Origin of the sequence: Planktothrix sp. PCC 11201 (assembly GCF_900009135.1) — a bacterium.
Classification (GTDB): domain Bacteria; phylum Cyanobacteriota; class Cyanobacteriia; order Cyanobacteriales; family Microcoleaceae; genus Planktothrix.
This window is the reverse complement of the sequence record NZ_LT797710.1, coordinates 568277-683619: the sequence shown is the minus strand read 5'-3', so window position 1 is coordinate 683619 and position 115343 is coordinate 568277. Positions and strand designations below refer to the sequence as shown.

General features: G+C 39.2%; 80 protein-coding genes, 1 tRNA gene and 2 CRISPR repeat arrays (2 of these 83 running past the window's edge). Of the genes, 40 read left to right on the top strand and 41 right to left on the bottom strand.

The features are described from left to right. From PL11201_RS22270 to PL11201_RS22235, 8 genes are all read right to left on the bottom strand, one after another. Window positions 1-4 carry the start of an SDR family NAD(P)-dependent oxidoreductase gene (locus PL11201_RS22270; RefSeq protein ID WP_079681020.1) on the bottom strand. 773 nt of this gene lie to the left of the window's left edge, so only the first 4 of its 777 coding nucleotides appear in the window; the start codon lies at window positions 2-4; the stop codon falls past the left edge of the window. A gap of 57 nt (window positions 5-61) precedes the next feature. Further along, entirely contained in the window at window positions 62-3337 is a 3276-nt protein-coding gene (locus PL11201_RS22265) for a non-ribosomal peptide synthetase (protein WP_200816836.1), read from the bottom strand. 43 nt (window positions 3338-3380) lie between these two features. Then, a complete protein-coding gene (locus tag PL11201_RS22260; RefSeq protein ID WP_079681018.1) occupies window positions 3381-4181 on the bottom strand; it encodes an SDR family oxidoreductase in 801 nt (266 codons plus the stop codon). 197 nt (window positions 4182-4378) lie between these two features. After that, a complete protein-coding gene (locus PL11201_RS22255; protein WP_079681017.1) occupies window positions 4379-4999 on the bottom strand; it encodes a cupin domain-containing protein in 621 nt (206 codons plus the stop codon). Window positions 5000-5104: 105 nt separating this feature from the next. Beyond that, window positions 5105-5728 (bottom strand): type 2 periplasmic-binding domain-containing protein, encoded by a 624-nt coding sequence (locus PL11201_RS22250; RefSeq protein WP_079681016.1) that lies wholly within the window; start codon window positions 5726-5728, stop codon window positions 5105-5107. Between the two features lie 126 nt (window positions 5729-5854). Next, window positions 5855-10633, bottom strand: coding sequence for a non-ribosomal peptide synthetase (locus tag PL11201_RS22245; protein WP_079681015.1), 4779 nt, complete (start codon window positions 10631-10633; stop codon window positions 5855-5857). Continuing rightward, window positions 10630-14925 (bottom strand): SDR family NAD(P)-dependent oxidoreductase, encoded by a 4296-nt coding sequence (locus PL11201_RS22240; RefSeq protein WP_079681014.1) that lies wholly within the window; start codon window positions 14923-14925, stop codon window positions 10630-10632. Before PL11201_RS22240 ends, PL11201_RS22245 begins: the two co-directional genes overlap by 4 nt. 246 nt (window positions 14926-15171) lie before the next feature. Continuing rightward, window positions 15172-17919, bottom strand: a complete 2748-nt coding sequence (locus PL11201_RS22235; RefSeq protein WP_079681013.1) for a phycobilisome rod-core linker polypeptide — start codon at window positions 17917-17919, stop codon at window positions 15172-15174. 670 nt (window positions 17920-18589) lie between these two features. On the opposite strand from PL11201_RS22235, the gene PL11201_RS22230 reads away from it, so the two are divergent. Then, window positions 18590-19741 carry a pyridoxal-phosphate-dependent aminotransferase family protein gene (locus PL11201_RS22230; RefSeq protein ID WP_079681012.1) on the top strand — a complete coding sequence of 384 codons (1152 nt, stop codon included), beginning with the start codon at window positions 18590-18592 and terminating at the stop codon, window positions 19739-19741. 200 nt (window positions 19742-19941) lie between these two features. Here the strand turns inward: PL11201_RS22230 and PL11201_RS22225 are convergent, their stop codons facing one another. Beyond that, window positions 19942-20187 (bottom strand): ribbon-helix-helix domain-containing protein, encoded by a 246-nt coding sequence (locus PL11201_RS22225; RefSeq protein ID WP_079681011.1) that lies wholly within the window; start codon window positions 20185-20187, stop codon window positions 19942-19944. A gap of 74 nt (window positions 20188-20261) precedes the next feature. Beyond that, on the bottom strand, window positions 20262-21950 hold the full coding sequence (locus PL11201_RS22220) for a DUF3352 domain-containing protein (protein ID WP_079681010.1): 1689 nt from the start codon (window positions 21948-21950) through the stop codon (window positions 20262-20264). 206 nt (window positions 21951-22156) lie between these two features. Here PL11201_RS22220 and PL11201_RS22215 point away from each other — a divergent pair, with 206 nt between their 5' ends. Then, complete coding sequence (locus tag PL11201_RS22215; RefSeq protein WP_144017852.1) at window positions 22157-23803, top strand: GspE/PulE family protein; 1647 nt, start codon at window positions 22157-22159, stop codon at window positions 23801-23803. Window positions 23804-23868: 65 nt separating this feature from the next. After that, window positions 23869-25548 carry an ABC1 kinase family protein gene (locus PL11201_RS22210; protein ID WP_079681008.1) on the top strand — a complete coding sequence of 560 codons (1680 nt, stop codon included), beginning with the start codon at window positions 23869-23871 and terminating at the stop codon, window positions 25546-25548. 3 nt (window positions 25549-25551) lie between these two features. Here PL11201_RS22210 and PL11201_RS22205 read toward each other — a convergent pair whose 3' ends face one another. Together PL11201_RS22205 and PL11201_RS22200 are read right to left on the bottom strand one after the other, a co-directional pair. After that, window positions 25552-25971 (bottom strand): type II toxin-antitoxin system VapC family toxin, encoded by a 420-nt coding sequence (locus tag PL11201_RS22205; protein WP_200816835.1) that lies wholly within the window; start codon window positions 25969-25971, stop codon window positions 25552-25554. Between the two features lie 2 nt (window positions 25972-25973). After that, window positions 25974-26315, bottom strand: a complete 342-nt coding sequence (locus tag PL11201_RS22200; protein WP_079681006.1) for a hypothetical protein — start codon at window positions 26313-26315, stop codon at window positions 25974-25976. Between the two features lie 168 nt (window positions 26316-26483). On the opposite strand from PL11201_RS22200, the gene PL11201_RS22195 reads away from it, so the two are divergent. Beyond that, on the top strand, window positions 26484-26978 hold the full coding sequence (locus PL11201_RS22195) for a DUF427 domain-containing protein (RefSeq protein WP_079681005.1): 495 nt from the start codon (window positions 26484-26486) through the stop codon (window positions 26976-26978). Window positions 26979-27054: 76 nt separating this feature from the next. Here the strand turns inward: PL11201_RS22195 and PL11201_RS22190 are convergent, their stop codons facing one another. Then, window positions 27055-27405 (bottom strand): antibiotic biosynthesis monooxygenase, encoded by a 351-nt coding sequence (locus tag PL11201_RS22190; protein WP_079681004.1) that lies wholly within the window; start codon window positions 27403-27405, stop codon window positions 27055-27057. A 249-nt stretch (window positions 27406-27654) separates the two neighbouring features. Here PL11201_RS22190 and PL11201_RS22185 point away from each other — a divergent pair, with 249 nt between their 5' ends. The 3 genes from PL11201_RS22185 (at window position 27655) to PL11201_RS22175 (ending at window position 31280) form a co-directional block, all read left to right on the top strand. Continuing rightward, window positions 27655-28869 carry a DegT/DnrJ/EryC1/StrS family aminotransferase gene (locus PL11201_RS22185; RefSeq protein ID WP_200816834.1) on the top strand — a complete coding sequence of 405 codons (1215 nt, stop codon included), beginning with the start codon at window positions 27655-27657 and terminating at the stop codon, window positions 28867-28869. Between the two features lie 133 nt (window positions 28870-29002). Further along, on the top strand, window positions 29003-30664 hold the full coding sequence (locus PL11201_RS22180; RefSeq protein WP_079681002.1) for an ABC1 kinase family protein: 1662 nt from the start codon (window positions 29003-29005) through the stop codon (window positions 30662-30664). 205 nt (window positions 30665-30869) lie between these two features. Then, window positions 30870-31280, top strand: coding sequence for a hypothetical protein (locus PL11201_RS22175; RefSeq protein WP_079681001.1), 411 nt, complete (start codon window positions 30870-30872; stop codon window positions 31278-31280). A 13-nt stretch (window positions 31281-31293) separates the two neighbouring features. Here the strand turns inward: PL11201_RS22175 and PL11201_RS22170 are convergent, their stop codons facing one another. Further along, the gene (locus PL11201_RS22170) at window positions 31294-31992 is read right to left on the bottom strand and encodes a potassium channel family protein (RefSeq protein ID WP_079681000.1); all 699 of its coding nucleotides are present in this window, start codon (window positions 31990-31992) and stop codon (window positions 31294-31296) included. Between the two features lie 41 nt (window positions 31993-32033). After that, on the bottom strand, window positions 32034-33368 hold the full coding sequence (locus tag PL11201_RS22165; RefSeq protein ID WP_079680999.1) for a TrkH family potassium uptake protein: 1335 nt from the start codon (window positions 33366-33368) through the stop codon (window positions 32034-32036). A 114-nt stretch (window positions 33369-33482) separates the two neighbouring features. Between PL11201_RS22165 and PL11201_RS22160 the strand changes: the two genes are divergently transcribed. Next, a complete protein-coding gene (locus PL11201_RS22160) occupies window positions 33483-34349 on the top strand; it encodes a methyltransferase domain-containing protein (protein ID WP_079680998.1) in 867 nt (288 codons plus the stop codon). 25 nt (window positions 34350-34374) lie between these two features. On the opposite strand, the gene PL11201_RS22155 is transcribed toward PL11201_RS22160, so the two are convergent. The 3 genes from PL11201_RS22155 to PL11201_RS22145 form a co-directional block, all read right to left on the bottom strand. Continuing rightward, window positions 34375-35340, bottom strand: coding sequence for a hypothetical protein (locus PL11201_RS22155; RefSeq protein WP_079680997.1), 966 nt, complete (start codon window positions 35338-35340; stop codon window positions 34375-34377). A 150-nt stretch (window positions 35341-35490) separates the two neighbouring features. Continuing rightward, a complete protein-coding gene (locus PL11201_RS22150; protein ID WP_079680996.1) occupies window positions 35491-36525 on the bottom strand; it encodes a hypothetical protein in 1035 nt (344 codons plus the stop codon). Between the two features lie 134 nt (window positions 36526-36659). Further along, complete coding sequence (locus PL11201_RS22145) at window positions 36660-37331, bottom strand: Npun_F0813 family protein (protein WP_079680995.1); 672 nt, start codon at window positions 37329-37331, stop codon at window positions 36660-36662. A 438-nt stretch (window positions 37332-37769) separates the two neighbouring features. Between PL11201_RS22145 and PL11201_RS22140 the strand changes: the two genes are divergently transcribed. The 13 genes from PL11201_RS22140 (at window position 37770) to PL11201_RS22070 (ending at window position 56592) form a co-directional block, all read left to right on the top strand. Beyond that, window positions 37770-37843, top strand: a tRNA-Arg gene (locus tag PL11201_RS22140). Window positions 37844-38293: 450 nt separating this feature from the next. After that, complete coding sequence (gene cas3 / locus PL11201_RS22135) at window positions 38294-40531, top strand: type I-D CRISPR-associated helicase Cas3' (protein ID WP_079680994.1); 2238 nt, start codon at window positions 38294-38296, stop codon at window positions 40529-40531. Between the two features lie 531 nt (window positions 40532-41062). Then, window positions 41063-41608 (top strand): transposase, encoded by a 546-nt coding sequence (locus PL11201_RS22125; protein ID WP_079680992.1) that lies wholly within the window; start codon window positions 41063-41065, stop codon window positions 41606-41608. Between the two features lie 82 nt (window positions 41609-41690). Next, window positions 41691-45020 carry a type I-D CRISPR-associated protein Cas10d/Csc3 gene (cas10d, locus tag PL11201_RS22120; RefSeq protein ID WP_200816833.1) on the top strand — a complete coding sequence of 1110 codons (3330 nt, stop codon included), beginning with the start codon at window positions 41691-41693 and terminating at the stop codon, window positions 45018-45020. Between the two features lie 324 nt (window positions 45021-45344). Continuing rightward, window positions 45345-46367, top strand: a complete 1023-nt coding sequence (gene cas7d, locus PL11201_RS22110) for a type I-D CRISPR-associated protein Cas7/Csc2 (protein ID WP_079680989.1) — start codon at window positions 45345-45347, stop codon at window positions 46365-46367. Then, window positions 46364-47068, top strand: a complete 705-nt coding sequence (cas5d, locus tag PL11201_RS22105; protein WP_079680988.1) for a type I-D CRISPR-associated protein Cas5/Csc1 — start codon at window positions 46364-46366, stop codon at window positions 47066-47068. Before cas7d ends, cas5d begins: the two co-directional genes overlap by 4 nt. A 115-nt stretch (window positions 47069-47183) precedes the next feature. Then, the gene (gene cas6, locus PL11201_RS22100) at window positions 47184-48008 is read left to right on the top strand and encodes a CRISPR-associated endoribonuclease Cas6 (RefSeq protein WP_079680987.1); all 825 of its coding nucleotides are present in this window, start codon (window positions 47184-47186) and stop codon (window positions 48006-48008) included. A gap of 31 nt (window positions 48009-48039) precedes the next feature. Then, entirely contained in the window at window positions 48040-48636 is a 597-nt protein-coding gene (gene cas4, locus PL11201_RS22095; RefSeq protein WP_079680986.1) for a CRISPR-associated protein Cas4, read from the top strand. A gap of 94 nt (window positions 48637-48730) precedes the next feature. Then, complete coding sequence (cas1d, locus tag PL11201_RS22090) at window positions 48731-49735, top strand: type I-D CRISPR-associated endonuclease Cas1d (protein WP_079680985.1); 1005 nt, start codon at window positions 48731-48733, stop codon at window positions 49733-49735. 8 nt (window positions 49736-49743) lie between these two features. Then, window positions 49744-50010, top strand: a complete 267-nt coding sequence (gene cas2, locus PL11201_RS22085; protein ID WP_339394373.1) for a CRISPR-associated endonuclease Cas2 — start codon at window positions 49744-49746, stop codon at window positions 50008-50010. A 251-nt stretch (window positions 50011-50261) separates the two neighbouring features. Further along, window positions 50262-51965: direct repeats of the CRISPR family, unit length 37 nt; unit sequence GTTGAAATCACCTATAATCCCTTTCAGGGATTGAAAC. A gap of 54 nt (window positions 51966-52019) precedes the next feature. Then, window positions 52020-53077 (top strand): IS630 family transposase gene (locus PL11201_RS22080; RefSeq protein ID WP_144017631.1). Its coding sequence is split into 2 segments (ribosomal slippage): window positions 52020-52412 and window positions 52415-53077, totalling 1056 coding nucleotides; the frame shifts between segments, so codons are not numbered across the junction. A gap of 28 nt (window positions 53078-53105) precedes the next feature. After that, a CRISPR array of direct repeats spans window positions 53106-55542; the repeat unit is 37 nt; unit sequence GTTGAAATCACCTATAATCCCTTTCAGGGATTGAAAC. Window positions 55543-55612: 70 nt separating this feature from the next. Next, window positions 55613-56074, top strand: a complete 462-nt coding sequence (locus PL11201_RS22075; RefSeq protein WP_079680983.1) for a hypothetical protein — start codon at window positions 55613-55615, stop codon at window positions 56072-56074. A gap of 65 nt (window positions 56075-56139) precedes the next feature. Then, on the top strand, window positions 56140-56592 hold the full coding sequence (locus PL11201_RS22070; protein ID WP_079680982.1) for a DUF29 domain-containing protein: 453 nt from the start codon (window positions 56140-56142) through the stop codon (window positions 56590-56592). 56 nt (window positions 56593-56648) lie between these two features. On the opposite strand, the gene PL11201_RS22065 is transcribed toward PL11201_RS22070, so the two are convergent. The 5 genes from PL11201_RS22065 to glmM form a co-directional block, all read right to left on the bottom strand. Further along, window positions 56649-57428 (bottom strand): MBL fold metallo-hydrolase, encoded by a 780-nt coding sequence (locus PL11201_RS22065; protein ID WP_079680981.1) that lies wholly within the window; start codon window positions 57426-57428, stop codon window positions 56649-56651. A gap of 153 nt (window positions 57429-57581) precedes the next feature. Continuing rightward, window positions 57582-58754, bottom strand: coding sequence for a hormogonium polysaccharide biosynthesis glycosyltransferase HpsO (gene hpsO, locus PL11201_RS22060; protein ID WP_079680980.1), 1173 nt, complete (start codon window positions 58752-58754; stop codon window positions 57582-57584). Window positions 58755-58877: 123 nt separating this feature from the next. Beyond that, on the bottom strand, window positions 58878-59864 hold the full coding sequence (gene hpsN / locus PL11201_RS22055; RefSeq protein ID WP_079680979.1) for a hormogonium polysaccharide biosynthesis glycosyltransferase HpsN: 987 nt from the start codon (window positions 59862-59864) through the stop codon (window positions 58878-58880). A 95-nt stretch (window positions 59865-59959) separates the two neighbouring features. After that, a complete protein-coding gene (gene hpsL, locus PL11201_RS22050; RefSeq protein WP_079680978.1) occupies window positions 59960-61576 on the bottom strand; it encodes a hormogonium polysaccharide biosynthesis protein HpsL in 1617 nt (538 codons plus the stop codon). A gap of 144 nt (window positions 61577-61720) precedes the next feature. After that, window positions 61721-63196, bottom strand: a complete 1476-nt coding sequence (gene glmM, locus PL11201_RS22045) for a phosphoglucosamine mutase (protein ID WP_079680977.1) — start codon at window positions 63194-63196, stop codon at window positions 61721-61723. Between the two features lie 196 nt (window positions 63197-63392). Between glmM and PL11201_RS22040 the strand changes: the two genes are divergently transcribed. The 4 genes from PL11201_RS22040 to moaA all read left to right on the top strand — a co-directional run bounded on the left by PL11201_RS22040 (window position 63393) and on the right by moaA (window position 70554). Further along, a complete protein-coding gene (locus tag PL11201_RS22040; RefSeq protein WP_079680976.1) occupies window positions 63393-65066 on the top strand; it encodes a hypothetical protein in 1674 nt (557 codons plus the stop codon). A 46-nt stretch (window positions 65067-65112) separates the two neighbouring features. Beyond that, window positions 65113-66990, top strand: a complete 1878-nt coding sequence (locus PL11201_RS22035) for a GtrA family protein (RefSeq protein ID WP_079680975.1) — start codon at window positions 65113-65115, stop codon at window positions 66988-66990. Window positions 66991-67124: 134 nt separating this feature from the next. After that, window positions 67125-69356 (top strand): hypothetical protein, encoded by a 2232-nt coding sequence (locus tag PL11201_RS22030; protein ID WP_079680974.1) that lies wholly within the window; start codon window positions 67125-67127, stop codon window positions 69354-69356. 211 nt (window positions 69357-69567) lie between these two features. Continuing rightward, the gene (moaA, locus tag PL11201_RS22025; RefSeq protein ID WP_079680973.1) at window positions 69568-70554 is read left to right on the top strand and encodes a GTP 3',8-cyclase MoaA; all 987 of its coding nucleotides are present in this window, start codon (window positions 69568-69570) and stop codon (window positions 70552-70554) included. Between the two features lie 100 nt (window positions 70555-70654). On the opposite strand, the gene rpsD is transcribed toward moaA, so the two are convergent. The 4 genes from rpsD to PL11201_RS22005 form a co-directional block, all read right to left on the bottom strand. After that, entirely contained in the window at window positions 70655-71263 is a 609-nt protein-coding gene (gene rpsD / locus PL11201_RS22020) for a 30S ribosomal protein S4 (RefSeq protein ID WP_079680972.1), read from the bottom strand. Window positions 71264-71442: 179 nt separating this feature from the next. Further along, window positions 71443-71832, bottom strand: coding sequence for a PIN domain-containing protein (locus tag PL11201_RS22015; RefSeq protein WP_079680971.1), 390 nt, complete (start codon window positions 71830-71832; stop codon window positions 71443-71445). Beyond that, window positions 71819-72064: an AbrB/MazE/SpoVT family DNA-binding domain-containing protein gene (locus PL11201_RS22010; RefSeq protein ID WP_079680970.1), complete on the bottom strand. Its 246-nt coding sequence runs from the start codon at window positions 72062-72064 to the stop codon at window positions 71819-71821. Before PL11201_RS22010 ends, PL11201_RS22015 begins: the two co-directional genes overlap by 14 nt. 135 nt (window positions 72065-72199) lie before the next feature. Beyond that, the gene (locus tag PL11201_RS22005; RefSeq protein WP_079680969.1) at window positions 72200-72412 is read right to left on the bottom strand and encodes a hypothetical protein; all 213 of its coding nucleotides are present in this window, start codon (window positions 72410-72412) and stop codon (window positions 72200-72202) included. 132 nt (window positions 72413-72544) lie between these two features. Between PL11201_RS22005 and PL11201_RS22000 the strand changes: the two genes are divergently transcribed. Beyond that, window positions 72545-73570, top strand: a complete 1026-nt coding sequence (locus tag PL11201_RS22000) for a hypothetical protein (RefSeq protein ID WP_200816832.1) — start codon at window positions 72545-72547, stop codon at window positions 73568-73570. 252 nt (window positions 73571-73822) lie between these two features. On the opposite strand, the gene PL11201_RS21995 is transcribed toward PL11201_RS22000, so the two are convergent. From PL11201_RS21995 to PL11201_RS21980, 4 genes are all read right to left on the bottom strand, one after another. Beyond that, window positions 73823-74743 (bottom strand): transposase family protein, encoded by a 921-nt coding sequence (locus PL11201_RS21995; RefSeq protein ID WP_079676644.1) that lies wholly within the window; start codon window positions 74741-74743, stop codon window positions 73823-73825. A gap of 373 nt (window positions 74744-75116) precedes the next feature. Beyond that, window positions 75117-75461, bottom strand: coding sequence for a type II toxin-antitoxin system PemK/MazF family toxin (locus tag PL11201_RS21990; RefSeq protein ID WP_079680968.1), 345 nt, complete (start codon window positions 75459-75461; stop codon window positions 75117-75119). Further along, window positions 75454-75645 (bottom strand): hypothetical protein, encoded by a 192-nt coding sequence (locus PL11201_RS21985; RefSeq protein WP_079680967.1) that lies wholly within the window; start codon window positions 75643-75645, stop codon window positions 75454-75456. The genes PL11201_RS21990 and PL11201_RS21985 overlap by 8 nt, the downstream gene beginning before the upstream one ends. A 225-nt stretch (window positions 75646-75870) precedes the next feature. After that, complete coding sequence (locus tag PL11201_RS21980; RefSeq protein ID WP_079680966.1) at window positions 75871-81192, bottom strand: CHAT domain-containing protein; 5322 nt, start codon at window positions 81190-81192, stop codon at window positions 75871-75873. Between the two features lie 125 nt (window positions 81193-81317). On the opposite strand from PL11201_RS21980, the gene coaE reads away from it, so the two are divergent. From coaE to PL11201_RS21965, 3 genes are all read left to right on the top strand, one after another. Next, window positions 81318-81959 (top strand): dephospho-CoA kinase, encoded by a 642-nt coding sequence (coaE, locus tag PL11201_RS21975; protein WP_079680965.1) that lies wholly within the window; start codon window positions 81318-81320, stop codon window positions 81957-81959. 68 nt (window positions 81960-82027) lie between these two features. Then, complete coding sequence (psb28, locus tag PL11201_RS21970) at window positions 82028-82378, top strand: photosystem II reaction center protein Psb28 (protein ID WP_079680964.1); 351 nt, start codon at window positions 82028-82030, stop codon at window positions 82376-82378. Between the two features lie 446 nt (window positions 82379-82824). Further along, window positions 82825-83136 (top strand): YbjN domain-containing protein, encoded by a 312-nt coding sequence (locus tag PL11201_RS21965; RefSeq protein ID WP_234996800.1) that lies wholly within the window; start codon window positions 82825-82827, stop codon window positions 83134-83136. Here PL11201_RS21965 and PL11201_RS21960 read toward each other — a convergent pair. Then, window positions 83133-84245: an IS630 family transposase gene (locus PL11201_RS21960; RefSeq protein WP_079678737.1), complete on the bottom strand. Its 1113-nt coding sequence runs from the start codon at window positions 84243-84245 to the stop codon at window positions 83133-83135. The genes PL11201_RS21965 and PL11201_RS21960 overlap by 4 nt on opposite strands. A gap of 314 nt (window positions 84246-84559) precedes the next feature. On the opposite strand from PL11201_RS21960, the gene PL11201_RS21955 reads away from it, so the two are divergent. Both PL11201_RS21955 and PL11201_RS21950 read left to right on the top strand, forming a co-directional pair. Beyond that, window positions 84560-86377, top strand: coding sequence for an AAA family ATPase (locus tag PL11201_RS21955; RefSeq protein WP_079680963.1), 1818 nt, complete (start codon window positions 84560-84562; stop codon window positions 86375-86377). A gap of 9 nt (window positions 86378-86386) precedes the next feature. Continuing rightward, window positions 86387-87796: an AAA family ATPase gene (locus tag PL11201_RS21950; protein ID WP_079680962.1), complete on the top strand. Its 1410-nt coding sequence runs from the start codon at window positions 86387-86389 to the stop codon at window positions 87794-87796. Window positions 87797-87841: 45 nt separating this feature from the next. Here PL11201_RS21950 and PL11201_RS27200 read toward each other — a convergent pair whose 3' ends face one another. From PL11201_RS27200 to prfB, 4 genes are all read right to left on the bottom strand, one after another. Beyond that, the gene (locus PL11201_RS27200; protein WP_079680961.1) at window positions 87842-90721 is read right to left on the bottom strand and encodes a C1 family peptidase; all 2880 of its coding nucleotides are present in this window, start codon (window positions 90719-90721) and stop codon (window positions 87842-87844) included. A gap of 170 nt (window positions 90722-90891) precedes the next feature. Next, window positions 90892-94815 (bottom strand): nSTAND1 domain-containing NTPase, encoded by a 3924-nt coding sequence (locus PL11201_RS21940; RefSeq protein WP_079680960.1) that lies wholly within the window; start codon window positions 94813-94815, stop codon window positions 90892-90894. A 433-nt stretch (window positions 94816-95248) separates the two neighbouring features. Continuing rightward, window positions 95249-96523: a caspase family protein gene (locus PL11201_RS21935; protein WP_079680959.1), complete on the bottom strand. Its 1275-nt coding sequence runs from the start codon at window positions 96521-96523 to the stop codon at window positions 95249-95251. 46 nt (window positions 96524-96569) lie between these two features. Continuing rightward, window positions 96570-97692, bottom strand: a protein-coding gene (gene prfB, locus PL11201_RS21930; protein ID WP_144017850.1) for a peptide chain release factor 2 whose coding sequence is annotated in 2 segments (ribosomal slippage) — window positions 96570-97619 and window positions 97621-97692 — 1122 coding nt in all. Because the reading frame shifts where the segments join, the coding sequence is not laid out codon by codon here. Window positions 97693-97780: 88 nt separating this feature from the next. On the opposite strand from prfB, the gene PL11201_RS21925 reads away from it, so the two are divergent. From PL11201_RS21925 to PL11201_RS21910, 4 genes are all read left to right on the top strand, one after another. Further along, window positions 97781-99478, top strand: coding sequence for an ArnT family glycosyltransferase (locus PL11201_RS21925; RefSeq protein ID WP_079680957.1), 1698 nt, complete (start codon window positions 97781-97783; stop codon window positions 99476-99478). 230 nt (window positions 99479-99708) lie between these two features. Continuing rightward, window positions 99709-100722, top strand: a complete 1014-nt coding sequence (gene chlG / locus PL11201_RS21920; protein ID WP_079680956.1) for a chlorophyll synthase ChlG — start codon at window positions 99709-99711, stop codon at window positions 100720-100722. A 179-nt stretch (window positions 100723-100901) separates the two neighbouring features. After that, window positions 100902-103280: a transglycosylase domain-containing protein gene (locus PL11201_RS21915; protein ID WP_234996799.1), complete on the top strand. Its 2379-nt coding sequence runs from the start codon at window positions 100902-100904 to the stop codon at window positions 103278-103280. Between the two features lie 79 nt (window positions 103281-103359). Then, window positions 103360-103572: a hypothetical protein gene (locus PL11201_RS21910; RefSeq protein WP_079680955.1), complete on the top strand. Its 213-nt coding sequence runs from the start codon at window positions 103360-103362 to the stop codon at window positions 103570-103572. A 120-nt stretch (window positions 103573-103692) separates the two neighbouring features. Here PL11201_RS21910 and trxA read toward each other — a convergent pair whose 3' ends face one another. Continuing rightward, entirely contained in the window at window positions 103693-104010 is a 318-nt protein-coding gene (gene trxA / locus PL11201_RS21905; protein WP_079680954.1) for a thioredoxin, read from the bottom strand. A 120-nt stretch (window positions 104011-104130) separates the two neighbouring features. Here trxA and fabG point away from each other — a divergent pair, with 120 nt between their 5' ends. From fabG to PL11201_RS21885, 4 genes are all read left to right on the top strand, one after another. After that, entirely contained in the window at window positions 104131-104898 is a 768-nt protein-coding gene (gene fabG / locus PL11201_RS21900) for a 3-oxoacyl-[acyl-carrier-protein] reductase (protein WP_079680953.1), read from the top strand. A 257-nt stretch (window positions 104899-105155) separates the two neighbouring features. Then, window positions 105156-106316 carry an RNA-guided endonuclease InsQ/TnpB family protein gene (locus PL11201_RS21895; RefSeq protein ID WP_234996798.1) on the top strand — a complete coding sequence of 387 codons (1161 nt, stop codon included), beginning with the start codon at window positions 105156-105158 and terminating at the stop codon, window positions 106314-106316. 82 nt (window positions 106317-106398) lie between these two features. After that, a complete protein-coding gene (locus PL11201_RS21890) occupies window positions 106399-106656 on the top strand; it encodes a type II toxin-antitoxin system Phd/YefM family antitoxin (protein ID WP_079680952.1) in 258 nt (85 codons plus the stop codon). Between the two features lie 12 nt (window positions 106657-106668). After that, on the top strand, window positions 106669-106923 hold the full coding sequence (locus tag PL11201_RS21885; protein ID WP_079680951.1) for a Txe/YoeB family addiction module toxin: 255 nt from the start codon (window positions 106669-106671) through the stop codon (window positions 106921-106923). Between the two features lie 45 nt (window positions 106924-106968). Here PL11201_RS21885 and PL11201_RS21880 read toward each other — a convergent pair whose 3' ends face one another. The 3 genes from PL11201_RS21880 to pdxA all read right to left on the bottom strand — a co-directional run bounded on the left by PL11201_RS21880 (window position 106969) and on the right by pdxA (window position 112828). Further along, on the bottom strand, window positions 106969-110235 hold the full coding sequence (locus tag PL11201_RS21880; RefSeq protein ID WP_159451568.1) for an EAL domain-containing protein: 3267 nt from the start codon (window positions 110233-110235) through the stop codon (window positions 106969-106971). A gap of 350 nt (window positions 110236-110585) precedes the next feature. Continuing rightward, window positions 110586-111785, bottom strand: a complete 1200-nt coding sequence (locus PL11201_RS21875; RefSeq protein ID WP_079680949.1) for an MFS transporter — start codon at window positions 111783-111785, stop codon at window positions 110586-110588. 5 nt (window positions 111786-111790) lie between these two features. Beyond that, on the bottom strand, window positions 111791-112828 hold the full coding sequence (gene pdxA, locus PL11201_RS21870; RefSeq protein WP_079680948.1) for a 4-hydroxythreonine-4-phosphate dehydrogenase PdxA: 1038 nt from the start codon (window positions 112826-112828) through the stop codon (window positions 111791-111793). Window positions 112829-112943: 115 nt separating this feature from the next. On the opposite strand from pdxA, the gene PL11201_RS21865 reads away from it, so the two are divergent. Next, a complete protein-coding gene (locus tag PL11201_RS21865; RefSeq protein WP_079680947.1) occupies window positions 112944-113927 on the top strand; it encodes a hypothetical protein in 984 nt (327 codons plus the stop codon). 60 nt (window positions 113928-113987) lie between these two features. Here the strand turns inward: PL11201_RS21865 and PL11201_RS21860 are convergent, their stop codons facing one another. After that, window positions 113988-115343: the 3' portion of an iron uptake porin gene (locus PL11201_RS21860; RefSeq protein ID WP_079680946.1), read on the bottom strand. Its footprint extends 549 nt past the window's final position; only the last 1356 of its 1905 coding nucleotides appear in the window; its start codon lies off the right edge, out of view; it ends in the stop codon at window positions 113988-113990.

Below are 115343 nucleotides of genomic sequence, written 5' to 3'. Positions count from 1 at the left end.
TCATTGTTTTTAATGAGATTGGGAGATACTTTTTTTCAAACCTTAATCACAAGGGTATTGCTTAATCCTGGGATAATAAGGTTTTGACTTCTTCAGGAGACATTTTAGCAATTTCTTGAACTGTAATGGCAATTTCGTTCAGCAAATTTTCGTCTCCCACCGATTGACTCATTTCTTTTACTAATTGGGCGATTGTTGGATGATTAAAGAGTTGACGCACAGAAACTTCTAATTCTAAGGTTTGCCGAATTTTACTAATCAGTTGAATTGCTTTTAAAGAATGTCCCCCTAAAATGAAGAAATCATCCTCAATCCCGACTTTTTCTATCCCTAAAATTTCGGCCCAAATTTCCGTCATGACTTCTTCAATGGGACTCCGAGGTGCGGTGTAAGTTTGTGTTAATAAAACTTGATTTTGATCAACTATGGGTAAGGCTTGACGATCTACTTTGCCATTAGGACTTAGCTGAAAAGATGCCATCGGTACGAAAGCAGACGGAATCATATATTCGGGTAGCCATTGCCCTAAAAACCGACGTAATTCGGCAATATTAATAGTTATTCCTGGGCGGTGAATAAAATAAGCAACTAGATATTTTTCCCGAGCCGTTTCACCTTGAACTGTCGCCACTCCCTGAACAATTTGGGGATATTGATTTAAGATAGCCTCCACTTCTCCTAATTCAATTCGATAACCTCTAACTTTGACCACATCATCTATTCTACCTAAATATTCCAGATCACCATTGGGTAAATAACGGGCTAAATCGCCAGTTTTATACAGAAAAGAATTTTCCTGAAAAGGGTTAGGAATAAATTTTTCCTGGGTTAATTCAGGATTATTAAAATAACCCCGAGCTAACCCACCGCCAGCGACATATAATTCACCGATAATGCCAATGGGAACGGGTTGCAGATAGTAGTTTAAAAGATAAACTTTAACGTTGACAGCGGCTTTACCAATCGGTACATATTGAGGCCAATGATCCGGTTGTTGATCAAACGGATAACTGGTGACCAAATCTGCTTCTGTGGGGCCATAAAAATTATACAGGGTACACTTTTTAAGTTGCTTAAATAAAGCTATCATGGATGGGGCAATTTGTAGTTGTTCTCCGGCGGAAATAATTTCACAGAAGTTAGCAAATACCTGGGGTTGTTCGCTATAGGTTTCGATGAGTTGTTGTAATAAAGTAACGGGTAAAATTGCTTTGTGGATAGGGTTATTAGCGAGTAAATCAGTGAGTTTTACCAGATCGAGTCGGGACTCATTAGGAGTAATAAATAGGGTTCCCCCTAAACACCAAGCTGCAAACATTTCATGGTAACTCACATCAAAATTAAAAGGAGCAAATTGCAAGAAGTTCCTCGCCGGTGACATTTTAGCCCGATGATGTTCAATCAGATTAGTGAGGGATTGATGGGGGATCATAATTCCTTTGGGAACCCCTGTAGATCCAGAACTATAAATGATATAGGCTAAATCGGTTAACGCCATCGGAATATCCAGATTAGTCGGGGATTCCAAGCTAATTTCTGGCCATTCTTGATCGAGTAAAATAACGTGTTTAATATTTGGGGAGGTTAATAAAGATTGACAATCTTTTTGGGTTAATAAGTAGTTAATTTGGGTATCTTGTAGAATATAATTGAGTCTTTCTGGGGGATAGCTGGGGTCTAAGGGTACACAAACTCCGCCAACTTTCAACACAGCTAAAATGGCGATCGCTACCTCAATAGAACGTTCTAAACTAATACCGACTAAACTTTGGGGGTCTATCCCTTTTTTTTGTAAGTAATTCGCAAGTTGATTAGCCTGTTGATTTAATTCTTGATAAGTTAACTTTTGGTTTTGAAAAACGGCGGCTAAACTATCAGGAGTTTTGATCACTTGTTGTTCAAATAATTGCTGAACACAGGCTTGTAGTGGATTTTCAGGAGTGGTTTGATTCCAGTCAACTAACAATAATTGACGTTCTGTTGGGGTTAAAATCGGTAATTCCTGAATCATCGCCTGGGGATGATCAGCCATTCCTGCTAATAGGGTTTGAAAATGACCGATCATCCGCTCAATCACCTGATCTTCAAAACGTTCTTGAGGATAGATAATTTTGCCCGTTAATGTCTCACCTGGGGTAACAATTAAGGTTAAAGGATAATCAGCATGGCCATTATCTCGCATTTCACCTAATTGCAATCCATGAATAGACTGTTGCTGGACATCACTAAAGGGTAAGTTTTCAAAAACTACAAAACTTTCAAACACCGATTTAGGCGCGGGAATTTCGCTCCATTTCTGAATATCTACTAGGGGACTGTAGGCATAGTTATCCCGTTCTAAATGTTCTTTTTGTAACTGTTGTAACCAGGGAATTAACCTGATTTTAGGATCAATTTTAACTCGCACTGGTAAGGTATTTATAAATATTCCTACCATTAAATCAATGCCTTTAAAACTGGGGGGACGACCGGAAACAGTCGCGCCAAAAACCACATCTAACTCGCTACTATAATGGTGTAATAGTAAGGCCCAAGCAGCTTGAATAAAGATGGAAAGGGTCAGATGATTTTCTTTAGCTAGTTGTTTAAGGGTGATCGTGATTTCCCTAGATAGTTGAAATTCTTGATTGGTATAGGTTTTACCCTGAGAAACTAGATTATTAACGGGTTTATCTACGGTTAAGGGAGTGGATGAAGTAAATCCTTGAAGATTTTGTCGCCAAAAGTTTTCTGCTTGGGTTTGATCTTGCCGTTGTATCCAATTAATATAATCTTGATAGGGACGAGGTGCGGGCAGAATTACGGGCTGATTTTGAATGATTCCAGTATAAAACTCTAAGGCTTCTTTTAAGGCGATCGCGATTCCCCAACCATCAGATAAAATATGATGACCTGTATTTATAAATTCGTATTTTTGATCTTCTAAGCGAATTAATGCAAATCGGATTAAGGGAACTTTATCCAGTTCAAAATATTTATCCTGATCTGCTTTTAAAAAATCATGAAGTTGTTTTTTCTGTTCGATGGGAGAGAGCGATCGCCAATCATAATTAACCCAGGGGATGATCACCTTTTTTCTCACAATTTGCAGAGGTTGTTTTGATTTTTTCCAGGCAAAGCAAGTGCGAAAAATGCCATGACGGTCAACAACTTGCTGCCAAGCTAATTCAAAAGCTTTAGGATCAAGATTACCGGATAAGGTGATTAAAATTTGCGATAAATAAACCTTAGATTCGGAATTATATAAGGTATGAAACAGCATCCCTAACTGCATCGGAGAAAGGGGATAGATAGACTCAATATCTTTTTTATTAAAACTGGATTTTTCAGAAGCCACAATTTTTTTCCTTAATCAATATAAAACTGAATTAAATTAATCACTAAAAAGCTGAAGCAGATATTCCCCCATCTACAGGAATCGTGATACCTGTCATATAACTAGCACATTCTGAGGCTAAAAAAACCGCCAAATTAGCTAATTCTTCACTGCGACCAATGCGATTCATCGGAATACTTTTAATTATTTCCTGCCTGATTATGTCGGGGGTAGTTCCTTCTTTTTCAGCATAAATCTGGAGATATTCTCGATGTCTTGGCGTATCAATAATTCCGGGATTAATACTATTAATTAAAACACAAGAGGTGGCTGATTGTCTAGCAACGGATTTCGTAAAATTCATTAATGCGGCATTGACTACCCCAGACTTGACTAAACGAGGTGAAGGTTCTTTCCCTGAAGTCCCAATAATATTGATAATTCGTCCCCATTGTTGCTGTTTCATCCTCGGCAATACTAAATTAGTTAAGCGAATATAACCCATTAATTTACCCTGAAAAACCGTTAACCAGTCTTCATCAGAAAGGTTTTCAATTAAATTTTCTGTAAAATTCGCTCCCTCAGAATTATTCACTAAAATATCAATCCTACCATATTTTTTCAATGATTCTTGAACAAGTCGCTCTGAATCCTCGGCTTGATGAACGTCGGCGGATAAACTGAGAACTTGCTGTGAGGGATAGGTTTGAATCAGGGACTGATACGCTTCTTGCAACTGTTGGGAATTGCGACCACAAATAATCAAATTACACCCTTCTTCAGCCAATTTTTCAGCAATAGTAAAACCAATACCCGCACTACTACCCGTAACCAAAGCGACTTTATTTTTTAATCCCAAATCCATAAAATTTAGCCTTATTTTTAAGTATTATATTCCATCGTGAAATGTTTGCTATACACTCCCCCTGTAGAGACGTTGCACGCAACGTCTCTACAGGGATGGTTATAGGGATAATCCGTAGCATCTATAATTGGATTTCATATTAGCAAAAATTTAACTGATTGCAGAACAAGATTTGATCCCCCAAACCCCATCTTCAGTTAAATCAAAATCTTAATTAAATAAATTTCCTGATTCGATAAATTATTGCCTTGATGTAAAACCTGTGATGGGGCATAATAAATTTGATCAGAATTTAAGCATTGTTCTTCATTGTCTATGGTTATTTGTAGTTCCCCATTGAGAATAAAGCCAATTTCTGCCTGCTCCGATTGATGGGAAGGAATCGGACAACCCGAAGGGATTTTAATAATAGAAATTTTAAACCAAGTCCCGGTAACTGACTGACAGGGTAGATTCGTGATAGTATCCTCGTCGGGGAGAAGTTTTAAGATTGATGTTTCTGAATCATCAGTGATTCGTTTTAGGTCAAAGGATGTGGTCATTTGAGGCAAAGGATTAGACGCTCCATGCAGAAGGTTAGACTCAGCAACATAGACATGAGATAAGGGTTGCATCAAGGTTTTATTGCCATTGAGATCCATGACTAAACTACCATTTAAAATCATTCCTAACTGGCTTTCTCTATGTTGATGAGATTCTAATTGGGCGTTAGGTTCAACTGATGCAAATTGAAAAATGGTATCCTGACAGTTAAAAACTTTTAATTCTATGCCTGAACCCAGTTGAACTAATTCATAATTAGGGAAAAATTGAGACATGATTTTTGTAATATAATTTAAAGAGTTGCTTAGGTTGAAAATGGAAAAATTTAATTCTTTTTAATCAATCAAAAATAGAGCAAAAATATCAATAGGTTTTCCATCCTATAACAAAGATTTCTCTTGAGAAATACTATTTTTTTTCTTATGAAATAAAGACCAACTCATTTCTATTTCCCCGTATTGAGAAATAAATTCTAAATCATTATCTCGCAGGGCATTTTCATTCGTAATAGCCAAATCAGCCAATCCTTGCTTTACTTGAATTGCTGCCGCGCTGGTGGAATTAACTAACTCGACTTTAATGTTATTTTGGTCTAAATAATCTGGCAATAAATAGGGTAGTAAAGGCAAGGGAGCAGGATGGGTGACTAGGGTACAATCATCAGAAACTAATTCTACATTTTTGCGTTTGGCTAACCCATAAACCGGGGTAGGATAAATAAAAATGAAACCTAATTGAAAACTCGGTTCCATATAAAAATCGTTAATTTTTTCATAGGCATGGGGAACTAATGCCAAGTCTATTTCTTCGTCAAGTAGGGATTGCTTTAGTTCTGTAAAAGTATCAAATAAATGGATGATGACAGAAATTTTTTCGGCTCGCCATTGGGTGACAAGATAATGTAAAGTTTGTTCACTGCTAGTGTCTTTTGGCCCTAAAGTGCCAACCCTTAACGTTGTGTTATGAGTTGCAGAACAATAAAATTCCATTGAGAACTCTAGCATACTTTTAACCCTCCAGAGGTTTTAAGAGCGGATAAGTTAACATTACTGTGTGCTTAAACCAATGATTAATTATTAAGCAAGAACTTAATAAATTTCCATCTGTGATCAAAACAAAATCTGCTGTAATTACTCTAATTCTAAGAGCAATTCGTCTAGTTCTGTTTGATTAAGATCGGCATCGGGAAAATCCGAGGGAGTATAACCTCCTTCTGCCGATAGACAATGATTAATCAGGGCTTCTAAAGATTTTTGATAAGTATGAGCTAAATTTTCTATGGTTGTTTTTTGATGAAAATTTTCACTATATTGCCATTCCATTTCTAGTTTACCTGAGACAATAAGGCTATTAATCTCAATTAAATGGGAACGTCGGCCCAAAGAACCATGAATGGAACCGCTCGACTCTTTAGAAAATTGCCAGCCGACCTCTGCTATCTGATCCCCCGTAAATTGCCCTAAATAATTAAAGCTAACTTCGGGTTTCGGAGCGTTGCGTAAATGGGATTGAATGGTTAAATCTGAGTTGAGATAATAGCCAATCCCATAATCAACTCCTCGACGGGGAATTTGTCGCAATTGCTCTTTAACTGACTTGAGAGATTCACCTGGATGGTTAATCGTTTCTAGGGTCAGATAAACGGGAAAAATACTGGTGAACCAGCCTACCGTCCGCGACAGATTTAAAGAGTTGATTAAATTTTCCCTGCCATGACCTTCTATGTCAAGCAAAAGAGCCGGAAAATTTGTCCACTTGGCAAAGGCTTGTATTAAAGCAGTTAGTAATACATCATTTATTTGGGTGTTATAGGCTTGGGGAACATCCTGTAATAGCGCCCGAGTTTGATTTTCTGTTAAGCAAAAAGAAAGAGTTTTAGCACTGGCCACGGTATTCGCGGTGACATCCGCTTGATAATCGCGGGGAAGGGAGGACAGAGCAGAAAAATCCTGGGTTAACCAATAGTTTAAGGGGGCCTTAAGTTCAGGGCTTTGAGCATAAATTTGGAGTTCTTCGGCCCAATCTTTAAAGGAGCTAGTTTTAGGGGGTAATTGGGGAGTTTCACCTTTTTCTAACTGTTGATAGACGGTGGCTAAATCTTCGAGAAGAATCCGCCAAGAAACACCATCTACGGCTAAATGATGGATAACGATTGATAATTTTAGAGAGTTAGCTAATTGGCAATAAACAACGGCAACTAAGGGGCCTTTTTCTAAATTAAATGATCTTTGTTGCTTGTCTATTATTGTGGTTAAAGTTGTGAGTTGTTCCTGGTCAGATAAACAAGATAAATCTATAACTTCAAAGGTAAAAGAATGCCAATCATCACTATTATATTGTTGCCATTTGCCGTCTTGTTTTATAAAACGTAAACGTAGGGCGTCATGGTGATAAAGTAACTGAGCAATAGCCGTTTTTAATAAATCAGGTTTTAGATTAGTGCCAACCTCCAACAACATCGCTTGATTAAAGTGATGGGGTTCGGGTAAATTTTGCTCAAAAAACCACTGTTGAATGGGAGTTAGGGGAACATTACCTATAACTAAACCCTGGATAGTTTCAGTCAGGGGAGCCCTTTCGGTTACGGTGGCTAATTGACTAATCGTTTGATGACTAAATAACTGATTTGGAGTAATTTTTAACCCTACTTGATTGGCTTTAGCAATAATTTGAATTGCCAAAATTGAATCCCCACCCAATTCAAAAAAATTGTCATTAATGCTAACTTGTTTAAGCCCTAAAACCGTTTGCCAAATATCAGCTAAGGTTTTTTCAATCTCTGTGCTGGGCATAACCAGGTTAGGGATATTATCTAACAGAATTTCTGGTTTTGGGAGGGCGCGACGATCAATTTTGCCATTGGTTGTCAGGGGAAATGCCTCTAAAAAAATTAAGAACGCTGGAACCATATAATGGGGCAACTTGTCTTGCAAAAATAGACGCAATTCGCCGGAGGTTAATTCTGAGGTTTCAGGAATAATATAGGCAGATAAACGCTTGGTTCCTCCTTCATCTTCCCTGACCATCACAATTCCTTTTCGCACTTGAGGATGGTCAGTAATAACCGCTTCTATTTCTCCTAACTCAATTCTAAAACCCCTAATTTTTACTTGATCATCAATCCGACCGATAAATTCAATTTGTCCCTGGTTTTGGTAACGAACTAAATCCCCAGTTTTATATAATTTAGAATTTTGATTCTCAAAGGGATGAGGAATAAATCTTTCTTGAGTTAACTCCAAACGATTCAGATAGCCTCGCGCTAACCCCGCCCCTCCCAGGTATAACTCTCCCGGCACACCAATCGGCACAGGTTGCAGGTTTTTGTCTAGCAAATAGATTTGTGTATTAGAAATGGGTTGACCAATCGGAATGGTGATCGCCTTAGCGGGTAAGTCTTCCACTAAATACCAAGACGAAAATGTGGTATTTTCCGTTGGCCCATAAACATGAAGCAATTTTTCCGGCGCACCTTTATCTAGTACCTCTTGTACCCATTTCGGATCAACTGCTTCTCCGCCAAAAAGTAGGTATCGCAACTCACTAAAAGCCTGGGGGACTAAACTGGCTAACTGATTGAATAAGGCTGTAGTTAAAAATAAGACACTGATCTGGTTTTCCTTGAGACTGAGGGCGAATTCTTGGGGCGAAAGTAATAGGGATTTGGTCAGAATCACTATCTTAGCTCCATTCAGCAAGGCTCCCCAAATTTCAAAGGTGGCTGCATCAAAAGCGATATTGGATGCTTGAACAATCCGGTCATCCGAGGTCAACTGGATATAATTGGTATTTAAGACCAGTCGATTCACTGCTTGATGATTGACGACAACTCCTTTGGGAATTCCCGTAGAACCCGAAGTATAAATTATGTAGGCTAGATTCTCCGCAGAAACCGCACCATTAAGATTATCTTGACTTTCTTGGTTAATAGTCTCCCAATCTTTATCTAAACAGACGATACGGGCTTGATGGGTTGGAAAAGAGGCGATGAAAGACTCCTTAGTTAACAGGACTTTAACTTGAGTATCGGTAAGCATAAAGCTTAGGCGTTCTTGGGGATAATCTGGATCGAGAGGTACATAGGCTCCACCTGCTTTGAGAATGCCCAATAATCCCACAATCATTTCTAAAGAACGTTCTACACAAATACCGACTAAGCTGTCAGTTTCTACTCCTAAAGATTTCAGGTAATGGGCTAATTGATTAGCTTTTTGATTTAACTGTTGATAGGTAAGAGATTCCTGTTCATAAATAATTGCTATAGCATCGGGATTTTTAGTAACTTGTTCTTCAAATAATTGGTGAATACACTGATCACGGGGATAAGGGCTTTCGGTTTGATTCCAGTCTACTAACAGTTGGTATTTTTCTGCTTCTGTCAATAGCGGTAATTCCTCTACTCGTTGCTGAGGATTGGTGACAATACCCTTTAATAATGTTTGAAAATGACCCACCAGACGAGTTATTCTTTCGGGGGTAAAAAGATCACTACTATATTCCCAAAAACCCTCTAAATAATTTCCTGTTTCGGTTTCGGTTTCTTCTAAAACGAGACTGAGATCAAATTTTACCCTGACGTTTTCTACGGCTAGGGATGTCGCCTTGAGACCAGGTAAGTTTAAGTCTCCTAAAGGGGCATTTTGTAAGGCAAATATCACCTGAAATAGAGGATTATAACTTAAACTCCGCTCTATTTGTAAAACATCTACAACCTGTTCAAAAGGCACATCCTGGTTGGCGTAGGCTCCTAAAACACCCTGGCGGACTTGTTGCAATAATTCCCCAAAAGTAGGATTTCCTTGCAATGAATTTCTCATCACTAAAGTATTGACAAAAAAGCCCATTAGGGGTTCTATTTCCTGGCGATTACGGTTAGCAACTGGTGTGCCAATTAGAATATCTTCTTGATGACTATAACGAAATAGTAAGGTCGTGAAAGCAGCCAGCAAAGTCATAAACAGAGTCACACCCGATCTTTGACTAAGGGTTTTAAGTTTATCGGTGAGATCGGGGTCAATTTGAAAGCTCAGGGTATGGCCTTGAAAGGTGGGAATAGAAGGTCGGGGTTGATCGGTGGGAAGTTCTAATAAAGGCGGAGCATCGGCTAATTGTTTTTGCCAATAATTAAGTTGATTTTCTAGGATTTCTCCTTGTAACCATTGTCGTTGCCAGACAGCAAAATCCGCATATTGAATAGGTAGTTGAGGTAAATTTACAGGGGTTTTTGACAGGAAAGATTGATAAAAATAAGATAATTCTTTAAAGAATATTCCTTTTGACCAACCATCAATAATAATATGATGAATAACTGGCACTAAAATATAAGATTCTTGACTTAAATCTAAGAGGGTAAATCGCACTAAGGGAGCTTGGGTTAAGTCAAAGGGTTTTTGCAGTTCTTGAGCAATAATTTCTTCTATTTGATTGCTGGGTAAATCTTGTAAATTAACAACAATTAAGTTAATCTGAAGGGAAGGTAAAATTTTCTGGACGGGTTTACCGTCAATCATCGGAAAAGTTGTCCGCAGAATTTCGTGGCGTTCAATAATAGCATTAAGACTTTGTTCTAAAACTGCAATATTGAGATTACCCGTTAGACGGATAGTTGGACTTTCATTGTAAGAAGGATTTTGACTATCCATCTGATGGAGAAACCACATTCTTTGTTGAGCAAAAGAGAGGGGTAAATCTCCATCCCTGCCAACAGGAGTAATAGCCAATTCACTGGCATGAGCAGATATTTTTGCTATTTTTAAAAAAGCAATAATTTCTGTCTTTCTGTTTCCAATTTCTTGCTTAATTTCGGCGGTCATTACTCCCGGAGGAGCTTGATATTTTAACTTTTCTGCTTCTAGCCAAAGTTTAATTTCTAAACTATTTAAGTAGGATAAAAATTCTACGATTTTCATAATTCTCCTTGTTCGTAATCTGCTTGTGTTTCTGTAATCGAAATTTGATTGTTTCGTACTACATTAAGCACCTCAATGGTTTGAGTCAAACTAGCAATTGTTGGGTATTCTAATAAACTTTGCAATGACAATTCAACCGAAAAAATATCGCGTAAACGAGATATTACTTGACTAGCAAGTAGAGAATGTCCTCCTAGTTCAAAAAAATTGTCGTTAATACTTATTTTGGATAAATTTAGCACGTTTTGCCAAATTTGAGCCATTTTACTTTCCGCCTCATTTCTTGGCACTATCCATTCCCTATTCTGTTGACGCTGAATTTCATTAAGTAATTGTTCCCTATCTATTTCACCTTTGTCATTTAGGGGTAGGGATTGTCGCGGACGCAATTCACAGTTATAGGGAGTTCCAAAGCGATCTTTTAGGAGCAAATTAGCCGCTAAATTAATAGATTTAGCAGAATGTTTGAAGGTGTAATAAGCGGTTAATTTTTGTAATCCTTCAGACTGGGATGTAAAACGCCTAATTTTAGGATTACTGCCTTCTAAACCAATGATTAACTGTTCTTGGTTATGATATAATCCGGCTAAAAATGAATTTAATCCTTGCTGCACAGTCATATCGTAATAACCTTGAGCTTGGGTCAAATATTTCATCTGGTAGCCTTTACTTATACCTGTTTCCTGCCAAGTTGTCCAACTATAACAATAACTTGGGGATAAATTCTGAGATTTTTGATAGTCGTTTAGATGTTCTAAAAAACTATTAGCAGCAGCATATCCTCCAATAGTTGCACCACCAAAAAAACTAGCTAAAGAGGAAAAACTAATAAAAATTCCCTGGGTTTCTTTGAGTAGTTGATGCAATATCCAAGTTCCTAATACTTTGGGACGAAGGGTTTCTGCTAAACTTTGTTTCGTTTCGTTTAGAAGTAAATTTTCTTGGTAAATTCCTGCTAGATGAATCACCCCATCTAGTTCCCCTTGCCACTGCACTTTCACCTGTTCTAACGCTTGCTGTAACTGAGTTAAATTAGCCACATCTACCGCTTTATAAATAACTTCTCCCCCAAGTTGTTCTAATGCTTGTAGATTTTTAATTTTTAAGGCATACTTATCTTCTTTTTTGAGATGCTCATTCCATCTGCTTTTCTCGGGTAAGGAGGTTTTTCCTATCAATAGTAAACGAGCTTGATAATTTTTGAGTAAATATTGGGCAATTTCTATCCCAATTCCTCCCAGTCCCCCGGTAATTAAATATATTCCTCCTGATTTAAACGGTAATTCTTGTTTTGTTTGTTGGGATAAATTGACTTTTTCTAAGCCCGTGATAAAACGGATTCCCCGGCGATAGGCAATTTCTCTTTCCCTTGACAAAACCAACAATTCTTGCAGAATATAAGCCCCATTTACTTCAGAGTTATTAACAGGTAAATCAAGATGACGACTATTTAACCAAGGGTTTTCTTGGGCTAGGCTTTTGATAATTCCTAAAACGGGAGATTTTTGATATGCAATATCATCTTTAGGATCAACTAATTGACTATAACTTGAAACAAAAAGTAATTCAACTGTTTTTTCCGTATCCTGAATTTTAGCCAGGGCTTGAACCAGAAATAGTAAGCTATAAATTCCTTGCTCTTGTGCCTTTTCTAGCTGTTCTATACTAGCAATTTCTCCTTCATATTCCTGATAGTCCAACAGGTGTATAACATTGCTAATAGTGATGTTCTGCTCTGCTAAAGACTCCATTAATAGTCTATAGTGTTCTGTTTCTCCAGGTTTTATTGTATAGCGATCGCTGCTTAATTGAGAAAAATTATCTGCCGATAAAACCGCTATATAGGGTAAGTTTTTTGCCGTGAGTTGCTCAGTTAAGAATTGTCCTAAACCTAACTGATCAAGAAAAATTACGGTGTAATTTTCACCGAAAGCTAACTTAAGATTAACCGGATATTTGGCTTTCCAAACTTTTCGATAAAACCAGTCTGGAATTGTATTAGCATTTTCTAAGACAATATCTACTTCTTTAATAATTGGCTTAAATTCACCTGTTTCAAACCGTTTAATTAACTGCGATCGCTGAATTTTACCGATAGAAGTTTTAGGAATTTCATTTTTATTTAAGGGAATTAAATATTCTGGATTAACTCCAAAACTGTTAATTACTTTTTGTCTAATCTTTTTAAGCAGAGCAGCTAAATCATTTTTATCAAAGGTTTCCGCACTAAAAAATATGGCTAATTGATCCGAATTATTTCCCGATGCTTTAACAGCACAAGCCGCGGTATAAGAAGCTTCTACTCCTTCTATTGTTTCAACAACTGTTTCAATTTCGTGACTGTAATAATTAACCCCGTTAATAATAATAGTTTCTTTGCTTCTTCCGGTAATTACCAGATGCCCATGACTAATAAATCCTAAATCTCCTGTCTTAAACCAGCCATCTTCTAAAAAGGCTTCTTGATTGGCTTTAGGGTTTTTATAATAACCTGGTGAAACCGAGTCTCCTTTTACCTGTAAATGACCAATCGTTTCCTCTGGAAGTAGTTCATTTTCTTGATTGACAATTCTAATAGAAATACCGGAAATTGGCAATCCTAAATCAGTAAAAGTTGTGGCATTGGGATGTTCAGAATGGACTCGTTTTAAGGATTGATTTAAAGAAGATTTATCAATGGTATGAAATAATAAAGGTTGTTCATCTGTTGGTTGATAATAAGTAATTCCTGACCCCATTTCTGCCATACCAAAAGCCGGACGGACGGCAGTTTTTTTCAAATTATAGTGCCGATGAAGTTTCTCAATAAATTCTCCTACCGCTTGATTAGAAACCGACTCTCCAGCGGCTAAAAAGAATTTAATAGAGTCTAAATTCCAAACTTGGGATGTCTCTTTTATCAGGGCTTCATTAATAAGATTATAGGCAAAATTAGGAGCCCAACTATGGGTGATACGATATTGATTAATTAAATCTAACCAATTGAGAGGACGACCCAAGATATATTCAGTTTGTACATATATCATTTGGCAACCTAAATCAACACAGCGAATATGCCAATCAGAAATACTACCAATATGGTCAAAGGGTAACCAATTGAGGATAATATCTTCGTTATTATATTCACAAAGTAGGTTAGTCCCCCTAGCACGAGAGAGAAGGTTTTTATGGGTTAATGCGACACATTTAGAGATTCCCGTGCTACCTGATGTCAGGTTAAAGAAAGCTAGATCATCGGGTTGATTTATATGATAAGTTTGGGCGGGAGCGTGGGTTTTTAATTGCTCAATACAACTGATTTTTAAGGTTTGATTAGACAGCCATTTTTCTAAAGTTTTTACTTCCTGTTGTCTGGCTTCATTGGTAATAATTAGAGGTTGGTCTAATAGCTCCCATACCTGACAAATTTTATTGATTTCATTATTAAAGTCTTTGTAGGTTGGTGGGACTGAGATAATAACAGGAATAAATCCCCCTAAAATACATCCCCAGAAAGCGGGAATAATATCAGAATTTTCTGATAGCTGAAAAATAACTTTATCTTGAACCTGCAAACCAAGTTTTTTTAACCCATTGTTGATTCTTTGGGCTTCATTCCATAATTGGGGGTAGGTTTGAAAAGCCCGAGAATCGTTATTTTTAATATAAATAATCCCCTGATTTTGATGATGTTGAGCCGATTTTAAAAGTGCTTCTGCCAAGGTTTTTGCTTGTAATTCAGACTCTATCAAAGCTTTTCCATGACTGATAGCAAGTTGGGAACTAGAAGATTGACTTGGTTGATGGATCTTTTCTTTAAATTGTTGATTTTTTTCTGTAACTGTTTCCCTTTCTTTTAATGGTAGCAGTTCCGATAAATGTAGCGGGGAACTTTTTTCGGTTTTGGATGTGACTACCACAGCAACTTGCTCAATTTCTGGCAAAGATTTTAGTTTATTTTCGGTATATTGTGCTAAACCTGAATCAGCAATCTCTATATTTTTTAGGGATATTTCATCTACATGACCTGTGGCTGTCAAGGGCAGACAGGAAATGCCAATATAAATACCTGGCAGTAAATTGTCTGATAATTTTGACTGTACAAAAGAGGATAACTGCTCTGGGTACCGATTCTGTGAATAAACGATATAAGCGATTAATTCGCCCTCACGCAAATGTACATAGCAATCTTCTACTAATGGATTTGATAACAATAAGGCTGCTATTGTTTGATAATTTAATTGTGAATTTGTGTTGTTAGAATCCCCTAACCAGGTTGAATTTTCTACTGAATCTTGTTTGCCATTAATCATAGTTGAACAGGAATTTTGAATACAACTCAAATAGGATTGCTATATAATTTGGCAACAAAAATCCCTCCATAGCAACACAGAGGGATATAATCAGTGATCGGTTGTAGGGGCGGGTTCATCGAGATGCGCGGTGATCAACAAAGCTCTAAAAGAACCCGCCCCTACCAGTTATTAGTTATCAGTTAACTAACTCTTGACTATTAACTCTTGCACTGATAACTGTTTACTGATCACTGATCACTGATTTTAGCTGCGGTCAGTCGCAGTCGCAGGTTCAAAACTGGGAACCACTAACTCATCGTTTTGCTTAGTTAACTGGTTATACAACCGTTCCGTATTCGGGAAATTAGCCGCAGGTAAAGTCGGATAACGACGATAGGGAACCGTATCTTCCCCGAACAGTTGAGCGTATTCCACACTGTTCACCATCGCGTTAATAAACCCTTTCAACCCATCGGTCGCCAGGATTTGGTTATACATCCGAATTTCCGCCTGGTTACGAGGAGCCCGACCCAAGAAATGCTTGGTTCCCAACTCAATCACCTTAGTATTGGGATAGGGGGTATAGAACTCCTTGATATACAGAGAAGTGCTTCCCAACGCCTCAATAAACTCTTTCAGGTTAATTTCATTGTTCCCCAGTTTACTTTCGAGAGCGGTAAACTCATTTCTATTCACATAGGGATCAATATTGCGCTCAAAGATTTGACGATAAGCCGCTTGAATCAGAGTTTTCAGCGCCACTTTATCGCTAGTGGTCGTCAGCTTGAACACCTTGCTTTGTTGGCGTCGTTTGCTGACACCTTGAGCAACACGGTTATCTAACTCAATCTCACCCTTGGTTTGGTCAGGAGTACCCAGTTCGATAAACCGAGGCGTAACTTCTGCGGTTCCCACCGGGTTTTTCTCCGCAAAAGCACCGACCCGACCCGTCCGCAGGAACACACCCCCGGGAGTCAAATACCGTTCATAAGGAACCGTATCTTCCCCAAAGGCTTCGTTATATTCCTGGCTATCGAGAATGGCATCTACCAAAGCATAGAAGCCCTTCTTGGAACTCAGATCGAAGTAGGCATTCATTTCCTGACGGCCGTAGGTCGGACGACCCAACAGACGGCGATGGATATATTCGATCGCTTTACACACATACAGCGATGTCCAATACATCTTACGGAACACATCGGACTTGGCCAAGGCGCGAATAAACTCCCGCACGGTAATATCGCCGTTTTCCAGCTTAATTTCCGCCACGGTTTGGCGTTGACCTTCATACAGTTCCCGGCCGAACACCTGCCGATAGGCCGCAGTAATCACTGCTTGGGTAGAGGTTTCCGAGTAATTAACACTGGTTCCTTTGCTACTTCCACTGCGCTTGAACCGACTGCTAATATAGCCCCCGGGCAGTTGATCCAGTTTGAACACCTTCGGCCCCAAAGATCCAGGATGGTTACCTCTGGCCGCCGGGTTGCTCAACTGGTTATCAATTCCAGCCCCATTGCGAATTAGAATCCTTCTGGTATCTTTACCAAAGGGAGCCGGACGGTTACTGGGATTGCGAGTTTCTTTCGGGAAAATTGCCCCGAACTGAATTTCCAGGGGATCATTTCCGGTTCCGTAAACGTGCTGATCCCGCAGAGGTTGTTTATAGTCTGCGAACAAAGTCACAAACTGGGGAACTTTACGGAAAGGAGCACTGTAGTTAAACAGGTCAATTTGTGGCCCCCAGTTGCGGCATTCTTGGGCTTCTTGACCCAAACCGCGCAAATAGGGAACGGTTTCCTCCCCGAAATAATCGGAATATTCTTGAGAATCCACCAGCGCATCCACTAGGGCAGATAAGCCGCCTTTGGACACAACCGAGAAATATTTGGTGAATTCTTCAGGAGAACTTAAACCCCGACCCAAGAAGTGACGGGTTGCCAGTTCCACCACCCGACTATTGACATAGGGTTCATAGAAATTTTTCCGATACAACGGAGATTTTCCTAAGCGGCGGATAAACTCTTTGGTAGAGATTTCGCCGTTTTTCACCTTGGATTCTAAGTCGGAAACGCTCAAGCTATAGGCGCGGGTAATATCCCGTTCAAACACTTGGCGATAGGCCGCTTTCACCACGTCTTCTTTTTCCGTGGAAGACAATCCGGGTTTCATTACGAACTTCTGACGACGTTCGGCGGCGTTGAAGTAAATTTGAGGCAGTGCTAACCCTTGTTGGTCACTACTGTTAGGACGTTGGCGAACCTTTGTCCCAGGAGTGGCGGCTTCAAATTCGGTGATTAACACACCAAAGTATTGCAGGGCAATTTCTTGAGCTTCTTTGTCTGCTTTTAAATAGCCCAAAGCAGCCCGACGCATTTCTTGCAGGGCCACCAAAGTCGCCGAGCTAGAACAAGCATTTTCAATGATTTCCCGCAATCCCCGCACGTTAACGGCGATTAGATTTGGGTCACCTGCGACAATGGCGTAGGTCGTGTAACGTAAGAACCAGCTTAAATCCCGCAGGGATTTGGTCATGTTCCCCGGGCCATAACGAGAAACGTTAATCGGCCCAAAACCCGGGGGTAAAAATACGGCTGGCCCCGATCCTGTATCTGCAAAAATGGATTTTAAACCATCCAACAGGCTGTTACTGCGGCTCTCCGCATAGGAAACCGTTCCCAGTTTCATGCCTTCGGTGACATTACTGCTACCGCCACCAACCGCCACCATTTCGGGTGTTGGATCTTCACTCGGTTTTTCTAAAAACGCCAGAGGGGAGCCCCCTGTGAAAATCCGGTTGGCAGCACGGGAAACGATCAATTCCGCATTTTGTGTCAGAATTTGAGCAATTTCTAAACGTTTCGCCCCAGAACTGAAATAGGTTGCCAGTTCACTGAGTTCGCTTTTGCCCAAAAAGCGATCCTGTTGCTCCGCTTGGGAAATGGTTGCAACGGGTACGGTCTGATAGAGTTGCGGACGCGCAACTGAGCTTCCACCACTTGCTTTTACACTCATTCGATCTTTGTCGCTCCCTATCTGAATCTTGACAGTATGGAACCTGGAATATGGTACTGTTCTCAAACATTCAACGGATGAGTCAGCCTCGCCCTTAGCCGGGAGCGCTTCCAACCCTATCCTCGCTTGAGTTGTTGCCAATTTAATCTTTCAGATTAAAATGATTTTGGCTAATTAACCAGACATTTATAAAAAATCGTACCGACAATATATTGTATAGACTTGAGCGAAGTTATCTGAGAAAAAAGAATAAGTTTTGTTAAGTTGGAGCCGTCGATGGTTAGCTGTTGTTGATTTAACATCGCTCGAAGGCAAATTTCTGATAGGGCAGTGTTCAAGGTACTTAGGACGTCATCATACCACCAAACCGGATCGGATTCAGACTTTCTCTTAAAAATTCCCCTAGCCCGCTTTCCTATGACTTTACGATCAATCAATTTTTATGAACTTGGATAAAAAGGCATTCTAGGAGGTGCTGTTTTCCAGATTAATTCTATTTATTCTGGGGTTAAAAGTTTCTTGAAATTAGCGATCGCCTCCCCTTAAATTAATCAAAAATGTTCAAAACAAGCCAGATTTTTTCTAAGTTGAACTGAAAAGTGTCAATCTTCTTAACATCAATTAAGGTCATCCTACAGCATAATAATAGTATTGAGTCAAAAATAATTTTATGAATACAGTTTCTGCCTCCGTTAATAATAAAAACCGCATTATTCCCCCGGAATTGAATCTCCCGCCCCGTCTATTGTTAGGGCCGGGGCCATCCAATGCCAACCCCCGGGTATTGCAGGCACTGGCCATGCCCCCCGTCGGACACCTTGACCCCTATTTTTTGCAACTGATGGACGAGGTACAAACCCTGCTGCGCTACGCTTGGCAAACGGATAACCCCATGACTATCCCCATGAGTGGCACCGGAAGTGCTGCTATGGAAGCAACGCTGGCGAATATTGTTGAACCTGGGGATGTGGTTTTAGTGGCGGTGATGGGGTATTTTGGCCATCGTTTGGTGGATATGGCGGGCCGTTATGGGGCTGATGTGCGAAAATTAGTTAAACCTTGGGGGCGAGTTTTTAGTTTAGAAGAACTGCGGCAAGGGTTAGAAACCCATCGTCCCAAGGTGTTGGCCCTAGTTCATGCAGAAACCTCGACAGGCGCCCGTCAACCGTTGGAAGGGTTGGGAGAATTGTGTCGAGAATTTGATTGTTTGCTATTAGTAGATACCGTCACCAGTTTAGGGGGTGTGCCACTATTTTTGGATACTTGGGGTGTGGATTTATCCTATAGTTGTAGTCAGAAAGGCTTAGGTTGTCCCCCCGGTTTGGGGCCGTTTACCATGAGTCCTCGGGCTGTTGAAATCTTAAAAAAACGTCCAACAAAAGTGGCGAATTGGTATTTAGATGTTTCTCTGCTTTCTCAATATTGGGGTCAGGATCGAGTTTATCATCATACCGCCCCGGTTAATATGAATTATGCCTTGCGAGAAGCCCTCAGAATTTTAGCACAAGAAGGATTAGAAGCGAGTTGGAATCGTCATCTAACTAATGCTAAATTATTATGGGAGGGGTTACATGATTTGGGATTAGTTTGTCATGTTCATGAAGATTATCGTTTACCCACATTAACAACTGTTCGTATTCCTGAAGGAGTGGATGGAAAAGCTATTTCTCGTCAACTTTTAACGGAATATAATATTGAAATTGGCAATGGTTTAGGAGAATTAGCGGGTCAAGTTTGGCGAGTGGGACTGATGGGATATAATAGCCGTCCTGAAAATGTTCTGTTATTATTATCCGCGTTAAAACGGGTTTTAAATCGTTAAATTGTAGTAGTGCGAGCGTCCTCGCTCGCTTGTTTTGATCAAGAATAGTCAACCGTTATTCTTCTTTTAAAATTCTTTCAATATCTCTAGTCGAGTGAAGAATGCGAACAATTAAAATCCGATCTTCAAAGGATAAATAAAAGATTAAATACTTTTCAAATCCTTTAACTGACCATCTCCTTAACTCCTCTAAACGAACATTACTCTGGTTGAAAATGTTGTATTAATTGAGAACGTTTTTGATCCCACCATTCATCTGTTAACTCTATCGGTTCACCACTTTCTAACCCTTCTAATAATAAAGATTCAACTCGTTCTATTTTTACTTGTTCTTGACGCAGTAAATCTAGGATATACTCGTTAGCATTACCATAACCTCCTTTAGCAACTTGTTGTTCAACAAAAGTTTGAATTGACTCAGGGAGAGAAAGATTTAGTAAGTTCATCGTTTAACCTCTGATTTTAAATTTACAGTTTAGACAGAAACCCGGTTTCTTAGAAACAGGGTTTCTGGGAGCAACTAACGCAGTCTTAAAAATACCGTTGCGTGTTGAACATTCCCCACGCGATCACTACTACTAATGGTAAACGATCGCAAATTATCAAAAAACGGTTTAGCTGAAAGTTCCACTAACTTAAACAAGGGGAATTGTTGATTCAGGAAATTGCGACTGGTTAGCCAATTGAGATAGAAATAACCATCATTGATTTGAGGTAAAACTTCAATACTAGCCTTAAAATCGGGATCTTTAGTAATCAGATTTTCCGTTGTTGACAATCCTAAAACCTCATCCATTGCTTCTACAGAAGTTGTAAAAATTTCATATTTCCCTATGGTTGAATGTACTCCTTTTGCAGTGGCTTCAATTAATCTAGTTTGAGTTTTGGCCTTATCTTTTTTCTCCAAAACCATAGGGGTTAACTTTGTCCAGGCTGAAAGGGTATTATTATTAAGATTAAATGATCCCAAACTATAGCCTTGTTCTGTCGCTATTTTATCTAAATTTTCAATGGCTAGATTAGCATTTTCTGGACGTTCTGCTACAAACACCCAATCCCATTTTTCCTTACTATGGGGAACTACCGCTAAGGCATATTCTCCTGTCACCCAACTAAAAATATCTTGAGGTAAATCTAAACCCCATAGAGCTTTAATTCCGGCTATGGGTTGGGTAATAAATTGTTCTAAAGGTTTATTAGCTGCAACAATAGCAGAGAAATCTGTCCAGAGTTGATTTAAGTCTTTTCCTGCAATTAATAACGGACTATTAGAACTAATATAGTTTAATGCTTCTACGGGTTGAGAAAAAGCTGGAGATGGTTGGGTTGTATCTTCCTCTACGGTAGCAATTAACGCTGTTTCCGCTAATAATCCTTGAGAATTAATCCCTAAAGATACGGCTAAACTCGGTTTTTGACCAACAAATTCGTCTGTTGGGTCAGTTACTAATTGCCAATCTCCTAAATTAAAAAATCCAAATCCCACTCCCCCAGGTTTTAATTCTTGTAAGGCTTTTTGATAGGATTCAGATTGACTTAAATTGAGATTCGCTTGTATCGTATTTAAGGCTTCTTTCATCACTTTAGGATAGTTGGCAAATAACACAAAGCGATCATTAATTGTAGCCATAACTAAAGTCGGTGCATCATCAATTGTTCCTTGAAAGGGACGACGATAAATGAGTTTAACCCCTCGATATTGATCTTGAATAATATCTAAACCAGCACCCACTTGTTTTTGCCAAAATTCATCTAAAATCTCTTGACTTTTTTTTGAGTTTTGGGTTGATAAAGCGACAAAATATCCAGGTTGTTGACCATTATTAGCTAACCGATCTAGATCGGGAGTAATTAATGCCCAAGTTATTTCATTCCCTAACCATGGTTGAATATCCCGCCCATAATTTAACCCCGTATTTGCTAAAAGACTTTCTTTAATAGAGTTCAGTTGAATCCGATTATTATTACTTTTTTGAGAAAAGGTTAAAATCTTTCCCACTGATTCTAACCGATCGGGATTTACTAATAATGAAACCATCGCTGGAGCCGTCCGAGGAACAAACATTGCCGCCTCTGGTGCTGTTTTTGTGCTACCTGTGACTAAAGCAGCCGGGTTTTGACCCGATAATTTATAAACCCCCCCAATTCCCAGGAGTCCCAAAACGACCAGACCAATCACCAAAATCTTAGGAAATGAGCGTCTTTTCATAAGCTTAACCGTTGAGCGAATAACATTGTCAGATGGGAGTTCCTTCTCTATTATGTGTCAATTGTGTACTTACGATACAAAGAAGACAGATTTAAGGAGAGTTAAGTTCAAAATCTATACTTTACCTGTATAATTATACTAGATAACTGATGTATTTATTGACTCGATTTTCTATCGGATTATATTGATCCTATTGTTAACCTATTATGACTGCAAGAACACCTGTTTTATCCGCTTGGCAACAACTGAGAAATCAGAGTATTACCTGTGAACAAGCATTAAAAAATTTAGTCGATGATCAAAAAATTTTGAATCTAAAATTATTGGATCGGGATGTTAGTTTTAGATTTTTTCGCGAATTTCCAGATAAAAATATTTTGCCCCCGGTCATTCCCTTATTATTATGGCAAAATTGCTATTATTTGGGATGTCCGGTAGAAGTCTCCATGGACGCACTTACCCTGATGGGCGATCGCACTTTTTCTGATATTAAAATTATCCCCATTGATGATAAGAGTTATCGGGCTTGGTATCATGCCCAACATCTCGATCCCCATCGAATTACTTCCAGCCCCTTAATTAACCCATTAACGGGAGAATTAGAATCGGAAAACGTTAGTGAAACCACCGAATTATATTTATCAAAAGCCGCAGATCAACTGACTCGAATTAAAACTTTAATTTCAGGAGCTTTAAGAAATCGTGCCAGTGATATTCATTTAGAACCTTCCCAGGAGGGTTTAAGAGTTCGTTATCGAATTGATGGTTTACTTCGCAATATTACGCTCTTACCTTCGGATATTGGACGTAAAGTTATTGTGGCAATTAAAGTTATGTCAAATATGGATATTGCCGAAAGTCGTCGCCCCCAAGATGGCAGAATTGGGGAGAATTATGTATCAGGACAAGACTTAGAAGTTGCCCTTGATATGCGGGTTAGTACCCTGCCCTGTGTCGGGGGTGAAAAGGCTGTAATTCGATTATTACCCCAAGAAAATCCTTTCTCTGGATTACAGGATTTAGGCTTCTCGGAAACCACATTAAATATTTATAAAAGTTGGCTCTGTCAACCCCAGGGAATGATTATTTTTACCGGGCCCACAGGGTCAGGAAAAACCAGTACCCTTTATAATAGTTTATTAGCCGTTGCCACCGAAAATGTTAATGTTGTCACCGTTGAAGATCCGGTTGAATATATCTTATCAGGTATTACTCAAACCCAAGTTCATGAACGAGCCGGGATGACTTTTGCTGCCGGATTACGCGCTATTTTACGACAAGATCCTGATATTATTATGGTGGGAGAAATTCGAGATCAAGATACGGCAGATACCGCTATTCGTGCTGCATTAACCGGTCATTTAGTATTAACAACCTTGCATACAAATGATGCCATTGGTGCGATTCCCCGCTTAAAAGATATTGGCCCCGATCCGGGGTTAATTAGTGATGCCTTATTAGGAATTGTGGGACAACGTTTAACCCGTCGTGTTTGCCCCCACTGCGCGGAATCCTATAGCCCAACGGCGACGGATTTAGACCTGTTAGGGTTAGAATTAAAAGAAGTAAAAACTGACGGTTGGCGCAAAGGTCGAGGCTGTTCTAACTGTTTTTATTCTGGCTATTCGGGGCGAGAAGCAATTGTAGAATTATTGGCTGTTGATGATCGAATTCGTCAAATTATTTATGAAGGAACTCTGACAGAATTACATCGTTATTTACATGAAACAGGCTTTTTATCCTTCCGAATTGCCGCTATTGAAAAAGTAACAACTGGAGCCACCACCGTTGAAGAAGTTCAGCGTGTTTTACCTCGCAGTGCCTTAGCTCGAAAGTTCTCCATTAAAACTTGAAATTAGGATCATACAAGCCTATTTCTAACCATTAAAATTCTATTTATTCTTATCTCAGATTTCCCATGCTTACACCCATTGATTCTAAACCCCTGCGTTGGCAAAAAACTCGATATTCTCCATTGACGAGACAATTAGATGTATTTACTGCCTGCGGGTCGTTTATGTTCTTTTTGTGGTGGGATAAAACCTTAGCAAATCAGACCAATCAACAGAAACAAAAACGAGCCATTTGGTTAGTTAAAACTCTCTTAGAGTTAGGGCCAACTTTTATTAAAATAGGACAAGCTCTATCAACAAGAGCCGATATTTTACCCCTGGAATATGTTGAAGAATTGGAAAAACTACAGGATCAAGTTCCTGCTTTTAGTACCGATGAAGCCGTCGCTATTATTGAGGCGGAATTAGGTCATTCTTTATTTACATTATATCGAGATTTTGATGAACAACCCCTAGCTGCCGCTAGTTTAGGACAAGTTCATAAAGCCAGACTGCACACGGGCGAGGATGTCATTGTTAAAGTTCAGCGCCCGGGTTTAAAAGAACTATTTGATTTAGATGTACAAGCGGTACGGCGAATCATTCAGTTTTGTCAGCGGCATTTTAGCTGGTCAAAACTTTATAACTTAGATGAGCTATATAATGAGTTTTTTATGATTTTATATCAAGAAATTGATTATATAAAAGAAGGTAAAAATGCCGAAAGATTTAGAGAAAATTTTAAAAATTATCCGGGTATTTTGGTTCCTAAAGTTTATTGGAAGTATACTACCCATAAGGTTTTAACGATGCAATATTTACCTGGAATTAAAGCTGATGATCGAGATCAATTAATTGCCTATGGAATTGATGTTAAACGGATCAATCAGTTGGGGATTTGTTGTTATTTAAAACAAATTCTTCAGGATGGTTTTTTCCAAGCTGACCCTCACCCGGGAAATATTGCCGTTAGTGTTGATGGAAATTTGATTTTTTATGATTTTGGCATGATGGCAGAAGTAAAAGCCTTGGCTAAGGATCAGATGATTAAAGCCTTTTTTGCCGTGTTAAAAAAAGATACCGATGTGGTGTTAACGACTTTAGTTGATATTGGATTAATTGAGCCTGTATCTGATATGAAACCTGTTAGAAAAATGGTTAAGTTTTTATTGGAAGAATTTACGGAAAAACCTGTTGATTTTCAGATGTTCAATCAAATTAAAGAAGAAATTTATATCATGTTTGAGCAACAACCTTTCCGTTTACCCGCTCAAATGATGTTTATTTTAAAGTCTTTAACTACTTTAGATGGTTTGGCGAGAAATTTAGATCCTAAATATAGTTTAGTTGCTTGCGCCGAACCTTTTGTTAAGAGTTTGACTATTTCTCAAGGACGGGGTAATTTAGTCGGAGAGTTAGCAAAACAGGCGCGAGATTTTATTAAGTTTAGATTACAACAACCGAGCAAATCAGAGGTGTTAATTCGTCGTTTAGAAGAACGTTTGGAGGAAGGAGAGTTACAAATTCGGGTCAGGTCTGTGGAAAGCGATCGCGCTTTAAGACGAATTAATTTAGCGATTAAAACTTTAATTTATATCTGTTGGACAGGATTTACTTTAGTTGCTGGAGCGATTTTATTAATTGGAAATTATCAAGGATGGGCGGTTTTTGTCTTGGTTTTATCCCTATTTGGCTTATGGATGTCGGTGCGATCGCTCTTTAATTTGGCTATTCGAGAACGCTTAGATCGAATTGCAGAAAGTTAATGATTAAATCGTCCAATCTTGTATCAATAAATTGGGTATTTTTTCAAAATGTTGGCGGTTACGAGTGACTAAAATTGCTTGTTGAGATAGGACAATAGAAGCAATTTTTAAATCTTGTGTTCCTATCCTAATTTTTTGACGTTTTAATTCTGTATAATAATTGCCAGCGTCTTGATCAAAATCAAGGACATAAATAGTGTTGAAAAACTCTCTTGTTTCTTTCAAGTCTGCATAGGCTTTTACTAACTTATCAACTGTTTTGGCATCCTTAATTGTTTTTAACCATCCTCTCAGTGATTCTTCTACGGTAATAATAGTAACCGCACGATGCTCAGAGTTAATGTTACTAAGTCTCTCTATCACTTGGGAATTCCCTCTCTGGAACAAAGAGATGTGATCTGTATCTAATACCCATAAATTCATCGTTATTCCTCCTCCTCTGCATCAATTTCATTGCGATAATCTTGAATAGCTTCTAAAACTTGATCAAACAGAGGATCATCTTTAAACATTCCTGCAAATTTCATCCAAGGATCTTCACGTTTAGGAAGTTCAATTTCTAAATTAATAATTTCCGTATACTTTAAAAAATTTTGGAGCCGCTGAGATAATTCTTTAATCGCTTCATCTTGACTATTCGCAATTACTCGTACACTCGGATAGTCTAAAACAAAGGCATGATAATTACCCTTTGGCAGTTTTTTTATACCCACTTCATATTTAACTTTATTAACCAGATTGATTAAAGGTTTAGGATTAGCAATCATTGTTGACTTTAACCTCAATACTTCCTTGAGTAATTATAGCAAGTGGGTTGAATTGTGTCAAGAATGGGCGATCGCTCTTTAATCTAGGTATTCTATAAAAACCAGTTTGAAATTTTCACTAAAATATGTAAAAATACAACTCAGTAAAACCCATAAAACATTATCAGAATGCGACCTATCCCCATTCCCCCCGAACCCGGTCAAGAATCCGTTTGGGATTATCCCCGTCCCCCTCGTTTGGAAGATGTCAACCAACCGATTAAAGTAATATTTAATGGGATTATTCTAGCAGAAACCCAACGAGCAAAACGAGTCTTAGAAACCAGCCATCCTCCCGTATATTATATTCCGCCCGAAGATATTCAATTAGAATATTTACAACAAACTTCTCGCAGAAGTTGGTGTGAATGGAAAGGAGCTTGTAGTTATTATAATATTACGGTTGGTGACAAACAAGCTGTTAATGCGGCTTGGAGTTATTTAAGTCCAGTTCCTGAATTTATTGATATTCAAAATTATTATAGTTTTTATGCTAGTTTCATGGACGCTTGCTATGTGGGAGAAGAATTAGTTCAAGCCCAAACAGGGGATTTTTATGGCGGTTGGATTACTCAAAATATTGTGGGCCCATTTAAGGGAGAACAGGGAACCATGGGGTGGTAATATTTAACCTACAAAACCCGCCTGAGCGGGTTGGTGCGGGTGTAGAAATTTTAATTTGTCGAAACTGATTAGGGTTTTATTTCAACAATGATTCAGCCAATTGTTCTAAATGAATGGCACTATTGACTTCATAAAAAGATGTGGTCGGGGCTTTGACAAATAGGGATGACATTTCATTCATAATAGCTTCATAGGCTTCGGTGTGGTTATTGGAAGTATCCATATCACCAATATCCTCCCAGAAAATTAGAGCAATTCCCTTATCGGTTCCCGGTTCTTGAAGTAAATAAGCTCCTTGAAAACCTTCTTTATAGGTAGCTACCGCTTGTTCAAATAATGTTTGAGCTTCTTTAAATTTACCCGGTTTGAATTCGCCGATGGCAACGTAGGCAACTTTTCGTCTTAAAAAATCCTGAAATTCAGACATAAGTTAATAAATGTAATAAACTGCAAGTTTTTGCAACAGAGTTAAGACTCAACTCTAAATAATTCTACCAGTTTAATCGCCAAAAACCATAGGGAATAACCGTGACCCTTTGACCCTTTGCAAAAATAACAGCAATTGCGATCGCAATTTGTCCAAAGAAAAGTACCCTAGTCTGTAAAATCTAAGAAAATCAAAAAAACGTTCCTCTAGTAGCGAACCCAATTTCAATTTTACTTGGTGGTGTCAAACGTGAATACAGTCCCCCCGCTCGATCTTAGCCTACAGTACAAAACCATTCAGGATGAAGTCAGCGCTTGTGTGCAAGCGGTCTTAGCTTCCGGTCGTTATATTGGAGGTTCAACGGTCGAAGCCTTTGAACAAGACTTTGGAGAATATATTGGGGTTCGGGAAACCATTGCCTGTAACTCGGGAACCGATGCCCTATTTTTGGCCCTCCGCGCCCTGAATATTGGCCCAGGGGATGAAGTGATTACCACCCCCTTTACCTTTATCGCCACGGCAGAAATGATCAGTGCGGTGGGAGCCACACCTGTATTTGTCGATATTGATGCTACAACCTTTAATCTCGATATTGAACAAATCCCCAACGCTGTTACCGAAAAAACCAAAGCTATTATCCCCGTCCATTTATTTGGTCAACCGATGGACATGACCCGATTAATGGCCGTGGCAAAATCCCATGATTTAGTGGTAATTGAAGACTGCGCCCAGGCTACCGGGGCCACTTGGCAAGGGCAAAAAGTCGGCAGTATCGGAGATATCGGCTGTTTTAGTTTCTTCCCCACGAAAAACTTAGGCGCCTGTGGCGATGGTGGGGCCGTAACCACCCAAGATCCAGCCCTGGCCAAAGCCATGAGAATCATCAAAGAACATGGTCAATCCACCCGCTATCGTTCGGATACCATTGGGATTAATAGTCGTTTAGATGCCCTACAAGCGGCGATTTTACGGATCAAACTGCGTTATCTCGATACCTGGAATCAACAACGGCACACCCTCGCCAAACGGTATCATCAGTTACTCTATCCCCTATCTGAAATTATTACACCCCAAGACATTACCTTTGGCGAGAGTGTGTGGAATCAATACACTATCCGGGTACAAACAGAGCACCGGGAGGCAGGGGGAGCAGGGGGAGCAGGGGGAGCAGGGGGAGCAGGGGGAGCAGGAGAATATTACCCATTACCCTCCCTCAAACGACGGGATTATCTGCGAAACTACCTGCAAGAACAGGGAATTGGTTCTATGATTTATTATCCCATTCCCCTCCATCAGCAACCGGTTTATCAAAATTTAGGCTATCAAGCCCATCAACTCCCCATTGTGGAAAGGGTTTGTCAGGAGGTCTTATCTTTGCCCCTATTTCCCGAACTGTCCCCAGAACAGCAAGATCAGGTGATTACCGCCATCAAAGAAGGATTGACTCAAATCCCGCAATTGTAGAAACCTGCGGTGGTCGCGTCTTTGTGGTGCGATTGTTTGTATACTATTGAGTAACAAAACGATAAAAAAATTCACAATTCCTGTTTTCGATCCCAATTCTAAAAATCTGACCACTAGGAGGAATACAACAAACGTGAACCCACAGCAAGTCAAATCCAGACGACGCTATGACCCAGAGGAAATTGCCCGCTACCATCGTCGTCGCCCCTGGTTAGCCATCGGACGGACAATTATGGTGATTTGGTATTTCACCGGGTTTATTTTGGGGTTATTGTGGGATAAATGGCAACATGGGGACGTGGAACATACCCCCCAACGGGCTACCCACCTGCGTCACGTTCTCACGGATTTAGGCCCAACCTATATTAAAGTCGGCCAAGCCCTTTCTACCCGTCCCGATTTAATTAGAAAAGATTTCTTAGAGGAATTAACCAAACTTCAGGATCAATTGCCACCCTTTAATCACGATCAGGCAATGGCAATTATTCAAGCGGAATTAGATCAGGATTTAGACAGTATTTATAGGGAAATTTCTCCAGAACCTATAGCCGCTGCTAGTTTGGGTCAAGTTTATCACGCCCGACTCAGAACTGGGGAAGAAGTCGCGGTCAAGGTACAACGGCCGAATTTATTACCGGTTTTAACCTTAGATTTATATTTAATGCGTTGGGCGGCGGGATGGCTTTCTCCTTGGCTGCCGTTGAATTTAGGACATGATTTAACCCTGATTGTGGATGAATTTGGGGTGAAGTTATTCGAGGAAATTGACTATATTAATGAAGGTCGGAATGCGGAACGGTTTGCCACCTATTTTGCAGATGATCCTCATGTCAAAGTCCCCTTGATTTATTGGCGCTACACCACCACTTGTGTTTTAACTTTAGAGTGGATTAATGGGTTTAAATTAACCGATACCGAACGAATTAAAGCCGCTGGATTAGATCGGGATACCTTGATTGAAATTGGCGTGACCAGTGGTTTAAAACAATTATTAGAATTTGGTTTTTTTCATGCCGATCCGCACCCGGGAAATTTATTTGTCCTGCCCGATGGTCGCATGGCATTTATTGATTTTGGGATGATGGATCAGTTGCAACAGAATACAAAGGAAACCTTAGTGGATTCCGTGGTGCATTTGATTAATAAGGACTATGATCAACTGGCACTTGATTTCGTTAAATTAGGGTTTTTGTCTCCTGAAACCAATATTCAACCGATTATTCCCGCCTTGGAAATGGTATTGGGGGATGTCATCGGTACGAGCGTTAAGGACTTTAATTTTAAAACCATTACCGATAGTTTTTCGGAATTAATGTATGAATATCCTTTCCGAGTTCCCGCCCAATTTGCCTTAATTATTCGTTCTTTGGTGACTCAAGAAGGCATTGCTTTGAGTTTGAATCCCGATTTCAAAATTGTGGATGTGGCCTATCCCTACGTCGCCCGTCGATTATTAAATGGTGAAACCCCAGCCCTGCGACGTCGTTTAATTGAAGTCCTATTTAAAGATGGGAAATTACAATGGCAAAGATTAGAAAATATGATTGCGATCGCCCGATCAGATCGGAATTTTGATCTGTTACCTACGGCTCAATTAGGATTAAAATATTTAATGTCTGATGAAGGAGATTTCCTCCGCCGTCAAATTATTTCGGCTTTAACCGAAGATGATCGTCTGCATACCACAGAAGTTCAACGGTTATGGACTTTAATTCAACCGGATTTAAAACCCAGTCGTTTATTTGATGCAGCTTGGGGAGCGATTAGTCAGTTATCAGTGATCAGTTATCAGTAATCAGTTATTAGTTAACAGTTATTAGTTGTAGGGGCGGGTTCTTTTAGATATTTGTTAATCACCGCGCATCTCGATGAACCCGCCCGTACCAGTTAACTGTTTTTAGCCCACAAATATTAACTGTTAACTGATGACTGATCACTGATAACTGATTACCGATGACTCTTACACTGATAACTGATGACTGTTAACTGATGACTGATTTATGTTTAATTCTGCTAATCCGCCTTTAGTTTTGCTCCTTGGGGGTTTATTCATTGGAATAACCTGTTGTACGGCTTTTGTTGTGAATCTTAAACAACTGTTAAAAGAATGGTCAAAAAATCGTTCGAGTCGTAATCTCGCTAACCTGCGGGGCTTTCCTATTCTGTTTCCCTTTCTGGGAGTTGGGTTAGGAATTTGTATTTTTCTGGCTTCCTGTTTAGAAGTTTTTGCCTTTTCAGAAACATTCGCCTATGGGTTTTCTATTCCCTTAACGGTGTTAATGGCCGGATTAGTTTGGTATCAATTAACTCGATTATTTAACCAACTAGAACAAAAAGGTTTAAGAGGGATAGATTTAGACGATTTAAGTTTAGGCAAAATCATCCCTCAACAGAATCCACCGGAGAATTAATCGAGGATCAATTCTAACCCGCTAAACGATTAATATCCTGATTAGAACCGACAACAACAATCATAGTTCCTTTGTAGAGTTTTCGATTAGAAAGGGGATTAATTTCCATTTTATCCCCTTCATTTTTAATCGCTAAAAGATTTAATCCATAGCGACGACGGAGTTCTAATTCAGCAATGGTTTTACTATCAAATTCATCAGGAACAATCATTTCTACAATACTATGTTCCGCATCCAGTTCAAACTGATCCAGTAAACGCGGGCGAGTCAATTGTCGGGCTAATTGTTGTCCCATTTCTTGTTCTGGAAATACTACTAGATCTGCCCCAACTTTATTTAATAATTTAGCATGGGTTGCCGAAGATGCCTTAGCAATGACACTGGGAACACCCCCTTCTTTCAAGTTTAAAGTGGTGGTAATACTTTCGGCTAAAAAACTACCCACAGCCACAATTACCGTATCAAATTCTAAAATTCCGGCTTCTCGAAGTGCAGAGGTTTCCGTTGAATCTAACAGCAACGCATGGGAAGCAATTTGCTCACCTAATGCGGAAGTAATGCGTTTTTCTTCTTTATCAACGGCTAGAACTTCATAACCACTAGCATGAAGGGTTGAACAAACGGCACTTCCAAACCGACCTAATCCAATCACAGCAAATTGTCTTTTTTCAGTTCTGAGATTGCGTAAAAAATTCCAAGATGAGAAGTTCATATTATCTATGGTTGTTGCAAGCAGAGTAAAATTTGAGTGGTTTATCCTACTAAAAGGTTTTCTTCAGGATAGTCAATCGACGTGGGTTTAGGATCACCTAAAATAGCCGACATTAACAACAGTACCCCAACCCGTCCCACATACATTGTAGTAATAATAATTAGTTTACTCAAGGGGGTTAAACTAGCTGTAATTCCCGTTGATAACCCCACCGTAGCAAAGGCAGAAATAACTTCAAACAAAATGGGATCAAAATCAATTTCCGGTTGACTTAAAGAGATCAGAATTGTCGAAAGACAAATTACTATAAATGAACCCAATAAAACTCCAATTGCTTTTAAAATTAAAGGCAGTGGAATTTGGCGTTTATAACAAATCACTTCTTCTCGTCCTTGTAAAGCTGACCGGGCAGCATTAAATAAAATCCGAATCGTTGTGGTTTTAATCCCGCCTCCAGTTCCCCCTGGACTCGCACCCAGAAACATCAAAATGATCGATACAAATAACCCGCCAACGGTTAATGCTCCATTATTAATCGTATTAAATCCGGCGGTTCGAGTTGTGACCGATTGAAACCAAGCCGCCATCACTTGATCAGGAAAATTAAGGGGTTCTAAGGTTCCTGGATTTCGATGTTCAGTAAAGAATAATAAAACCGTTCCTAAGACTAATAGAAAGATTGTTGTAGAAGTCACAACTCGGAAGTGAATGGAAAAGTCTCGACGCAGGGGATATCTAGAAAAACGATTCCGAATCCATAAATAAAGTTCTTGAATAACTTGATAGCCCATCCCTCCCCAAATAATCAGAAACGTAATTACAAAGTTTAATAAAGGAGAATGAACATAGCTCATAAAATTATCAGATAACAGACCAAAACCCGCATTATTAAAGGCATTTAAGCTATGAAATAGGGCAAACCATAATCCCTGATTCCATCCCAAATCAGGAACAAATACGAATAATAATAGAAAAAACCCGGTTAATTCAAAGATAGCGGTGGTTGCCACAATAGATTTTAATAAAGGAACGGCTCCCGCGATTCCCGAAGCATCTAAGGATTGTTGTAAAGCTAATTTATCCTTGAGCCGAAACTTTCGACCTAATACCAATAATAAAAAAGTGGTGACAGTCATATATCCTAACCCTCCCACCTGAACCAGCACCATTAAAATAAACTGACCCCAAAACGAGTAAAATTTGCCCACATCCACCACGGATAACCCGGTCACACAAACCGCAGAAGTGGCGGTAAATAAAGCGGTTAGAGGATTACCCCAAGTTCCGTCACTCAAGGAGAAGGGCAGCATCAGCAATATTGTCCCAACGGCAATTACCGCCAGGAAACCTAAACCAATTGTTCGAGATACGGTCATGGGAGATTAGGGTTAGTCTTTAAGTTAAGTGACAAGACAATTCGGAATAAATAGAATCATACTGTAGAGAGGCTTGCCTAATGGCATGACTCAAAAATTCTTCTTTTGATTCAGATGAACTCAACACTCTATCAACAAATTCAGCACTTCTATGATTCTTCCTCCGGTTTGTGGGAGAAAATTTGGGGAGAACATCTGCATCATGGATATTATGGATCTGATGGCACCCTGAAAAAAGAACGCCGTCAAGCTCAAATTGACCTAATTGAAGAATTTCTAAATTGGGGACTAACTCCAACAAACCAAGAGGAGTTACAAGGGTCTCGAATGCTTGATGTCGGCTGTGGAATTGGCGGAAGTTCGTTATATTTAGCCGACAAATTTCAAGCGGATGTCACCGGAATTACCCTGAGTTCCGTCCAAGCTAAAAGAGCCACAGAACGCGCCCTAGAAGCTCATTTACAGCAAAAAACGCGGTTTTTGGTTGCCGATGCCTTAGAAATGCCGTTCGAGAGCAATAGCTTTGATTTGGTCTGGTCTTTAGAAAGTGCTGAACACTTCCCGAATAAAATTCAGTTTTGCACCGAAGCCTATCGAGTCTTGAAACCCGGCGGCACCTTATTAATGGCTACTTGGTGTCATCGTCCCTTGGGGGGGAAAGCCGGACAACTCACCGAGGAGGAACGCCGACACTTAGCGGAAATTTATCGGGTTTATGCTTTACCCTATGTGATTGCTTTGCCCGAATATGAAGCGATCGCCACGGCTCAAGGGTTTAACCATATTCAAACCGCCGACTGGTCAAAGGCCGTAGCCCCCTTTTGGAATACGGTGATCGATTCCGCCTTTAACCTAAATGCCATCGTCGGTTTGCTCTTGAGTGGCCCCACAACAATTCAAGCCGCCCTAGCCTTACCCCTGATGAGTCGAGGCTATGACACGGGACTGATTCGTTTTGGTTTATTGCAAGGAAAAAAATAAATATGGCGGTGTGAATCAACCCCGATTAAAACCGATAAACCTGGCCATCAATTAAGAGCCGGGTAATTCCTTTAGCTTGTAAATAGGGAGCCGCTTTTCTCAGGAGTCGGCCATCGGGAACTTTAAATACCCGTTGATTGCGTCCAGAAAAACGACTAGCGATCCGGTGATTATCAAAAACAGGAAGGGTTTGTTCTAGGATTTCTTCTTCTGGAATCGTTCCCAACTCGCTAAAGGTTTTCAGGGGTTTAGCAATCAATTCCGAGAATCGGTCAATCACTAAATAACAAGTTCTCGGGAGCACAGTTTCCGTTAAGGGCAGAATTTTGACTAATACAGAACCTCTGCTGGCCAGAGCATGGGAAAATAGACCCCGAGGCTCTGTATCGTCATCATCCTGATCATCGGTAAACTCGTCTCCATAGTCCTCCTCGTCTTCCTCGTCTTCCCCATCCCTCCGATCTGAATTAGAGTCTTCTCCATCCTCATCATTATCTTCATCGGCATCATAGTCCCCAAAAGCATGACCCTTGACTTCCAGCCGATTTGGGGAGAACAGCCCCTCCAAGCCAGGAATTGACAACTGATAATTAGAGAGAGAAATTTGTAGAGAATCTGGCTCTAGGGAATCAGAAGCAGTAGAATTCAAAACCTCCCCATCAAAAGTAGATGAGCGCTTACGCTTTCGAGGCAAAATTAGCGCAGATTCCCGGTTTACAGGTTCGGGTGTTTCCTGGTGAACTTCCCCTTGAGATTCATCCCCATCCACAACATCTTCCAAGGAACGTTTCCCCAGACGATGAAGACGCTGTTTCTGGGTCGTCAGAAGATCATAGACATCTTTAGGAACAGCACTTTGCAGGACTCGTCTCACCGTTGAGCTACTGACTCCATAGCGTTCTGCTAGGGTAATAGTGGTTTCCTCCGGCACGTCTTGATAGAGCCTAATAATTTCCCGTTTTTCCGATTCAGAAAGTTTCGTGGATGTCATTGAGTTGGGGGTCACTTGATATCGAAGGATTAAGGTTCACACAAAACCAAGGGATTTCCTGCCTGGCTTCAGTGATTGATAGGGGAGAAGGATTGAACGAGAGTTCCATGAATCCATGGGTTAAGATCGGAACCTCAACCATTCCATCAATTAACCTTTAGCGGTGCGTCGGCTCCGTCGGCTTTGACGGGAACGGGTTGAGATGTCATACTCCAAAATCGCTCCAACGGCAAATAAAACCCCCGTAAATACAAAGAACACTTCTAGCAAACCGCCACTTTCATAGTTTCCTGACCCTCGGGAGTCAGCCCATTTAAAATACATATCGGCAATGTACAGGGAGAAAATGGCAAAGGCAATCATCCGCCAGGACTGGGAAAACCGTCCTCCCCAAAAGGCTAAAATCAAAGCCGTTGCTAAAATCAACAGGAAAACATCCCCGATGATGTAGAACAAATTGAACCCAAAAGCCAGGGGTTCAAGTTTGCTATCAATTGCCTCTACCCAGAGGGGGGCAGAAGAAGTCTCCTTCTCTGAGTCGGTTTCGGGGGAAGTTTGGGCTGAAGATTTCTCAACTTTAGGCGCGGAAACCCCCGGGGCGGTCGCAGCAGTCGTAGGAACCGATTGTTCAATAGCCACAGGTTCGGGAGCACCGAGTAATCCAAATAAGTTAGGGCTGGCAACCCACATTCCAAATGTGGTTCCCACCAGGGCTACCCCGAATAATATTAACCACTGACTAATATCTAAATCCAATCGTTTAGAGACGACGGCCAGAATCATTCCCGTGGCCAGAAAAAGATAGCTGAGAACGTAAAAACCATCGGCAATGGAAACCGCCGGATCTAAATTCCAGGCTAGTTCCCACACCCCAAACAGGACACCCCCGACAAAGTAGAAAAATACCCCCAACCCAATACAGAGCCAAACATTGCGACCGCTTACCATTTGGGGACTTTGCCAGTTTCTATAACAGACAAGGGAGGCGGCTAGAAATGCCCCCAATTCAAAAAAATAGGTTCCGATGGAGTACCATAACGGTAACTCCTCTCCTTGTACCGTTACACTAAACAGCAGGAAAAATAACAAGGCAAGAACAGCCCACACAATCCCGGCAATCACCATACCTTGTGATGAAAACAAGGTGGCAGATAAAGAGGACTTTTCTTGTGAAGTGCTACCCATAGGATTAAAATACCTAGCAATTTAAAGAATCAAGACCAAGTTTAGAGGCTGATCGTTGTTAACTTCAGCATTTAAACAATTGTCTTTAGTCTAGCGTCCCATATTTAGGTCAGAACAGCTAGTCTATATTTGGGTTAATTCATGACCCATTGCTTGCTCAAAGATGACTGATGCAACCAACTGACAAACTGCTCGCGATCATCATCAGCCATATCCTCTAGCACTTCTTCTATTCCCTCCGCAAAACTGGTATTGCCAAAATAGTTTTTTCCCAGTTCATAGAGTTCTTGCAGCAAGGTGCTGAGGTGATTTTCTTGCCAAGAGGGAATTTTGAGGCTCTCCAGAGGATTGACAGTCAGTAGCATTTCTATAGCCTTGGAATCATCGGTTTGGGGAAATTTGAACTTTTGAAAAATTTTGGTCAAATCTTTTTGAAAGGAAACCGCTTGTTTAGAGCCTAGCAAGTCTTCAATATCAAAGTAAACCGCTTGCAATAGCAGCAAGCAGGCTTGAGTCAGAATCGACAATTTGCTGTCCGTTGGGCCGTGACCTTCCTTCAAAAGCTGGTCTAAACGGACTTTCCCCCAGACACTATATCGGTCTGGTTCTTCTAATAAAACGCAAGCTTTTCCTTTATTATCAGTGAGATCTCGCCATAAAGCCCTGGCATCATCTGCTTGTTTGGCTTCAAACATTTTCATCAGGCGAAATGTCTGTCCCTGATAATTCAAAACAGGAATCTGCTGCTCTCGGTTAGGGTGTTGAACCATGGTTATTTCAACATCCGCTCGTTTTAATATAAACATGACACTTCTGCACCTACTCCTGTCATGGCACCCGGCTTTGACACTCTCGGTAAATTCGCTGTGTGCTGATTCACTGAGATTTTTAAGACTCCAAACCCGGATTCTTAAAGGCGTAGTCAAGGCACCCCTGGCAATTTCACCCTGATCCAATCCCAATGTTATTTATCGGTACGATCATGAATAACACTGGTTGCACCATTACAGTCTGCATTACTATTAATCTGGGTTGCAGTTCTGTTTAAAACACCACTGATCATAACATAGGCACCAACAAGACGGAAATAAAAGGGCCTTGGGATTAATAATCCTGTACTTGGCCTGACTAGGGGCGGTCTTCATCAAGAATTTTTCCCTTTGGCTTTCTTCTGGGATTTGAGAAAAAGTCTTTTGAGATTATGTTAAAAATTGAGAAGGAATAAGGTAAAATACTTTTAGGTTGGGTGTGTAACTCAGGTGGATAGAGTAGCGACCTTCTAAGTCGTCTGTCGGGGGTTCGAATCCCTCCACACCCGTTAAATTTCCAGGCTTTTAGAACCCGCCAAAGTGTAGAAAAAGTGTGGAGAGATTTTCTCCAACTTTATCTGCACTTTCTGTTTTTGGGGACAGCCATTCACAGTTTCAGTTCCATAGCCAATACTAGCTGTGGAACTGAAACTGATTTTGATACGGCTGATAAAGCTGGGTCATCGCAAAGTGCAATTACACTTTTGTTGAATTCTGAGGGTGGCATCACTTCCCTTTATTTGCTGTTCTGCTTCGAGTTAGGAAAGGGCGATCGCACCTACTAACCCTGATACACTAGGATTATCGCCTCATTTGATATTTAGGCATCGAGCGCTGTCTTCGAGCTTTTCTTTAGTTAGGGGGGACAGATAGGGTTAGGGTTTCTTTTTTTCTAGCCATTTTCAAAAATAATCACAAAATGTACTTGTATTTTATGAATGGGTGTGCAATATTAGTAAATGTCAGTATATTTTGTCGTAAAACAGGAAAGTTTAATTGTGAATACCTACGCTATCACACTCAAGCCTGTTTATTCTTGCCCAGCCTCAGAACAGTTGCCAGGGGTGACGTTACCCCCTGGTTGGACATTAGCTTGGCATCAGGCGGAAACCTTCAAAGCGTTGAGTGATCCGAATATTGATATTGTTTTTAATACGGCGATGACGGGGGATGGCAAAAGTTTAGCGGCCTATTTGAAAACCTTCCCCGAATATTATTGTGCTATTGGTCTTTATCCCACTAATGAACTCGGCCGTGATCAAGAATTACAAATTAATCATTATCTCGAACAATTTCAACCTAAACACCAACCCCGTGTTAATCGGTTAAGCGGTTTAGAGTTAGAAATTTATGCAGAAACCGAAGGCTTAAAGAAATCAGCAGCGATCGCAAATCGCACAGGACAATCAGAAATTCTAGTTACCAATCCTGATATTTTTCATTATATTTATCGGGGTGCTTATGTTTTTCAGAATGATAACCCTGATCAATTATGGAATCGAATTGATCGAAATTTTGATTTATTGATCTTCGATGAATTCCATGTGTTTCGAGAACCGCAAATTGCCAGTGTTCTCAATACCCTGTTATTGATTCGTTATACCAGTGGATTAAAACGACGCAGTGGTAATCATAAAAAATTCTTATTTCTATCAGCTACCCCTAATCCTCAGTTACTTAACCGTTTACAAGAAGCTGGCTTTTCTTGTCATCTGATTGATCCAGTTCAACAGAATAAGTATCAATTTCCAGAGGATATTACCTCACAGCAACAACTTGAAGCCGATCATTGGCGAAAGGTTTCAGGGGAAATTCAGTTAAATTTTATTCCTTTAGAATCTGCCTCAAAAGCCTCTGAATCTTGGTTACAAGAAAATAGCCTTTTAATTTTACAATACTTTCAACAGCATTCCGGTAGCAAAGGAGCGATTATTCTGAATTCTATTGCTGCGGTGAAACGGTTAGTTCCTTTCTTTCAAAACTTATTGCAATCTTATGGTTTAACCGTTGGGGAAAATACCGGACTTTCAGCAAAAGCAGAAAAAGAGCGATCGCTTTCTGCTGACTTGGTTTTGGGAACCAGTACCATTGATATTGGGGTAGATTTTAAAATTAACTTCCTAATTTTTGAATCCTCAGATGCGGGTAACTTTATTCAACGGTTAGGACGCTTAGGGCGACATTCAAAATATGAAAAAAACGGACAAGAGATTCAATTTAATCAATTCACTGCTTATGCTCTAGTTCCCAAGTTTTTAGTTGAACGCTTATTTGATGTAAATTCCCCTCCTTTGCAACCAGAAGGAACTTATGACCGAATTTTTCTGCAAAATATAATTAAGGAAAAATACCGCCAGATTAACGACTTTGATAAATACTATTCTCGCTGGGGTGCAGTGCAATCTTTTCGATTAGCTTATGATTTAAACAATCCTAAAATTAAACAACAATATGCCGAAAGTCGAGAAAAATTTTGGGAAGGATGCGAAAAAGTATTCGAGACTTCTTTAAAAAGAGTTGCTGGAAAAATTAAAGGATGGGGAGAAGAATGGTATCGCCTTTCAGGGAAAAAAGGAAATCCAATTGCTGACGATGCTTGTAGTTTTCGGGGTTCTAGTCCGTTGCAATGTGGGTTATATGATTTCACCGAAACTCAAGAAAGCGACCGCTTTAAAACCTATGATCTGCCCGGAATTTTAAGTAATTTAGAGATAGAATTTTGGACAGAAGCAGGGTTTATGCGATCACTTAAAGAAACAGCCGAAAAAACAGGACAACCGATTCCTAAAGGTCGTTTTAATCACTGCCTTGCCTTTATGAAATTACATCGGTATCGAGAGGAAAGATCGAATTGGAAATTTACTTATCCAGGGAATTTACAACCTTTTGCAGATGCTTGGAAAGTACAGGTGTTAACCGGAATTGAAATTTGGCAACCCGATAACCGTTGGGCTGTTGAAATTAATAAACGACTGAGAAAGGAAGGGTTAGTGTCCTATATTCTGCGTCGTCCAGTGACGGAAGTTCGGATGCGGCTAAAATTACCTATGCACTTTCAAATTTATCCTATCAGTGATCAATACAGTTTTCATGATGTCACCGCCCCCTATTCGATCGCCTTTGGTCAAAGTGCCTTGTTGTTGGACACCCTCGCCTATCGATTCAAAAGTCAAGGAGGAGAAGTATGGATTGCTTAGTTTCAATCCCTGAATGGGATTCTGTGTTTTTGGCTCAAGACTTTAAGATATTTTACAGCCATGTTGATCATCATATCCAATTCCATTGGACTTTCCCCAAATGGCTTCCTAATTTTGCCAATTCCTCGTAGGGGCGGGGTCTTCCCGCCCAACCTCAACCCTCGTATACCCAAACCAATTTAAGAGGGCGAGGAGGGACACAAGCCCCTACAAAAATCAATAACAATGGGTACAGATAATCATGATGTTGATTTCCCGATTCCGTAGGGGCGGGGTCTTCCCGCCCAACCTCAACCCTCGTATACCCAAACCAATTTAAGAGGGCGAGACAACCTCGCCCCTACAAAAATCCCTAACAATTCGTACAGATAATCATGATGTTGATTTCCCCATTCCGTAGGGGCGGGGTCTCCCCGCCCAACCCAATCCCGGTATACCCAACCCAATTTAAGAGGGCGAGACAACCTCGCCCCTACAAAAATCAATAACAATTGGTACACAATATTATCCAAAAACATCAACAATTCCACCATGAAATTTGATCCTCGAATTCATAATCGCCAATCGATTCGTTTACGCGGATATGATTACAGTCAAGCAGGGGCTTATTTTTTAACGACTTGCGCCCAAGATCGAAAATGTGTATTTGGAACAATAGAAAATGGGGTAATGATTGCTAATGAATTTGGTGATATTGTGTATGAATATTGGCAGAAAATTCCTGAACATTTCCCAAATATTGAAATTGATTTAGCGGTTGTTATGCCCAATCATTTTCATGGAATTCTTGTGATTGGCGATCGCTATTTTGATAACGATGATTCTAGGGATGGCGGGAAGACCCCGCCCCTACGGAAACCAATTTTGGGGCAAATAGTGGGTTATTTCAAATATCAAACCACTAAATCTATTAATAAGATTCGGAATCAGATGGGTGTAAAAATTTGGCAACGTAATTATTATGATCATATTATTCGCACAGAAGAATCTTTGGAAAATCTGCGGGAATATATTTTACACAATCCTCTCCGTTGGGATATTGACCAATTACACCCTAATAATCCTTCTAAATGGTAAAAACTGAATCGATTTGATCCTGCTTTGATTTTGGGTATTGGGCGGGAAGACCCCGCCCCTACAAGAATATTGGGAGATACTAATGATGAATAATTCCGAGAATGACGATAATTTGTTTAATGATGATTTTGGGTTTGAAGGAGATTCTGATCGGACAATTGAGCCTAGTCAACGAGAACTCTTAACCCTAAAATTACTTCGAGAAGCGATTCAAGCAGAAAATCCTGATGATGTGGTCATGAGAGATTTTGCAGAATATGTATTACCGAACTTGCTAAAAATTGCCATTGGAGTAACAGCAAAAGGCGGTAAGTTTTTTGATGAAATTGATCAAAAACGAGAAGCGGAAGGCAAAGAGAAAGTTAGACGGGATAATGCGGCGGATCAATCGTTAAATACTCATCTTTTAAATGGATTGTTTCCGGCTAATTTAATTGAGAAAAGATTACAACAGTTAAATACAACTATTCAGCGAATTGTTGGGGAAAAAGAACGTAGATTAGCGATCGCAGCTTTTATTCTCCATGACTTTGAAAAGTTCCCTGATGCACCGGAAAACTGCCGTCAATTGTCTTTAGATCAACATCGTTTAATCATTGATCAGAAGGTTAAACAGTTAGGAATCAATTATTTTATTAATCCTAACCATCCAGAAGATTATCGAGAGTATATCGATGATTTATTATGTATGGCGTATAATGCTCAACGTCGCTATGATACTAACTGGAATTTTTCAGAATTTGGTTTAAATCCTTTACTTAAAGATCGGGTTTTGAGAAATCTTTCTGATCTAACTTGTTTAGCGGATTCTTTAGCATCCATTGTTAAACATCCTCAAGATGCTGATAATACTCGTTTGCAAGAATTAATTTATGTTTTAAGTGATGGTCAATTACGATTTACCTATCATAGTATTACTGAAAATCGAGGGGTTTTAACCAATGTTGTTAATAATGCGGTAATGGAGGCGTATACCAGTCTTAATACTGAGGATTGTATTTACTATCAACCGCTTTTATATTTGCCAACTGGGGTAATTTATTTAGCTCTAAAAAATGCTCCTGAAATCAATATTTTGGATTTACCAAATCGAGTTGTTACTAAAATCAAACAACTTTGTGGAGGTCAACTTCGGTTACGACAAACGGGGTTTGGTCGAGATGGAAAGGGGATGAAATATGCAGAATATTATAATTTATTCTGTACAGATCGAGATTTGATGCACATTGCGTTAGATGCAACTCTACGGATTTTATCAGCGAATAAAAAATCTGTCGCTAAAAGTCGTAGCGATAATTTAATTGATTTTCAAAAAAAAGGGGTATTATCACCCAATTATAACTTCCAGTTTGATGATGATATTCGCGTTGATCAAATCGCTGAATTGGGGGATGTGGTCAGTCGTAAGATTTGGGGCGATCGCGTTGATAAAATTAATCAAGCTCGAAAACAGAATAAAAAATTGCCTGAAATTACCGATTTAGATATTACTTACCAAGTCGCTGAATTTTGGCACTTGACTGAATATTTACCTGCAATTCGAGACATCCAATCCATTAATGAAAGTCTCAAAGATAAGGGATTAAAAGGCAATACCGGGGGTGTTCCTTATGAATGGTATTTTTTGGCAGCTAAATATTTAGAACGCAATCCAGGAGTTGAAAATGTTCGAGAAATCTGCAATAATATTATTGATCATATTGCTGATTTGATTGAACCGATTATTGAGCAATATCAACTTCCTGATGGTTGGGATGACTTGCGAAATTGGGTACAACAAGTTATAATATTACCAACGCAAAATCAACTTAATCTTTCCGAACAAGCAACGGTATTTTTACGGGAATTAACCAACTACAACGCGGCTAAAAAATCCGGTCGAGGGCGACAACTCATCTGCTCTATTTCTCACTCTCCTTACACGGTCAAAGAACAAATGGAGTCAGAGGTTTTATTCACACCGCAGGTTTATACCAATAAACAAATGTTAGGGGGTTCTAATGCTAAACGCAATATTTCTAGTATTGCAGGTTTAGAATTAATGCTGCGACAAATTTTAATGAATCAAACCCAAGCTGTCGGGAAACGATTTGAAGATGGAAAATATCGCTATCTTTACTTTTATCCCACTTATTACTTTACCCCAGAAACCAATAAGTTTTTGCAAAAAGCTTATAATGGAATTGCTCAAACTCGCTTTGATACGAGTCTCCGCAATCATTTTATTAGTAAAGATTGGGTGGCGAACTTAGACAAAGAACACTATCAAACCGTTGATACTTTCTTAATGGATGAACAGTTAGACCACAAGAAAACTTTACCGGAAACAGACCCCAATTATAAACGCGATCGCACCTTTAAACTTTCCTATCCAGAAGATCAACCCTTGACCTTTTATTTCATGGCATTACCCCCAGGAAAAGATCCCACGGATACAGAATCTTGGGTAATGCCCACTTGGTTAAGTTTCGCTTTTCCCATCATTTTAGATGTGAAAACGGTAGTTTCGGAGTCTCCCATTCCCCCCTTTAAAGATGGCTCAGAATTTGAAGAAAGCGTTTTCTTAGATAGTGCACCCCAAGCATTTCGAGTATTAGTTGGACGCGATCGCTTTCGGTTAGATTATATTCTCGAAGGTTGGGATGATGCTAATGGAATTAAACATCCTTCTCCCTTAAATAGTCTCACCGTTGCCTATGCTATTCATCTTGATGTTAATGCCAAACAAGGTAAAGGAGGTTATGATGCTAACTGGGGAAAATTAAGCGAACTGGCAAAGGATTTTGAAACCAGTCCTCTCTATGTTTTCAACTACTTAAATCGTTGGGTGAGACATCAAGGGGCTGAAACCGCAAGAGTAGAAAAAATCAAACTCTACACCTATCATTTTTATCCGTGTTTTGACCCTTATACAACCTTTAATTTTGAAAAGGAGACATTAATTGTGAGTGAAAAATCACCCTTAAATCATCCCAAAAATCTAACGGAACTCTATCGCAAATTTTATCGAGCAAATAAGCGATATAGTCCTAAAAGTAACGCTGTTTTGAAACCCATTGATATTGCAGCAGAAACAATTTTAAAAGCTGATTCAACGGTGTTTCAAGGAGAAACTTTAGTCATGGCAGTAGCGGCGGAAGTGTTTAAATTAATGGATCGAGTTCATGCGTCTACGGCTGAGGGACGTTGGGTATTTAGTAACCGTGAAGAAGAACGACAAGCGGTTTTAAATTTTGCTCAATATTTTGTCGTTGATGTGTTTGAAAAATCCTTCGCCAGCGATCGCGCTCGTCTTGCAGGTCGTCAACTCAATTTATTACGAGATACCTGTGAGTTTTTGTATCGTTTAGAGGATGACAAAGATAATCAAAATAAACCGGAATTAATTGCACAGGAAAACACCATTTCCTAAAACTTGTTTTCTAACCCTTAAAACATCCCGTAGGGGCGGGGTCTTCCCGCCCAACCCCCACCCAAAATCAGAGCAATATCCCGTAGGGGCGGGGTCTTCCCGCCCAACCCCCACCCAAAAATCACATCACATTTCCTTCCCATAACCAGGAAATAGGAATCAATAAAAATATTTCCTTGACTACGATTTGATTTTGTATGGGGATGAAATAGAAACATCAAAAAATATTTCCTTGCCCGCGATTTAATTTGGGCGGGGAGACCCCGCCCCTACGGTGGATGGGAATTTTTTACAAAACCTTACCTGTATTTAAGGAGAACGATCATGACATTTCTAAAAACTGTTGAGTCTAAATTCTTTCATAAAGAAATTCCTTACAAACCGATGGGAAAATATGTTCATTTTCTCACTATTCGGATTACAGAATCCTATCCTTTATTTCAAACTGATGGAGAATTGAATAAAGCACGAGTTCGGGCAGGAATTGAGAATAAAAATACCATCAGTCGCCTGTCAATGTTCAAACGGAAACAGTCCACACCAGAACGTTTAGTCGGTCGAGAACTATTACGAAATTATGGATTAATGACGGCTGAAGAATGTGAATATAATGTTGAATTTGCCATGAATAATCCCGACTGTATTATTTATGGATTTGCCATTGGAGATTCCGGTTCAGAAAAGTCAAAAGTTGTCGTTGATACCGCATTTTCAATTACTGCATTTGATGAATCTCATGAGACTTTTACACTGAATGCACCCTATGAAAATGGCACAATGGCATCGAAAGGAGAAGGAGGTTCAAAACCCGGAGAAATTACCAGTCGAATTAATCAACAAGATCATATTCGTCCGCAAGTGTTTTTTCCCAGTATTGTCACCCTGAAAGATCCAACAGAAGCCGGATTTTTGTATGTATTTAATAACATTTTACGCACCCGTCATTATGGCGCACAAACCACCCGCACAGGTCGAGTTAGAAATGAATTAATCGGGGTGATATTTGCTGATGGAGAAATTACCAGTAATTTACGGTGGACACAGGCGATTTATGATGTCATGAAAGCTAATAATACTTTAAACTCTCCCGATCCTTTAGACGAAGATGAGGTCATTTTATCTGCAAAAACAGCAATTGAAGGTTTAATGTCTCAAGAGTTTATTGTCCATACTGATTTGATTGGCGATCGCTTTCAATCCTTATTAAATGAAGTCAAATCCCTCACCGGAAACGAGGAAGGCATCAAACAACTTTTGCAACAAGCAGATGGGGAAGCAAAAGCCTATGCAAAAGAACATATTAGCAGCAAGAAAAAAGCAGCAGCAAAAACAGGGGATAAATCATGACGATTATCTATCGTTGCACCATAGAACTGCATGATAGCCTTTATTTTGCCACTCGTGAAATTGGGCGACTCTATGAAACCGAACCCATTGTACATAATTATGCCCTTTGTTATGCTTTGGGTTTAGTTGATAACCCATTCTATCAAACAACGGTTTCTGAGGAAGATTCTTATCGTTATTTCTGTCCTGAACAAATTCCCAAATATGAGCAACATTTAACCCCTTTAAATCAACAGGGGATTTATATAACTCCCGCCAGAACAGTTAACTATACTGCGGTTCTCAATACTTGGAAATATGCCAATAATAACTATCATGTTGAGATGGAGAAAACCCAAAAGAATATTCCCAGTTTTGGCAGAACAAAAGAAATTGCTCCCGAAAGCAAGTTTGAGTTTTTGATCATTACTGAAAACTCCTTAAAACTGCCAAAATGGATTCGATTAGGAAAATGGGCAAGTAAGGCAGAATTAACGGTTGAAGAACTGCCAAAACTCAAACGATATCAAGAGAATGAATTTATTTTTCCCTATCCTTTGAATCCTCTGGATGTGATGTTTACCCATCAAGTTTTGAGTTATGACACGATTAATATGCCTCCGGTTAGTTTAATTCGTAATATCAGAATGCGAGGGGAATATTACACCGTTGAAGGTCTAAAATTGCAAATTCCAGCCCAAATGCAATACCGTTTTAACTAATTTGTATTGACCCTATAACCGTAGGGGCGAGGTCTCCTCGCCCAGCCCCGAATTTGGGTGGGAAGACCCCTTTGGGCGGGAAGACCCCGCCCCTACCGATTATCAAGGTGAAATTATGCCCCATAGTCTTGTTCTCAATCTTTTGCCACTTTCAACTATTCCTTTAAACTATTTAACCGGACGTCATCTTCATGCGTTATTTTTAACCTTGGTGAGTTCCGTTGACCACGATTTAGGGAATCATTTACATGAACAAAAAGCGGATAAAGCTTTTACTTTGAGTCCTCTACAAATTCCGAATTATTCTCATCGAGAATCAACCCTAATTTGGCAACATAAACAACCGATTTCGCCAGGAACTTCCTGTTGGTGGCGAGTTTCTTTATTGGATGATTCTCTATTTGCAAATTTGAGTTCTTTGTGGTTGAATCTCAATCCTAAAACACCTTGGCATTTAGGCCCTGGAAACTTACAAATTACCAGTATTTTAGGAACTTCTCAATCAACTCAACCTTGGGCAAATTTTTCATCTTATGCTCAATTATATGCACAAGCATCGGAGGAAGAACGTCAAATGGATTTAATTTTTTGTACTCCAACAGCTTTTCGGCAAAGTAGTTTTGATTCGGCTTTACCCACGCGAGATAGTGTGTTTAAGTCATTATTAAAACGTTGGAATCAATATAGTTGTATTCCTTTTGAGGAAGCTCTATTAGAACCTATTTTTCCCAGTTTTTTCAATATTAGAACTGAGATTTTGGCGGATTCTCGGAGTAAGTTTATTGGCTGTGTGGGCATGATGAATTTCAGAATTATGGGAGATGTAGACCCCATGGTAATTAAACAGATTAATACTTTGGCGGATTTTGCTCTTTATAGTGGTGTGGGACGCAAAACACCGATGGGTATGGGGATGGTCAGGAGAATTTTTAAACTTTGATTATTTACTGCTAATTAAGGTTAGGTGAATTATGGAAAACATTGATTATATTCCGATTTCGTCTTTGAATCAATATGCCTATTGTCCCCATCGCTGTTGGCGGATGTTTTGTGCGGGGGAATTTGTTGATAATCAGTATACAATAGAAGGAACAAGTTTGCACGATCGCGTTCATAGTTTTGGAGAACAAAATCGTGAGGAAATTTGGCAAGTTCGGGCGATTTGGTTGAAGTCTGAACGTTATAAGTTAATTGGAAAGTCAGATTTAATTGAATCGGAATCGGGAGAATTTTACCCCGTAGAATATAAACGGGGACGGAAGGGGGAATGGGATAATGATGAAATGCAGGTGGTTGCTCAAGCGTTATGTTTGGAAGAAATGACCGGAAAAATAGTAACAAAAGGCTATATTTATTATGCCCAATCTCATCAACGTCAACCTGTGGAAATTTCTCCAATATTACGACAACAGGCGATTAATATTATTGATCGAGTTTTCGATCTTTTACAAACAGGTAATCAACCTTTAGCAACTTATCAAAAACGTTGTCTGGGTTGCAGTTTGTATGAATCTTGTTTGCCGAAAATTGCCGAAAAGGTAAGTCGATATCAGGAGGTGATTGTATGAATAAATTATGGTAGTGCGAGCGTCCTCGCTCGCTGATTTTTATAAATCAGTAATAACTTTATAAAACCCACATCATTTTTTGGAGGTTAATAGAATGGGGACGGTTTATGTTACGGTTGATGATGCTTTTATTGGTAAAACCGATGAAAGATTAATGGTAAAAGCGGATAAAAAGAATATTCTGGATGTGCCGTTAATTAAAGTTGAAGGAATCGTGATTTTAGGACGGGCTACGGTGTCTCCGGCGGTGGTTCAGGAACTTTTAGAACGGCATATTCCGTTAACCTTTTTAACGGGAACAGGGCGTTATTTAGGACGATTGGAGCCAGAAATGACTAAGAATATTTTTGTCAGAAAAGCACAATGGCAAGCGGCGGGAGAATCGGAACAAGCGTTACATTTGGTGCGGGGATTTGTGCGCGGAAAGTTGAAGAATTATCGGACGCTGTTATTGCGACAAGGGCGAAAATATTCTGATTTGCAATTAGATGATAGTGTGACTCGTTTAGATAATGCGATCGCTCCTATTTCTTCTACTAATAATATTAACTCTTTACGCGGTTTAGAAGGAGCGGGAAGTGCGGCTTATTTTGGAGCTTTTGATCAATTAATTCGGGGAGATGGTTTTAGTTTTCAAACTCGCAACCGTCGCCCACCGACCGATCCAGTGAATGCTTTACTGAGTTTTGGTTATTCTTTATTGTGCCATGATGTGCAAAGTGCGGTTAATTTAGTTGGGTTTGATCCTTATTTGGGTTATCTCCATGTTCAACATTATGGTCGTCCGAGTTTGGCGTTGGATTTAATGGAGGAGTTTCGACCTTTGGTGGTGGATTCAATGGTGTTGAGTGCGATTAATTTAAGACAGTTGACTCCTGATGATTTTACAACGGAAGCGATTAGCAATGCGGTGTTTTTAAGTGATGAAGGACGGCGAACTTTTCTGAAATTATATGAACAGAAAAAACAATCTAAGTTCAAACATCCAGTTTTAGGGAAACAATGTACTTATCAAGAGGCGTTTGAACTTCAAGTCCGTTTGTTGGCCAAATATTTGATGGGTGACATTGAAAAATATCCGCCTTTGGTGTTAGGATAGTTATGTATATGGTGGTGTCTTACGATATTTCCGAGGATAAACGTCGCACTAAAATTCATTCGATCTTAAAATCCTATGGTCAATGGATGCAGTACAGTGTGTTTGAATGCGAGTTGACGAACACGGAATATGCGAAATTGCGATCGCGTCTTAACAAAATTATTAACCCTGAAACGGATAGTATTCGCTTTTATTTCCTCTGTGCTTGTTGTCAGGGTAAGGTGGAACGTATCGGCGGTGAACAGCTACGCGATAGTACGATTTTTTTTGCTTAGTGGCGACAACCTATAGCTGTTTGGGAAAGGGTGGCTAAATTAATGGCTGAAACTTCTATCTGTTCTGGGTTTGAACCCTCTCGACTATCTGGGGAGGTTGTCAGAATTCCTGAATGCTTTATGGAGATAGGGTTTCAGCTTTTTTTTGTTTTTGCCTGTTGACAAGTCGATGGCTGAAATGATACATTCAATCCAGGTTGTCAGAATCGTACCTCGAAAACTAAATATATCAAGGGTTTCAGAAGCCTGCGGTTGAAATCACCTATAATCCCTTTCAGGGATTGAAACTAGAGCATTGTGGGGATTATTTACTTATTTACAATGTTGAAATCACCTATAATCCCTTTCAGGGATTGAAACCCATGCAGTATCGGTCAGAGTTAAGGTGTGATTTTTTCTGGTTGAAATCACCTATAATCCCTTTCAGGGATTGAAACCTCGATGATTTATCCCGATGATAAATTAAACGAATTAAGTTGAAATCACCTATAATCCCTTTCAGGGATTGAAACATATAGTTATGGTCGAAAGTTTATCATCTCCCAAGTTGAAATCACCTATAATCCCTTTCAGGGATTGAAACGGAATCCTAAGACTGGAGAAGCAATTGAAATTCCTGTTGAAATCACCTATAATCCCTTTCAGGGATTGAAACTGACATCTTTAGGACAAAACCAAACATAAAGAAGTTGAAATCACCTATAATCCCTTTCAGGGATTGAAACTGACCTAATCCATTGACAGACTTAGAAGCTAAAGTTGAAATCACCTATAATCCCTTTCAGGGATTGAAACAGGGATGAAAACCGCCTTTTGAATGCCGAAGCCGTTGAAATCACCTATAATCCCTTTCAGGGATTGAAACACTGCTTGAAAATTAGAAAGGGTAAAATAGGTATAGATGGTTGAAATCACCTATAATCCCTTTCAGGGATTGAAACCAGGATTTGATTAAGGAACTTAATGGCAGCAAAGTTGAAATCACCTATAATCCCTTTCAGGGATTGAAACGCATTCCCTTCAGGGTTTATCATTGTTTCTGGCCCTGTTGAAATCACCTATAATCCCTTTCAGGGATTGAAACAACGGGACGCTAGGGGCAATACAACCAATTAAGTCGGTTGAAATCACCTATAATCCCTTTCAGGGATTGAAACGAGGCTTTTCTTACCTCAAAAGAAAGATTTAATTTGTTGAAATCACCTATAATCCCTTTCAGGGATTGAAACGTGGAATCATGGGGTTTGGTGATGTTGGCTTCTAAGGTTGAAATCACCTATAATCCCTTTCAGGGATTGAAACCAACCATTCCAGACTCAGGCTTTCTGAAATCTGAGTTGAAATCACCTATAATCCCTTTCAGGGATTGAAACGAGCAACTTCTGGAGACAGCGATTTGAGGAATGCGGTTGAAATCACCTATAATCCCTTTCAGGGATTGAAACAATGACACTTGGCCACTAATTCTAGCGACTCCAAAGTGTTGAAATCACCTATAATCCCTTTCAGGGATTGAAACTTAATGCCTGTGATTCACAGTTTGGTAAATGGATTGCCGTTGAAATCACCTATAATCCCTTTCAGGGATTGAAACCAAACAGTACCGTTTGAAATTAAGAGGTGTTTATTGTTGAAATCACCTATAATCCCTTTCAGGGATTGAAACATAGTGATGCTAGTAAAACACTCATCTATTTTGGTACTGTTGAAATCACCTATAATCCCTTTCAGGGATTGAAACAATTAGTCCAAAGACTTTTAGCCGGAGAAGCAAAGTTGAAATCACCTATAATCCCTTTCAGGGATTGAAACCCGAGTTTCTGCCATTTTAAACGGTACGGTAGAAGTTGAAATCACCTATAATCCCTTTCAGGGATTGAAACAAACTGCATACCGCACCCGTCGCCCCTGGGTCAATGTTGAAATCACCTAAGTAGGTAGGCAGGAAGAAACGAAAGTATGTAAAGATAAATAAAGAGGAAGAAGAAATCTACCGAGGTCATGAAAATATGGGTGCTCGTTTAAGGGTATTTCTAACTCGTGAGCAAGACAAAACCCTGTTCAACCTGAGAACAGCAGATATACCACAGAAAGTTAAAGACCGAGCCGAAGTGATTCGCTTAAACTCACAAGGTTGGTACGTCGAAAAAATAGCAACTTATTTCAATTGGACGGCACAGACTGTCAGAGAAGTGTTGCACAAATGGGAAAAGTTGGGGCTAGAAGGGTTATGGGAAAAACCAGGTCGCGGGGGGAAAGCCAAGTGGAAAGAAGAGGACTTAGTATTTTTAGAAGAATGTCTCAGAAGAGAACCCCGGACATACAACTCTGAGCAATTAGCCCAAAAATTAGAACAAGAACGGTCGATTAAATTGAGTCCCGATAGATTAAGACGGGTGCTCAAAAAAAGGGGGTGAATTGGAAGCGAGCCAGAAAGAGCCACAAAGGAAAACAAGATCCGATAGTCCGTGCTCAGAAACAGGCAGATTTAGAGATGTTGGAATTATCGGCTGCGGCTGGAGAAATTGACTTAAAGTATTTAGATGAATCGGGTTTTTGTCTGTGGAGTGAACCGGGTTACACCTATTATTTTAGAGGGGAACAAAAACGTTTAGAACAAACACATCGTCGGGGTCGAAGATTAAGTATTATTGGGTTTTTGCAACAGCAAATCAGTTTTGTTTACGGCTTGGTGATTGGAGGTGTGAATCGCAAGTGTTATATCCAAATGATGGAACAAGAAGCAACAGAGGCTGAAAAAGCCGGACGGATGAGAGTTATTGTCCAAGATAATAGCCCGATACATCAATGCCATGAGGTGAAAAAACTCTGGCCAAAATGGGAAAGTATGGGTTTGTATATTTTCTGTTTACCTAAATATTGTTCCGAAATGAATCCGATTGAATTAGAGTGGCAACATCTCAAAAAAGATGAACTATCAGGACAAACATTTGAGGATGAATTAGACCTAGCTTATGCGGTAATTAATGGTATTCAAGCTAGGGCAGAAAGAGGAAACTACACCACACAACGGATGAAATTTCACTCGGAGCAACAACCAAGTTAACTTTTCGTTACATACTTGTTGATTTTCTCGCCCACCTACTTATAATCCCTTTCAGGGATTGAAACGGGCGAACTGCTGCTAGACCTGCTGACTGGGCTGGTTGAAATCACCTATAATCCCTTTCAGGGATTGAAACAATAACAATAACTTTAAAAAGGATGGAAGTAAATGGTTGAAATCACCTATAATCCCTTTCAGGGATTGAAACATTAGTTCCAGATGAGTAAACCGCATCTCCAATCCGGTTGAAATCACCTATAATCCCTTTCAGGGATTGAAACGGAAAATCACCTAATTCAATTCAAGAAAAATGGATTGTTGAAATCACCTATAATCCCTTTCAGGGATTGAAACTCACACTCTTTTTCACCTGGTTCATCATTGTCAGATGTTGAAATCACCTATAATCCCTTTCAGGGATTGAAACATTTTTTGACTGCCTGTACTAGACAAGAACCCAGATGTTGAAATCACCTATAATCCCTTTCAGGGATTGAAACACATGGTACTATTTCCTTAAGTGACTTGTTCACTGGTTGAAATCACCTATAATCCCTTTCAGGGATTGAAACTCTGGAAATCATGGGGTAACAGCATAATTGTGGGTTGAAATCACCTATAATCCCTTTCAGGGATTGAAACAGATAATAACCCTAGATATAGAGAGAAAACAAACCGTTGAAATCACCTATAATCCCTTTCAGGGATTGAAACTTAACGGAAGCCGGTTGGCTTCCCGCCGACGATGTTGAAATCACCTATAATCCCTTTCAGGGATTGAAACGTGTGGCTATGATTGATCAAATTGAAAAAATCTAGTTGAAATCACCTATAATCCCTTTCAGGGATTGAAACTTTTAGTGTTTCTATTTACCTAGTCCCATTCCCTTCGTTGAAATCACCTATAATCCCTTTCAGGGATTGAAACACTGGCATGGAGAGGGTTTAAGCAGGCTTCATCAGTTGAAATCACCTATAATCCCTTTCAGGGATTGAAACAAAGGAAAATTGCACCTGTCCCCGATGCAAAGGGGTTGAAATCACCTATAATCCCTTTCAGGGATTGAAACGAACCCCGTACATTTTCAACACCAGTGGATTCATTGTTTGTTGAAATCACCTATAATCCCTTTCAGGGATTGAAACTATTTGTGTGAGTAAGCCCCGCAATTGCTGTTAAATCAGGTTGAAATCACCTATAATCCCTTTCAGGGATTGAAACATAGCTATTTTCACCACTACCTTGAGACTGTGTAGGTTGAAATCACCTATAATCCCTTTCAGGGATTGAAACGGATTGCTCGGTCGTAGTTTGGCGGTGTGATCATCTTGTTGAAATCACCTATAATCCCTTTCAGGGATTGAAACCCCCAATTACCAACATTATTTCTGAGTTTCCCAAAGGTTGAAATCACCTATAATCCCTTTCAGGGATTGAAACTATACTGAGAATATATTAACAACATACTTCTAACTTGTTGAAATCACCTATAATCCCTTTCAGGGATTGAAACATGAATAATCCCGTATAGGGGTCTGGGGAAGTTCCGGTAGTTGAAATCACCTATAATCCCTTTCAGGGATTGAAACTTTTGATTGCTATGGTTTCAATGTTACAGTTGTACCGTTGAAATCACCTATAATCCCTTTCAGGGATTGAAACTAAATATTTATTTGAATGGGAGATTACCTGCCCCCGTTGAAATCACCTATAATCCCTTTCAGGGATTGAAACTTGAAAGTAAATAGTTTCTCTGATTTTTTAGTTAGAGGTTGAAATCACCTATAATCCCTTTCAGGGATTGAAACATTTATGAATCGGGGACAAAGTTGGGTTATGTAGTCCAGGTTGAAATCACCTATAATCCCTTTCAGGGATTGAAACATAATGTTTTGCCTGGTAGTCACGGGAAATGGTGGTTGAAATCACCTATAATCCCTTTCAGGGATTGAAACCCAAATTTACCCAGTTCTACCGACGCACCAACCCCGGTTGAAATCACCTATAATCCCTTTCAGGGATTGAAACCATCTTAAGTTTGACGGGGGGGAGTATTGGTACTTGTTGAAATCACCTATAATCCCTTTCAGGGATTGAAACACGACCAAATCCTATCCCGTTATCCCAGAGAGGTTGAAATCACCTATAATCCCTTTCAGGGATTGAAACTGATCGCGATCAATTGAATTGGATGGGCATGGAGGGGGTTGAAATCACCTATAATCCCTTTCAGGGATTGAAACAGGGAACAAATATTAAAGGATCATCTTGATAGACAAAAGTTGAAATCACCTATAATCCCTTTCAGGGATTGAAACATCCGACCATCGACTGCATTGTATTCAGGATCTACATCGTTGAAATCACCTATAATCCCTTTCAGGGATTGAAACCACCAAGGGTATGCCAACCTGGTAAAATGAAACCGTTGAAATCACCTATAATCCCTTTCAGGGATTGAAACTATAAATTCTAATGTTAAGTTAGTAGTTTCTAAGTAACAGAGTAAAATTTGTAATTGTTTTTCTAAATGTATGAAAAAACTCTTTTCATTACTTCTATCAAGTTATCTAGTTTCCTCTGTCATCGGGGGTTCCCTTTGTTTAGCTCAAAATAGCCGAATACGAGATGGTATACCGACTAGCAACGATGGCTTTATTACACTAAATTTGCAAAGGGTAACTATCAAAAAAGGACAGACTCAGGAATTGTCGGGTGATCAAAACAGTAGATCGATTCAACCCATATTTATTCACTTAAATGAAGGGGATACTGTTTTCCTCACTCCTGTTTTAGTTCAAGTTCCATTCCGAAGCGTGGATGATCCTATTGTTTATTTCACATTGCGAGATGATCAAAGTAGGGTAGTAAAAAACATTTTTGGCTATCTGGGGACAACTTCATTCAATTATTCTGCCTCTAAAACAGGAAACTACATTCTTGAGATGGCATCCCCCTCAGAATTTGAGTATATGTATAGAGTTGAGATCAACTAAGTGCGATCGCTTCCTCACCACGTTGCAATAACCTATAATCCCTATAAATTAGGATTAATCAACCCATGACCCAATCCCTAATTCCCCTAAAATTATTGTATGATTGCGACTTTTTAAAATGGACAGAAGAAACGAGCACCCATTTACAGAATCGAGACTTTAAACAATTAGATATTGCCAACTTAATTGAGGAGATAGATTCTTTAGGGAAAGCCCAGAAAAATGCCTTTAAAGGACAAATGCGGGCATTAGTAGAACATATCATGAAACGCTACTATGTTGATATGCCCCTAGAATATCATGGCTGGGAAAGGAGAATTCGCAACATTCGCCCCGAAATTGAAGACTTGATTGAAATTTCTCCTAGCTTACAGAATGACTATCCCCAAGTCCTGGATGCAGTTTATCAGCAGTGCCTAAAAAAACTCCAACCCGAATATAAAAACACAAAATTTCCCGATACTTGGCAATTTACCCGCTCCTTAGATGACCTTCTTAACCTAGATTTTTGGGAATAAGGCAAAGCAGTTAGGCAGCGAGGACGCATGAATACGCCCCTGCTATGGGTTGTGAATTAAACACCCACCCGACGCCGCTCTAATACCACTTCAAAACCTTCTCCCGGCTGGGGGTTGAGTACCCGAGTCGATAGATTTTCCTTCGCTAACATAGACCGAAAATCCTCTAAATTACCACTCACCTTTAATAACGAAACTAACAACCCTTCATAGACCACATCCCCGGCGGCTGCGGTGGGTAACATCACCTGGGGACTGACTAATTTAGCCAACTCCAATGCTGTTTTTTGTCCCCGAATAATCGGCCCAATTAAAGGTAAACTAATATCAATTAATGGCGTAATCACCACATCAATCGGAGCCAGTTCTTTTAACTGAGCATCATGATATCCATGGGGTTCATAATATACAGTATTTTCTGTGATTAAATCCTTTAAAAGATAGGCATTTTCAATGGTTGTTGGGCCAATAGGAGAACCGGGAAGGGATTTAATTTCTACCTGATTTTCTAAACAATAGGTGGCTCCATGTTCCAAAGCGTGAACTTGAGTATATCCTAACTCTTGGACAAGTTTTGCGGCTCCCGGAGAACCCACAACTGGGATATTTTTATTCAGTTGTTTTAAGGTTTCAGGATGGGCATGATCTTCCAAACCCTGAGATAATAAAATTAAGTCGATCTTTTGGGGAATAGGTCGGGGATTTCGTCTTTCCCCCTTAAATAACCAAGTTTGATTCCCAAAGGTTAATGCACCCACTAACCAAGGGTCAATCAAAATTTGTTTGCCGCCTATTTCCAGTAACCAAGAATTACTATCAAGCCAGGTAAAATACATAGGGGTTGATTCTATTAGATCACTACTATTGTAGAAAAAAATCAAAAAAATGGGGAGTAATATTTTATCGTAGGGGTTTGGTTTCCAAACCCAAGCGCAAAGAGGGTTTGGAGACCAAACCCCTACAGGGATTGCTATAGTAAGATTGTATAGTTAATCAGTAAGTAATTGTTGATAAAAGATTAGCAATTCTTGAGCGAGCGCTTTATTTGTGTAGTGGGTCATGGCTCGTTGATACCCTTTTTCTCCTAACTGTTTGGCTAATTCTGGATTTGTGATTAACTGTTTTAGGCTGTTTTGCAAGGCTTGATCATTTCCTTCGGGAAATATTAATCCCGTATCAGCAATAACGTGGGGAATTTCACCGGAGTCGGAGCCAATAACGGGAACTTGACAAGCCATAGCTTCGATTAAAACATGACCAAATTGTTCTTTCCACCCGGCGGCGGTTAGGGTTTTAAATTTGTAGGTGGTTTCTGAGGGTAAAACCAGGGTATTCATCAGGTTAATATAGCGTTGTACCTGATCATGGGGAACACTTTCTATTAATATTAATCGATCTTGAAATCCCAATTTTTCAGCTATTTCTAGGAGTTGCGATCGCAATTCTCCCCGACCTAATAATACCCATTTCCAAGGATATTCTTTTAATCCAGATAAAGCTTTGGCTAAGGTGATCAATCCTTTTTCTTCAACAAAACGCCCCACAAATCCGACTACAAATTCATCGGGTTTAATCCCTAATTCGGCTCTTAATTCCGGTTGAGGTTCGGGTTTAAATAAATGTTCATCAATGCCTAATTGGGGCATAACTTCAATGGGTTTATTATATCCTTTTTCTCGTAAAATATCTTTGCCATCTTGATTTCCAACAACAATTCCATCGGTATATTTAAGGTTATAGGCTTCTAGGAGAGCAACGGGAAATTTTAAATCATAAGGTAAATTCCACCAAGTAAAAAAGATGTTTTTTGCTTTTAAACCCAAAAGATTATTTAAAGTAATAAATTGACTATAGGTTAGGGCTTTAGAACCCTGTTCAACTTGAATAATATCCGGTCTAAAAGTTTTCAAAAGAGAGACTAAATCTAAACCAAAGGTGAGTAAGCCTTGATTATTTTGACTAAAATTAGAAATAGGAACAACTTTAAAGTTACCTTCATCTAAATATTCAGATTCAATAATTTTATTCTGAACGCCTCCGGGTCGCCAACGTTTAGGAACAACAATTGTTACTTCTATATTGGGTTGTAAACGGGCTAAGGCTCTAAATTTTTCTCGGTTTAAGTCAACAATATAGGTATGGCTGGCTACTAAAATTTTCATAGGTTTTTTCTATTTTTAATGTTTTTATCCTGTTACTGTTGTTGGGCTTTAGCCCCTCTTAGAAGATTTGCGCTGAAGCGCAACAACGGCGCAACAACGGCGCAACAACGGCGCAACAACGGGTTAAGGGTCTTGTTGGGTGTAGATTTGTCCTTGATCCCAAAGGGAGGTAATCCAGGTTCCTAGGGCTTTAATTAAGCCTAATTTATAGAAGAAGAAACGACTAATAATTTTTAGAGGAGAACCACTTTTATTACAGGGGGGATGTCCTAAAACATGACAATCAAATAGTTTAGCAAAAAAGCGGAAACATTGACCAGGAGTTAGGTTTTTTAACCCCATAAAAAAGTGATTATGATAAAATGTGATCTGATATTGTACGGAACGGGTACTCATATCATGACAGCCTCCGGCTTCTTCTCCTAAATGAATTAAATGGGCTTCTGGATCATACCAAATAACATAACCTGTTTGTCTTATTCTTAAACAAAAATCCGATTCTTCTCGCACCGCACTACCTTTAAATCGTTCATCAAAGGTTAAACCAAATTGCTCAAAAATTTCTCGCCGGAAGGACATATTACATCCTCTGGCAGAAATCACTTGTTGGGGTTTAATCGTATGAACTAAATCAAGATGATACCAAGCAATACCAGGATCTTGAGCTTCAGCAGGTAAGTTTTCAATGGTTAATTCTCCCCCAGAATCGCTTAATTTCATCCGATCAAAAACTCGTCCCGCAACGGCGCCAATTTTCTCGGGGGCGGCGGTTTCTCCTGGGATATAATTACGGGCATGAGCCATTAAAAATCCTTCGGGAAGTTGCACATCGTCATCAATAAATAATAGAATATCTCCTTGAGAACGTCGGACGGCGTAATTCCTCGCACCTGGTAAACTCGCCCAATCTAAACGATACCATTTAATTTTTTCGGCTTGAGTTAACTGTTCTAAATAGGTTTGGGTTTCGGGTTCATGGGTTGGGGTTTGATCGACGACTAAAACTTCAAAATTAGGATAGGTTTGTTGTAATACTTCTGCTAAGGTTTCACGCAATACTTGTTCACGGTTATAGGTAGGAATAATCACAGAAATTAAAGGTAAATTCATTAATTTTTCTCCTGATATCAGGTTTCAAGGATTGATCTGATAGTTTATCTAAAAAATTGCTCTAAATGCACCCACCTAATTATTAACAGGATCATTTAGATATCTGGATCTAGTTCACCTGCTTCTATGAGTTTTTTTCGTTCTTCCCGATCAATTTCGGGTAGTTTAAACAGTACCCCGGCAAAATACCAATAATAAACCGTGACGGGATCAACATCTAGGGGGTAATAGTAAGTATTGTAGCTAATAATTAACACAAAAACCCAAAAACAAGCCCCAAAACTGCGTAAATTTTTATCTTTAACGGAACGATAGGATTTAAACCCAATCACGACCATGGTAGTCACTAAATAGAGAAAACCTGCGACTCCAATTGGCCCAATTTCAAAAATCATTTTGGGATAGTAGGTTTCAATTAAGGCGGTTTTCCCAAAGATCCGAGCGGCATTGGTAGCTCGTCCTAGTCCTTTTCCTAAAATCCCTTTTTGCCCGCCACTACTTTGTCCAAACTGTTCGGAAATGAAATCCGTGGGGGGGGAAGCATTCCAACGACTGACAAAACTATCGACTCGTTCTTGTAAAAATGCTGGGCTGGCTGCGGCTGCAATTCCTAAGATTAAACCTAGTCCGGCGAGGATGGGAAGAAATCGTTTTAAGTTGGCAACTTGTCCGGTTAAAACTAATAGAATAATAGTCACAACGGGAACTAATGCTAAGGCAATTCGTTGACCGGAAATTACGGCATTTATAAATACCATTACCATTCCGATTAAACCAGTCATTCGCCAAAGGGGAGAAGGATCGCTAAAGGCACTAGCAAAGGTAAAAAAGGCATTAGCAATTAAAAACCAGGCCCATTGCCAAGGAGCCACAAAGGTTCCGGGTAAACGAATCATGTTTTGAGAGGGACTAAATACTAAAGACCCGCCGACAAAACATTTAGCATCCAGAGTGGCTTTGAATAAATCATCCCCGGTAAGGTGATCGGTTCCTTTACAACGACCACTTACTAGAAATTGATATTGTATGACTCCTAAAACACAACAAATTATGGCTAAAATCAGGGTTAAACGAGTTAAAAATAATAGTTCTTTTTTGCCTTTAATTTGATAGTAGGCACAGGTAATTAAGGGTAGGTATCCAATAAAGGATTTTAACCCCATTAGTCCGAGTAAAATCGGTTTGTCGCCGCCTTCAGGTTTGAGTTGTTGTAATCCATTGACTAACAATAAAGTTAAACCACAAATGGCGAGAAGTACCATCAAAGGTTGCTTTAATCCTTTGGGAACAATCATCGGCATTCGCTTGCTTTTCCATTCCTTATATTTGGCAAATAAGGCGGGAAAATAAAAGCCATCTTTAGCCAGTTGAAATATGGGGCTGCCTCCACCAATCCAGTAGGTGACTGTGCCACTAAATGGTAAATAAATTAAAAAACCCCAGAATGCCATATCCGGGTAAAGATATGATAGGGCTACAATTAAAATTCCTCCTCCCCCGGCGATCGCTAATTTCGGGCCAGCAACAATAAATAAAATCACTCCCACAACAGCAGCAGCAGTAATAATTCCTGACGATGAAGATATAACTTTCTTAATCGCTTTTGACCTTTGCTTCTGCCGAAGTTTAATCTCTGTTTTACTTAATGTTGGTTTCTTGGATTGGGATTTTTTTTTAGTGGTTTTTCGCTTTTTTTTGGCTTTGATAACCATGGGAATAGGGCGTGAATTTAGCCCTATTATAGATCAAGTTTCAAGGGACTGTTAAAAAAAGCCAAACAAATCATTGGGGGATAGGAATTCAATCGAACCCTTTCCCACCAGCGATAAATCATTTATTTAAAATAATATCAACTGTTAAATGGCTAAATGTTGCTGAACCACTAATACTAACTGTTCAGCCCAATAGTCGGCTAAATCGGCACTTTTGGCTTCTACCATTACCCTAATTAAAGGTTCTGTTCCCGAGGCCCTAACTAAAATTCGACCTTGATCTCCCATGGCTTGTTCTGCGGTTTCAATAGCTTTAATCACTGGTTCACAGTGTTTCCAATTGCGCCGTTGATGAACGTCCTCAACCCGGATATTTTTTAATAGTTGGGGATAGGTTTGGAAACTATTATTAACTAATTCTGCTAAAGACTGACCGGAACGTTTAACTAATGTGGCTAAATGCAAAGCTGTCATTAACCCATCGCCACTAATTCCATAATGGTGACAGAGAATATGTCCCGACTGTTCGCCCCCTAACATCGCCCCTGTCCGTTTCATTTCGGCATGAACGTGCTGGTCGCCGACGGAAGTCCGAATCATTTGGCCCCCGAATTGTTGCCAAGCCCGTTCAAAACCCAAGTTAGCCATTACGGTCGAAATAATTAAATTGTCAGGGAGTTGTCCCGCTTTACTGAGGGTTTGGCCCCAAAAATACAGAATATAATCCCCGTCTACCGTTCGGCCTTGACTATCGACGGCTAAAACCCGATCCGCATCCCCATCAAAGGCAAATCCGAGATCGGCATTGTGTTCTAAAACCGTCTGTTGTAGGGCTTGTAAATGGGTAGAACCGCAATTAACATTAATTTGATGGCCATTGGGTTGATCGTGGAGACAAATCACCTCCGCCCCCATTTCTGTAAAGACTTGGGTTGCTAAGGGAACTGCCGCCCCCCAGGCTAAATCTAAAACCACCCGCATTCCCTGTAAATTCGTGGCTGGGAGTAATGGCCTATGTAGAGATTGGGCATAATTTCTAATCAATTCTGGCCGATAATAGTGTTGGCCACAGTCGCTATAAACAATCGGAAAATCCGCATTTCCTCTAATTCCCGCCTCTATTTGCTGTTGTAAGGCGGTAGATAATTTTGTACCATCTTTTCCAAAAAACTTAATTCCGTTGTCTTCTGGGGGGTTGTGGCTGGCGGAAATCATCACTCCCCCAATAGCCTCGGAGGTCAGGGTTAAATAGGAAACCCCAGGGGTGGGACAGACCCCAATATGCCAAACTTCCAACCCCGCAGCAATTAGTCCGGCGGAGAGGGCCATGGCTAACATATTGCCGGAGGTGCGGGTATCTTGGCCTAATATGACTGGGCCGGGATGGTGGGCTTGATGTCGGAGAACTTGGCCCGCCCAGAAACCCACTTGTAAAGCCAGAGGCGCGTTTAGCAGTCCGCCTACCCGTCCCCGGATACCATCGGTTCCAAATAATGGGGTGGTGGGGAGTTCCCCAACTTGATCGATAAAGCCGAAATGGGATATGGTTCGAGATTGGGCGGTATGGGCTTCTTTTTGCGGGGAACTAAAGTTCTGAGTCCGAGCGGGTGTTGCGACCATAAAATTCACTCCTCTTAATATATATTCACACACTCAATGTGGAGCATAGCACGTCAGGAACGAAGGTCAACGATTTTGACCGATGTGATATATATTACGAGGGTTGAAATTTACTGATTTTATCTGATCCGTTCCTGATCTATTGTCATTCTACAAGATTTAAGGATCAAAATCTGAATTTATTTTGAATACCCTAATGGTCACAAAAATTTTGCCAAAATCCTCTTTTTATTCAGTTCTTTTAATCGGAATTATTGCCCTAACTGGATTCCTTGCTTATTCTAGTATCCTGAATAGTTTTTTTCTCTCGGATGATTTTGTTTTAATTGCATTATTGTCTAAATTAGGGCCGTTTGGGTTATGGTTCAATCAACAGCATGGTAAATCGCTATTTTTCCGTCCTCTATTGGGAGTGATTAGTTTTTTAGACTATAAAATCTGGGGTTTGAACCCTTTGGGTTATCATTTGACAAATTTTGGGTTTCATTTAGCTAATTCTTTTTTGGTGGGAAGTATAGCATTTTTATTGAGTTTAAATTTAGGAATAGATTTAAAACTAAAACGGTTTATTCCCTATTTTTCTGGATTTATTTTTCTATTATTACCTTCCCATTCCGAAGCCGTTTCTTGGATTTCTGCCCGCACCGATGTTATTGCTACCTTTTTCGCCTTACTTTCTTTTTGCACTTATTTAAACTTTAGACACTTTGGTAAACCCATAAAATTATGGATTTCCTTAATTGCCTTTTTAGCCGCCTTATTATGCAAGGAATCCATTGTTAGTTTTCCCGGGTTAATTATCGCCTATGAATTCTATCAATATTCACAAATAAAGTCTAAAAAAATCAAAAAATCCTTAACAAATTGTCTACTTTATATCGCAGTTTTAGGGTTTTATTTTATTTGGCGATATCTCAAATTAGGAACCTTAATTGGCGGATATGGAGAAGGCATTCATCTGAAATTTAATCCCATACAAATTTTATATAACATAATTATTTATCCATTGCGTAGTTTCTTGTCGGCTCAATTTAACTCTAGTTTAACCTTCTGGATTTTAGCTTTTATAGGTTTAGTTTTAATCTCTATATTTGCCGTAATTGTGAGTTATTATCGCCATCAATTCCAGTCTAATATTCCTCAAACCTTACTTTTAACTATTGTAGGATTTTGGATTTGTGTTCTACCCGCGATTAATGTTTCTGTTTCTCCTTTTGATAGTCAAGGAGAACGTTATTTATATTGGGCGTCTAGTTTTACTTCTATTTATATTGCCTTAATTTTTATTATTTTAGTTAGTAATTTTAAACTCTGTTTAATTCTATCCTCTATTTTATTAGTCAGTTTAGGATTATCCCTCAATACCGCAAACCAAAACTGGAAATTCGCAGGGGAACTTTCTGAAAGTCTGTTATCTAGTATACAAAAAATGCCCATAGAATCCCCGATTATTACCACTGTTCCCGATAATTTTAGAGGAGCTTATCTATACAGAACCGGATTAATTCAAGGACTGTATCTTTTTGATATTGATAATCGTTTTAATGTTCAATTTGAACAGAAATCCACGGATAAACCCTTTGAAAATGTGAGATTTTATACAAATAAAATTTTATTAGTGATGATGAATACCCTCCGAGAACCCAGCGACGAAATTATAGTTAATACCCTAAAACCCAATCAATATCAATTTCAATTATCCAATCCCCAAACCCTATTTTTTCCCACACCCAAAAATACATTAGTCACTAAAGACTATCAAGTCGGTGATGTACAACCCCAAAGCTACACCCTGACCCTCAACAATCCTAGCCGTTTTCAGGATTTATTATTGTATTCATCGGGTAAGTTTGTTAAACTATCGAATTAATCTTGTATTATAGAGACAATTTATCAAACGATAATATTTAGGTGTGATGGAACCCATTTATATTTTAGGTGCTGGCCCGGCTGGTTTGGCGGCGGCCTATACTTTAACCAAGCAAGGTCAGTCCGTGGTGGTGGTTGAACGAGATAGTCAGGTGGGAGGACTAGCCAAAAGTATAGAATATCAAGGCTTTATCTTAGATTATGGCCCCCATCGATTTTATACAAAAATTGCTCCGGTTTTGCAACTTTGGGATGAAGTTTTAGGCGATGAACAAGTTACGGTTAACCGTCTAACTCGAATTTATTATGGGGGAAAATATTTTAGTTATCCCCTCAAAGCTAAACAAGTTTTATCGGCGTTAGGGTTAGTTGAAAGTTTAAGAATTGTCCTATCTTATTTAGCCGTCCGGTTATTTCCTAAACCCGAAGCTAATAATTTTGCCGAATGGGTAGAAAATAAATTTGGCAAACGACTATCAGAGATATTTTTTGAAGGTTATACCGAAAAATTATGGGGTATTCCCTGTACAGAAATTAGTCCAGACTGGGCCGCCCAACGCATTAAGGGGTTATCGTTATCAAAAGCGATTAAAAATGCCCTTTTAGGCAATGATGGCAAAGTTAAAAATCTGATTGACCAGTTTCAATTTCCCCGTTTGGGTTCGGGTCAACTCTATGAGAAAATTGCCGACTATTTACAACAGCATCAGCAACCAATTTTATTAAATACAGAAGTTATTCAAGTTCATCATCATAATTCTCAAGTCAGCCATATTACCCTGAGAAATCGTATCACTAAAACGGAAAATACCGTAGTTTGTGGGGGTGTTATTTCCTCTATTCCTTTAACCCATTTTGTCCAACAATTGCAATCTTCTCCTCCAGAAACAATTATTGATGCTGCCAAATCTCTAAAATTTAGAAATACAATTTTAGTCTATTTAATCGTAGAAGGTGGTAATCTTTTCCCCGATAATTGGTTATATATTAATGACCCCCGAGTGCAAGTGGGAAGGGTAACAAATTTCGCCAACTGGTCGCCGGAAATGTTAGCCAATACCGAACAAACTCCCCTCTGTTGTGAATATTGGTGCAATTTTGGCGATGATTTATGGCAATGTCCAGAAGATGAATTGAGAATATTAGCTGAAAAAGACTTACGCCAAATTGGGTTATTAAAAAATCAAGCGGTTTCCGATGGATTTATTGTTCGTTTACCTCGGACTTATCCTATCTATGCGGGAAATTATCAAGCGGCTTTATCGGAAATTCAAAGCTACTTACAAACCTTCCAAAACTTGCAATTAGTCGGACGCTATGGGGCATTTAAGTATAATAATCAAGACCATAGTTTATTAATGGGAATTTTTGCGGCGGAGAACGTTTTAACTCCGGGTAAACATAACCTCTGGAATGTTAATAGTGATAGCGAATATGTGGAAGAAGCTAGTGCAGAAGCCGCCACAACCGCCGCTACCAATACTCGTCTATCCCGTCGTCGCCAAACTTTAAAAACTTTACGAGAATTTGGGGGCTATTTATTCACTGGGGGTGCGGCTACTATTGTTGATGTTCTCATTTTTTCTATTCTCATTCACTCAGGATTATGGTATGTTTTTGCATTGGGAATTAGTTATTTTATCGGATTAAGTACCAATTTTTGGCTAAGTCGTCGGTTTGTATTTGGGATTTATTGGAAAAACTGGTTTGTTCAATATGGCGTGTTTGCGACGGTTGCTTTAAACAGTTTATTGGCCAATTTAGGGTTATTACAACTGTTAATTAATGAATTGGGATGGCATCCAACTATATCGCGTTTAGCGAGTGCGGCTTGTGTCGCTATGATTAGTTTTACCGGACATAAGTTATATTCTTTCTCATCCTCAAATCAATCGAATAATCAAGTTTCTGAACTGCAATCTTAACTATAGCAATCCGTGTAGGATTTGTGATAAAAACCTGTAGGGGTTGGGAGACCCAACCCTCTTTGCGCCTGGGTTGGGTCTCCCAACCCCTACGATAAAATATTCAACTTTTATTACCTGTTCCCTTCTTAAAAATGTCTGAACAAAAACAACAAGCTAAAGTGAATTTAATCGCTATTTTTACGATTACTTTAGCCACTTGGTTAATTCTAGTTCCCTTCGTTAATTCGATTAAAATTCCCTTTGGAGAAAATCTAACAGGGGTCATTTCTTTAGCCAGTATTGAGAATATTAGTCCCTATACAGACTATCTCAAATATATCATTTTACTCCTAACTCCCCCATTAATTGCCACTCTGGTTTTAAACCTAAATCAAAAACCCCTGGAAATAATTTTAAGGGTTATTAACCACCGTTATACATGGATAGGAATTGGTTCTATTCTACTACTAACTTGGTTAATTAATACTCCCTTTAACCAATTTAGAATTAATTCTACCTTAATTGATTCTTTCCATGAAGGAGAATTTTTAGGCTTTTTACCCAACTTTCTACAACTCAAACAACCCTTTATCAATACGGTTTTAATTCATGGATATGGTGTTGATGTGCTTCCTAGTTGGTTAGCCAAAAATCTCGCCACCCAAAATAATGGTATTGCTTTAACTCGGTTATTCGTAAACTTAGAAAATGTGATTACCTGTGTAGGCTATTTTTGGATATTGTGGGAATTAATTAATTTAGCAAAAATCAATAAAAACAAATTAAAAATATGGTTAATATCCTGTATCTTATTTTGTGTTTTCGATGGAATTTTCTATAAATTTGATGGCCGCCGGGGAACCAGTTTTATCATTCAATTAGCTTTAACCTTACGATTTTTTAGAATAGCTGAAACTCAACCCAATCAAGCAAAATGGCTATCGGTGTTAATTGGAGCTTCAATTCCCAGTAGTTTTTTCTATATTTATGACCGAGCGATTTATTTTATCGCCGTTTATCTTTGTGCTTCTATTCTATCATTATTGGTCAATAAAAAAACATCTATTCTATGGTTAAAAGGATCATTGATTGGGATTATTGTTACTTCTATTTTTATTCTAATATTCCTGGGTTTTGATCAAATTAATGCCATTATCTCTCAAGTATTATATTGGGGGAAATATGGACGCTATATTTCCTTTATTCCCCTTCCTCCCCTAGAATTAACCTGGACTTCCCAAACCTTTTGGTTATCCATGTTTGTTCAAAGTGCGGTTTTAGTTTACCTGATTTTAGACTTTAAAAATTATGGCTTAAAACTACCTCCCTTTATCCCAAAAAATTATCTGATTATTTTATTACTAACTTCTGCATCAATTTATATGAGAATTACCCTTGATAGAAGCGATTTAGGACACTCCTATCAGGGCGCATTAATTACAGTATTTTTGGGATTTTACCTAATTTATCTGGGATATAAAAATAAACTAGAACCGCAATTACCCCAACTTAATTTAACTCCTATTCAACGGAGTTTAACAGTTCTTATCTTAATTGTGATTATTTTAACAGAACCCAGTTTTAATGTTTTTAAAGGTATCCAAAAACTGGCGCAACTCCCTGAATCTTTATCAATTTCCGACTCTAAACTTTTAAAACCAGATTATTTAGAAGCATGGAATACCCTGAAACCCGAAATTGAGCAACAATCTTGCTTTTTTACCTTAACTTCCGAGGGATTATGGTATTATTTATTTAATAAACCATCCTGTTCCAAATATGGTTATGTTCTCTATGCTAAACCTACCGTTGCTCAACAGGAAGTGATTCAAGAACTTAATGAAACTAAACCCAATATCCTCTTATTAACCAATGAAATCTGGTATCAAAATCCTTGGGATGAGGTGTTGAAATCTGAATCCGCTTCTTTAATTTATCAGAATGTTTTAACTACCTATAGACCCTATAAAACCGTACAATCCCATTGGTTTTGGAAACGTAATAATCAACCGTTAAAATTAACTCAAACTCAATCTTTAAATGGTAATATAGAATCCTTTCCTACCCAACCTATTCATCAAAGTGATAATTTATCAATTGGTGGTTGGTCAATTATTCCTAAACAATCAAAACCTGCGGATGCAGTTTATCTAAGTTTAGGGAAAAATAATCTATTAATTGCTGTTGGTCAAGTTAATATTCCTAGACCCGATGTAGTTCAAGTTTTATCTAATCCTAAATTAGAAAAATCCGGCTGGATGATTCGTGTTCCCACGGCAATTTTAACCCCAGGAAATAATCAGATGAAAGTCTGGAGTTATGACACCAAAAACAACCAATTAACTCAAATTGGAAAAGGTTTCAATTTAGAAATTCTCCCCTAACCCCCGTTGTTGCGCTTAAGCGCATTCTTGTGGATAGTTTTAGAGGGTTGGAAGACCCAACCCCTACGATAAAATACAAAGAGGGTTGGAAGACCCAACCCCTACGATAAAATATAAAGAGGGTTGGAAGACCCAACCCCTACGATAAAATACACAGAAAAATTCGTCATAATAGAGAAAGAACAAAATTCTGTCATTCTCCTAAAAATCCATGAACCCCGTTGATTATCTCCGTATTAGTTTGATTGACCGTTGCAATTTCCGGTGTCAATATTGTATGCCCGAAGGCACAGAAATGGATTATATTCTACAACAGAATTTGTTAACTCTGGATGAACTGTTAACCCTGTTGCGAGAGGTATTTATCCCCGTTGGATTTACTCGATTTCGCTTAACCGGAGGTGAACCTTTATTACGTCCCGGGGTGGTAGAATTAGTTAAACAAATTAACGCTTTTCCTGAAACAAAAGATGTGGCGATAACCACCAATGGTTTTTTATTGGCAGAAATGGCAGAGGATTTATATAATGCTGGACTGCGACGAATTAATATTAGTTTAGATTCCCTTGATGCTGATATTTTTGATCAAATTATCGGCAACCGAGGACGCAGCCGATGGCAACAGGTTTGGCGGGGAATACAAGCTGCCTATCAAGTTGGTTTTAATCCCCTAAAATTAAACGTGGTAGTCATTCCTGGGGTGAATGATCATGAAGTATTAGATTTGGCAAAACTAACCATAGAACGACAATGGCACGTTAGATTTATTGAATTTATGCCGATTGGAAATAACGATTTATTTGCCGATCGCGGTTGGATTTCTTCAGAACAATTAAGACAACAAATTCGAGAAAAATGGAGTTTAGAAGCCTCACAGGTGAAGGGAAACGGCCCGGCGGATGTATTTCAAATTCCGGGGGCAAAAGGAACATTAGGGTTTATTAGTCAGATGTCTGAATGTTTTTGCGATCGCTGTAACCGCATGAGACTATCGGCTGATGGTTGGTTACGACCTTGTTTATTAAATGAAACCGGACAAATAGACTTAAAAACTCCCCTGCGTCAAGGTGCGACGTTTGAGGAGTTAAGAGAAAAGGTGAGTAACCTATTAGGAATTAAACCCGATATTAATTTTAAACAACGGGACTCTGGTACAACGGGAAATTATGCCCGCACCATGTCCCAAATTGGCGGATAGCAGCCTGATTGATTTTTGATTTAGGGTTTAATAATAAGTAGGTGGGGTACGTTATTTTTAGTCGATAACGCCCCACATAAAATAGAACGGTGAGGAACTATTAGGCTTGACGTGAATAAAATTCAACGACTAACAGTTCATTAATTTGTAAAGCCACCCATTCCCGTTCAATGACGCTATTTACCTTTGCAGTCAGTTGTGCTTTATCTAACTCCAGATGGCTAGGAACGTTGGCTAAACCGGGATATTGTAAATTGGCTTTGACTAATTCACGGGATTTTTCCGTATTTCTGATTCCAATTACTTCACCTGGTCTGCACTGATAGCTAGGAATATTAACGCGATGACCATTCACCGTAACGTGACCATGACTGACTAACTGACGAGCCGCTGGAATTGTGGGGGCCATTCCTAAACGGAAAATGGTATTATCCAAACGCATTTCCAAGGTTTGCAGCAAGACTTGTCCGGTGGAACCGGCGGCGCGACGAGCTTTACGGACATAACGCAATAACTGACGCTCGGAAACGCCGTAGTTATAACGCAGTTTTTGTTTCTCTTCTAACCGGACTGCGTATTCTGAACGTTTACGACGGGCTTGGCCGTGTTGTCCAGGGGGATAGGCCTTTCTGGGGGATTTCCGAGTTAATCCAGGTAAATCGCCCAAACGACGAACGATTCTCAGACGGGGGCCTCTATATCGAGCCATCTAACTTTTTCTCCGCATAAAATTTTTTGCACCAATCTTTTATTATAGTATGTATCTAATCAATATTGCATCGCTTGTCTCGCGCTTCTAAAGAAACCGTGTTTCTTCATCAAATCTCGGTTAGGATGCAGAAACTCGCGCAGAAAAAAGGTTTCTCGGTACTTGAACGAGGGCGATCGCTACTCTATGCAACGAAAACCTTTTTCTACTTTCAGCTTGCTATCAAAACTCACTGTTTCTGTACAACCTGCTTGACGGGCGATCGCTCCAATTAAATAATCAGAAAAATCGGCTCTACCTTGTTTATAACGCTGTAGAGCTTGGTCAATAGTAGAACGGCTTTCAAATTCAAAGGCTGCACTGTGTAACATTGCCTCTAGGGTATGAATAATTTCATCTTTACTAAACCCATAGTTTACTCCTCTGAGAACCCACACTAATTCGCAGAGAACGATATTGGCAATAAACCCCGGCTGGTTTTCTTGAATGAGGTTAACCGCTTGTTGCCACTGCTGCTCATCATCTTGGGTGAGGTAGCGAACAAGGATATTGGTATCAAGTCCAATCATTGGCTCCCTCAGAGATAGCAATGTCCATTTCTTTGAGAGTAGCTTTTTTCATACCCGGTCGGTGTAGGATTCCTGATAGCTCTTGGACAGGAACATTCAGGGGAAAGAGTTTAACTTGTCCGTCTTCATCAATAATGAAGCTGATTTTACTGCCGTTAACCAGTTTCAGGCGATCGCGGATTTCTTGAGGAAGGGTAATTTGTCCGGTCTCGGTGACAGTTGCACTGAGCATGGTAGGAATTTTTTTGTAGGTATGGTTTTGGCGATATTTTAGCGCGAAAGTTGTATCGCGCAGAAACCGGGTTTCTTTATTAAATCTCGGTGAGGACGCAAAAACCAGCGCAGAAACCCAGTTTCTGGGTTGATTTTAGAGGCAGGTAGCAAGAGCTTGTTGGAGGGGTTCTGATAACTCAAGGGCCATAAAATAACAACTGGGGTATAGGTAGTCTTCTCCAGATTCATCAATGACGCGAATCTTATGATGATTGTTAGCTTTAGGATCGGGTAAAACTTGATAAATTTTGCGAATTTCTAAGGAAGCTGAATAGTCTTGGTTATTGATGCAAACGACAAATTGCATAGTATTTACTCCAAAATATATTTGATCTTGATTTGGGTCAGTTGTGTTTTTTGACCAGTTGACAGGAAAAAATATGGGGTATGCTAAAGTAGTCAGACAAGTTCAATCTTTAATTAGATCAGGGTTAAATTTATGGGAGAAGCAAAACGACGTAAGAAACTTAATCCTAATTATGGTAAGTCCACTTCTCAAAATGATCCAATAGGCATAGAAGAAAACTATGAGTGTTATGGAGAACGTGCAGAGTATTTCAGAGATTTAGATTTTTATCTAAATCAGGGTGGGGCTTTTGAAGAAAGTCTTCCTAAATACCATAAATATAGATCCGTTACAGAAAGCCAACTTTTTCAGTTTATTCAAAATGCAATTGATCACGAAGAGCAAACTGCTACCTACATTCTAAATAAAGTGAAGTCATTGTTTGACCTCACTGAAATTCAGAGTGATTTATTAAGCCTAGTGGATAAGTCAATTATGTCAAAGAGATCTGGCGATCTCAATCAAGCCTTCAAATACTACGATCAAGTATTTAGTCATAATCAAACATGGTTTATGCTTTGGTATGGTCTTGCCAAGCTATTATGCCTATTTCGAGAATACAGAATGGCTTTTGCGTGCATAAAAATTTGCACTTACTTATACCCTAAAATGTGGAATGGGCGTCAATACCATTCTGATCATAATTTGTCATACCATTATCACCAAATATATTCTTTAGCTATAGCTGGCGAGGAAAATGAATCTTATCTCAAGACGCTAGGTCGTCCTCTTAATACCGTTATATTTACAAATAACGGAAAAGTTATCGCAAATTCTCCCGTACTTAAAGTAAAAGTAGTCAAGCCAGAATCGCTCTCTTCGGATATCAAAACACAGGTAAAAAGTGATAGTCACAACATGGTAAGGATTAAAGTTGTTGATGTTGGTCGTTCCGGTAATCCTGAGTATGCTGAATATACCCAGGCACAGATTAAAGAGTTCCGCTCCACAGTCGTCACAGTGCTTACAATAAACTTGATGCCTACTTCTGGTGATTCTGTTGAGACAGTTTTAAGTGCTTCTCTTGCCTGTCATTACTGGCGCAAAGATTTAAGTTTTGCCGGTGCTGTTGAACAAGTTGCACGAGATATAAAAAGAGCTATGGGAAGAGACTATTGATACGGGAGAAGCAAAACGCCTCAAGCAACTTGATCCTAAAAGCCTACCTTGATGGCAGAAAGAGATTACACATGGAACAATCAACCTGATATACTGATTAGACATCTCCGAAAATCCTCAAATGCCCTCTATCGCTACTTTTTGAGTCTCTAGCACTCCTGTGCCGGTTTCTCCTAAAGTAACGGATTCATAGGCTTTTTCAGTTACATTAATAATAATTAATGAATTTTATTTCTGATATTCAATCATTTTTCAAAAGTATTCTGGGCAATTCTTAGATGATAATACAATCGCTCCTATTCGCCATCTTATTAGTCCACATACTGTCAAGATTACTGCTTCATAATTTTGGCTCTTTAACCGAAATCTTTCTGAAGCAACTCGATAAATTTTTATCAGTCTTATTAAATGTTCGACTACAATCCTTTGTTTGGCTTTTAACCGATTTTCTTCTCGATTTTCAAGGGATATTTCTTGATTCCTCGGTTTCTTATGTGGTGTATTAATTGCTGTTTCCCCTACATAAGCTTTATCCCCCCTGTATTTTTGATGATTCCCCAATTCCTCCCTTCTTTCTCTCCACAATTTCAGATCGCTTGTTGCTCCGGTATAACCCACAGCTACATCCACTATTTCTTTCCCGCTCGGCATGACAATGACTTGATTTTTAAAGGTATGTGTTTTTTTCTTTCCTGAGTAATATTTTTTCTGCTCTTCATTGTCTGTTGGTCTTTGCATGGGCTGTTCATAGCTATCTACTACTAACTCATATTCCAGCAGAATTTTTTCTACCCACTCCCAATCACTCTCGTTTTTTTTTACTTGCTCAAGTAAACTGGCTGGCAGTAATTCTCTCAATATTTTTATCCCGTTATGGAAAATATCATTCGCTGTTGATTCACTCACTTCAAACTGTAACCCTAACATTTGAAATGTGGGCATCTGATGCAGATAAATTAGAGTTAGTAAGATTTGTTCCTCCACAGATAATTTCTGGTGACGACCCCCACCTGCTTTAATCAACCTGATCTTAGCTTTTTCTCGTTCTTGTCGTTTTTCTTGTTCTAATAACTCCGCGGCTTGAATTAGTTCTATCAACTGTTCATATTCCATCCCTAATAGCCTTTTTGTTTGCTGGGGATTCTTGTCCAGATAGCCTCTTAATTTAGTCATCTCTCCTTGGGGTAAAATCAAATTTTACCATCTTGCTATCCCTCCCCATTTTTATTTCGGAGATGTCTATTGCAATATTGGATAAATGGGATAAAATTGCCACATCATCTTCTACTAAAGATCATCAACAATGGGCAGGGTATAGGGAAGATTTTCAGCCCCCTACTTAGCTACTTCTTTAGTTAAAGTGTGAATATAAAGGGGTCTAACAACCCCTATGCAGAGGCCAGACAAAACTTTCCCGCAACCGTAACCACGAAACCTCTTCCTTCTGTTCCATCCCCGCAAACCAACGGCGAATATAGCTTGCCAGCTATTCGTGGTTAAACTCCAAATTGCGAAACACATCAAACCCCTTCCGTTTAGACTTTATCTATAAGGGATCTTCGCCAGAATCCATATCCTTAAATCCTAACCAGAAAAGCAAAGCCTCTTCGACTTGTGCTAACTGCTCTGAGTTTAATTCGCCCAGTTTCCTTAGTAGCTTCGCGTGAGGAATTGTGATAATATTCTGAACATCGAACACTCCGGGCTTCAGGAATCTGGCTTTGACATCTACCTCAAAGCGTGAACCTCTTGGGCTTGTAGTATGAGGTATTAGAGTCGCTAACGCTCGATCCTGGTTGAGAGCCCGGATACTAACCACTAAGCATGGTCTAACTTTTGCCACATAGCCCAGATCGACAAGCCAGACTTCGCCACGATCAGGACTATTCATAATCAATTTCTTGTTGATCTAATGCTAAGAATAATTCTTCAGCATTTAAGATAAAGTCTTCATCTGTCAATGGTGGAAAGTCAAAATGGACAAGCCGCCTCAAGATTTCTAGCCCAATCTCAAGTTGCTCTGCGTCAGCCAATCTATCAAAAGTATTAAGAATCTCTTGAGCTAAGACCGTCATAGTTTTTCACTCCTCTAATGAGTAAAGCATTGTGACTAAACTCCTTGATTAATTTATTTTACTGCATTCTGTTGCTCTTGCATCGGCTTTTCCGTCCTTCGTATTAATTCGGCGACAGGACTAAGGATGGGATAAATAAACATTATTTACAAGCAGAGAATATTAAAGCTTGTCTGCAATACGCTGTATCTTGATCAATACCGTTGACTCTTGCTATTTATACTGTTACCAAGGACTCCCAATTAAAGTAAAACCCGCCCAATAAAAAGGATGGGATAAATTAACATTTCCCCGGGAAGCAATTTCTGGGGGAAGGGGAATTTTGGTAGTGTTTATTCCAGTTTCATTGATTAAATAACCCTGTTCTAAACGAACTTTTCCTCGTAACATTGCCAGTTGAGCTTGTCGTAGGGCTTCTGCTTTAATCGGACTGGTTGATAGGGCTTGATAAAAGGTATTCATTAACCCCAAAGTTCCCGCATCACTCACATACCATAAACTCGCTAAAGCCGATTTAACTCCTGCTTGAACCGCTAACCCGGCAAACCCTAATTCCGCTTTTTCATCCCCTACGGCCGTTGTACAAGCACTCAAAACTAATAATTCTACAGGAGGTTGATTTAACTTGAGGTTTCTCAGTTGATTTAACCGTAATTTTTGATCCCAAAATTGAATATAAGATTGGTCAGACCCGGCGGTTTGAAATTCTCCATGGGTGGCTAAATGCACAATTGAAAATTGATGTTTACTGCGTTGGGATGTAAGATTATCAACGGTAAAATTCTCATTTAAAAATGATTTTCCCTGCCAAGTGTTATGATTAATAATTAAGTCTAATTCCATCGGAACTGCGGGCAGAGGCAGTTGATTAGAATTGGGGAAAGTAGAGGCTCCCATCGCTAATATTTTAGAGTTTTTAATATTAACATAGCGAGTATCTGTTAAACTTAAACTGGGAATTAGTCCCAAACTATAGCGTTCTAAAAGAAATTGTTTCCCATCATATAAGGCGGCTAAGGGTAGGGTTCTTAATCCCGTATCCATTGAAAACACTAGGGTATTAATTCCTTCTGCTTCTAATTGGCTTTCCAGAGGTGCAATTAACCATTCATATAATTGTTTGCCATTTTCTTTATAGCGAGTATCCTCTAAATTTTCGGGAGAACGAATTTGATTGGAAAAAGTTCTCGCAGTTTTTAATACCATTTCTCGCGGAACTGGAATACTTTTAAAGATCGGTTGTCCTCCAGGTAAAATCAACCTTAATTCTAATTGATTCGATTGACTGGATACATAAACAATGGCGGTTTTATATCCGGTTAATTTATAAATTTCATTTAATGTTTTACGAATACTTTGATCCGTAAGAGGTGTATTCTTTGAGTCTGAACCTAAATAGTTGGAAAATTCAATTCCGCGAAACGTATCAATTTGAGCCAAAGAGGAAATCACGGAACCGGAAGCAATTTGATCCGTGGGAATGGTGGGAGTATTTAAGGGAATAATCGGGGCTTCTAAGGTTTCTACAGGTTCCTGGGGATTAGATGAGATATCCGAGGTGTCCTCTAACACAGCATCTGATGTTGTGGTTAAAACGGGGGTTTTATTATCGGTTTTAGGGGGGATGGGTGAGGTTTTGGTTTCTTGATTCGTCCCTTGTAATTCGGAATTAATTTGATTAACAACAGCCTGGGTTTCTCCTGTTGAATGATTGGAATTTGAGGGGGAATTAGTTTGAGGTAAAATACTGACTAAATTACCGTCGGTAATCGCTCCAGCCGTCCCATTTAAAATGGGATTTCCCACGGTAAAAGGAATATTACCACATTCAGCCGTGCTACAATGGTCGCCTCCTTGTTGAATCACAATTACTCCTCCTTTTTCTTCCCCTACGCTTGAAATACTGGCGTTGATTTGATTACGACTATTAAAAATTCCGGTTGCTCTAAATAACCCATGGGTTGAAATTCCAATATCACCTCCTTGAGTTCCTCCTTCCCCCCGCAGGGAAACTACATCAATATCTTGGGAAGCATTTAAGGAAATATTGCCACTTTTTCCTTCAGAAGAACTTGCATTAATTCTTCCAGTATTAATTTGATCGCCTGCAATGACAACAATATCCCCTCCGCTGCTACTTCCGGCTGAATTTAAGTTTCCTGACTGTATTGTTCCCGTGATGCTATTCAGATTAATTCCTCGATAGGCTTTAATATCTCCGGTGGTAATGTTTCTATTAGCTAATAATTCAATAGCTATGGAGTCGCCCACTAAGGATGAATTAAAAATCTGACCATTGACTCTAATCCCACCATTACGACTGATTAAATTAATATCTTGACTGTTCAATAAAACATTGCTATTTTTATTACTATTATCCTGGGCAATAACACGAATTTCTCCCGTTTCAATCTGACCTAATGCTGATATATTAATACTTCCATTTCTTTGATTTTCTGATAATAATTGTAATGTTCCTGTCCGAATTTCTCCTTGAGAACTGGTGAGTTGAATGCTTCCCCCTTGGGTACTAATATCCCCAATTAAAATATTTGATTCGGCGCTTAAGGCGACCGATCCATTATCAACTCCCATAATCCGACCTGTTCCAATAATCGATTGTGCTTGCAGATTAATCGGATCATAAATGGTAAAATCTCCGCCTAAAGTTAGGGTATTCGTACTATCTCTACGACCAATTATAATTTGACTAAATCCATTCGTTAAGGCTTGTAAATCCCGACTACTTATGTCAAAACTAGAGGCATTTTCTGTTTCCCCTAAAGTCATAGCTTGAGTATTAAGACTGGGTTGTAAAATTAGAACTCCTGAACCTGAAACAGAATTTATTCCTCCTAATAAATTCACGTCTGTTCCGGTTAAATGAATCGTAGCAGAGCCAGAATTTCCCGTTGATAACTGTTGGGTAGAAATAGTTCCAGATTCACTAGTAATCGCAAGATTACCACCATTTGTGATTAGGTTGCCTAAGGTAATATTTTCTAATGCTGATAGTTTTAAGCTGGCATTATCTAAACCAGTAACGGTATAAAATTGTTCTCGAAACGGTGTTCCACTGGCAATCATACCTTGGGGAGATTGGATGATAACAGGATCTTTGAATGTAATATTTCCCGCGATAAAAATAGTTCCGTTTCCTTGATTTCCCTTGATAATAATTTCTTGAAATCCATTTTCTAAACTGTTTAAATCACGAGAGTTCAAATTTAATGTGAGTTCTGAGTTATTGTCTTGACCTGCGATTTCAATATCTTGAGCCGCTGTTGCTGGTTGTAAGACAATTTGACCCTGACCTTGAATTGAGTTTTCACCCCCGGTGAAATTAATTTCATCACTGGTAATTCTAATATTTCCCGTGGTAGATTCTAAACGATTAAATGTTCCGGTTCGTAGTCCTTTAGCTGCAACTTCTAACTCAGCATTCAGAATAATATTTCCTCCGGTTTCTTTGCCTCTAGTATCTATTAAATTCGTTGTTAAAGTTCGAGGAGTATTCACTAAAATATTCCCTCCCGAACCTTCACTAGAAGTTGCATCAATACTATAAGAATTTCCCTCTAAAATAATATCTCCTTGTGAACTGGTGAGGTTAATATCTCCAGCTTTAGCACTACCGGAGGTATTAATACTGTTAGTTTGAATGCGGTTTGATGCGTTAAGATTGATATTGCCTCCAGTGCCATTTCCTATCGCACGGGTGGAGAGGGTATCAGTAATAATATCTCCATCACTTTTAAGGGTTATATTCCCGCCTTGGGTACTTGCAGAAGTCGATAGGTTTTCAGTTATAATTCCCCCATTACTGCTGGCAGTTAGGTCTAAATTTCCCCCTTGGGTAATAATGTTTCCTGTGAGTAAATTTACCCCATTAATTACAATTGCAGCCCCGGAAGTACGGATGGTATCCCCCGAATTCATTGTCAACCCACCGCTACCAGATTTATCGGCATCGGCGGTAAAAGTTAATGTTCCTCTGGTAGCTGGAAAGTTCAATTCATTGTCAGTTAAATCAGCAATATTAATACTATTTTTAGCTTCTATCACCACATTTGCTGTGGGGGCAAAATTTTCTAAAGTTTGCTGGGATAGGGTAATATTTTCTTGGGTTTTGTCTTGATTGCCGATATTAATTTCCGGTGCATTAATTGTTAAATTTCCAGGAGTTGAATTAGTTGTTTTTAGGTTAATATTTCCAGCTATATTCAGATTATTTTGACTAAAAATAGTGGCGAATCCTCCTGATCTTTGAGTTGCGTTAGAATCAGAAAATCCTTGAGAACTAATATTCCCAAAAAATTGAGTTGAATCGTTGGCTCCAATAATTATTTTTCCGCCATTTCCATCGGTTAAGGCATCGGCTATAATCGTAGATTGATCATTAATTAATGTCCGCGAAGCAGTGGGAAAAAGACCATTTTCTTGATAATTACTTCCAATGCGGACGACTCCTCCTCCATTGGCACCAGAAGCATCAATTTTCCCATTAAATAAATGAATATCATTGCCAATAATATTAACTTGAGGAAAATTTGATGAAGATGGGTTAAAACTGGTGTTTCTTGTATTCAAAAAACCAGAAATTAAAGCACCCCCGCCCTGAGGGGAAAATTGTGGATTAGAAGCGGTTAATTCTACTGTTCCATTAGGTAAAATATTAATATTTGAGGCTTGATTATCCTCTGGATTTCCTGTCAATAATTTAGGTAAATCCAGGGGATTAATTACGGATTTATCATTCCCATAATTGGGTGTAGTTGTTTCAATTTCTAAGTTGAGTAAATATCCAGTTTGACTAATTCTAACTAAGTTATTTCCCTCAATAGCTGCAATGGTAATTTGTCCGGCGGGTGCATTCAATGTTCCGGTATTAATAACGTTTCCCCCAACTAAGCTTAAGGTTTGTCCCTGAGAAACCGTAAGTTCTCCAGAATTAACAATATTGCCCGGGTTAGATGTGGAGAAAAGAAAGCTATTTGGTTCTCCTGAAAGGCTGTTATAATCATTGGAATCTAAGCTATTAAATAAACCGGAATTAAATCCTATTCCTGTAGCCGTTGTCGCGGTAAACGAACCTGGAACATCTAAACGCGCTCCCGGCCCAAAAATAATTCCCGAAGGATTTAAAATAAATAGGTTAGAATTGCCTCCGGTGACTTGAATTAATCCTTCAATTAAGGAAGGTTGTCCGCCCACCACACGACTCAAAATATTTTGAATTGAATTATTAGAAACAAAATTGGCAATCTGACCCGGTGGAACATTAAATTGAGTAAAACTATGAAATAAATTTCTTCCATCTCCTGACCGTTGACCGCCCGTAATATCCACACGATTATTAAAGGAATTGGTCAGGGTATTGGTACTATTAGGTTCAGGAACAATGGATTGGGCAAAAACTCGGTTTATGGGAAGATTAAGTTTAAAAGTATAACTCAAAAAATCCGAGAACCCACTCATCCCCACCGTCCAAAATCCAGTTAAAGGCAGGGAGAGGAAAACTAACTTAACAAAACGTCCAGGCTGCATAAGGGTTTATGCCTTGAATAAACAATTATCGAAAGGGAATCTACTATTTATTTTCGACAGAAGCCACCCAGATTAACTATTTCTATTACTATGATGAATAGTATTTTAGATTTTAAAACAGAATTATGCGTTTAATTGGTCTTACAGGGGGGATAGGAACCGGAAAAACCACCGTCTCCAATTATCTCGCCACGACCTACCAACTTCCCATTTGGGATGCGGATTTATATGCGCGAGAGGCGGTGAAACCCGGTTCATCCGTTCTCAAACAAATTGTTAACCGCTATGGGAGGGAGATTCTACTTTATGATGGTAACTTAAATCGGCAGAAATTAGGGAGTTTGATTTTCTCGAACTCATCGGAGCGAACCTGGCTAGAGCAACAGATTCACCCCTTTGTACGGGATTGTTTTGTTCACAATATTCAACAATTAGAAGCTCGAAAAATCCAGACTCTCGATGGTAACCCCTACGCTGACGGGGTTTTAGTGATTCCGTTACTCTTTGAATCGGAAATGACGGATTTAGTGACGGAGATTTGGGTTGTTTATTGTTCTGAGCAACAGCAGTATGTGAGGTTGATAGAACGAGAAAAAATTGATTCGGGTCGAAATTTAACCACGGAAGAAGCGGAAGCTAAAATCAATAGCCAAATGTCTTTAGAAGAAAAATGTAAACGGGCGGATATAATTTTATACAATTCTTCAACTCCTGGGGAACTATTTAAACAAGTGGATGCAGCGATTCAAGGATTAAATATCACCTGAAGCCTAAAAAAATTGAGTTTTTCTCAAAAATAGGATAAAATGGAGCAAAGTCCCCAGAGGAAAAAATTATGACAACCTCTGTACAGTTTATCGATGGATTAGACGAAGAAATTAGTGGGATTAGTCTACGGAAAACCAAAGACTCCGAAACAAAAATTGTGGTCTTGCTATTTGAGCGTCTTCAAGCGATAGAAAGATTAAGAGCCTATCGGAAACAAATCACGAATTTATGGTTACGCGATGAGGAGGGACAAATCAAAGTTACCCCCACTGGTGTTAAGTTCTTCTATGCAGAAAATGAAGATCTTTCTAAAGTTGAATGTTACTTTGAGGTTTACTCTGAAGACGTATTTGAAAGAGTTATGCGGTTTTTGAATCGTTATGCAGATGAAAATGGATTTCAATTTCAGTCTGCTTAAAAAGCAAGAGCTTGGTCTTGAATGATTAAGGAAAAAAGAATTTGGGGTGGTTTTTCTTTCGCCTTAAATGATTGGCCCTGTTTGGTGACTTGAGACGCGCCTAAGCGCGCCTGTTTTTCTATTTTTCTAATTGTTTCAAGGCTTGAAACGTGACAAAGAAAAAGCCCAATGAACCCAGGGCGGTAACCACTTGAGCAATTAAATTAGCGATCGCAATTTCATCCATTGTTTTTCCTCCAATCAAACTCGACTTAGGATTGACTATATCTTAGTGTAACCGATCAACTCGGCCTATATTTCCAGAATCTAGGATAACCCGCTTCTACAGATTACTGAACCAATTTGATCTAATCTTCAATCAGCTTGTTGAGAAATAATACAAACCTCCCTGCTAGTGACCCCAAAGATGTTAAAACTTAGGAAAAAGCTCAGGGAGAACGCTAAAAATGCAATTTCAAAGTGCAATACAAGAAGCCTGTTATAACAAAGTTGCCACCTGGATGCGAGAGTTATATGGCAAATTTCCTTGTGCTAGAGAAGATGTCCCCGGACTGGCAATGGTCATGGGTTCAGCTTTAGTTGAGGTGTTTGTGTTTCCTTGGGAAAAAGATGACGCCATCATTAATGCGCGGTCTTATGTGGTCACAGATGTAGAACTTTCTCCCGATTTATTACATTTTCTCCTCCGAGAAAATCATATTATGAGATTTGGAGCCTTTGGGATTGATGAACAGGGAGATAAGCTGTTGTGCATTTAAACTGTGATTATAGCATTACCTTTGTTTTTAAGTTTACGTCCCCATTTAATAGATAACTGTCCCTCATTTAAAAGCTGATGCAATAAACACTCTAGCTCATCAACTGATTTAAAGAGTCGATTAGCAATATATTCTTTAGCTGAATGCCAGACCAATTCAATTAAATTATAATCTGGACTATATTCTGGAAGAAATTCTAAATAGATATTCGGCATTTCTGCTTTGATTTTTTCTAGGTATTCTTCTTTTTTGTGAAAACTTGCATTATCAAGAATAATGACAATCTTGGCTCCTTTTTCTACAAATTCTTCTGCTTGATTTCCCGCTAATACCCACTCATGAATTAGCTCTTGATAAAAACTTTTTAACACTTGATAAAAATTATTTGCATTCCCTTTATCCAGAAATTCTACAAATCTTTTTTTGTCCGAGTACCTCAATCCTCCCATAACATTAACTTTTCCTTTTCTTCTGTCTCCTCTAATCTTTCTCCTCTTTCCTTTTTTACACCAGTTCTTTCTTTTTATTACTCTTAAATTAAATCCACTTTCATCCCAAAACCATACCTGTAATTGTTCTGGACTTTCTTTTGTTATTTTTAAATACTCTTCTATTTTATTTTTAAATAATTTCCTTTTTTCTGGATCTCTTTTCTCTTCCAAGCTATACTTTGCCCACAAGTAAACATACTTTTTTTTCTTTAATATCCTTCTCACTTGTGAACCACTTAATTTTATTTCTGTGATTTGTTCTAAATAAGTTGCCAATCTTTCTCCTGTCCATCTCCCAAATTCATATCCTAATTCTTCCGGTTCTTTTTCTACAGTTTCTAATAATATCTCTATATATTTATCTGTGGCTTTTCTATAATTTCCTTTCATTCTTTCATCTTTTAGGCTTTCTAACTTGTCCGGATCTCCATGTACACACCAATAACATACTTTATTTATTGAACATCCCAAAAAATTGGCAATTTCACTTTGTTTTTTACCATCATTTAGCAATAGTAGAATCAAGATTCTTTCTCTAATTTGTCCATTTTCTTCCTCTTTCAATCTTTTCTGTAGTTTCTCTACTTGCTTTTCATTTAAGTGATTTTTAGCAGGCATATTTTTATTGATTTTTCTAAACTTAGTTTTTCATTATACCCTATTTAGATGCTTAACAGCTTATTATTTTTGAGCATACCATTGTTGGCTCCACCTGCGATAAATTAGAATTAGAAGCCTCCGTGAATGCCGTGTTAGAAATTGCCGATGATTATGACGACAAAATTGTAGAACGTTGGGGAGGAAGACGGGCTTTAGATCGGATCTCAAGTTAAAATAATTAACGGTTTTATGGGCGGTTTTAATTATATTTTTCAGTTATAATTAACTTAAATAAATCCGCCCGCAAGCCTATTTTTTAATCAGGTTTTAAAATGACTAATTTATTTGATGGGTTTGATCAATTATTGGAACTGGCAAAAACTTTAGACGAAAAAATAAAAAGTGGCGAAATTAAAACCGACGTACAAATTGGTACTCGCACCAGTATTCCCAGGACGGGGAATATACCCAGAAATAATACCGAATTCCGTTCTGTGATTATTACTCCCCCCTCGGCCCAAACTCCATCGGAAAACCCTAATTTTTCCCCTCCAAATTCCCATTCCCCCTGCAATATTTCAGAAGTGGGAGGGTTAGGAGATGTGATCCAACAATTACGAGAATTAGTAGAACTCCCTTTAAAACGTCCTGAATTGTTAGCAAAATTAGGCCTAGAACCTCCTCGTGGGGTGTTATTTGTCGGGCCCCCAGGAACGGGCAAAACCTTAACCGCCAGGGCTTTTGCCGAGGAGTTGGGCGTCAGTTATATTGCCATTGTTGGGCCGGAAGTCATGGGCAAATATTATGGGGAAGCCGAGGCCAAATTAAGACAAATTTTTGAGAAAGCCGCGAAATCCGCCCCTTGTATTATTTTTATTGATGAAATTGATAGTTTAGCCCCCCATCGTTCCCAAGTCGAAGGAGAAGTGGAAAAACGGTTAGTGGCTCAATTATTAGGATTAATGGATGGTTTTGCCAAAACCCCAGGCGTGATTGTTTTAGCCTCAACAAATCGCCCCGATGCTATTGATCCCGCCCTGCGACGTCCGGGGAGATTTGATCAAGAAATTCGCTTTCGAGTTCCTGATAGAAATGGACGGTTAGAAATCCTGACTATTCTAACACAATCTATGCCCTTACAATCCGTTAATTTAGCAGAAATTGCGGATTTGTCCGTGGGATTTGTCGGGGCCGATTTAAAAGCGACTTGTCAAGCCGCCGCCTATACGGCTTTACGTCGTCAGGTTCCCGCTTTAGAAGCACCCGTTCCCGATCAACTCTATATTAATCAACAGGATTTTATCACCGCTTTAACGGAAATTAAGCCTTCAGTTTTGCGATCGGTGGAAGTGGAAACCCCCAATATTTCATGGGAACAAATTGGCGGTTTAGAAAGCATAAAACAAACCTTACAGGATTCTGTGGAAGGTCAGTTACTTTACCCAGAATTGTATCAACAAACCGGAGCTAAAGCCCCCCGGGGAATTTTACTTTGGGGGCCACCGGGGACGGGTAAAACTTTATTAGCAAAAGCGATCGCCTCCCAATCTCGGGCTAATTTTATTGCAGTGAATGGGCCGGAATTATTAACCCGTTGGGTCGGTGCCGCCGAAGCCGCCGTGCGGGAGTTATTTGCTAAAGCCAGACAAGCCTCGCCCTGTGTTATTTTTATCGATGAAATTGATAGTTTAGCTCCAATTCGGGGGGCTTACATGGGAGATTCTGGGGTAAGCGATCGCGTGGTGGGACAATTATTAACCGAATTAGACGGTCTACAAAATACCTCCGAAGTCTTATTAATTGGGGCTACAAATCGCCCCGAAGCCATCGATCCCGCCCTATTAAGAGCCGGAAGATTAGACTTACAATTAAAAGTCGATTTACCCGATATTAATAGTCGTTTAGCGATCTTGCAAGTTCATAATAAAAACCGTCCATTAGTTGATATTAATTTAACCGATTGGGCGACAAAAACAGAAGGTTGGAATGGGGCAGATTTAGCCTTATTAAGTAATCAAGCTGCCTTAGAAGCTATTCGTCGCTATCGTCGCCAAGGGTTAACTAATCCCAAAGAAATTTCCATTATTCCTGAAGATTTCCGATTAGGATATGAAGGATTACTCTTACATCGAACTCAATCTAAAACTTAACACAATCCTATGCAAAAATATTTAGCCGGAATCCTTTTACCTGTTCTTTGTTTCCTATCTCCCCTGGTGGCAAATGCCCAAGTTGAAACCACAATTCAACCCTCTCAAATTACCCTGGCGGGAAACCGTATAGAAAAACAGCCCCCCCGTCAAATTTTTGTCCAAACAAATAGTCCAATTCAGGATTTACGGGTTTTAGCTTTAGACTTGACTCGTCGGGATGGAGTCACCATATTTCCGGCATCGGGTATTATTTCAAATAAGTCAAATTGGCAAACCATTAGATCAAATCAAATTATAGTTCCGCTTGAATTTAATTTAAGTCAAGCTCCCAGTAGTGGGGAATATCTCGGCAATTTACGTTTAACCTATACCGGAGGAGAATTAACCCTTCCTATTACTTTACAAATTAAAGATTTTTGGTTACTTCCTCTATTAGTATTATTTTTAGGAACAGGATTAGGAATTATCGTCTCAGTATATCGCGCCCAAGGACGACCCCGGGATGAAATTTTAGTGCGCATAGGACAACTACAAACTCAGATGCAGGAGGATATAGAATTTGGGAAAATTGCTGGATTTAAACAATATATTGAGGCGTGTTTGATCGAAGTTAAAATGGAGTTGCAAACGGAAAAATGGGAACAAGCGATCGCCCTTTTAGAACAGGCAGAAACCATTTGGAAACGCTGGATAAAAGGACGAGCGGATTGGTTACAACAATTTAATTACGCTCAAGAACTAAAACACCAGTTAGAGGAGAAAAACCCTAATGATTTAGAAGCGAAAGCCATATTAAGAAACTTAGAAGCCACGATTAACAATGCGCCAGAACTGGAAACTCCCGAACAATTCCGAGAACAGTTAGAGAAAATTTATCAACAGATGAATCAGTTGATTTTGGAGACTCAAAAGCAAGATTTAAAGGCTTTAATTGCCAAAATTCCTTTAGAAAAACAAAATTCTGTTCTGTCTCAATTTCAAAAATTAGAGGAAAAAATAGGATCTGAACCTCCGGCTAATTTTACACAATTTAAGGGTTTAACAGCAGAATTAAATGATTTAAAGGAGCAAGTCGAGCAATTAGATGATCAATCTTCGCCCCGATCTGGTATTTCTAAGAACCCATTGGGAATGGGAGGAATTAGCTCTCCGCCTCCCACCCATTCCACTAATTCAACACCAGAAATAACCAAAGCTGGAGTCCGATTAAAGTTATTTACTGGAACGAGTTATGCGATCGCGGTTATCTTTTTAGCTGGAGCCGGATTCAGTCAATTATACATTGATAATCCCACCTTTGGAGCCAATCCCTGGAAGGATTATTTTGCATTAATGGCCTGGGGTTTCGGTGCGGAAGCCACCCGGGATGCGATTACAAAAGTTGTTCAAAGTTGGAATTTACCGGGGTTGAAGTGATTGAAGCAAGCTGATAGAAATACTAACAACCCAGTAATCTAAATATTATCGACCAGGTGGTGTTGATGGTGGTTGCTCGTGCCCCCCGTTAGTACCAGTATCATTATGCTTCCAATCATTAGCCCCTAAACCAAAATTCATAGTTTCAAACCACTCAGCCTTGACTAAAGACCACCAATCCGATGTTAATCCGTTGATAATATAATCATAAGGCAACCAGCCATAACCCTTTTCACCCCATTTAGTTCCCCAAGAATTTATGACTAACAACGCACCTTGTAAGCCACCAATCATTTTATGATCATCATAGCCAATAGCGACAAGAGCATGACCGCCTTCCACATTATCTTTCTTGTTAGGAATAGGAATATAACCTCTTTTGTGGTTAGCATCTTCATAAATGGAACTGTAAATAGTTAACCCAAACATAGAAGGAAGACCAGCCACTAGGGTCATTTTAATTTGAGCCAGTAAATCATTTAAAGGAAGACCAGGAGTATCAAGCCTGAAATATTGAATCGCCTGATAATTTTGAGCATAGGAATAACAAAAACCCGTCGGTTCTTCATCGATTTTACTCGGTTCATAGGGCCAATATTCTTCCGGGGGAATTCCAAACAAAACCAGTGCTTTCATTGTTTCTCGAATGGATGCACCCACATCTCCTTCCCGGAGCATTAATTTGCGCGCCACCTTGTACAAGAAAAGAACTGAAGCATTGGTATATTTGTCAGCAGTTCTATTTTGGAAGTATTCGACTAAAGTAATAGCAGCACAAGCCGTACATGAGTTTAGGGATTCCTGATTTTTAATAGGAGAACACCAATAGCTTAAATCGACAAATTCTGGTAAGCATAAATAAACTAGACTTTTATCGCTATTGCTATTTTCTTTATTTTTATCGCTATTGCTATTTTCTTTTATTTTACTTATTAATTTACTCATGATTGGAACCGATAATTGCTTTGGATCTTTTTTATCATCAAAGATTTGCAAAATTGTCTGATTATTCTTGTTTTGATTGGTTATCGACAAAAAATCCAACGGATTCCTATCTAACTTTGAATTTTTTGAAATTTCTTTTTTTAGCGTGTCTTTAAAACATACTTTTGATTTTTCAATAAAATGAGTAAAATCGTCCTTATCCTCTTTCTTCTGATCAATCATCGATTCAATTTTATCAAGAGTTATAAAAATCAAAAAATCTATTTCTTGTTTTTCTTTTGCGGAGAGAGATTCATAAATTAGGATCAGATTTATCTCAGGATTTTCATTCCTTTTTCCTCGCATAAATTCTAAGAAAAAGTTTGTTTTATAATCAGAATTATTTAAAGAGTTATCACCTTTAGATGTATTTTTTGGATCTGTCTTTTTGGATGAAGATGAAGATTTTTTAGCCAAAATGATATTTATTACATCTATTGCCTGGCTGATAGCTTGCTCATAATCTAATTTGCCATGAATGCCAAGATCTGAAATTTTCTTAATCACCAACTGAATAACTGGATAAATAAGAGGAACAATCGCCTCATTAATTTTAATTAAACTTGAATCTTTTTGAGGCTCCTCAAGTTTCAGTTTGTCTTTAAAGATTTGTATGATATTCTGAGAAATAGGTTCTTGAATCCTCAATAAAGTGCAATCTTTTTTTTGTATAAAACCTTTCTGATCAAAACAATTTTTGTTTTTATTGTCTTCATAAAAATTTAAAGAATTTAAAGGTTGAGGGAGAGAATACTGTTTTGATTGGTAAGCCTGATCAATGATTTTTTGTAAAAGTTTTTTCAAGCTATCCATCGTAATTGTTTCTAAGCCTTGTTCGCCAATTACCTCGCCAATACATTCCCTAGTTTTGGTATCTTTTACATCTCCGTTGCGTTTTACATCTTTACATCCAAAATAATCATAGAGTTTTTTTTGCAGATAAACCATTGGATTACCATCAAGCTTATCCGCTAGATCCTTACTATTAGTATGTTTTGTTATTGTTTCTTCAGTCTGTCGCAATTTTTCTTGAGTCCGTTCTCCAACTATACCATCAGGGTATAAATTATTTATTGCTTGGAAGAATTCAACAACTAAATCTGTTTTATAGCCAAAAAAGTATTTTGATTCCTTATGATTATCTTCTTGGAAAAAATCAAAATAACCCATGCTTTCTAAGGATTCTTTGATTTCACTAATTTTTAATTTTTTACTATTACTATCCTTAGTTTGATTTTCATTTTTAGGTTCAGAATCACAATCACCTATCTTAATGTAATTTTCATTTTCTTGATTTACTTGTTCTCTTCTCCTAACAATTGTGTTTAAGACTTTCTCAATAGTTATTCCTGGTTTGTATTCATAACTGTCTTCGTCTTGATCCCTTTGCTCAGAGTCACAATCTACAATGCTACTTTGACTCGGAAGCTCCCATATTCGTTTGAAACACATCATGATCTTATGTGTAGCCTCACCAAAATAACCATTTTCCAATTCTAATCTAAAATTTGCCTTCTGTTCTGTAAGTATCTTTTTCGTCTTTTCTGAAAAATTACAAGATTGAATTTCATATTGATCATTGTAAAAAAAATTTTTTAACTGATTTTGAATGTTTGTAATTTTATCATTTCTACTTCCTCGGTACAGAAACACTTTATTTTCACTTTTAACGTTTAAAAATTCAATCTCATTCTCATCTTTTTTATTGAACTTATCAATCGTCTTTTGTAACTCTGAAGCTAAGTTTTGGTTTTGATCGGGGAGGTTGTCTTTAATTAATTGGGCTTTAATTAATTGGGCTAATTCGAGGATTGGTGATTCTATATTTTCTTGATTTGGAGATTTATCTTTGACGATATTATCGCTGATATTATTCATTGTGAGATCTCTCCAGTCAGGATAGTCGGGTAACCAGCCTAATGAATGTTTGTTTAATTCCATGATTTTAATCCTGTTTTACTGAGAAAGTCCAAGGTGTTTTTTCAGTATATTTTAAAAACCAAGCACTTAGATCAAATTTAATTGTTTTTTAATATACCTGAGTTCGATAGAAGCAGGTCGTCATCAATAAAGTTAACAACCAAAAAGATAAAACCCTTATCTCAAAGGGATTACAGCATAGAGTCACACCAAGGAAGTAGTTTATTTGTGTCATTTTTCCGATAATTTTTGAGCCAAAGACACCCTTGGGTTAAAAGCTTATCCAAATCAGTAACTTGATCTACATCCCAAACAATCACCGTTTTGTCTGAACTAGCGGAAGCCAGGGTATCACCACTGTGACTAAAACTAACATCATTGACTTCACCTTGATGACCCTTGAGAGTCACTATTCGAGTTCCATCTAATGTCCAAAGGTTTATTGTTTTATCATCACTCGCAGAAGCAATGATTTTACCATCAGGACTAAAAACCACACTCCCAATAGCAGCTTGATGTCCTATAAAGGGAGGCTTAATTTCCTGACCTTGTAAATTCCAAAGCTGAACTTGATTATTTCCGCTGCCTGTAGCTAGAATTTCACCGTTAGGGCTAAATGCCACACTGTAGACTGATGTTCCATTATTGATCGTTTTAGGTTTATGCCTTGATTGATCACTCTGTAAATCCCAAAGTTTAATCGTACCATCTTCACTTGCGGTTGCCATTAACGCTTTAATTGGATTGAAAGTCACACTATAAACTCGATTTTTATCTTTTCTTAGTATATCTATTTCTTGACCTTTTTGGTTCCAAAGCTTAATTGTTCCATCATAGCTTGTTGTTGCAATTGTTTGGTTATCAAAACTAAAATTGATACTACTAACTTGATCTCTATGGCTTAGACGATTTCTGTAATTTGAAGGTTTTTTCATATCCCAAATAAAAGCTATTGACTCATTACTCGCAATTCCTAATAGTTCTTCTTTCAGGCTAAAGTTGACATCTAAAATTGTTCCTTTACTTTTAATTAAAGTTTTTTTTAATGTCCCATGGGGAGACCACAGTTTAACTTGCCTATCATCGCTACCCGTTGCAATGATATCATCATTAGGACTAAAACTTATGCTTCTCACCGTAGCTTGATGTCCTTTTAATTGGCTAATATGAGTATTATTTAACTGCCAAATTCTCACCATTTTATCATTACTGACGGAAACAAAAGCCTTTCTATGATGACTAAAACTGAGGCTATTAATTCGAGCGTGATGCGCTTTAATTGTATTCAGAATTTGACATTGTAAGTTCCAAATTTTAAGCGTATTATCTTGACCCCCGGAAACTATAGTTTGACTATCAGGACTAAAACTAACTGCAAACACTGCATCGATATGGCCCCCACAGTCACGGATAAACGTGCCATCAGACTTCCAGAGTTTTATCGTTCCGTTTACGTCAGCAGAAGCCAGCATTTTGCCATTCGGACTAAAAGTTATACTGTAAACTCCGCCCTTATGGTCAGTTAAACTTTGCACTTTAACCCATTCTTTAGGCGTTCTTTTCCAAAGAATAATCGTTTGATCTGCACTTGCTGTCGCTAGAGTTTGACCATCAGGACTAAAACTTAAACTGTAAACCCTGTTTGTGTGTCCTCTCAGTATTTGTATTGGTTCCTTTGTTTCACCAGGTTTCCAGAGTTTAACTGTACCATCTTTATCACCTGTCGCAATTAGATCATCATTGGGATTAATACTAACACTAAAAATAGATGTATTATTTTCCAACGGCGGTAATATTTCTTCCCACTTTTCTTCTTTTTTCTCCCACAGCCTAACTGTTTTATCTAAACTAGCTGTCGCCAGTAGATTACTGTTTTTGCTAAAAGCTACGCTCATAACTGCATCCTGATGTCCTTTTAATTCTTGGATCAATCGATCATACTCATCCCACAATTTAACTGTATTATCATAACTACCTGTAGCAAGAGTTTTTCCATCAGGACTAAAACTAACTGTTTGAATTAAAGTATTATGCCCTTGCCAACGATTTTGTTCTTTAACCCAATTGATTCCTTGAGCTAATACAGTTAAAACATCAGCCTTCAGTTGAGGGTTATTACGATTAAAAATTGATTTCTTGAAAAGTTCTCCCGCTTCTAATGCTGCGACTAATGAATCAAAGGTATCAGGATTTTCCGTAAACCGAGCATTGGCTGTTTCAATTTTAGCAATAATTTGACCTTTATCTGCTTCTTGCCATTGATGTTTTGCAATTCCAGCAACTCCGATAGCAACAGTAGCAACTCCTGTAATCACCGTCAAGGCAATTCTAGTAATCCATAAATTTTTTTGGCTTAGTTTTAACTCCCGTTTTTGAGCTTCTATTTCTCGTTGTTTTTCAGTTTCTATATGAGTTTTACTTAATTCAACTAACGCTACTAATTGATCATCACTCCCTAATTCTGCTGCATCGGAACTCTCTAACCAATGTTGGGCTTCAACGAGTTCAAACTCATCTAATAATCCCCCTTTATCTTTCCCTAATCTCGCCCACTCTTGTACTTTTGCAATCAGTCGGCGGCGGGTTTGTTCGGCTTCTCGACGTTGAATAATCCAATCTTGTAACTGGGGCCAACTGCTAATTAAAATTTCATGGGCAATATCAACTTTTCGGGTTTTATCCTCCTTTCCACTTAAAGTTAATAACCGACGATTGGCTAATTCCCGTAAGGTTTCTTCAAAGATTTGATCGTTATCTCCCCTGGCTTTTAAGGCTTCTATAGATTCTTGTCGCCGGGTATCTGCTCGCCCTTCTCCAAACTGAATTAACCGTAAAAATATGCGACGGGCGATGATTTGTTGTTCATCGCTTAAATAAGCGATCGCAGCATCTGCCCGTTGCGCGATCGCCACCTGAATACCGATTAATTTATTATTATGATAGGATAATACCAACGCTTCATAGGCTCTTAATGGTAAATATCGCCGCTCTATTTTTTCCCATAATAAGACTAAGGTTTCTTGTAATAAAGGTAAAACTCCGGGTTCTTTTGCAGCAGTAGTAATTAATCGTTCTAATAATGCCGATTCTATAAAAACATTCGCCTGTTCCGCAGGTTTAAGAATGGCTTCTTGTAATCCCGTTTGATCTAAGGGTAAGACTTCATAGCGATGGGCTTTAATTTCTCGCCAGATATTAGGAGATTCCATCAATTGAGGATAAAAATCTGCTCTAACAGTTAAAACAACATAAAAATTAGGCTTTTTATAAAGATTTAATAGGATTTCTTGAAAGGGAATTACTTCTTGAGGAGATAGGGTAAAAACTTCTTCAAATTGATCAATAACTAATAGGAATTTTTGGGAAGGATGGAATTTTGTTGTAATAGCTTCAACTGAATTTGGATCACAACCTAATGTTGCGGTTAATGTGGTTATGGGTGTTGTACCCGGACGCATGGAATAGATTTGCCATTTTTCTTTTCCTAATAAATTAGTTTTTTGCAGTTGGGGAATTAACCCAGCAAATACTAAGGAAGATTTACCGCTTCCCGATGCTCCTATTACGGCTAAAAAGGGATATAATCGTAAGTGTTGAATTAAATCATTAACTTCCCGTTGTCGTCCAAAAAAGCGATCGCTATCTTCTTGTTTAAAGGGCACCATCCCCGGATAGGGACAATCTGGAATTTCGACTAAAGTAGGAACTGATTTTTGGAAATTTTCACAAATTCGTTGAATAGCTTTCTGTTGTTTTTTCCCATCCGTTGCATCCAAACACTCTAACATTTTTAAACGCATGGGTAACTCTTGAACAGGATGCAAAATAATCCCAACAACTGGCCATAAATTAGTATCAAGTCCGTAGGATTGGAACAGTAAATTAGCAAATTCTACAAAATTATCGGCTAAATAGGCGGGGGAAATCACTAATAAGGTTCGTTCACTATTTTTAACCGCACTTTCAAATTCAATGAGTCGAGGAACACCTAACCGAAACATCGCCTCGGAATGACAGGTTAACCCCGCTTCTTCTAAAGCATTTAATAAATAACCTTCCACCCAGGCGTCATCCTCATCGGCGTAGGAGACAAATACAGAATATTTTTTGGACATAGCAACACCTCTGGTTTTTCGTGGGTGAAGCGGGTCTTTAATACTATCGATTCACCTGCTTTCTATTACCTGATGATTAGAGGAACTTTCCGTATGATTTTGCGATCGCTTTCCCTGATATTCTCGTTCTGTAGGAGGGGGTTATGTATTCATTAGTGTCAACTTAACCCACGTTAGCCCGGAACTAAAGTTCGGGCTTAAAGCTAAAGCTATCTAAAGATAACTAAACACCGGTCTTCATTAACCCGTTTTAACGGGTTTTAGTTTTAAGCCTGAAATTTATTTCAAGGCTTTTAGAATTAAGTTGACGCAGACGGTTCTGTGTTAACCTTCCTAATCCTTAACCCCCAAATTATTAACTCACCCTGGGGGTTAGGATCGACTAATCACAAGTCTATAACAATAATATAACAGAATTATTGATTTATTTCAATTATTCGTAAAGTCCCGATGCGGTGTGACCCGGAAGCGGTTTTTTTAACTCGTCAATTAAATGTTTAAAATCCCGTTCACCGCGTCGAGAATCGTCCAGCTTCCGAGGTTTTTCTAATTGTAGGCGTTCGGGAAGTTTAGACGGATCAACGTCCTCTTTTCGTACACAAACCAAACGAGCTTTCCATTCTCTAATTCCCAAGTTTTGAACTAAAACATTCTCAAATTCTGCCATACTATTATCTAAGTATAAATTCGATAAAATGACAAGGGTTCGTTTAGAAAACTTAACACCCCGTTCTATATTAATTACCCGTGCGACCCCTAATAAATCCACATCTCCTGAAACTGCAACTTTTAAGTTTTCCGCTTCTAATTTCGGCACTAAAACATCCCAAACCCAGGTCGAATCTGGTTCTTCATCCACATAACTAATATAAACATCATAGCGAAATTCTTCCTGTACAGAAGGAGAAACCGGACTCACTCCTTTTTGTCCGCCTAAATATAGGGTGAGGGGAAAATTTTCCTCAATATCAGATTTAAAAATTGGGTGTTGGTTGGGTTGGTCGCCGGTAACTTTCGGTTGTAAATACTCAAAAATATCGAATATTCTAATTAATCCGTCATTGCTAGTAATTCCGCCTTTTAATCCGGCGATTAAATGTTTAGTAAAAACGCTATTAGTTGAACCAGAAGTTACATAGGATTGTTCGGTATTACGAGAGGAGGCGAATATAACCCGACCTTTCCCTTGGACTAATTGATCATAATAATTATCCGGTAATCCCCCTTTGATTTCCGGGATGGTTGGATCTTTGGGTTGACCAATTCCCCCGGAGTGACAACAATCAAAAATTACCACTAATTTTCGGGCTGGAATAGCTCTTAATGCCTCTGTGAATTGAATTCCTGAAATAGCGGTTTCTGCTAAGGATGCACCGGAGGTATAAACCGTATCAACGGGTAATAAATATTCTCCCGCCGTCGGCCCGAATTCAATTCTACCGCCATGTCCTGAGAAGTAAATTAATACCGTTGAATCGGCGTTGGTTTTAGTAGATAAATCCGTTAATGCTTGAGTTAACGCTGATTTTGTGGCTTTTTCATCTAATAATAATTCTACATTTTCAATTAAATAACCACAGAATGAAGGTTCGGTGAGTAAACTATAAATATCCTTAGCATCATTTAAAACCGTTGATGGTAAAGGTTTGATTTTTTGATAATTAGCAATTCCAATAATCAGGGCGTAACAGTTGTTTAATGTTGTCATATTAATTGGGGTGGGCGGGAAAACCCCGCCCCTACGGGTTTAAAATTTAGGCGGTTTGGGGTTCTAGGATTTGATGTTCCTGACGTAAATAGGCTTGAATAAAAGCATCCAGTTTGCCATCCATCACATCCTGAATTGCCGTGGTTTCTTCATTAGTGCGTAAATCCTTCACCATTTGATAGGGATGAAATACATAGTTTCTAATTTGATTTCCCCAAGCCGCTTCGACTAAATCCCCGCGAATTTCTGCCACCGCTTTTGCCCGTTGTTCTTGAGCAATAATTAATAATTTTGCCTTCAACAACGCTAGGGCTTTTTCCTTATTTTGTAACTGAGATCGTTCTTGGGTACAACGCACAGCAATTCCCGTGGGTAGATGAACAATTCGCACGGCGGTTTCCACTTTGTTAACATTTTGTCCGCCTTTTCCCCCAGACCGAGTGGTGGTAATTTCTAGGTCTTTATCAGGAATATCCAACTCAATAGAATTATCCAAAATTGGCATAATTTCCACCCCAGCAAAACTGGTTTGTCGCTTATCGTTGGCATTAAACGGTGAAATTCTAACTAAACGGTGCGTGCCTTTTTCTCCTTTTAAATACCCGTAGGCATAACGGCCGTCAATTTCCAAAGAAACCGATTTAATTCCGGCTTCATCCCCTTCAGAAATTTCGGTTAAATGGACTTTATATCCTTGAGCTTCCCCCCAGCGAGTATACATCCGCAGGAGCATTTCGGCCCAGTCTTGGGCATCGGTACCCCCGGCTCCGGCATTAATGGTTAAAATAGCACCATGTTGATCGTAAATCCCCGAGAGCAGTTGCTGCAATTCCCATTGATCAAATTCTCGATTAAGTCGGGAAACCGTGGTGGTGGCTTCTTCTAACAGGGAGTCATCGGTTTCTAACTCCAAAAGTTCTAAGATAGCTTTTGTATCTTCAATAGCTTGTCGCCAGTGTTCCTGCTGCTGCACAATTGATTTAAGATCATTCAACTGTTGAAGGGTTTGTTGTGCGGTTTTTTGTTCATCCCAAAAGTCGGGCTGGGCACAAACTTGCTCTAAATCTTGAATTTTAGCTTGAAGTGCAGGCAGGTCAAAGATAGTCCTGGGTTTTACCCAGGTGCTCAGATAACAGTTCGATTTCCCGTTTAATTTCTAAAACATCCATTGCGATCACTTACCGTCTTTCAACACGAAAAGGTACACTTTTAATTTTAGCGGGAATTGGGGAACAGTCAACAGTTAACATCGAAACTATGTCACGTCAAATTTTTACTGGGGATAGTCCTTTGCGCCAAATGCGACCCGTTGATCGTTGGGTGGATTTATTATGGGTTTTAGGTTTATTAGTGGCGGCGCTGACCCTCTATGGACTGCATTTAGGAGGAGTCCCCCTGCGAGATTGGGATGAGGGCTTAGTGGCTCAAGTGGCGCGGGAAATGGGCAGGGGACAACAAACTTGGCTGCATCCAACTTTGCATGGAATTCCCTATTTGAATAAGCCTCCTTTAGTGCATTGGTTAATGGCTTTTGCCTATCAAATGGGGGGGGTAAATGAATGGATGGCGCGGCTTCCTTCTGCCTTATTAACGGCGATTTCTGTGCCTATTTTATATGGGATTGGTTTAGAGTTATTTCGCCATCGTACCTCGGCTTTATTTTCAGCTTTAGTTTATCTAACCTTAATGCCTGTTATCCGTCAAGGGCGGTTAGCAATGTTAGATGGCACAGTGATATTTTTATGGTTAGTTTTAGTTTGGTGTGTATTGCGCTCTCGACGGGATTTAAGATTTGCTTTAGGGTCGGGAATTGCCTTTGGATTATTATGTTTAACTAAGGGGATTTTCTTAGGATTATTATTAGGGGCGATCGCGTTTTTCTTCCTCTTATGGGATACGCCCCGGTTATTAACTAGTCCCTATCTATGGTTGGGTTTAGGGTTGGGTTTAGTACCTGTAGGTGTTTGGTATGGGGCGCAATGGATTTATTATGGACAGGGATTTATTCAGGGAAATTTAGTCGATCAATCTTTACAACGAGTTTGGCAACCGGTTGAGAACCATTCCGGGCCGATTTGGTATTATGTATTAGAACTTTTGAAATATGGCTGGCCCTGGCTGTTATTTTTGCCCCAGGGATTAAGATTAGCTTGGCAAAATCGGAATTTAAGTTGGGCTAAATTAATTATAGTTTGGTCTGGGATTTATTTTGCTGCAATTTCCTTGATGACGACTAAATTACCCTGGTATGTTTTACCAATTTATCCGGTATTGGCGTTGGCGGTGGGGCGATATTTGGCAGAAGTTTGGAAGGAAGGCGATCGGGATATTGGGTTATGGAAATTGGGAAAAGTGGGGCGAGGCAAGTATGAACATTTTGTTAAACCTACGCCGGATCAACTCTTACCCCTGTTTATTCTATTGGCGATGATTTCAGCCCTGGGATATTGTTATTTTGGCGGGATGCTTTCTTGGGTTATTCCTAATTTTATTCCTCAACGGGATTTACAATTCACCTTCGGAGCGTTGATGTTAACAATGTCTTTTGTAGCGGTTTTAATTAGCCAAAAAGATCGACAATTTTTGCTAGTTCTATTTTGGGGAACCTATGTATCTTTATTGTTATTTTTTACTTCTAATTATTGGGTTTGGGAGTTAAATGAAGATTTTGCCGTTAAACCCGTGGCGACAATTGTACGGGAGGGAACACCCCCAGGAAAAGAAATTTATATGGGTCATCGGTCTGGGCGGCCGTCGTTGAATTTTTATAGCGATCGCCATATTCATGCTGTTGATGATGCGACCCTGAAAGATAAATGGCAAACCCTAGATCAACCCTATTTATTATTGAAAGAAAATACCCTGAAAAAATTAGAGTTAAACAACGTTAAAAAAATTGATCAAACTCCCGACTGGATATTAATAACTAAGAAACCTTCATCATTAAAAACGTAGGGGTTGGGTCTTCCAACCCTCTTGGCTTGCTATAGGTTTCTAATATTAAGTTAGATTTTTTAAATGTAACAAAAGGGGCGGGTTTAGAAAGATTATTGGTTGGAATTATTAACCCTTGTAGAACCCGCCCCTACATTTCCTATTCCCTTTTTAAGACAGTTAACAGCCAACTCCATGTTAATGTTAATTTCTATATTGCAGATACTCAACACACAAACGTATAAAGGATCATGTCGGATACTCCATCGTCTCAACCCTCAGAAGAATTAACCAAAGAAGCCAATTCAGATCGCGGCGCCAAAACCCGACAACTGTTAGGGATGAAAGGGGCGTCCTCGGGAGAAACCTCTATCTGGAAAATTCGCCTGCAATTAATGAAACCGATCACCTGGATACCCTTAATTTGGGGGGTGGTCTGTGGCGCGGCTTCATCGGGACATTTTAGTTGGTCAGTGGAAGATGTGTTAAAGGTGGCGACCTGTATGTTAATGTCTGGGCCATTAATGACCGGGTACACCCAGACCATGAATGATTTTTACGATCGCGAACTTGACGCCATTAATGAGCCCTATCGTCCCATTCCTTCCGGGGTGATTTCCATTCCCCAAGTCGTTACCCAAATTTTCCTCTTATTGGGTTTAGGAATAGGGATTTCCTACCTATTAGATACTTGGGCGGGCCATGAATTTCCCATAATTACGGTTTTATGTATCGGTGGGGCATTTGTCTCCTATATTTATTCTGCACCCCCCCTGAAACTCAAACAAAATGGCTGGTTAGGGAATTATGCACTTGGAGCGAGTTATATTGCTTTACCTTGGTGGGCGGGTCATGCGTTATTTGGAGAACTCACCCCAACCCTGATGGTGTTAACCCTATTTTATAGTTTAGCGGGGTTAGGAATTGCCATTGTTAATGACTTTAAAAGTGTGGAAGGCGATCGCCAATTGGGGTTACAATCCCTGCCAGTGATGTTTGGGATCACGACGGCGGCGTGGATTTGTGTTTTAATGATTGATATTTTCCAAGCCGGGATGGCGGTTTATTTAGTTAGTATCAAGCAAAATCTATATGCTACGGTGCTTTTACTGATGATTATTCCTCAAATTACTTTCCAAGATATGTATTTTCTACGCAATCCTGTAGAAAATGATGTTAAATATCAAGCAAGCGCCCAACCGTTTCTAGTTTTAGGAATGCTAGTTGTGGGTTTAGCTATAGGTCATGCGGCGATTGTAGGTTAATTTCCGATCAAACGGCCTGATCCCTACCCTGGTGTAAAGCCGGGGATCAGGGAAAAAACCTCGATTTTTGGCGAGGTCACCGATTCGACAGCTAACTATTGAAGAAAGTCGGCTTTTGCCTGGGCTATCCTAGAATATACTGTCGAATATTCAATTAAACTAACCATTTGTCCGAACCAATGGAAGAATCTCAATTACCATCCAGACCCAAAACGGACTCGTTAGAGTCAGAAACCTACCAGGAAAATACTTCTAGTGCGGTTTCAACTCAGCCCCTTTTGACATCGCCCGTGATGGCGACGGAAGTAGATCCCGATCAGGTTTCTGCGGAAACTGCTTCTGGGTCGAACCCCCAAGATGGGACTTGGTATCGTCACGCTCTGAATCGGCTCAATTCCCAATGGGCCAAACTGCGTCAAGGTTTCACCTCTAAAGACCCTCAAGGGAAACCCTGGTATCGTCGTCCGAGGGTGTGGATTGGAGTTGGGGTGATCAGTGTGGGCGGTGGGGCCTTGGGTTATGGGGCTTGGCAATGGTATCAGATTGATCAGAGTCTACCCCCGGTCTCGGTGAGTGGGATAGCCTCCTTTAGTCGCGATGGCACGATTACGATTAAGGCCAATAACGGTGATATTTTAATGCAAACCGGGCCAGCAACCAGGGAAAAACTCCGCCTCAAACAAATTCCCGAAAAACTGGCACAAGCGTTCATTTCCACTGAAGATATTCGTTTCTATGACCATGATGGGGTGGACTATCAAGGCATTGTCCGCGCCGTTGGCTCTAATATATTAGCCGGGGGAGTGGTGGAAGGGGGAAGTACCATTACCCAACAGTTAGCTCGGATTGTTTATTTGAATCAAGAACATAGTCTGATTCGGAAACTCAAAGAGGCAATGGTATCTTGGAAAATAGAAGACCAAATTAGTAAAGATGATATCCTAGAACGCTATTTGAATTTAGTATATTTGGGTTCGGGTGCTTACGGGGTCGCGGATGCGGCCCATGTTTATTTTAGTAAGTCCGTAAATGAATTAACTTTGTCGGAAATGGCAATGTTAGCGGGTTTACCCCCGGCACCGAGTCAATATTCTCCTTTGGAAAATCCAGAAGCGGCTAAAAAAAGGCGCAATATTGTTCTCCAAAGAATGCAGACGGCGGGAGTCATTACCGCAGCCGAGGCCCAAGCCGCAATAGAAGAACCCCTGACCCTCAAACCCAGTCAACCTAAACGGTTATTAGTTAAAGCTCCTTATTTTTCTAGTTATGTCTTAAAAGAACTCCCCCAATATGTTTCTAAAGAAGCCATGGAAGCTGGTGGGTTAACAGTTGAAACCAGTTTAGATGTGAAATGGCAAGAAGCTGCTGAAAAAACCGTGAAAGATGCGGTGGAAATTGATGGTGCGGGTTCAAATTTTGGTCAAGCGGCTTTAGTTTCTATAGAAGCAAAAACCGGAGAAGTTAAAGCCATGGTGGGAGGATATCAATATAAAGATAGTGAATTTAATCGCGTTACCCAAGCTCAAAGACAACCCGGATCAACCTTTAAAGGATTAGTTTATGCGACGGCAATTGGGGCGGGTTTCTCCCCCTATGATAGCTATTTAGATGAACCCTATAAAGTAGATGGCTACCGTCCTCGAAATTATGGGAATAAGCATTCTGGATGGATGTCGATGTCCGATGCTTTAAGCCGTTCTGTGAATGTAATTGCGGTTAAAGTATTAGTAGATGTTGGGTTTGAACCGGCAATGAAACTGGCGAAAGATATGGGAATTAAATCACCCTTAAAGCCGACCTATGCTATGGCTTTAGGAGCCTATGAAGTTAATTTGTTGGAGTTAACTAATGCTTACGGAACCCTAGCCGATGAAGGTAATTATATTCCAGCCCATGGCATTCGTCGTGTTTTAGATAAACAGGGAAATATTATTTATCAAGCTAAATTTAAACCCAAACAAGTGTTAGATAAAAATAGCGCCGCCATCACTACTTGGATGTTAGAAGGAGTTGTGAATGCGGGAACCGGAGGCCCAGCGGCTTTATCGGATCGACAGGTGGCGGGTAAAACCGGAACCTCTGAAGAAGCCAGGGATTTATGGTTTATTGGTTATATTCCCCAAGCTGTAACCGGAATTTGGTTAGGAAATGACAATAATGATCCGACCTGGGGCGCTAGTAGTAGTGCGGCCTATAGTTGGGGGGAATTTATGCGACAAGTGGTCGAGGGAATGCCGGTTGAGAAGTTCCCGAAACTGCCTGAATTAGAAGGACGTAAAGGCAGTATTAAAGCTAAAGCCCATCAACCCAATAGTATTGAAACCGGGTCAAAAGTAGCTATTGAAGATGGTGATCCCGGTGATCCCGCCCAAGCTGCTAGGGCTGATGGCAGTTACGCCAGCAATTCTGAATATTCTGATGGTGGCTATTCGGAAAATAATAACTCCTATAGCAATTCCTACAGTAATGGCGATGGATATTCCTCGGATGGTGGATATTCCTCGGATGGTGGATATTCCTCGGATGGTGGATATTCGGAAGGTTCCAATAATTATTAAACGGCTAAATTCTTCTAAACGCGCTAAAATTCAGGAGGATTTATTGCGATCGCCCAGTTAAGGAGAACCTTTATTCGTTATGGATGAGATCAAACCTATTTTACAAGAATTAACCCGTGAACCCATTGCCTTTTTGGGTGGCTTTGTCTCAGGTTTATTAAAATTAAACCTGAATGACGATCCCATTAAAACTTGGCTGGAGAAAGAAGGTGGAACCACGGTATCGAGTTCCTCGGGCTCTAACAATAATAATGGAAATTCTGGTGGCCCCCAATCAATTCAGATTGATTAATTAGCCGGGGATAGGACTATTTCAATACCCGATAATTCTATCTTCCCATCCCCCATCGCTTTAGAAACACAAAGACACGGAGACATTAAGAAAGACTTTGTGTCTTTGTGGTTAATCAAATTAGAGTAAACCATACACCCATTTAACCAGTTCCGGCGATCGCAGCACTCCTTCATGACGCCCAACGGGTTGACCCTTTTTAAATAAGATTAATGTCGGTAAAGCCATAATATTATATTGAGATGCCAGTTCCGGGTATTTATCACTATCAATTTTAACAATTTGGATTTGTTGATTCATTTCTTGATTAACTTCTTCCAAAATCGGGGTCATCATTTGGCAAGGGCCACACCAAGTTGCATAAAAATCTACTAACACCGGAACTTCAGAATGGGTTAGCAGTTCTTGAAAGTTATTAAAGGTTTGTTTAACGGCCATAGTTGATCCGATTCAAGTTTTGCATTTTAATTATAACGATTCTTTAGCCACTCGGTTTCTCTGAATTTGCTCAAATCTGAGATGATTATTTTTGAGAATAACAGTTGGAGAAATCACAAAATGGAACGTTTACCTGAAAATTTACAACACTTAAACGGACAAGTAGCAATTATTACAGGTGGGTCGCGGGGTATTGGTCGCGCTGCGGCCTTAGCCTTAGCTGCCGAAGGCGCAAAGGTGGTGGTTAATTATGCCAGTTCTTCAACGGCGGCGGATGCAGTCGTGGCGGAAATTACCCAGGCGGGCGGTGAGGCGATCGCACTCCAGGCCGATGTATCGAAAGCCGATCAAGTCGATGCCTTATTTAACAAAGTTACAGAAATCTGGAGCAAAATTGATATTTTAGTGAATAATGCCGGGATTACCCGCGATACTTTACTAATAAGAATGAAGCCGGAAGACTGGCAAGCGGTGATTGATTTGAACTTAACGGGGGTGTTTCTTTGTACTCGTCTGGCCAGTAAAATTATGCTCAAACAAAAGTCAGGACGGATTATTAATATTACCTCGGTTGCCGGACAAATGGGCAACCCGGGTCAAGCTAATTATAGTGCGGCAAAAGCGGGGGTAATTGGATTTACAAAAACGGTGGCAAAGGAATTAGCAAGTCGGGGGATAACGGTGAATGCGGTGGCGCCAGGATTTATTGCGACGGATATGACCAAAGAGTTAAAAAATACGGAAGAAATTCTCAAATTTATTCCTTTAGGTCGTTACGGTCAACCGGAAGAAGTGGCGGGAATGATTCGGTTTTTAGCCGCAGACCCGGCGGCAGCTTATATTACGGGTCAGGTGTTTAATGTAGACGGGGGAATGGTAATGGCGTAGAATCACATCAAGGATTTATACAGATGACGAGGATTTCAAGGAGAGTAAATTTGTGATTGAAGTCTGTGTCATTTGTCTAAATCCTTAATTCTGGTTTTATAATCTAATTATCAGAAAAATGGGTTTAAAACCCCTAAGTTCTACTTAGGCTTTTTATTCTATTTTAGAGTATACTAAAGAAGTGCTCGTAAGCAACAAAAACAATGAAAGCCAGGTATCGTTACAGAATCTACCCAACTAACCAACAAAAGAGGCTGATGTCTCAATTGTTTGGTTGTTGTCGTGTAGTGTTTAATGATGCTTTAGCCTACTGTCAAGAGCAACACCGTGCGGGTAATAAAAAACCTTCTAGCAGTGAACTCTCTAAAAGACTGACAGAACTTAAGAAAACCGAGGAAAAGCAATGGTTAACAGAAGTTTCCTCTGTTCCCTTACAGCAGTCTTTGAGGGATTTAGAACAGGCTTATTCAAACTTTTTTAAATCCTGTAAAGGGCAAAGAAAAGGCAAGAAAGTTAAGCCACCTAAATTTAAGAAGCGTAAGTCTAAACAGTCTGCTAAGTTCACTGATAACGGCTTCAAACTCTATCCTGATTCTAGTTACATTCACCTAGCTAAAATAGGTGATATCAAAGTAATCTGGAGTAGAGAATTACCCGCAACACCTTCTAGTGTTACCCTAATCAAAGATAGTGCTGACAGGTATTTTGTTAGCTTTGTAGTTGAGTTTAATCCTCAGCAATTACCTAAAAATAATAACTCAGTAGGAATTGATTTAGGGATCACCAATTTTGCTACACTAAGTAATGGTGAAAAAGTTAAATCTCCCAAACCTTTAAAGAAACAATTAAAGCGTTTAAGGAAATTACAATGCAATTTGTCAAGAAAACAGAAAGGTAGCAAAAGAAGGGAAGTTGCTAGAAAGAAATTAGCTAAACTTCACGCTAAGATTTCTGATATTAGAAACGACTTCCTTCATAAATTTTCAACTAAGATTATTCGTGAGAATCAAACAATAGTCTTGGAAGACTTGAATGTATCAGGGATGATGAAAAACCGAAAACTATCCCGTGCAATCAGTGATTTAGGTTGGCGTAGTTTTAGAACTATGTTAGAGGCTAAGTCAGCCCTGTACGGGCGGGATTTTCGAGTAATTGATAGATGGATTCCCACTTCTCAAATTTGCTCTTGCTGTGGTTTTCGCGGTGGCAAAAAAGAGTTAAATGTTAGAGAGTGGATTTGTCTTAATTGTGGAACTTCTCATGATCGAGATGTTAATGCTGCAATTAATATTAAAGTCGCCGGAGGGATGCACGGAGACTTTAAACGGACGTGGAGAGAAGGTCAGTCTTTCTGCAAAGAAAGCACATCTCGGCGAAGCGTCAACCCGTCCAGAATTTCAGCAGTTGTCAATCTTTGATTTGTTGAAATAGATGGAATCCCCGCCCGTTTTACGGCGGGGTGGATGTCAATCTATCTAATTCATGACAATAATTAGGGCTATGGATGCAATCACCGATACCGAATTTCAGAAAAACTTTACCGCAGTCATGAACCAAGTTTGTGATGATCATGCACCGATTATAATTACTCGGGAGTCAGAACCTGCGGTGGTAATTATTTCCCTGGAGGACTATAACGCCATAGAAGAAACGTTGTATTTACTCCAAAGTCCTAAAAATGCTGAACGTCTTGCCAAAGCATTACAAGAGTTGAAACAAGAAAACTATCAAAAGCATGACTTAATAGAAGTTGAGTAAAGTGTAAAGTGGATGAATATTCTATTTTTAGAAGATGCTTGGCAAGATTATCTCTATTGGCAAAAAACTGATCAAAAAATCTTAAAACGGATTAATGAGTTAATCAAAGATATTCAGCGATCGCCTTTTTCTGGAATCGGTAAACCCGAAGCGCTTAAATTTAATATGTCGGGACTTTGGTCACGAAGAATCGATCAAGAACATCGACTCATTTATCAAATTAAAGATGATTCTATCATTACTCTTAATCTAAATTATCGACTTTGAGATCCTCGCTTTCTATGGGCATATTGTTTCAATACCCAACAATTTTTAATCTCGATTCTGGCTGATCTGTCCAGAATTTTTAATCATTGGCAAAATAAAAGGCTGGGGTTTACCAATACCATAGCCTTGAACATAATCAATCCCAATATTTTTAATTTCTGTAAAAATAGCATCATTTTCAACAAATTCGGCAATGGTTTTAATTTGCATAACGTGACCAATCCGATGAATCGATTCAACAATTTCCCGGGCAACCGGGTCAGTTAGAATTTCTTTAACAAAACCCCCATCAATTTTTAAGTAATCAATCGGAAGGGTTTTTAAATAGGAAAAAGAAGACATTCCACTGCCAAAATCATCGAGAGCAAAGGAACAACCTAACTCCTTAAAGGATTGAATTAGGTGCACAGCTTTTTTTAGGTTGGCGATCGCTAGGGTTTCTGTAATTTCAAAACAAATAATTTGGGGAGGAATTTTATACAGTTCAAACTGTTGATAAAGAAACTTAATAAATTGATTATCATTCAGACTGGCACCGGATAGGTTAATCGCATAAAAATCTTGACTTTTCGAGGAATTTGGGGTTAAATTTAAACTCTGATAATGTTTTTCTAAATGGCTAAAAACCGTACGAATCACCCAACGGTCAATACTTTTCATTAAATCATATCGTTCGGCGGCGGGAATAAATGCCATGGGTGGCACTAATTGACCCGATGTATCTCTTAACCGTAGTAAAATTTCCCCATGTTTAGGGGATTTTGAGGTGGGATTAGTCTCAACAATTGGTTGATAATATAAACAAAAACGGTCTTCTTCTAAAGCTTGGGGAATTTGAGCCGCCCAGCGAATTTCTCGACGTTGTTGAATCAAATCCTGGTCATCAGCTTGATACAAGTGAACCCGATTACGACCTTGATTTTTAGCCGCATAACAAGCCGCATCCGCAGCACTTAAAATTGTGGCTAAATCGCAGGTTTGATTATTAATTTCGACTAATCCAATACTAACTCCAATGGAAAAAACTTTTTCTTCCCAGGTAAAGCGAAAATCTTTGACTATATCACACAAATGGACAGCTTTCTGATAGGCTTCGTCTAAAGAATAGTTATTTAATAATAAGCCAAATTCGTCTCCCCCTAAACGGGCTAGGGTGTCTCTTTCTGTAACTTGACTTTGTAATAAAAAACTCAATTGTCGTAATAATTCATCCCCGGCTAAATGTCCACAGGTATCATTAATAATTTTGAATTGATCTAAATCCAAATAACCAATAGCATGATGATTCGAGGATTTGGACAGCATTTGTAAGGTTTGTGTCACCCGCTTTTCAAATTCACTGCGATTAATTAATCCCGTTAACGCGTCATGGCAGGCTTGCCAGGATAATCGCCTTGTTAATTCTCTTTCTTGGGTGACATCTCTAAATACTAAAACCGCACCAATAATTTCACCCTCTCGACTTCTAATCGGGGCGGCAGAATTATCAATGGATCGTTCTTTTCCATCTTTTGCTTTTAAAATAACATTATCGGAAAAATCAAAAATACACCCTTCTTCTAAAACTTTTTGCACAGGACTGGCACTAAAATTATGAGTTTGGCTATCAAGAATTTTGAAGACATCATTTAAGGGTAAACCTTTGGCCTCAATTAATGACCAACCCGTTAATTCTTCGGCAACAGGATTAAGGGATTCAATTTCCCCACGACTGTTAGTGGTAATTACCGCATCGCCAATCGATTGTAAGGTCACTTGGGCAAGTTCTCGGCTTTGTCTTAACTGATGTTCACTTGATTGTAAGGCGACTAACATTAAAGAATTTCTTAATTCTTGGGCGGTTTCAATTTCAACGGGTTTCCAAGGCAGGGATTTTAATTTAACGGTTTCTTTCCAAAGTTCAAAAGATCGCCGCGGGGTTAATTTAATTTCTCCTGGTGTTTCGATTTCTGTGGAATTCTGGGGATTTCCTGCCCAATCAACTGTTTGAATCACTTCCGGTCTAAACCAAATTAAATGATATTCGCTTTGATTAGGAGACAAGGAAATAGCCATAATTCCACTAATTAGATCATGATAAGATTCAGCTTCAGGATAAAGTTTAGGTAAACAATCGGTATAAAATATCTCTTGATGGCAATATTGAGATAACCATGCCATCAGTTTTTTAACTTTGGTTAAAGGCGGGGTTTGACCCACTAAAATTAAATCTTCTCCAAATCGGATAACCGCCCCTTGAGCTTTGACAAGATTGAGTAAATTCGTTTGGTCTTGAGCTAAAGTTTGAATAAAAGAGGCTTCTAAAGCGGGCGCGTTGAGTAAATTTTTCCGAACTAATTTAAGAATTTCACGGTAATATTCATAATCTTCACTAATTTCTCTATAGGGTAATTCTACCGCCATAACCTGTCCTAAAAATTCGCAGGCTTTACGAATGGTATAGGATAGATAACGAGAAGAATAATGGTGACACGCAATTAAACCCCAAAGGTTTTCTCTTTTAATCAAAGAAACACAGAGAGTGGCTTGAACTCCCATATTTTTGAGGTATTGTAAATGGCAGGGAGAAACCGCACGGAGAACGGAAAAACTTAAATCTAGGGGCTTTTGCGTGACTGGATGAAGGGAAGGAACAATATCAACGGGTTGATGAGCAATATCTACTAATAATCGCAACCAATTTTGCCGATAGATTTCCCTGGAGGCTTCGGGAATATCCAGACTGGGGTAGTGTAGTCCTAAAAAACTTTCTAAATCCTGGCGTTTATCCTCGGCAATCACAACTCCATGATTGTCGTGATCAAATTGATAGATCATTACTCGGTCAAATCCACTGATTTTTCGGATTTCCTCGGCTAGAAATTGAGTTAAATCCTTAAAGTTAGTAGCACTTTGAATTTTACAAACTGAGCCTCTGACTAAATGATAAAAATTGATAAAGGTTACATTTTGATCTTGAGTTGGCTCCAGTTCTAAGATGACGATGCCCTGGTGTCGGTGTAAAATACCATCACAAATAATTTTTTTATTCTTAATATGAAAAATAAGCCGAATTGGATTATAATAATTAAAGTTATTACTAATTAAACATTCTTGAATTTGGAAAAGTTGCTGTTTGTCTAAAAAATCGCTTAAGGGTCGATTGATCAAAGCAGTAGTGGAAATACCATAGAGTTTCATGGCATTTTGGCTAACCTGTAAAATCTTCAGGTCGGCTTCTTCTAAGGTCAACAACAAACCATGAGGTTGAATTCTACCCTGGGTATGAATCGATTCTGGGTTAATCTGAACAAAGTCATTATTAAAAATCATTGTTTTGTTTTGTTTCACTTCACACATTTTTCCCTCTTAATAGATGATAGAATAATTCTAAGTTATTTCTTGTTACGATATTTTAATTTATCCATGCCCCTGATATTCAGACTTTCCCTTAAAAATCCCTCTTGCCTCTTGCTATATCTATATATATTACAGCAAGCCAAGTTCAACGAACTTACTATTACAGTCGATCACGCCCTTAGCAGAACTCAAACAAAAATTGCGTTAACAATAGCTTCAAACTTATACAGGAAAATTATTTCAACTTGAATGGATATCATCCACTTGTGGTAGGGGTTTCAGCCCTTTGAGGGGCGAGAAAATGTCTAAGTCCTAAATCATCTTTATTTAGTTATTTTGGGAATTGTTAATTGAGGCAAAAATAATACCAAAAAAGTTATGATTAAAAATGCTATCATTCCTAGGCGATAACTGATCATTAGATTCACAGTTCCCAGATATTTTACCATAAAATCATATCCGCTCATTGCCAAAGAAAACGCCCCAAAATATACTCCTATTCCTAAACCGCCTTTATGGGATGGAACCAGAGAAAAAGCAATCGGAATAATCCCATTAGCAATTAAACTATAGCTGGCAATCAGTAATAAGCCAACCAAAATAATCAGGAGTTTATTGGTAATAAAGGACGAGAATAATAATAAAGCAGCTGTTGTTATTAATCCAATTAACGTTGCCTTATGATTGCTAATTTTCACAGCAAATAATCCCGCAGGAATAGAAGCAAATGCCAAGAGAATAAATCCACTAAACATGATCCAGTTGACATTCCCTCCTAAATTTTTTATCACTTGCGGAAAAACTTCTCCTAAAATTAATCGAGTTCCCCAGGCTGCAAATAACCCTAATAGCGCAATAAAAACCAAGTTTCTGAAATATAATTTTTGAGTCGGTTCTTCTGACTGAGGAATAACGCTTAAATCAGGATTAAAATATCTTAAAACTCCCACGGAACCCAATAATACTAAAGACCCAATAGTAAAGGTAACTCCCGATCCTAAACTCAGAATAAACTTACTAGAAATAGGACGAATTGCCCCGACAATACCCCCCATAAAAATCAAAAAACTCATGGCTTGGGGGAGTTTTGTTTCTGTTGCATATTGACCTAATAAAGCCGTAACTGGACTTCTAAAAATTGCCATGGCAACGGCCCATAAAATTAATAGAATTGGGAATATCCAATGTAAGGAATTAAGAGATTGACCAAAAATATAAAAAGCGGGAATGGCAATAAATAAACCTGAAGCTAAAATGACTCCTAAACTAATTAAGGGAAAACGAGTTCCTAGCCATCGCCGTTGACGGTCAGAGAAATTCCCCGCTATCGGTTCAATAATTACCCCTAACGCATTTTCAATTACTAAAATAGTTGGGAATAACCCGGGAAATCCAAAAGCGGCTAAGAGTTGGGGTACATATAATCGATAGAGTAACCAAGTTAAGCTAATTGCGCCTTGAACTAAGGATAATCCGATTAACTGAAACCAGAGAATAGACGGTTTAGAAGTTGAGGTTGCCATCGGAATTAAGGGTTAATACGATTATTGACTAATTCTATGCCTAAATCAATAGCTGCTTTCATACTCGACCCATCGGCTATTCCTTTACCCGCAATATCAAAGGCTGTGCCATGATCGGGAGAAGTTCTAATAAAGGGTAAACCAATTGTAGTATTAACGGCCCGATCAAATGCCATTAATTTAACTGGAATTAACCCTTGATCATGATACAAGGCGATGTACGCATCATGGGCATTTTTCCCTAAATTAAACCAGGCTTGACCGGGCTTAACCCACATTGTATCAGGGGGAATGGGGCCGTCTAATTGGATATAGGGATAGCGATCGCGTTGTTGATTTAACCAGGGAATTAACCAGTCTTTTTCTTCTGTTCCTAAGTTTCCATTTTCCCCACTATGGGGATTTAATCCGGCTACGGCAATTCTGGGATTTTCGAGTCCGAATTCATGGCGTAAACAATCGACCAATAACTCTAATTTTAAGCTCATTAATTCCGTGGTTAAGGTGTGGGAAATTTGCGATAGGGGAATATGGGTTGTAGCTAATAAGGTTCTTAATGTCCAGCCTGTATAGGGAGAGCGGGCAACAAATAGCATTCCAAACCTTTTAACCTGGGCTTTTTCTGCTAAAAATTCCGTTTGTCCGGGATAATTATGACCTGCTAAATTCCAGAGATTTTTAGCAATTGGCCCGGTGATTATCCCATCAAATTCTCCTTGTAAAGTTCGGGTAATAGCTGTATCTAAATATTGAAAACTGACCGCCCCACTGGTTCGATTTCCGATCCCGATTTCTAATGGGGGTAAACTTGGATCGGGATCTAAATGAATCACCCGTAACTGATGAGGTTTTGCTGCCTGAAATCCCTGATTTTGTAATTGCTGATAGGTTTCTTGTAAAATGCGATCGCTTCCCACTATAGTTAAATCAGACTTTTGATGTAACATCGGATCAGCTAAAGCTTTTAATATTACTTCTGGCCCTATCCCTGACGGATCGCCTAATGTTATCGCTAAACGAGGTAATTTTTTAGATTGAAGCATAATTCAAAATCCTTAAAACCATGTTAATTTTAATTGATATCATACAATAATCCCAAAATTGTAGTAAGCCCTTCAGGGCTTTCTTTCCCTTATTTCTCCCAACTTTTAACCAAATATGAATATTCCCTCAACCCTGAATGTCGCCATCGGTCTATTTTTTATTTATTTACTTCTGAGCTTATTAATATCAGAAATACAAGAATTTTTAGCCAGTTCTATCTTTGATTGGAGAGCTAAAAATTTATATCGTTCTATTCAATTTATTTTAGGAAATTCAGCTGCGAAACTTTTGTACCAATACCCTTTAATTAAATCTTGGAAAGATTATAAACAACGAGTCAATAAAAATTCTGTTGGGCCATCTTATATTCCTAATTCCACCTTTGCTTTAGCATTAATTAGTGTAATTATAGAAAAGTCTGGAGTTCAACCCGAAATCAATAGTTTAACCATTGATGATTTTATTCTAGCGATTAACTCAGAGGAGATCAAACAGTTTTTCGACCCAGATCAGATTAAACTGTTCAAAATTTTAGCCATAAAAACTAAAAACAAAGCCGGAGATACTGCCAATTTTGAATCCTTAGAAACGGCGATCAGCGATTGGTTTGAACAGTCTATGACCCGGGCATCGGGAGTCTATAAACGGCAGGTCAAACTGATTACACTTGCCATTGGATTCGTAGTAGCCATGGGATTAAATGCAGATACATTAAATATTACTAATCGCCTTTTTCAAGAACCTGTTTTACAAGAAAATCTCAGTCAAAGCATTAATATTGTCTTAACTAATAATCCTAATTCTCCCTTGAATAACTGTTTAAACTCAGAGGTTAACTCTACAAAAGATTGTCAAGATTTAACCGAAAATTTTCTCTATTCTTATTTATTCGACTTTTCTTCTTTACCTCTAGGATGGACTCAATCTAACTTAAATCAACAGTTTAATTCAAGGGAAAATATTGTTATTCAACTATTTAAAGTGATCGGAGGATGGGGATTAACTGCGATCGCAATTTCCATGGGTTCTTCCTTTTGGTTTGATCTTCTCAACAAATTAATTAACGTTCGGAACACCGGATCAAAACCCCAATCTTGAAGCCATAAAAAACCCAGCTTCTTAAAGAAACTGGGTTATTCAAGAAATATTAAAAGGGAATTAGAAGCGGAAAGTTGTCCGCAGTGTTCCCACAACAATCGTGTTGTTGTTGCTATTGTGATCAGGATTGGTCACAACGTAGAAACCCGGTGTCACAGCGATGTACTCGCTGAGGGGGAAGCGATAGAAGCCTTCAATATGAATAGAGGTGTCTCTGTCTTCTAAGCTGCTAATATCATGACTGACAACTTTCGGAGGCATCCCCACAATTAAACCTCCGGTATCTCCTTCGCGGAGGATATCGGGGAATCCTAACACCGCAGCCCAGTTAATAATGGTGGCACTACCGTTACCACCATTCTTCTGGTCAGCCCAGGTACTCCCAAACCAACCCCCAATGGAGAAATGGCTGGCGACTCTCCAGTTCATTTGTACGCCCAGGTTATCTGTGGTTGTAGCGTTTTCACCAAAGGGTTTATTAGCACCCCAACTCCCTGTACCACCGGAAACGTAGACGTTATCGTTACTGAAGTAACGGTGGTTATAATCTAAGGCAAAAACCAGGTTGTCAGTTGGTGCAAAGACTAATTGGGCCATAGCACCATAGGTACCATTGAACAGACCTCGACCCTGGCTGGCTTGAGAAGCAAAACCATCATCGGCCATATAACCTAGGTTAGCTTTGAAGGCGTGACTAAAGGCATATTCCACACCTAACCCCGTACCAGCAGGGCCTTGGAATGTCGTCGGGTTGAACCGCCCAAAGCGGGAAATTGCACCACTGGCATCATCACCAAAGGGAGTCAGAACATCTTGAACATCATCCAAGGCTAACCCTTTTGCACCGACCCAGACTAAACCTTTGCCTTCAGAGAAGGGGAAACGGTAGGTGAGGTTATCCAGAACCACGTTGCCATTCCGACCATCAATACCCGTCCGAGACATCAAGGTGTTGGTGACATCAAAATCACTCAAATCCGGTATGGATTGGGCTTGTAAACGAGTTCTGAGTAAATCTTTACCCGTGAAACTGGTATCAAAGTTTAAACGAGCGCGGTAGCCAAAATAGGCTTCGGCGGGGTCATCGCTCTTATCAGCAAACTGACCAACTACGTTATTAGTTGCCCGATCTCCAAAGGCATCTCCTGGCCAGAACACCACTTCTCCCCGCAGTTTAGTAGTGGTGGAGAATTGATTGGCTTCGAGTTCTCCGGCGCGGGCTTCTAATACCGCCACTCGTCCGCGCAGACTGGATAATTCGGCGGCAAATTCTTCCATGAGGCGTTGCAGTTTCGCCAAATCCTCACGGGTGACTAAATCTTTAGTTGAGGCATCAATCAGTTCATTAATCCGCTCTAAACAGGCGTTCACTCCAGCAGCGAATTCAAAACGGGTTAAAGCACGATTCCCTTTGAA

Bases quoted from the DNA above. Each gene is read 5' to 3' on its own strand.
- moaA (WP_079680973.1), top strand. From the start codon at position 69,568: ATGAACCCCGTTGATTATCTCCGTATTAGTTTGATTGACCGTTGCAAT.
- hpsO (WP_079680980.1), bottom strand. From the start codon at position 58,754: ATGAAAATTTTAGTAGCCAGCCATACCTATATTGTTGACTTAAACCGA.
- PL11201_RS21875 (WP_079680949.1), bottom strand. From the start codon at position 111,785: ATGGCAACCTCAACTTCTAAACCGTCTATTCTCTGGTTTCAGTTAATC.
- PL11201_RS21880 (WP_159451568.1), bottom strand. From the start codon at position 110,235: ATGATTTTTAATAATGACTTTGTTCAGATTAACCCAGAATCGATTCAT.
- PL11201_RS22215 (WP_144017852.1), top strand. From the start codon at position 22,157: ATGACTGCAAGAACACCTGTTTTATCCGCTTGGCAACAACTGAGAAAT.
- PL11201_RS22030 (WP_079680974.1), top strand. From the start codon at position 67,125: ATGTCTGAACAAAAACAACAAGCTAAAGTGAATTTAATCGCTATTTTT.
- cas3 (WP_079680994.1), top strand. From the start codon at position 38,294: ATGTCAGTATATTTTGTCGTAAAACAGGAAAGTTTAATTGTGAATACC.
- glmM (WP_079680977.1), bottom strand. From the start codon at position 63,196: ATGGTCGCAACACCCGCTCGGACTCAGAACTTTAGTTCCCCGCAAAAA.
- fabG (WP_079680953.1), top strand. From the start codon at position 104,131: ATGGAACGTTTACCTGAAAATTTACAACACTTAAACGGACAAGTAGCA.
- cas4 (WP_079680986.1), top strand. From the start codon at position 48,040: ATGGAAAACATTGATTATATTCCGATTTCGTCTTTGAATCAATATGCC.
- PL11201_RS22260 (WP_079681018.1), bottom strand. From the start codon at position 4,181: ATGGATTTGGGATTAAAAAATAAAGTCGCTTTGGTTACGGGTAGTAGT.
- PL11201_RS22150 (WP_079680996.1), bottom strand. From the start codon at position 36,525: ATGGGTAGCACTTCACAAGAAAAGTCCTCTTTATCTGCCACCTTGTTT.
- hpsL (WP_079680978.1), bottom strand. From the start codon at position 61,576: ATGGTTATCAAAGCCAAAAAAAAGCGAAAAACCACTAAAAAAAAATCC.
- chlG (WP_079680956.1), top strand. From the start codon at position 99,709: ATGTCGGATACTCCATCGTCTCAACCCTCAGAAGAATTAACCAAAGAA.
- PL11201_RS22170 (WP_079681000.1), bottom strand. From the start codon at position 31,992: ATGAACTTCTCATCTTGGAATTTTTTACGCAATCTCAGAACTGAAAAA.
- PL11201_RS22195 (WP_079681005.1), top strand. From the start codon at position 26,484: ATGCGACCTATCCCCATTCCCCCCGAACCCGGTCAAGAATCCGTTTGG.
- PL11201_RS21865 (WP_079680947.1), top strand. From the start codon at position 112,944: ATGAATATTCCCTCAACCCTGAATGTCGCCATCGGTCTATTTTTTATT.
- hpsN (WP_079680979.1), bottom strand. From the start codon at position 59,864: ATGAATTTACCTTTAATTTCTGTGATTATTCCTACCTATAACCGTGAA.
- pdxA (WP_079680948.1), bottom strand. From the start codon at position 112,828: ATGCTTCAATCTAAAAAATTACCTCGTTTAGCGATAACATTAGGCGAT.
- PL11201_RS21895 (WP_234996798.1), top strand. From the start codon at position 105,156: ATGTCTCAATTGTTTGGTTGTTGTCGTGTAGTGTTTAATGATGCTTTA.
- PL11201_RS22220 (WP_079681010.1), bottom strand. From the start codon at position 21,950: ATGAAAAGACGCTCATTTCCTAAGATTTTGGTGATTGGTCTGGTCGTT.
- psb28 (WP_079680964.1), top strand. From the start codon at position 82,028: ATGACAACCTCTGTACAGTTTATCGATGGATTAGACGAAGAAATTAGT.
- PL11201_RS22015 (WP_079680971.1), bottom strand. From the start codon at position 71,832: ATGATTGGACTTGATACCAATATCCTTGTTCGCTACCTCACCCAAGAT.
- PL11201_RS22210 (WP_079681008.1), top strand. From the start codon at position 23,869: ATGCTTACACCCATTGATTCTAAACCCCTGCGTTGGCAAAAAACTCGA.
- PL11201_RS22125 (WP_079680992.1), top strand. From the start codon at position 41,063: ATGAAATTTGATCCTCGAATTCATAATCGCCAATCGATTCGTTTACGC.
- PL11201_RS21915 (WP_234996799.1), top strand. From the start codon at position 100,902: ATGGAAGAATCTCAATTACCATCCAGACCCAAAACGGACTCGTTAGAG.
- cas10d (WP_200816833.1), top strand. From the start codon at position 41,691: ATGATGAATAATTCCGAGAATGACGATAATTTGTTTAATGATGATTTT.
- PL11201_RS22230 (WP_079681012.1), top strand. From the start codon at position 18,590: ATGAATACAGTTTCTGCCTCCGTTAATAATAAAAACCGCATTATTCCC.
- PL11201_RS22040 (WP_079680976.1), top strand. From the start codon at position 63,393: ATGGTCACAAAAATTTTGCCAAAATCCTCTTTTTATTCAGTTCTTTTA.
- PL11201_RS21925 (WP_079680957.1), top strand. From the start codon at position 97,781: ATGTCACGTCAAATTTTTACTGGGGATAGTCCTTTGCGCCAAATGCGA.
- PL11201_RS27200 (WP_079680961.1), bottom strand. From the start codon at position 90,721: ATGGAATTAAACAAACATTCATTAGGCTGGTTACCCGACTATCCTGAC.
- cas6 (WP_079680987.1), top strand. From the start codon at position 47,184: ATGCCCCATAGTCTTGTTCTCAATCTTTTGCCACTTTCAACTATTCCT.
- PL11201_RS21890 (WP_079680952.1), top strand. From the start codon at position 106,399: ATGGATGCAATCACCGATACCGAATTTCAGAAAAACTTTACCGCAGTC.
- PL11201_RS22190 (WP_079681004.1), bottom strand. From the start codon at position 27,405: ATGTCTGAATTTCAGGATTTTTTAAGACGAAAAGTTGCCTACGTTGCC.
- PL11201_RS22250 (WP_079681016.1), bottom strand. From the start codon at position 5,728: ATGCTAGAGTTCTCAATGGAATTTTATTGTTCTGCAACTCATAACACA.
- PL11201_RS21965 (WP_234996800.1), top strand. From the start codon at position 82,825: ATGCAATTTCAAAGTGCAATACAAGAAGCCTGTTATAACAAAGTTGCC.
- PL11201_RS21885 (WP_079680951.1), top strand. From the start codon at position 106,669: ATGAATATTCTATTTTTAGAAGATGCTTGGCAAGATTATCTCTATTGG.
- coaE (WP_079680965.1), top strand. From the start codon at position 81,318: ATGCGTTTAATTGGTCTTACAGGGGGGATAGGAACCGGAAAAACCACC.
- PL11201_RS21985 (WP_079680967.1), bottom strand. From the start codon at position 75,645: ATGACGGTCTTAGCTCAAGAGATTCTTAATACTTTTGATAGATTGGCT.
- PL11201_RS22245 (WP_079681015.1), bottom strand. From the start codon at position 10,633: ATGAAAATCGTAGAATTTTTATCCTACTTAAATAGTTTAGAAATTAAA.
- PL11201_RS22240 (WP_079681014.1), bottom strand. From the start codon at position 14,925: ATGATTAATGGCAAACAAGATTCAGTAGAAAATTCAACCTGGTTAGGG.
- PL11201_RS22165 (WP_079680999.1), bottom strand. From the start codon at position 33,368: ATGACCGTATCTCGAACAATTGGTTTAGGTTTCCTGGCGGTAATTGCC.
- PL11201_RS21990 (WP_079680968.1), bottom strand. From the start codon at position 75,461: ATGAATAGTCCTGATCGTGGCGAAGTCTGGCTTGTCGATCTGGGCTAT.
- PL11201_RS21960 (WP_079678737.1), bottom strand. From the start codon at position 84,245: ATGCCTGCTAAAAATCACTTAAATGAAAAGCAAGTAGAGAAACTACAG.
- PL11201_RS21980 (WP_079680966.1), bottom strand. From the start codon at position 81,192: ATGCAGCCTGGACGTTTTGTTAAGTTAGTTTTCCTCTCCCTGCCTTTA.
- PL11201_RS22255 (WP_079681017.1), bottom strand. From the start codon at position 4,999: ATGTCTCAATTTTTCCCTAATTATGAATTAGTTCAACTGGGTTCAGGC.
- PL11201_RS21940 (WP_079680960.1), bottom strand. From the start codon at position 94,815: ATGTCCAAAAAATATTCTGTATTTGTCTCCTACGCCGATGAGGATGAC.
- PL11201_RS22155 (WP_079680997.1), bottom strand. From the start codon at position 35,340: ATGACATCCACGAAACTTTCTGAATCGGAAAAACGGGAAATTATTAGG.
- PL11201_RS21950 (WP_079680962.1), top strand. From the start codon at position 86,387: ATGCAAAAATATTTAGCCGGAATCCTTTTACCTGTTCTTTGTTTCCTA.
- PL11201_RS22160 (WP_079680998.1), top strand. From the start codon at position 33,483: ATGAACTCAACACTCTATCAACAAATTCAGCACTTCTATGATTCTTCC.
- PL11201_RS22005 (WP_079680969.1), bottom strand. From the start codon at position 72,412: ATGCAATTTGTCGTTTGCATCAATAACCAAGACTATTCAGCTTCCTTA.
- PL11201_RS21935 (WP_079680959.1), bottom strand. From the start codon at position 96,523: ATGACAACATTAAACAACTGTTACGCCCTGATTATTGGAATTGCTAAT.
- PL11201_RS22200 (WP_079681006.1), bottom strand. From the start codon at position 26,315: ATGATTGCTAATCCTAAACCTTTAATCAATCTGGTTAATAAAGTTAAA.
- PL11201_RS22205 (WP_200816835.1), bottom strand. From the start codon at position 25,971: ATGAATTTATGGGTATTAGATACAGATCACATCTCTTTGTTCCAGAGA.
- cas5d (WP_079680988.1), top strand. From the start codon at position 46,364: ATGACGATTATCTATCGTTGCACCATAGAACTGCATGATAGCCTTTAT.
- PL11201_RS22075 (WP_079680983.1), top strand. From the start codon at position 55,613: ATGAAAAAACTCTTTTCATTACTTCTATCAAGTTATCTAGTTTCCTCT.
- PL11201_RS22235 (WP_079681013.1), bottom strand. From the start codon at position 17,919: ATGAGTGTAAAAGCAAGTGGTGGAAGCTCAGTTGCGCGTCCGCAACTC.
- PL11201_RS21910 (WP_079680955.1), top strand. From the start codon at position 103,360: ATGGATGAGATCAAACCTATTTTACAAGAATTAACCCGTGAACCCATT.
- PL11201_RS21955 (WP_079680963.1), top strand. From the start codon at position 84,560: ATGACTAATTTATTTGATGGGTTTGATCAATTATTGGAACTGGCAAAA.
- PL11201_RS21995 (WP_079676644.1), bottom strand. From the start codon at position 74,743: ATGACTAAATTAAGAGGCTATCTGGACAAGAATCCCCAGCAAACAAAA.
- PL11201_RS22225 (WP_079681011.1), bottom strand. From the start codon at position 20,187: ATGAACTTACTAAATCTTTCTCTCCCTGAGTCAATTCAAACTTTTGTT.
- PL11201_RS22145 (WP_079680995.1), bottom strand. From the start codon at position 37,331: ATGTTTATATTAAAACGAGCGGATGTTGAAATAACCATGGTTCAACAC.
- PL11201_RS22010 (WP_079680970.1), bottom strand. From the start codon at position 72,064: ATGCTCAGTGCAACTGTCACCGAGACCGGACAAATTACCCTTCCTCAA.
- rpsD (WP_079680972.1), bottom strand. From the start codon at position 71,263: ATGGCTCGATATAGAGGCCCCCGTCTGAGAATCGTTCGTCGTTTGGGC.
- cas1d (WP_079680985.1), top strand. From the start codon at position 48,731: ATGGGGACGGTTTATGTTACGGTTGATGATGCTTTTATTGGTAAAACC.
- cas7d (WP_079680989.1), top strand. From the start codon at position 45,345: ATGACATTTCTAAAAACTGTTGAGTCTAAATTCTTTCATAAAGAAATT.
- PL11201_RS22175 (WP_079681001.1), top strand. From the start codon at position 30,870: ATGTTTAATTCTGCTAATCCGCCTTTAGTTTTGCTCCTTGGGGGTTTA.
- PL11201_RS22035 (WP_079680975.1), top strand. From the start codon at position 65,113: ATGGAACCCATTTATATTTTAGGTGCTGGCCCGGCTGGTTTGGCGGCG.
- cas2 (WP_339394373.1), top strand. From the start codon at position 49,744: ATGGTGGTGTCTTACGATATTTCCGAGGATAAACGTCGCACTAAAATT.
- PL11201_RS22065 (WP_079680981.1), bottom strand. From the start codon at position 57,428: ATGTATTTTACCTGGCTTGATAGTAATTCTTGGTTACTGGAAATAGGC.
- PL11201_RS22070 (WP_079680982.1), top strand. From the start codon at position 56,140: ATGACCCAATCCCTAATTCCCCTAAAATTATTGTATGATTGCGACTTT.
- PL11201_RS22000 (WP_200816832.1), top strand. From the start codon at position 72,545: ATGGGAGAAGCAAAACGACGTAAGAAACTTAATCCTAATTATGGTAAG.
- trxA (WP_079680954.1), bottom strand. From the start codon at position 104,010: ATGGCCGTTAAACAAACCTTTAATAACTTTCAAGAACTGCTAACCCAT.